Below are 110,653 nucleotides of genomic sequence, written 5' to 3' on the forward strand. Positions count from 1 at the left end.
GTGCCGATCCGGCGGTGGGGGTGGTAATCCGGCCCTAATAAATTCCAACCGTTCGTGTCGAGCCATGTCGAGACACGCCCGCGCCCCGTGTCTCGACTTCGCTCGACACGAACGGTTGGAATTTGTTAGGGCCGGATTACCACCCCGACCGCCGGATCGGCACTGCCATCCGCTGCCGCAGCAAACGCAGTCACCGCCGCGTCCAGACCGGCGCGTTCATCCACCCGCACGGCATCGCTGGCATAGCTCAGGAACTGTTTCCAGCTGGCCGCGACTTCGGCGCCGAACGCCTTGGGGCCAATCTGCTGGATCATCGCCACCGCGTGATCCGGCGCGAAGAACAGCGTGGGCGCTGGCCCCGGCAGCGGCGCACCGGCCTGCCCGAAGCCCGCGCCAACATGCGTTGCCCCGACCGTGCAGGAATATTTGAGCGCATCGCCCAGCGTTTCATGGACGCTGCGCAGGACGGCTGTATTGCCCGCGAAATCGACCGAAACGCTGGCCACCGGCGGCAGGGTTCCGATCGCGTCATAGGCCAGCACCGCGTCAAAGAACCCGCTCGCCAGCACAAACCCGACGTTGCCCGCCGAGGTCAGCCCGATCCGCCGGACCTGCGGGGACCGTTCGCGCGCCACGCTGGCCAGTGCCATCGCGGTCTTGGATGAGGCGCTGGTCACCACCATGGCTTCGGCCCCGAACCAGTTGGCGCGGCGGAACATCCCTTCGATCAGGAACCCGGTCTTGAACAGCGGCCCAAAGATCATCCGTTCCGCTTCGCGCGCGGGATCGTGTTCGGGATCGGCGGCAAGACGCGAATACTGGTTGTAGATCGGGCTCATCGGCTGGCGATGCGCCGCGCCATCGCTGAACCCGCCCGTCGTGACGCCGACCGGCTGCACATCCAGATGCGTGCCCATCGGCAGATAGCCATAGACCCGCTCACCCACGGCAATGTCGGGATGGTTCGATGCCTCGACCACGGCGTGCCCCCACATCGGCACCACGCCCCATTCGCCCTCGCCCGGAAAGAAGTTCCAGTATCCGAAGGCGTCACCGACCACGGCATACGTCACATTGTTGGCGGTGACCGAAAAGCTCTCGATCCGCAGCCGGACCGCGCCCTCGGCCAGCGGCGGCAAGGTTTGTTCGACAACCCGCGTTCTGGTGATCTGACCCCGGACAACCTGGACGGTCTGGCTCATTGTACTCTCCCAAAACGCAAATGGGCGCCCCGATCCGGAGCGCCCATTGAAACAAGCGGTTACCGTGCCCTAAACCCGCATCGGCATCAGCACGTAAAGTGCCGGGCTTTTCTCATCCTGCCGGATCAGCGTCGGCGCACCGGCGTCGGCGAGGTGGAGTTCCACCGTATCGCCCTCGATCTGGCCGAGGATGTCCTTGAGGTAGTTGGCGTTGAAGCCGATCTCAAACCCGGTTGAACGATAGTCTGCCGGAAGCTCTTCCGCCGCTGTGCCGTTGTCGGGCGAGGTGACCGACAGCGTCACCCGGTCGGTTTCCAGCGCCATCTTGACCGCGCGGGTCTTTTCCGTGGCGATTGTCGCCACGCGGTCCACGCCCTGATAGAAGCTCTTGGGATCAAGCCGCAGCAGCTTGTCGTTCCCGGTCGGGATCACGCGGGTGTAATCGGGGAACGTGCCGTCGATCAGCTTGCTGGTCAGCACCACGCCGTGTTCGCCGCCCAGCGTGAAGCGGATCTTGCTGGCCGACAGGTCCACCAGCACGTTGGTATCCAGCGCTTCTTCGAGCAGCTTGCGCAGTTCGGCGACGCATTTGCGCGGCACGATCACATCCGGCATGCCTTCTGCGCCGTCCGGGCGGGGAATCGTATAGCGCGCCAGCCGGTGACCGTCGGTTGCCGCCGCCTTCAGTTCCTCGTCCGAGACGTGGATGAAGATGCCGTTGAGGTAATACCGCGTTTCTTCGGTGCTGATCGCGAACCGGGTGCGGTCGATCAATTGCGCCAGCGTGGTGGCGGACAATTCAAAGCTGGTCGGCAGATCGCCCTCGACGATCATCGGGAAGTCATCGCGCGGCAGGGTCGGCAGCGAGAAGCGGCTGCGCCCGGCCTTCACCGTCATGCGGTTGTCGGCGGTTTCCAGGCTGACCTGGCTGCCATCGGGCAGTTTGCGGGCGATGTCGAACAACAGGTGGGCGGACACGGTGATCGCGCCAGCGCCTTCGACCGAAACCGCGTTCATGGTTTCGACCACTTGAAGGTCAAGGTCGGTCGCCATCACCCGCACCGTTCCGTCAGCCGCAGCCTCGATCAGCACGTTGGACAGGATCGGGATGGTATTGCGGCGCTCAACCACGGACTGCACGTGCGACAGGCACTTCAGCAGCGTTGCGCGTTCGATGGTGGCCTTCATGGTCTGCTCGTGTCCCCCTGGGGCGTGTGTGGCGGATTCGCGGGCGGAATCGCCAATTACGCGGACAATAATCGCACTATCTTCCTTACCGCAAGCCGTCCGGGCGGCAAGGCTGGAGCGCTTCCGGCCCTGCGAATCTGGGGATAAATGCGGGGGCTAATGGCCCCCGGCGGCGGGAACCGGCGCGTTCAGCTGCTTCTCCAGCTGAAACACCCGCGACGTCAGCGGCAGATACCCGCCGACCACGGGCCAGATTGCCTCGTCCACCTGCTCGACTTTGACCCCACTTTTGGCCAGCGCTTCCAGCAGCCGCTCGACTTGTTCATCGGTCAGGTCGGTGATGTCCGGGTTGCCCCGCCCCGGCCCCAGATCGAAGGTCTGATCGAGCAGGGCGGGACGCAGTCCGGCAGTGGTGATCCGGCGCACAAACCCGGCACGGATGGCCGATAGCCGGGCATAATCGTAGTAGGCTTCCTGCTGCGCTGCCGGAACCTTCAACTGCTTCATGCACTGCGCCGCGGCAACATCGATGCTGGCAGTCTGCTGCTCCAGTTCATTTTCCTTGCGGTTGTCGTCCAGAATCAGAACGGACAGCCGGTGCGCCAGATCCGGACTGACGGCCTTGGCAGGACAATCAAGCTGCTGGCGGGTCAGCGCCTGCGCGGGTGTGGCGACTGACAGCACGGCGGTGGCAACGAAGGCAGCGGAAATCAGGCGCATTTCGAACATTCTCCGGATTGACAGGACCAGCCTAGCATCAGCGCTTGCCTTCCGGGTTGCACAATTACGACAGCATCGCCATTCCGCCATTCACGTGCAGCGTCTGCCCGGTCATGTACCCGGCTTCACGGCTGGCAAGATAGGCGACCGCCGCGCCGATATCCTCGCCCTCACCCATCCGGCCCATCGGGATCCGGGCGTTGAGCGCGTCTTTCTGGGCATCGGGCAGCACTTGGGTCATCGCGGTGCGGATGAAGCCGGGGGCCACGCAGTTCACGGTCACGTTGCGGCTGGCCAGTTCCTGCCCGAGCGATTTCGACATCCCGACCAGGCCCGCCTTGGCGGCGGCATAGTTGATCTGCCCCGGATTGCCGGTTGCCCCGACCACGCTGGTGATCGTGATGATCCGCCCGAACCGGGCCTTCATCATCGGCTTGGTCGCGGCGCGCATCAGGCGGAAGGCGGCTTCAAGATTGATCTTGATGACCTGGTCCCACTCCTCGTCCTTCATCCGCATCGTCAGGTTGTCACGCGTGATCCCGGCGTTGTTCACCAGAATGTCGATCTTGCCGAGCGTGTCGACCGTGGCGGGCACGAGGTGTTCGACCTGTTCGGTGTTCGACAGATCGCACGTGATCTCGACATGGTCGTGACCATACGTATCGTTCAGCTCCTCGCGGAACGCGCGCAGCTTGGCCGGATTGGTGCCCGACAGCGCCAGCCGCGCACCCTGCCGTGCGAGCGCATGACTGATCGCAGAGCCAATCCCCCCAGCCGCGCCGGTCACAAGGGCGGTCATTCCGGTAAGGTCGAACATACGGTTTTCCATTGAACTGAACTCCAGAAATTTGGTTCGCGCAGAGGCCGCAGAGAACGCGGATACTATGCGCCGGGACGATAGTCATTGACCAGACGGCGAATGCCCTCCTTCATCGTCAGGCCAGAAAAATTCAGAAGCAGCCCAACCGGCTGCTTCATCAAACGCAAATAGGTAAGCAACTGCTTGGCATGCACCTTGGTAAGCTGTTCTACCGCTTTGATTTCGAGGATCAGCGTCCCCTCAATCAGCAGATCAACGCGAAAAGCCCCCTCGATTTGCAGTCCGTCATATTCAATGTTCACGGCAACTTGCCGCTTAACCTGATAACCCCGCCGCGCCAGCGTAGCTGCCAACACAGCCTCGTAGACACTTTCAAGCAAGCCAGGACCAAGTTCCCGGTGAATCCGGATTGCCTCTGCCACGACGTTCGAAGTCACATCATTGATATCCTGCAAGCAAACCCTCTCTGCGCTCTCTGCGGGCTCTGCGCGAACCCAATTACAACCCCGCCAGCAAAGCCTCGATATCCGCCATGCCGATCACGCTGGTTACCTGGACATCGCTGACACAGCGCCCGATCATCGGACCGAGCACCTTGCCGCCGAATTCGACGAACTGATCCACCCCGGCCGCCTGCATCGCGATCACGCTTTCGCGCCAGCGCACCCGGCCGCAGACTTGTTCGACCAGCAGGCGCTGGACCTCAGCCGGGTCGCTCACCACGGCCGCGGTAACATTGGCGAACAGCGGCACGCGCAGCGCCGAGGGCGGCGTCAGGCCCAGTGCTTGCGCCATGGCATCGGCGGCTGGCTGCATCAGCGGGCAATGGAACGGGGCCGACACCGGCAGCGCCACGCCGCGCTTGATCCCGTGTTCCTTGACCAGCGCAATCGCGCGCTCGATCGCGCCGGTGTGGCCCGACAGCACGACCTGCCCCGGATCGTTGTCGTTGGCGACGGTGCAAACCTCGCCTTCAGCAGCGGCATCGGCCAGCGCCTGCGCCTTGTCGATATCCGCTCCGAGCAGTGCGCACATCGCGCCCACGCCCACCGGCACGGCGGCCTGCATCGCCTGCCCGCGCAGTTTCAGCAGGCGGGCGGTGTCGGCCAGCGTAAACGCGCCCGCCGCACAGAGCGCGGTGTATTCGCCGAGGCTGTGGCCCGCGACGAAATCGCACTTGTCGGCCAGCGAAATGCCGCCTTCCTGTTCCAGCACCCGCAGCACGGCGATCGCGCTCGCCATGATCGCGGGCTGGGCATTTTCGGTGAGCAGCAGCGCATCGTCCGGCCCGTCGCGCATGATCGCGAACAGTTTCTGGCCGAGCGCATCGTCCACTTCCTCAAACACCGCGCGGGCGGCGGCGCTGGCAGCGGCCAGTTCCACGCCCATGCCAACCTTCTGGCTGCCCTGCCCCGGAAACACGAATGCGCGCATATATTTTACTCCAAACCCAAGATTGGAAACCCAAGATTGGCCGGGCGATTATTGCGCCGCGCCGCGCCCGGCAAGCCCGAACGGCACGATTCTGTTGGCAACGTCATGCCCGATATCGGCTTCCCCCAGAAACGGGATGGCATGGCGCGCGCACCAGTGGCGGGCGATTTCGTCTGCCGTGGCGCCAAACGGACGGTCGTTTTCCGGCACCTCGCTGATCCGGCCCAGCCGCAGTCCGGCGATCCCGCCAAGGTGGGCAGTCAGGTGAAAGAACAGGCGGTCGACCGCGTAAAGATACTCGCTGACTTCCTCGACCATTACCACGTGCCCGGCCAGCCCCGGCATCAGCGGAGTCCCGCACAGCATCGCCAGCGTCATCAGGTTGAAGGCCGCCGCCGGGTGTTCGTCCAGCGCAGGCTCCAGCCCCGCGCGGTCCCCCGCCAGATAGCCCAGCGTGCGCCGCACCGCGTCCTCCCCGCCCGCGCGGCGGATATCGCCGGGCATCGGCGCATGGACCGGCTGGCCGATCCGCGCCCGGTAGAGGCCGCCCAGCAGCGTTCCGGCATCGGAATAGCCCAGAAACAGCTTGTCCTGCGCGCCGTGTTTGAACTGCGCCAGCGCATCTTGCGCCACCCGCACCGCGCCATAGCCGCCGCGCGCGAACCACACCGCATCGAAGCCGGGGTCGTTGGCGCATTCCACCAGCGCGGCGCAGCGCAGATCGTCCGGTCCGGCGAAATGGCCATCCACCGCGAAACATTGCGGGTGAAAGTGCAGCTCCACGCCGGGAAACTCAGCCGCCAGCGCCAGCACGCGGGCGGCGTCTTCCTCGGCAAAGGGCGTGGACGGGGCGCAGATGGCAACGCGGATCATGGCTTGAGCCTACCCCGCCAGACCACAGCGCGAAAGCGGCGATCCCGCTTTTCCACCGCACAAAGGCGGCAGTCGGCAGTGAACATGGTTGAGTTGTCGGGATTTGGTGCCTAGCGACAGGCGACATGACTGACCTCACCGCTCATCCCTGGTTCTTCTGCGGCATCGGCGGATCGGGCATGCTCCCGCTGGCGCTAATCCTGAAAGGTCAGGGCGCGGTCATTGCCGGGTCAGACCGCAGCCGCGATCAGGGCCGCACGCCGGAAAAGTTCGCCTGGCTGGAAAGCCTGGGCTTTACGCTGTTTCCACAGGATGGCAGCGGGATCACTTCGGCCAATCAGGTGCTGGTTGCATCCGCCGCGGTGGAGGACACTGTGCCGGAAATGGTCCGCGCCCGCGAGCTGGGCTGCGCGCGGATGAGCCGCGCCGAATTGCTCTCGCGTCTGTTCAACGCTGCGCCCGTCCGGATCGCAATTGGCGGCACCAGCGGCAAAAGCACGGTCACCGGGATGGCGGGCTGGATCATGGTGCAGGCCGGGCGCGATCCCACGATCATGAACGGCGCGGTGATGAAGAACTTCGTCGCCGACGATGCGCCCTTCGCCTCGGCGCGCGTTGGCGCAGGCGAAGTCTTCGTATCCGAAGTCGATGAAAGCGACGGGTCGATCGCGCTCTACAATCCGACGGTCGCGGTGCTGGGCAACGTCAGCCTCGATCACAAGAGCCTGGAGGAACTGCGCGGCCTGTTCGGCGACTTCCTGTCGCGCGCCGATGTCGCCGCGATCAATCTGGACGACGGCGAAACCGCCGCGCTCGCCCCGCGCGCGAGGCAGTTAGTGACGTTCGCCATCGCCAGCCCTGACGCGATGATCGGCGTGGAGCCGGGTTCCGTAAGCGAGGGGCCGACCGGCCTGACCGCCACCGTGCTGGACCGCCGCGATGGCAGCGCGCACGAACTGGCGCTGAAAGTTCCGGGGCGGCACAACCTGTTCAACGCCCTCGCCGCGATTGCTGCGTGCAACGCCGCCGGGGTGCCGGTTGGCGCTGCCGTCACCGCGCTTGGTTCGTTTGACGGGCTGGCGCGCCGGTTCGATATCGTCGGCACGAGCGCGCGGGGCGTGACCGTGATCGACGATTTTGGCCACAACCCCGACAAGGTCGCCGCCACGCTCGCCACGCTGAAAGCCCATCCCGGCCGGGTCATCGCGTTCTTCCAGCCGCACGGTTACGGCCCGTTGCGGCAGATGGGGCATGAACTGGCCGAAACCTTTGCCCGCCTGCTGGGGCCGGATGACCTGACCATCCTGTGCGATCCGGTCTATTTCGGCGGCTCGGTGGATCGCAGCGAAGGGAGCGAGCGGATCGTCCGCCTGATCCGCGACGCGGGCGGACAGGCCGAATACATCCCGGTGCGCCAGGATTGCGCCGCGCGGATGGCCGAACTGGCATCGCCCGGCGACCGGATCGTGGTGATGGGCGCGCGTGACGATACGCTGACGGTGTTCGCGAAGGACTTGCTTGCCCGCCTGGACTGAACGGAAGCGGGGCGCTTAGTGCCCCTTGCCCAGCAGCTTCTGGCCGGAATGCAGCCCCAGCGCCGCCACCACGCCCAGCACCAGCCCGGCGACGGCAGAGGCCACGGCATAAGTCAGCCAGCCCAGCACCGCCCCCGCATCTGGCCCAGCCCCGGCAATGGCCTGCACCACCGCACTCTGGATCGCATGCGCGATGTCGGACGGTCCATGCACACCCATTTCGTGCAGCCCGTGCAGGACGATCCCGCCGCCGACCCACAGCATCGCCCCGGTGCCGATCACCGACAAGGCCGTCAGCACTTTCGGCATCGCCAGCAGCAGCCCGCGCCCGACCTTCTGCGCGATCGCCGATGATTTTTCAGCCAGATGCAGCCCGATATCATCCATCTTCACGATCAGCGCCACCGCGCCATAGACAACGGCGGTGATGACAACGCCGACCAGCGCCAGCACCAGCCCGCGCTCCACCACCGGGGTATCAGCGATTTCTGCCAGCGCGATGGCCATGATTTCAGCCGAGAGAATAAGGTCGGTCCGCACCGCCCCTGCCACACGTTCTTGCTCGAACGCGACGGGGTCGGCAATCGGGTCTTCCAGCGTGGCGCCGTGCTTTTCGCCGCCCAGCCTTTCCATGATCTTTTCCGCGCCTTCATAGCACAGGAACAACCCGCCCAGCATCAGCAGCGGGGTGATGACCACGGGCAGGAATTCGCTGAGCAGCAGCGCACCCGGCAGCAGGAACAGCAGCTTGTTCTTCAGGCTGCCCTTGGCGATCTTCCAGATGATCGGCAGTTCGCGGTCGGGCGTGAATTCGGTGACGTAAGTCGGCGTGACCGCCGCGTCATCGATCACCACGCCCGCCGCCTTGGTCCCGGCCTTGGCTGCTGCCACGCCGACATCGTCGATCGAGGCCGCCGCCGCTTTCGCGATCAGGGAAATATCATCGAGCAGCGCAATCAGGCCGGTGGACATGAAACAGGACTTTCCCTTGAAACCAGCCGCCTGCTTATCGGCGCAAAGCGGTCCAGTTCAAGGGTCAGTTCCAGCCTGTCCCCGCCCTTGGTTCAGGGCTCAGCGCAGAATCTTCTCGAGCATCACCAGATGCGGATCGCCCTCGACGCCGTGGGGGACAAAGCCCTTTTCGCGTTCCAGGTCGATCGCGGCGTGGTTTTCGCGGTCCTCGATCGAGATCACCCGGCGCAGGCCGCGATGGCGGGCCGCTTCGGCCAGCACGTCCAGCAGCGCCCAGCCCACCCCCTTGCCGCGCCAGTTGCCGCAGACCGAAATCGCGATTTCCCCGGTATCGAGCGGGTTGTCACAGGCCAGCATCGCATGACCCACGACCAGTCCGGTCGCTTCGTCGAACGCGATGAAGCTCTCCGTGCGGAAGTGATCGACTTCGACCAGCGGCGCGAGGATCTTGTGGTCAAGGTGCTTGTGCGCCGACAGGAACCGGAACCGGCGGTCATCGTCGCTTACCCGGTCGAAGAACTCTTCCAGCAGCGGTTCGTCCGCAGGCGTCACGGGACGGACCGCCAGCGTGGCACCCGACCGGGTCTTCAGTTCGGTGATTTGCGGTGTGGCAGCAACTTGATCGGCCGACATGGCTTGTCTCCTTGGATTATGCCCGCCTTGTTAGCAGGTGCAGCATGGCTGTCGTTGACCTTGCGCAAAATGCAACTGCAATCCGCAGCGCAGCCGAAATCACCCGGACGCGGGCGTTCCTGCTTGCATTTGCGCCAGATCCGGCTAAGCGCCCCTCTTCCCGAAGCACTTTGGGAAATTCAAGAAAGCCGGAGGGGCCCCGCAATGGTGCGGAACGCCAGCGATCGGTTACCGAGATAAAGGAAGCTGCCGTGGCTCTATATGAGCACGTGTTCCTGGCCCGCCAGGATCTCAGCCAGGCGCAAGTTGATGCGCTGGCTGCCACCGCGACGGAAATCGTTGAGGCCAATGCCGGTAAGGTCACCAAGACCGAAACCTGGGGCCTCAAGAACCTCGCCTACAAAATTCAGCGCAACCGCAAGGCGCACTTCGTGCTGCTGAACATCGAAGCGCCCGCCGGCGTTGTGGCCGAACTGGAACGCCAGACCGCGATCAACGAAGACGTGATCCGTTTCATGACCGTCCGCGTTGAGGAACATGAAGCCGGCCCGTCGGTGCAGATGCGCAAGAACGATCGTGAGCGCACCCGTCGCCGTGATCGTGAGGAGTTTTAATCATGGCCCGCGCATTTTTCCGCCGCCGCAAGAGCTGCCCGTTCTCGGGCAAGAACGCTCCCAAGATCGACTACAAGGATACGCGCCTGCTTCAGAACTATATGTCTGAACGCGGCAAGATCGTCCCCTCGCGCATCACCGCCGTTTCGGCGAAGAAGCAGCGCGAACTGGGTCAGGCGATCAAGCGTGCCCGTCACCTGGGGCTGCTGCCCTACCTCGTGAAGTAAGGAGGGCACGTCCCATGGAAATCATCCTCCTCGAACGCGTCGAAAAGCTCGGCTCGATTGGCGATGTCGTCACCGTCAAGGACGGTTACGCGCGCAACTTCCTGCTGCCGAACAAGAAGGCGCTGCGCGCCAACGCAGCCAACCGCAAGGTGTTCGAAGCCAACCGCTCGAAGATCGAAGCTGACAACGCGGCCCGCCGCGGCGAAGCCGAAGTCCACGCAACGGACGTCGAAGGCCGTTCGGTCATCCTGATCCGCGCCTCGTCGAACTCCGGCCAGCTCTATGGTTCGGTTTCGGTGCGTGACATCGTTGATGCACTGAACGCCGATGGCGCGAACCTGCAGAAGGCGATGATCGTGCTGGAACGCCCGATCAAGACGATCGGCGTGTCCACCGTGCGCATCCAGCTGCACCCTGAAGTTGCTGTGACCGTCAAGGTCAACGTCGCCCGCTCGCCGGACGAAGCTGAACAGCAGGCCCAGGGCGTCGACGTGATCGCCGCGATGTTCGACGAAGACGTCGCCGCTGCTGCCGACACCGATTTCGAAGCCGGCAACGGCGAAGACATCGAAGTCGAAGCACCGGCTGCTGAGGACAGCGAAGAAGCGTAAGCTTCGCGCATCCCGGCTGCAAACTACCGGAAAGGGGCGCTTCGGCGCCCCTTTCTTCGTTTGGGGTGGACGAAAAGTCATTCTCCCACACTACCGTCACCCCGGACTTGAAGGGTCTGCTGACCACTTTCATGCGCCGAGTTGAAACTTTCTGACAACCACCTTATAAGCCCGCGATGGAAAAGACAGAAAACATCATCGCGGAATTGGTCCGCGTTTACGACGCCGCCGTCACCACGCTTCGCGCAGACATTGCCGCTTTTGCGAGCGACGGCACCCTTCCCCCCGCCAGCCGCCGCGCCGACCGTGAATGGTGCTATCCGGAAATCCGGATCAACTATGCGGGCGAGGAAACCCGGCCCGATCTGGCCCGTGCGTTCGGTCGGCTGGCCCATTCGGGCACATTCTCCAGCACTGTCACCCGTCCGGCGCTGTTCACCGATTACCTGACCGAGCAGCTCGCGCTGCTGCAGGATGATTATGCGATCGAGATCGAAGTCGGCCGGTCAGCCCAGGAAATCCCGTTCCCCTATGTGATCGACGCCAGCTCCGCGCTTGGCGCGCTGCAGCCCGGCGATCTGGCGCGGTATTTCCCGACCACCGAACTCGCCGCCATCGGTGATGAACTGGCCGATGGCATCGCGGTCGACGGGATGGAGGACATTCATCCGCTGGCGCTGTTCGATGGCCTGCGCACCGATTTCAGCCTGGCACGGCTGGCGCACTATACCGGCACCGCGACCGAGGACTTCCAGCGCTTCATCCTGTTCACCAACTATCACCGCTATGTCGATGAATTTGTTGACTGGGCGGCGCAGCAGCTCGGCAAGGATGGCTATACCCTGCTGTCTGGTGCGGGCGGCCTGCTGATCGACGAGCCGACTGACCATGCCCGTGCTCGGCTGTCCGATACGGCCTGGCGCCGCCACCAGATGCCGGCCTATCACCTCGTCCGTCCGGACCGGACCGGGATCACGCTGGTCAACATCGGGGTCGGCCCGTCCAACGCCAAGACGATCTGCGACCATCTGGCCGTCCTGCGCCCCGAAGCCTGGCTGATGATCGGCCACTGCGGCGGCCTGCGCGATACGCAGCGGATCGGGGACTATGTCCTGGCCCATGCCTACTTGCGCGACGATCACGTGCTCGATCCGGTGCTGCCGCCCGAAATCCCGATCCCGGCGATTGCCGAAGTGCAGATCGCGCTGGCCCGCGCGGCTGAAATGGTCAGCGGCGATATTGGCGCGAACCTGAAAAAGCGGATGCGCACCGGCACGGTCGCCACCACCGACGATCGCAACTGGGAGCTGCGTTACACCCAGTCCGCCCACCGCCTGAGCCTGAGCCGCGCCATCGGAATCGACATGGAAAGCGCCACCATCGCCGCGCAAGGCTATCGCTTCCGGGTGCCCTACGGCACACTGCTGTGCGTATCGGACAAGCCGCTGCACGGTGAGATCAAGCTACCCGGACAGGCCAACCGCTTTTACGAGGAAGCGATTGCCGCCCACCTCCAGATCGGCACCACCGCCTGCGATCTGTTGCGCGCCGAAGGCGCCCGGCTCCATTCCCGCAAACTACGCGCATTCGACGAGCCGCCGTTCCGGTAAGCTCTCCCCAACCTCCTACCTCCGTTCGTGTCGAGCCGCTGGGGAAAATGAGGCCAGGCTTAAACCGCCAGCCAGTCGCGGATCGTGCGGCCCAGTTCCGGCCTGGTTACGCAGCTCATATGGGTGCCGGGGATCACCGCATGGACCGCTTGCGGCAGCGCGGCGACCAGCTTTTCGGGCGAGCCGTTATCCCGGTCCTCGTCCCCGCAAACCACCAGCGTCGGCATGGTGATCGCCGCCAGCGCCGCCGGATCGGTATCGGTCATCGTGCCGAGCAGCAGCCGCGCGGCGACCCGGTCAACCTTCATGCTCTTCATGAATTGCACGGCAAAGTAGGCCGGATCGCCTTGCCGAATGCTGTCGAACCGGTCGATCGCGTCGATGAAGAACGCCTGCCGTCCGGTCCACCCGGCCAGCCCTTCCAGCCCCATGCCGCTCAGCACCAGCCGTCTGGGGGCAAGACCGCCGATCACCGCGCGGACGCAGGTGCGTGAACCGAGCGAGAACCCGCCAAGATCATAGCCGACCAGCCCCAACGCCGCCACCAGCGCCGCGAGGTCCTGCGCCAGCACGTCGTCCGGATAAGCCGCCGGATCGTGCGGCTTGCCGCTGGCCCCGTGCGCGCGCAGATCGGGCATGATCACCTCGAACCCGGACTCGGCCAGCGTGGCGGCATGGCCCCACTTGATCCAGTTCATGTCCGCGCTGGAAAACAGCCCGTGCAGCAGCACCAGCGGCCGGCCCGTGCCGACGCGGTGAACCGCCAGCGGCGTGCCATCAAACGAGGAGATCAGCTCCGGCGCGTTTCCCATATTCAGGTCCCTTCAGGCACAGCCGACTTTGCGAACGGCAGCGCCATGATCGCCCCCAGCGCGGCCAGCGCCATGTCTTTCTGGCTATCGAACATATCGCCCTGCTCACCGTTGTAGGCGCCTGCGTCGGCGGGAGCGAGGGTCAGCGTCAGGGTCCATTCAAAGATTTCGTACAGGCTGCCAATCGCCAGCACGATCAGCACCGCGCCCACTTTCGCCGCCCGCGCTGCCAATCCCCAATAGCGCGAGCCGATCTCAACCAGCGGAACGATGGCCAGCAGACCGAACAGCAAATGGACCAGGCGGTCGAACATGTTCCGTTCAAACCCGAACGCCGCATCGAAACCCCCGCCGAACCATGCATCGTAAGGCACGAAACTGTAGGACCAGCGGGCTGCCAGCAGGTGCAGCAGCACGAACGCCGTCAGGCAGCCAGCAGTGCGGTTGCTGAGCGGCCAGCGCCGCAAGCCAATGACCGCTAGCGGCAAAAGCAGCGCGACCGGCCCCACCTGCAGCCAGGTGTTCGCCGGATAGAGCGCGCCGATGATGCTGAGCGGTATGCCCAGCGCGACCGCACCCAGCATCCAGCGCTGTGCAGCCGGGATGGGCATTTGCCGCTCAGCCCTTCTTCAGGTGCCGCCGCCCGAGCAGTTCGGCGATCTGCACCGCGTTGAGCGCCGCGCCCTTGCGCAAGTTGTCGGACACGCACCACAGCGACAGGCCGCTTTCGACCGTCGGGTCTTCGCGCACGCGGCTGACGAACGTCGCGCCGTCACCCACGCATTCAACCGGGGTGACGTATCCGCCGTCCTCGCGCTTGTCGATCAGCATCACGCCGGGGGCTTCGCGCAGGATGTTCTGGGCTTCCTCGGCCGAAATCTCGTCCTCGAATTCCAGGTTGATCGATTCCGAATGGCCGACGAACACCGGCACGCGCACGCACGTGGCGGTTACCTTGATCTTCGGATCGAGGATCTTCTTGGTTTCGACCACCATCTTCCATTCTTCCTTGGTCGAACCATCATCCAGGAAGCTGTCGATGTGCGGGATCACGTTGAAGGCGATCTGCTTGGTGAATTTCTTGGGTTCAGCGGAATCGCCAACGAAGATGTTGCGGCTCTGCTCGAACAGCTCATCCATGCCCTCCTTGCCCGCGCCGGACACCGACTGATAGGTGCTGACCACCACGCGCTTGATCCGCGCCGCATCGTGCAGCGGCTTCAGCGCGACGACCATCTGCGCGGTCGAGCAGTTGGGGTTTGCGATGATCATCCTGGCCTTGTAGCCATCGATCGCTTCCGGGTTCACTTCGGGGACGACCAGCGGCACGTCCGGGTCCATCCGGAAATAGCTGGAATTGTCGATCACCACGCAGCCAGCCGCAGCAGCGCGCGGTCCATGTTCCCTGGCCACGGCGGACCCGGCGGAAAACAGCGCGATGTCCCAGCCGGTGAAATCGAAATGTTCGATGTTCTTCACCTTGAGCATCCGGCCGGTTTCGCCGTATTCGACCTCGCTCCCGGTCGAGCGCGCGCTGGCCACAGCCGCAACTTCGTCCACCGGAAACTCGCGCTCTGACAGCACGTGCAGCATTTCACGCCCGACATTGCCGGTCGCGCCGACCACTACCACCCGGTAACCCATAACCTGTGTACTCCAATCCTGTGTGCCTGCCCCTAGCCCCTCACTCGGGCGGCGTCACCCCGTTGCGCCGCAGGAACGCAAAGATCGATTCCCACAAGTGCGTGCCAACCTTCGGCCCGCCGACGCGATGGGTGTAGCCGGGATAGAGCATCATCTCGAACGGCACCGCCTCGGCCTGCAACTTCGCGATCAGCGCAGAGGAATGTTCGAACACCACGTTGTCATCCGCCATGCCATGGATCAGCAGTAGCGGATCGCTGATCTTCGCGGTGTCGGCCATCGCGTTGGCTGTCACATAGGCCTGCGGCACTTCACGCGGATCGCCCATGTAGCGTTCGGTGTAGTGGGTGTCATACAGCTCCCACCTGGTCACCGGCGCGCCGGAAATGCCCGCTGCATAGACGCCCGGATTGGCCTGGAGCATTTTCAGCGTCATGTAGCCGCCATAGGACCAGCCATAAGTCGCGATCTTGGCCGGATCGACGAAGGGCAGCGTTTTGAGGAACTGCGCGCCCACCAGCTGGTCCGCCACCTCGACACCGCCCATCGCCCGCCAGATCGGCTTGGAGAACGCCACCCCGCGATTGTCGCTGCCACGGTTGTCGATCTGGAACCAGACATAGCCCTGATCGACAATCGCCTGCGCCAGCGGATTGATCCAGCCGCGCGTCACCTGCTGGTTCGACGGGCCGCCATAGTGATCGAAGAACACCGGATAGCGCTTGCCCGGCACCATGTCGGGCTTCAGCATCCGCCAGTGCAGCGGCGTGCCATCCGCCGCCGGGACCGTGCCGAATTCCGGCAGCTTGTGACTGGCGAGGTGCGGCGCATAGGGGTGCGCGGCGTTGAGCCGGTTTTCCTCCACCCACGCGATCCGCTTGCCGCTGGTGTCGGCCAGATAGACTTGTGGCGGCTGGCTGGGGGACTGGCGGGTGATCAGCAGCGATTGGCCGTCCTTGTCCATCGTCGCGCTGTGAACCCAGCCCGACTCGCCCAGCGGCTTCACATTGCGCGGGCTGGCCAGATCGAGCGCATAGACCTGCTGCGCCAGCACATCGTCCTTCGTGCCGGTAAAATAGACCTTGCCGCGCGCTTCATCGACCCCGGCCAGCGCGGTCACCATCCACGCGCCCTTGGTCAGCTGGCGCCACTTGCCGCCCTTGAAGTGATAGAGGTGCCCGAACCCGTCCCGCTCTGACCACCAGATCAGGCTGCCGTCCTTGAGAAAGCGATAGTCGTTCGACAGGCTGACCCAGCTGCGCTCCGCCGCGTTTTCCGTGAACAGCACCCGCGCCTTGCCGGTGGCCGGATCGACCGCCAGCATATCCAGCCGGGTCTGGTCGCGGTTCTGGCGCTGGACATAAAGCGTCTTGCCGTCCGCCGCCCAGTTCACGCGGGCAAGGTAGATGTCCTTGTCCGGCCCCAGATCGACCTCGACCCGCCCGCTGCCATCGGGCTGCATGACATGGAGCGACACCACCGCATTGTCGGTCCCCGCCAGCGGATAGCGCTGATCATAGGTCCTGGTGCCTTCCGCCCCGATCGCGGCGCGGGTGATCACCGCCACGCCGCTCTCGTCAAAGCGCTGGACGGCAATGCGGCTGTCGTCAGGCGCCCACCAGTAACCGGTGTGGCGGGCCATCTCCTCTTGCGCGACGAACTCCGCTTCGCCCCAATGCACCGCCTCAGCGCCCTCCTGCGGGGTCACGGGCGCGGCCTCGGCCCCGACCTTGCCGGTCCACAGCCGCCGGTCGCGCACGAACGATACGTGGTGCCCCAGCGGGCTGAGCGCTGGGTTAAGCTCGCCCTCGGTGGTATCAGTCAGCCGCGTGGCGGTGCCGTCCAGCCTGGCCAGGAACAAGTCTCCGTCCAGCGGCACCAGGATCGACTGGCTGTCCGCCGACCAGGTGTAGCTGACGATGCCTTTCAGATCGCCGATCCGCAGCCGTTCGCGCTGCATCTTTTCCGCTTCGGACAAGTCCCTGCCCGACCCCAGCTTGCGGCTGTCGACCAGCATCGTCCACTGCTTCGTCGTCCGGTCAAACCCCCACAGGTCGTACTGCTCGCGGTCATCCGGGCGGCCGCGCAGCAGCGTCAGGAAGCGGCCATCGGGCGAGAGCTTCACCTCGCGCGGGACCGGGCCGTTCAGGCTGGGACTGCCATAAACGCGGGCGAACGTCAGGTCAGCGGCCGCAGCAGCAGCAGGCGCGGCGGGGGCAGCGCTCATGGCCGCGTCCTCCGCCAAACCGGGTGCCGACGCGGCGAGGATGGTGGCAGCAAGCAGGTGTCGAAGCATTCGCATGGCAAGGCATTGGTCCTGATAAGCAAAAAGGCGCCCTGGCTGGGCCAGGACGCCTTCTTAAGCTGGTTCCGCAGTGCGGCGCCAGAGGGCTTGTTATCAGCCCTCGGTGCGCACGTCGCGGCGCTCGGCGATGCGGGCGCGCTTACCGGTACGACCACGCAGGTAGTACAGCTTGGCACGACGCACGACGCCGCGGCGAACCACGGTGATCGATTCGATGTTCGGCGAATAGATCGGGAATACGCGTTCCACGCCTTCGCCAAAGCTCATCTTGCGAACGGTGAAGTTCGAGCTGAAGCCCTTGTTCGCACGCGCGATGCAGACGCCTTCATAGGCCTGAACACGGGTACGTTCGCCTTCAACCACGCGCACGCCAACGCGCACGGTGTCACCGGGGCGGAAAACCGGAATATCCTTGGCAGCCTTGGCAATTTCCTCGGCTTCGATCTGCTGAATCAGGTTCATTGACCCTGGTCCTCATTTTTTCGCCGCGCGCCAGAGGCAGACTGGACCCGAACGTCCGAATGACGTTCCCAAAGATCCGGCCTGCGTAACCGAGTGTGATCCTCTGCCTGGTGTTTCCGCCAGGCAGCGATCTTCGCATGATCCCCCGATCGCAGCACTTCGGGGATCGTGCGCCCTTCCCATTCCTGGGGTCGGGTATAGTGGGGATATTCGAGCAAGCCGTTTTCAAACGACTCCTCGGTCCCACTGGAAGCCGCGCCCATTACGCCGGGCAGCAGGCGAATGCAAGCGTCGAGCAGCATCAGCGCCGCCGGCTCCCCGCCGGACAGCACGATATCGCCGACAGAGACTTCCTCGATCGCGCGGCCCTCGAAAATCCGCTCGTCAAATCCCTCGAACCGGCCGCACAGCACGATCACGCCGGGGCCGCCTGCCAGTTCGCGCACCCGCGCCTGCGTGAGCGGCTTTCCGCGCGGGGTCATCGCGATCACCGGGCAGCCGGGATGGGCCGCCAGCGCATGATCCACCGCCGCTGCCAGCACGTCCACCCGCAGCACCATCCCCGCCCCGCCGCCAGCCGGCGTGTCATCGACGGTGCGGTGCTTGTCGATCGCGAAATCGCGGATCTGCACGGTATCGAGCGCCCACTTCCCCTCGCCCAACGCCCGTCCTGCGAGCGAGACGCCCAGCAGGCCGGGAAACATTTCCGGATAGAGCGTGAGCACGGTGGCAGAGAAAGTCATACGGTCCAGTTTTCTAGCTTAAGGCCCGGCACATCGGCAAAGTCGGCTTCGTTGTTGGTCACCAGTACCAGGCCCAGCGCCAGAGCGTGGGCAGCGATCAGCCGGTCGAAGCTGTGGCGGCGGAACGCGAGTTCGGCATAACGCCGCGCGGCATCTTTGCTGAAATCGAGCACGGTGATGGCCCCGAACAGCCGTTCGGTGTTGGCAACCGCCTCGGCGCGGGCCGGATCGACCCCGCGCATCACTTCGGCATAGCAGATCGCCGACGTCGCCACTTCACCCGGTTCAAGCGTTTCGACCCGGTCACGCGCTTCGGGTGACAGGCCTTCCAGTAAATAGATGCAGATGTTCGTATCGAGCAGATAGCGCGGCTCAACCATGGCCAAGCCGCTTTCCTTCCCAGTCAGGTTCGCGCGTCTCAATCAGCCGGTCTTCCGGAGCGAGTGGTTTCAGGCCGGGACAGGAGCCGTAGATTCCAGTCAGATCGATCCGCTTGCCGGACTGCGCCTTGGCGCGGATTATCAATTCGCCATCGACTTCGCTGACGGTCCATTCCCGGTCCGGTTCGATACCCAGGGCAGCCGGCAGACGGATGGCGACCGAGTTCCCGGATTTGAAACTTTTGGCGATGTATTCCTTGCCCATGGACGACCTCCGTATATACATCGTGTATATACATTTCAGGAGCAACCGTCAAATGAAGCGCCTGCCTGCCCTGACACTGGCCGCCCTGCCCTTGCTGTTCGCCGCGCCGCTCGCCAGTGCCGAGGAAATCGGCGAGTGCCGGTTTGACCGCGATACGCTGACTTTTGCGGGAACCCCGGTGGAACAGGCCACGTGCCTGCTGCGCAAGGTCGAGCTGATGGGGGCCAAGCGGGATCAACCGCTGCCACCGGTGATCAAGGCCCTGCTCGAAAGTCCCACGGCGCCAACCGAAGCGATGAAGCTGGCCGCGCTGGCGCAGTTTCCCGAACCTTACCGGGAATATGCAACCAAATATGCCAATGCCCCTGTCTCGCAGACCGAAGCGGGGGTGCCGCTGCTCTACTACGTGATCCACGATACCAGCACGCCGTTTTATGCGAACGAACCGTTCCCGAAGGACATCCACAACGACTGGAAGGTGAACGACTTCATCCCCTACATGGACGGAACCTTCGCCAGACAGCCGGTTGCGCATATCTTCCTCAACCGGGTCGGGCAGATCTGGGCGGGGCATGAATTCATCGAGCCATGGCGCGCGACGAAGCTGGAAAGCCGCGTGGTCGGCCCGACGGCGCGCGGGCGGTTCGTGCATATCGAAACGGTCCAGCCGCGCCGGTTCCTGCCGGGCGCGACCAGCCGGGGGCAGACCGAGGGGCCGCAGCCGGGGTTCTCGGCCGAGCAATACCGGATGCTGGCCGCGCTCTATGTCTATGTCAGCGCGCGGGCCGGACGCTGGCTGATTCCGGGGTTCCACGCCACGGTGGACGGCGGAATTCCCGAAGCGCATGACGATCCGCAGAACTTTGAGCTGGACCGGTTTGGCGCGGCGGTGGCGGCGCTGGTCAGTCCACCAGTCAGTCCAGTTGGGCGTAAGCAGCCGTAATCACCAGCCGGTCGGCATTCCATTCCGGCACGGCATCCAGGCTCATCGGGACCATGAAGCGTTTGCCTTCGGGCGTGCGGATTTCGAGCACGTCGCCTGCACCGAAATTGTCGATGGCGATGCATTCACCCAGGTCCGCCCCGTCGGTCGAAACGGCCGGCAGGCCGAGCAGATCGGCGTGGTAGTACTCGCCGTCCGCCAGCGGCGGCAGCGTTGAGCGCGGCACGGTCAGCGCCGTGCCGCGCAGCCGTTCGGCGGCGGTGCGGTCCGCCACTTCGGCAAAGCGGGCAATCGCCCCGCCCTTGCCGTCATCGCGCAGGCTGGTCAGCGTCAGGCTGGAATCGTTGAAGGCGCGGTAGCGCTTGAGCGCTGCCACGCCTTCACCAAACAGCTTCAGCCGAACATCGCCCGTCACGCCATGCGCGCCGGAAACAGCCGCAAGGGTGACGGGGCGGTCCGTAGCCAAGGCTTAGCCTGCGGCCTGTTCTTCAGCCGGGGCAGCTTCTTCAGCAGCCGGAGCTTCTTCAACCGCCGGAGCGGCGGCAGGAGCGGCGGCGGCAGCAGCAGCGGCTTCAGCTGCTTCACGGGCAGCTTCTTCAGCGGCAGCGGCCTTGGACGCCTTGTCTTCAGCGCGTTCCTTGGCCTTCTTGCCCGGTTCAGCCTTGTTGGGGTTTTCGGTCGCGGCGCGTTCCTTGATCCCGGCCTTGTCGAGCATGCGGGCAACGCGATCGGTCGGCTGGGCGCCAACGCCGATCCAGTAACGGACGCGGTCTTCGATCAGGCGGACGCGGTTTTCATCGTCCTTGGCCAGCAGCGGGTTATAGGTGCCGACCTGTTCCAGATACTTGCCGTCGCGCGGGGCACGGCTGTTGGAAACGACCACCTTGTAATACGGACGCTTCTTGGAACCGCCGCGCGAAAGACGCATGGAAACAGACATTTGACTTACCTTTCTGACTAATATTGAAAACTTATTTCTTGTTCAGGAAATTCGAGAGGTCGGGCGCACCGCCGCCCAGACCGGGAAGTCCGCCGGGCCCACCAAGTCCGGGCATGGCAGCGCCAAGACCGCCTTTGCCGAACAAGGCACCCAGCCCCTTCAGGCCGCCCATCTTCTTGATCTGCTTCATCGCCCGCTCCATTTCCTGGTGCATTTTCAGAAGCTTGTTCACATCCTGCACTTGCGTGCCGGAACCCTTGGCAATGCGGATCTTGCGCTTGGCGTTGAGCAGGTCGGGTTTCAGGCGTTCCTTGGGCGTCATCGAACCGATGATCGCATCCATCCGCAACAGCACCCGGTCATCCATCCCGCCCTGCTGCATCGCCGCCTTGGCCTTTTTCATGCCCGGCATCATGCCCGCCAATGCGCCCAGCCCGCCCATCGATTGCATCTGCTTGAGCTGCGTGCGCAAGTCGTTGAGGTCAAACTGGCCCTTGGCCATGCGCGCGGCCATGCGCTCGGCCTCATCCGCCTCGATCGCCTGCGCGGCCTTTTCGACCATGGAGACGATGTCGCCCATGCCCAGAATCCGGCCCGCGACGCGGCTCGGCTGGAACACTTCCAGTGCGTCCAGCTTTTCGCCGGTGCCGGCAAACTTGATCGGCTTGCCGGTGACGGCCCGCATCGACAGCGCCGCACCGCCGCGCGCATCGCCGTCCATCCGGGTCAGGATCACGCCGGTCAGGTCAACCTGTCCGGCAAAGCTTTGCGCGACGTTCACCGCGTCCTGCCCGGTCAGCGAATCGACGACCAGCAGCGTTTCCTTCGGCACCGAGATCGACGCGACTGCGCGCATCTCGTCCATCAGCGCCTGATCGACGTGGAGCCGGCCCGCGGTGTCGAGCAGCAGCACGTCCACCGCCTGCAACTTCGCCGATTGCAGCGCGCGGGTGGCGATGTCGACCGGGGCCTGGCCCGCGATGATCGGCAGGGTGGCCACGTCCACCTGCTCGCCCAGTACTTTCAGCTGGTCCTGCGCGGCCGGGCGATTGACGTCGAGCGACGCCATCATCACCTTCTTGCCGTGCTTTTCCTTGAGCAGCTTGGCCAGTTTGGCGGTGCTGGTGGTCTTGCCCGAACCTTGCAGGCCGACCATCATGATCACCACCGGCGGCGCGGCGTTGAGGTCCAGTTCCGCGGTTTCTGCCCCGCCCAGCATCTCGACCAGCGCGTCGTTGACGATCTTGACGACCTGCTGCCCCGGCGTGACCGAGCGCAGGACCGACTGGCCCACGGCCTGTTCGGTCACGTCATCGATGAAGCGGCGGACAACCGGCAGCGCGACGTCGGCTTCGAGCAGCGCTATGCGCACTTCGCGCATTGCATCGCGGACGTCCTGCTCCTTCAGCGCACCCCGGCCACGCAGCTTGTCAAAGACGCTGCCGAGGCGATCTGAAAGGGTATCGAACATCCGTTCGCAAACTCCGTAACGCGAAAAAAGCCGGTGGGCGAAACCTCGCCGACCAGCTTGCCGCTAAGCACTGATTATTTACGGTGAATGGTGGAGCCTAGCGGGATCGAACCGCTGACCTCCTGCATGCCATGCAGGCGCTCTCCCAGCTGAGCTAAGGCCCCATTCATTCATCGCGGCTTGCCCCGAAGGACTTGCCATCCCCCAGCGCTTCCGCCGGGAGGTCGCCCCATTAGGTGCGACGTCCCGGCTTGGCAAGAGGGTTTTTCAAAACATCAAACGTCGTCGGTGTCGCCGCCGCTGTCCAGGCCGACGCCCAGATCGTCGTCACCGCCCAGGTCGACGTCGTTGTCCGGCGAATCGCCGTCTTCGTCGATATCCAGGTCTTCAGCGGCCAGATCGACGTCTTCCACGACGTCAGCCTTTTCCTTCTGGATTTCCTCATAGGGAATCGGCTGCTTCGATTTCAGCACCGCTTCCTGCGTCCAGGCATAGCCGCATTCGATGCACGTGATCGGGTCATCCTTGCCCAGATCGTAAAAGCGGGTGCCGCACTTCGGGCAGCCGTGCTTGGAGCCCCATTCAGCCTTGACCATGTCAATTCCTTGATACTGCCTGCCGCGAACCACCGCAGGCTGAAACTTTCAATTCGTATTGGAGACAGCTTGCGCTTGTCCCAGCGCGGCGCGCGCCTTGCCATAGCGCGCGCCCGCTGTCAAAAGCCGCGCGCATTGCATGACCCCCTAAAGCGAAAGCCCGCCCCCTTGTCCAGCGCCGATCCTGCTCAGCTGCGCCCCCGCCGCTTCGTTCCCGTTGGCCCGCTGAAAGGGCGCATTCGGGTTCCCGGCGACAAGTCGATCAGCCACCGGTCGATCATGCTGGGTGCGCTGGCGGTGGGCGAAACCCGCGTGACCGGCCTGCTGGAAGGCGAAGACGTCCTCTCCACCGCCGCCGCGATGCGAGCAATGGGCGCCACTGTGGAGCGCGTTGGTGACGGCGAATGGCGCGTGAACGGCGTGGGCGTCGGCGCGCTGCTCCAGCCAGAGGTCGCGCTCGACATGGGCAATTCCGGCACCTCGACCCGGCTACTGATGGGGCTGGTCGCCAGCCACCCGATCACCGCCAGCTTCATCGGCGATGCCAGCCTGTCGAAACGCCCGATGGGCCGCGTAATCGAGCCGCTGCGCCGGATGGGCGCGGACTTCACCTCCAGTCCGGGCGGCACCCTGCCCCTGATGCTGCGCGGCGCGGCGCCCGCCGTGCCGATCGAATACCGCCTGCCGGTCGCCTCGGCGCAGGTCAAAAGCGCGATCCTGCTCGCGGGCCTGAACACGCCGGGCATCACCACCGTGATTGAGCCGGTTCCCACCCGCGATCATTCCGAACGAATGCTGCGCGGCTTTGGCGCGCAGCTGGACGTTGACACCGACGCGGACGGCGTGCGCACGATCCGCATCGTCGGTGAGGCAGAACTGAAGCCGCAAATCATCGAGGTTCCGGGCGATCCTTCTTCCGCCGCGTTCTTTATCGTCGCGGCACTGATCGTTCCCGGCAGCGATGTGGTGATCGAGAATGTGGGCCTGAACCCCACCCGCGCAGGGCTGATCGAGGTGCTGCGCCAGATGGGCGGCCAGATCGAGGAACTCGACCCGCGCGAAGTCGGCGGCGAGCCGGTCGCCGACCTGCACGTGCGCCACTCTGCGCTGAAGGGCATCACGGTCGACCCGGCGGTTGCCCCCAGCATGATCGACGAATTCCCCGCGCTGTTCGTCGCCGCTGCGCTCGCCCAAGGCCGCACCGTCACTACCGGGCTGGACGAATTGCGCGTCAAGGAATCGGACCGGCTGGCGGTGATGGCCGCCGCGCTGAGCGCTGCGGGTGCGCGGGTGACAGAAACCGAGGACGGCCTGATCATCGACGGCACCGGCGGCGAACCGCTGCCCGGCACGGCCGCTGCGATTGCCACCCACCTCGATCACCGCATCGCCATGGCGATGGCCGTCGCGGGACTGGTCAGCACGAACGGCGTGGAAGTGGACGACACCCGCCCGATCGCCACCAGTTTCCCGGAGTTCGAGGCGCTGCTCGACGGGCTGCGGGCATGAACGAAACGCTCGCCAACGTGATCGGCCTGCTCGGCACGGTCTGCATCATCTTCGCCTATGGCTATGCCACCGCGCACCGCGCGCCCAACCCGTTCGTGCAGCACAGCGTGAACCTGCTGGGTGCAGCATTTCTGACGGTGTCGCTGCTGGTCAATTTCAACCTCGCCTCGCTCGTGCTGGAATTCTTCTGGGCGGCCATCGCAATCTGGGGTCTGGTCAGGGCCTGGCTTGAACGTGGGCGTCGGCGCGGAGCGGCGGCATGATCATCGCGGTCGATGGCCCCACCGCATCGGGCAAAGGCACTATCGCCAAGGCACTCGCCGCTGAGTTCGGCCTGCCGCACCTCGATACGGGCCTGCTCTATCGCGCGGTCGGGCGGCAGGTTGGGCTGAATGGCGGCAACCCGGATGACCCCGCCGCTGCGCTGGCTGCCTGCGCGTTCGCCGAGAGCCTGCTGGATGATCCGGAACTGCGCAGCGAAACGACCGGCGGCCTCGCCAGCCGCGTCTCGGTCCATCCGGGGGTGCGCCAGGCGCTGTATGAACGCCAGCGCGCCTTCGCGCTCCAGCCCGGCGGGGCGGTGCTGGACGGGCGCGATATCGGCACCGTGATCGCGCCGGAGGCGGAGGCAAAGCTGTTTGTCGTCGCCAGCGTACCGGCCCGGGCGGAGCGCCGGTTCAGGGAAATGCAGCTCCAGGGCCGGGATGTTGCGCTGGCCGACATCGCCGCCGATCTGGAGGCCCGCGATGCGCGGGACCGCTCGCGCGCCGAAGCGCCGCTGGTCGCCGCCCGTGACGCGGTTTTGCTCGACACATCGGACATGGGCCGCGATGAAGCCATTGCCGCTGCCATTGCCCATGTCAGGGCCATCGTAACGAAAGCTGCCGGATCATGCTGAAACTGCTCGCCGCGTCCACCCTGCTGCTCTCGGCCGCATGCGCGGTGAACGCCGCCGGTCCGGCCCAGCCCAAGCTGTCGAAATCCGCGCAGCGCGGCCTCGCCTTTGCCGAGCAGCGCTGCGCCGCCTGCCACGCCGTCACGGTCAACACCCCCTCTCCCAACCCGGAATCCCCGGCGTTCGAGGATATCGCCAACACCCCCGGCCTGACCCGCGAAACGCTGCGCACGTTCCTGCGCGATTCGCACAATTTCCCCGATGCGATGAACTTCAAGGTCCCCCCGCGCCGGAACCGCGATCTGGCTGACTACATGGTCACGCTGCAACGCCCGGATTACCGCCCGGCGATCTGATCCGCCCAGCGCCCGAACGCGCCCATTTTCCTTGCTTTTCCGCCCTCCCGCGCCTAAGCGCCGCCGGTCTGCAGGCCACACGGCTGCGCGGGCGCCTGCCATGGCATTCGGCCCGGCAGGCAGTTCGGCTACTTTTTGGCCCGCCCTGGCAATGGTGCTGCGGCGGAGAAAAGACCGGCGGATTCAACCGCCTGGCCGGAAAAAACGTTGAAGGAACTTAGCAATGGCTAGCAACCCCACGCGCGACGATTTCGCCGCGCTGCTTGACGAAACGCTTGGCACTGCCGCCGATGGTGGCTTTGAAGGCCGCGTCGTCAAGGGCACCATCACCGCGATCGAAAACGACAAGGCCGTCATCGACGTTGGCCTCAAGAGCGAAGGGCGCGTTGCGCTCAAGGAATTCGCCATGGCTGGCCAGCCCCACGGGCTGAAGGTCGGCGATGAAGTCGAAGTTTACGTCGACCGCGTTGAAAACGCCGACGGTGAAGCAATGCTCAGCCGCGACCGCGCCCGCCGCGAAGCCGCCTGGGACAAGCTTGAAAACGAATTTGGCGAAGGCAAGCGCGTTGAAGGCGTGATCTTCGGCCGCGTGAAGGGCGGCTTCACGGTCGACCTCGACGGCGCCGTGGCGTTCCTGCCCGGTTCGCAGGTCGATATCCGCCCCGTGCGCGATGTCGCTCCGCTGATGGACGTGCCGCAGCCGTTCCAGATCCTGAAGATGGACCGCCGCCGCGGCAACATCGTCGTTTCGCGCCGCGCCGTGCTGGAAGAAACCCGCGCTGAACAGCGTTCGGGCCTGATCCAGAACCTCGCCGAAGGCCAGATCATCGACGGCGTTGTGAAGAACATCACCGATTACGGTGCGTTCGTTGACCTGGGCGGCATCGACGGCCTGCTGCACGTCACCGACATGAGCTACAAGCGCGTCAACCACCCGAACGAAGTCATCAACATCGGTGACACCGTGAAGGTCCAGATCATCCGCATCAACCAGGACACCCAGCGCATCAGCCTGGGCATGAAGCAGCTGGAATCGGATCCGTGGGAAGGCGTCGCCGCCAAGTACCCGGTTGGCGCCAAGCTGCACGGCACCGTCACCAACATCACCGAATACGGTGCGTTCGTGGAACTGGAAGCCGGCATCGAAGGCCTGGTCCACGTTTCGGAAATGTCCTGGACCAAGAAGAACGTCCACCCCGGCAAGATCGTCTCGACCTCGCAGGAAGTCGACGTGCTGGTGCTGGAAGTCGATTCGGACAAGCGCCGCATCAGCCTCGGCCTCAAGCAGGCCCAGCAGAACCCGTGGGAAGCTTTCGCCGAAAAGCACCCGGTTGGCTCGACCGTCGAAGGCGAAGTCAAGAACGCGACCGAATTCGGTCTGTTCATCGGCCTGGATGGCGACGTGGACGGCATGGTTCACATGTCCGACATCGCCTGGGGCATCTCGGGTGAAGACGCGCTGGCGCTGCACCGCAAGGGTGAGCAGGTTTCGGCCATCGTCCTCGACGTCGATGTCGACAAGGAACGCATCAGCCTCGGCATGAAGCAGCTTGAAAAGGGCGCTCCGGCGGCTGGCGGCGTTGCCACGACGGGTTCGCTGCGCAAGAACGAAGTCATCACCGTGACCGTTCTGGAAGTCCGCGACGGCGGCCTGGAAGTCCAGGCTGGCGACGACGGCGCGACCGGCTTCATCAAGCGTTCGGACCTTGGCCGCGACCGCGACGAACAGCGTCCGGATCGCTTCCAGGTTGGTCAGAAGATCGACGCGATGGTTACCGGGTTCGACCGTTCCAAGAAGCCGAACTTCTCGATCAAGGCGCGTCAGCTCCATGAAGAGAAGGAAGCTGTGGAACAGTACGGTTCGTCGGATGCCGGCGCTTCGCTGGGCGACATCCTCGGCGCCGCGCTGAAGGCCAAGCAGTAAGCCTTACCCGCCGAAGTCCCCGCGCAGGCGGGGATATCGTGCGGGAAAGCGTCTGACTGGCTGAGACCCCCGCCTGCGCGGGGGATCAGACAACACACAAAAGCCCGTCCGGAGCGATCCGGGCGGGCTTTTGCTTTGACGCCTTTTGCTTTGCTAACGCCGCGCTATGGTGGGTGCGGGAGAATACCGCATGCTTGAAATCCACCAGTTCGCCTGCCTGTCCGACAACTACGGCTACCTGATCCACGATCCCGCCAGCGGCGAAACCGCCTGCATCGACACGCCCGATGCCGACGCCTGTTTGCATGCCGCGCAGGAACGCGGCTGGCAGATCACCCAGATCTGGAACACCCACTGGCACCCCGATCACGCCGGGGGCAACGCCGCGATCAAGGCCGCGACCGGCTGCATCGTCTCCGCCCCGGCAGAGGTAGAGCGAATCGCAGCGCCCGACCGCGTGGTCGCACATGGCGACACGGTGACGCTGGGCGACTTCACGGCGCAGGTGATCGACGTGTCCGGCCACACCAACGGCCATGTCGCCTATCATCTGGCGCAAGCGGGCGCGGCGTTCGTCGGGGACGCGGTGTTCGCGCTGGGCTGCGGGCGGATGTTCGAAGGTCAGCCGGACCAGTTCTGGGCCAGCCTGACGCGGATCAAGGCCCTGCCGGGCGAAACGCTGCTCTATTGCGCGCACGAATACACCGCCTCGAACGCGCGCTTTGCCCTGCACGCCGATCCCGACAACGCGCAGTTGCAGGACTACGCCGCGCAGATCACCAAGGCGCGGGCCGAAGGGCGGCCCACCGTGCCAACAGTGCTGACGCGCGAGCTGCTGACCAATCCGTTCCTGCGCGCCGACGATCCGGACCTGCAAGCGCGGTGGGCCACTCACGGCGGTAAAGTCGGAGATGCCATAGCCACCTTTGCCGCCCTGCGCACCGCCAAGGATACCTTTTAACCCACCCCGTTCGAGTTTGCCGCCCAATGAAAGCCCTGCTCGTCGAAGCGCTCTCACCCGACCTGTCGGGCACGCGTCTGGCCGATTTGCCGGACCCGGTCCGCCAGCCCGGCCAGCTGCTGGTCAAGGTCCGCGCGAGTTCGCTCAACTTCCCGGACCTGCTGATGACGCGGGGCGAATACCAATTCAAACCGCCGCTGCCGTTCGTGCCGGGACTGGAGCTGGCGGGCGATGTGGTGGAGGCCGATTCGGGCAGCCCCTTCCCGCCCGGCACCCGCGTATTCGGTGGTCACAAGACCGGGGCGATGGCGGAATATGCGGTGGTCGAACCCGGTTCGGTCCAGCGCATTCCTGATGGGCTGAGCTATCCCGCCGCTGCCTCGCTCGGCGCGGCCTATGTCACCGCTTACACCGCGCTGGTCGAGATCGGCGGGCTGAAGGCCGGTCAGTGGGTGCTGATCCACGGCGCGTCCGGCGGGGTCGGACTGGCGGCGGTGGAACTGGCCAAGCGGCTGGGCGCGCGCGTGATCGCCACCACCGGATCGCCGGACAAGGTGGAACGCCTGCGCGCGGCCTGCGCGGCTGATGCCGTGATTTCGGCCACGGGCCGGTTCCGCGACGCGGTGATCGAACTGACCGGCGGGGCCTTGTGCGACCTCGTGTTTGATCCGGTCGGCGGCGATGTGTTCGATGAAAGCACCCGCTGCGTCGCGTTCGGCGGAAAGCTGCTGGTGATCGGCTTTGCCGGGGGGAGAATCGCCGATATTTCGACCAATATCCCCCTGATCAAGGGCTTCTCGGTCGTAGGGGTGCGCGCAGGCGAATATGCCCGGCGCTTTCCCGCGCGCGGCACCGCGATCCGCGCCGCCGTGCTCGATCTGGCCGCAGCGGGCCAACTGGTCCCCCACATCGACCGGACCCTGCCGCTCAGCCGCTGGCGCGAGGCGTTCGCGGCGATGGCCGGGCGCGAAATCATCGGCAAGATCGTGCTGGAGCCCTGAGCGGAACCCCAGCACCACGACGAAAAAGGGCGGCCCGAAGACCGCCCTTTTCCCTCTCCAGCTCTCTATCCCGTCAGAGGCCGCCGATCGCCTCATCCACCAGAACCTTGTCGGCCTTGGCGTTGTGGTTGGCGGCGATCAGGCCACGTGCAGCGGCGGTGGCCGCTTCGGCTGCCTTGGCGCGCAGTTCTGAAACCGCGCCGCGCTGTGCGGCACCGATCTTGTCTTCCGCCATCTTTTCACGGCGGGCGATCAGTGCAGTGGTGTCAGTCTCTGCCTTCGCGATGATCGCGTCGGCTTCGTTTTTGGCGTGGGCCAGCATCTCGGCGGCATCCTGTTCGGCGCCAGCGATCTTGTCGGCATATTCCTTGCGCAGTGCTTCGGCTTCGGCGCGCAGCGCCTTGGCTTCATCCAGCTGCTTGCGGATCTCGGCAATGCTCGAATCCAGACCCGACGTGATCAGGCCCGGAACCTTTTTCCAGACCATCAGGAGGATCAGCGAGGTCATCGCCAAAGCCACCCACATGCCGGGATTGATGAACCCGAAGGCCACCGGCTGGGGGTGCGCGGCGCTTGCCAGCAGGGTGAGATCAGCCATGGAGCACCTCCTTGACCGCGCCCTGGGCAGCGGCGGCATCCACCGTTACGCCCGCCAGCCGAGCGACGATGTCGCTGGCCGCTTCGGCGGCAACGGTTTCAATTTCCTTGAGCGCATCGCCGCGTGCGGCAGAAATGCGGGCTTCCGCTTCACCGACGCGGGCGTCGATCGCGGCGCTGGCCGAAGCCAGCCGGACTTCGCTCGCCTTGGCCGCATCCAGTTTCGCCGCAGCGATCACGGACTGGGCTTCGGCGCGCTGGGCGTTGGCCTGGACGCGCCATGCCTCTTCCTCGGCATCGGCCGCATTCCGGGCCGCTTCAGCAGCGGCAAGGTCAGCGGCGATCTGCTGGTCGCGCGCTTCCACAGTCGCCATGACTTTGGGCACCATGCCCCGGCCAATGGCGAAAAAGACGAAGCCGAAGAAGATCAGCAGCCAGAAGATCTGGCTGGAGTACGTCTCGGCAAGCTGCGAGATTTGAGGCATCGGGGCGTCCGCATCTGCCCGGCAGGCCCTGCCCCCGGATGGGGGTCAGGAACCGGCCGGTCGGTCAGTATTGGGGTGCGTGCGTCAGGCGACGAAGATCAGGATCATCGCGACGACGAACGACAGCAGGCCCAGAAGTTCGGCGGCCGCGAAGCCGATGAACAGGCGGCCCTGCTGGCCGTCGGCAGCGCCCGGGTTGCGCAGTGCGCCTTCCAGGAACGAACCGAAGACGTTGCCCACGCCGATGGCGGCCATGCCGGCACCGATTGCAGCCAGACCAGCGCCGATCAGCTTTGCGCTTGCAGGTTCCATGTCAAAACTCCTTTTCTCGAAAATTCGTGTGGTTGAATAACAAACTTAGTGAAGGTTTTCAGCGTCGTTGAGATACAGCGAAGTCAACAGCGCGAAGACATAGGCCTGAATGCCCGCGACCAGCAGTTCCAGCGCGCAGATCGCAATCATCAGCACGAAGCTGGGGATGCCGATCATCGCAGCCCAGCCGGGCCCGGCGTTGGTGCTGTCGATCACGAAGCTGGACAACACTTCCAGCAGCACGTGGCCGGCCATCATCGCCACGAACAGTCGCAGCGCGAGGCTGAACGGGCGGACCAGGAAGGAAACCAGTTCGATTACCGGGATCAGCCACATCAGCCACAGCGGCGTGCCGTGCGGCACGAACAGCGAGAAGAAGTGGAACCCGTGACGCCAGAACCCGACGACCAGCACGATCGCGAACGACAGGATCGCCAGCACGCCGGTGACCGAGAAATGGCTGGTAAAAGTGAACGGATGCAGCCCGACCAGCGCCAGTGGCAGCAGCCCCAGCAGGTTGGCAAACAGGATGAACATGAAGATCGAGAAGATGTAGGGCACATACTTCTTGCCGGCCGGGCCAACATTGGCGGCGAGCAGGTTGTCGATGAACCCGGTGAAGCTTTCCACCGCCATCTGCCAGCGGCCGGGCACCACCTGGCGCTTCAGCCCACCAGCCACGAACACCCACAGCACGACGGCGGTGATCGCCATCCACAGCGCGGAATTGGTGAATGCGATGTTGTAGCCTGCGATTGCCCAGTGATCGGTGCCGAACAGCGGCTCGATCGTGAACTGGTGCATCGGATCCACTTTGGCCTGTTCGGCTGCCACGCGTCCTGCCTCTTTCACTTCGTCTGATGCACAACAGCACCCTTATTTCGGGCGCTGCGTCGACATCCGGATGATGTTCCTGAAAGCGACGAATATCCCGAGGGACATCACCACCAACAGACCCCAGGGCGTGGTTCCGGCAAAATGGTCAATGACCCAGCCCAGAAACGCACCACCACCAATTCCCCCCAGCAATTCCGCCAGGACCCGGTTGCCCATGCGATAATTCGCATCCGCTTCCGCGCCGCCAGACGGCTTGTTGCGCTGTTCTTCGCGCTCTTGTGCGGCCTTGAGCCGCGCTTCGAGCGCTTCGATCCGCGCATCTTCGCCAACAGGGTCTCGGGCGGGTTGATCGTCATTCATGCCACGGTCCCTTTCGCAAGGTTTCCACGGCACGGACAACGGCTGCCCACCGAGGGCATCGGCCCCTTAGGCAGAGGCCAGTGCCGAGTCAACCGCTAGGAAAAGGCCTCCCCAAGCGGGTTGCTTGGAGAGGCCGGGTTGTCACCGAAAATCGGGGGGTAAAAAGCCCGTCAGCCAGGCTGGTTATTCAGGCTGGGCACTTGTTGTTGCGCAGCGGCGGTTCGCTGGTGCGGGTCTGCCAGCTGCCATCGGGGGCCTGATACTTTTCCCCCGGCGCGGTTGCCAGGATCAGCTGGCAGCCGGAGGTGAAGCCATAGTCGTCGATCGTCGCCTTCTGGGCGGCGGCCTTTTGCGCATAGACTTCGCGGCGCTTGATGTTGATGTCCTCGCCAATCTTGCGCACTTCGGCAGACGGCGGCGTGGGATAGCCCAGGAAGCCGTCGGTCTTTTCGCCCACCTTGCCGGCGGCACGCGCGGCGGCGTAGGCCGGATCGCGCTGCTGCGCCGAAGCGGAGGCCGACAGGGCCATGACGGCAAGCGCCAGGCTTCCGGCCAGCAATGTGGCGGGCCTGCGCTGCAATTGGTCGGTAAGGCCAAACATGATGTATTCTCCAACCCGTTAAAAGATATCAGGATTTTCCTTGATCGTGTTCCCGGCATCCGCCGCGAGCCGATAAACGACTTCCTGTTTGATGTTGATGTTCAGTTCGATCACGATCGGCTTGTCCGGCGCATTTACGGAAATGCACCCGCCGAGCGCCAGCGCGCTGCCCATCACCACTCCCAGTCGGCTCACACCAGACCAGGCCGACCACCGTTTCCCGAAGCGCGTTCCCTGCATAGTGCCGGTATTCGCAATCCGGGCGCGGTTGGTCAATGCATGGCGCTTCATGGCTTGTTCCTGCTGACTGGGGGGTGAATGGCGGGTTGCGCCGGAATGGCGGCTGGTGGGGTTGGCAGCGGTGTCGGTGCCGAAGTCGGTGCCGGTGCGGGTGCCGGGGCCGGTATCGGCGCGGGTGTCGGCGCGGGCGCTGGAATCGGTCCGCCCCCCGCCCCCGGCAGCCCCAGCACGCGCGGGTCGATCACATAGTCATCGTCGTACATCGACTTGAACGACGTCACGAGCCGCAGGAACGGCGCGCGGATGTTGACGTTGAACTGGATTGGCAGCTTGCCGATGCTGCGGGTGATGAAGTTGCGCTTGGCCCCTTCCCCCTGCCGCACACCGTCGATTTTCATCCGGGTCATGATCTCGCCGTCCAGCGCGCCTTCCAGGCCGATCTCCATCCGGGTGAAATCGAGTGAGCGCAGCGTCTGGAACGCGAAATTGCCCATCGGCGAAAGGTCTTTGTAAGTCAGTTCACCGACATAGGAAATATTCCCGCCCGGCGCGCGCGAGATCAGCATTCCGCCGCGAATCCAGCCGCCCTGTTCATCGAACACCAGCGGCAATTCGCCGTCGAACGTGCCGGTGGCTGCGATGTTGCCCAGTTCCAGCCGTTCGACGAACCTGGCCGCGTTGATGCCGGTAACCTTCAGGGTATAGCGCCGGGTTTCCGGCACGCCCAGCGCCATCCGGGTTGGCAGCAGTTCCAGCGTTCCGTCGATGAACGGCCACTTCGCCCCGTTGATCGCGAGGATGTGATCCGGCAGCAGCGCAAACGACATCTCGCCGTCGTAAACCTCGATCCCCGGATTGATCGCGGCGATTTTCAGGCGCTGGTCGGGCGCGGTGACGAGGCCCAGCAGGTCGGTGAACTCAACCGTGCCGGAAACGCCGCTGGTCGGACCGAACGCCGCTGCGAAATCAAGCTTTTCCGTGCCGAACTTGCCAGTGCTGGTGACCGCGTCGGGCGTCCAGTCGATCCGCCCCGTGCCGCTGACCGTGCCGCGCGCATTGGCGATCACGCCGAGCGCCAGATGGGTGAGCGTGTCGGGCTGGACCGCCTTGTCGAACAGGATGCCGGGGACCGTCAGATCGGCATGGCCGCGCGCGGATGCCAGATCGTGGGCGATTGCGGCGTGCATCAGTTCGCGGTCGCTGGCGGGTTCGCGCAGCGTGGCATTGGCGGCGATCTGGTTATCGCGCAGCGTCAACGTCGCGTCGCGGGCGATCAGCGGGCGGAACCGGTCATCCAGTTCGCGGTCTTCCAGCTGGAACGCGGCGGCGGAGATGCTGAGCACGCCGTTTGCATAACGCCAGTCCCCCTCGGCCCCCAGAATGTCGAGCGGGACCGCGCCGAGCCGGACATCGCTGCCAGAGAACCGGCCCGCAATATCATCGCCGATCCGCGCGGTCAGGTTGGTGATCTGGAAGCGGTTGGCGCTTTCGGCCGGGCCGAGCAGGATATCCAGCTTCGCCGCGGCCAGCGCGCCGGGAATGGCGAAGCCCACCGGGCCGCTGGCGATCCGGATCGGGGTGCCGCCCAGCCGCCCCGAAACGTTGAGCGAGGGCGCTCCGGCCGCGAACCGCACTCCGCGCGCATCGCTGCGCAGGATCGCGCCGCCGCGCGGCGGGCACAGGGTCAGCTTGCGGCTGTCGATGGTCAGGTTCGCCAGCGTCAGGCTGTCAAACGTCAGCGGCAGGCACTTGCGCCCCGCCGCCAGCCCGCCGCGCGCCGACCAGTTGCCGTCCAGCGGCACCACCAGCCGCTGCGCAAACCCGCCCGGCAACTTGCCGCTGGCAATGGCCGTGCCGGAAAAGCCGACCGCCCCGTTCGGACTGATCACCAGTGCCAGTTCGGGCAGCGCCAGCCGCGCATCGGCGGCGCGGTATTCCGGCATCCGGAACTGACCCAGGATCGTCCCGCCGGGGCGGCGTTCGATCCGGCCATCCAGCCGGGGCAGGCCCGCCCCGCCGGTCACGACATTGCCGGACAACTTCAGGCCGGTGCGCCCGCCCGCCGCCAGCTGGAACCGTGACAGGGCCAGCACATCGGCCCCGCTGCCGCCGCGCAGCACCCCGCGCGGGATCACCAGACTGGTCAGCTCACCGGTCTGGCGCAGCGTGTAGCCGGCAGCCAGGCGGCTGCCGCGCCCTTCGCGGGCCAGCCCATGCCTGATCTGGGTCAGCAGCGGCCCGCCCAGCGTGGCATCGAGCGAGCGCGCCATATCCGCCAACTGGCCGTCCAGCGTGCCGCCGGGGCGCACATCGCGGCCCGTCAGCGAACCTTCGCTGTCAAACGCGGCCAGCTTGTCATGGCTGCGGATCATGCCTTCGGCGGCCAGCCGCGATGCGGCCAGCGCGCCGGTCACGCCCTGCGCCGTCAGTTGATAGCTGGTGGTCAGATCGCCGCTCTTGAACGTGAAGCGCGACACGCCGGTCAGCGCGGCCGCGCCTTGCCCACCGAACCGTGCGCTGCCCGTGGTCAGACCGGCCTGCCCGCTGAGCGCATCGAACGCGGCATTGGCGGTCGCATCCAGCTGCACCGCCACAGTCCGCAGCCGCAGCGCCTGCCTGGGACAATCGAACGCGGCGATCCGCAGCGGCCCCTTGAAGCCCAGTTCGCTGTTTTTGGTGGCAATCGCGCCATAGAGCGAACCGCCCGCCACGCGGCAATCGCCAGCGGTCAGGTTCGGCGCGGCGGCTGCCAGTGTTCCGGCAAACCCGGATTTGAGATTGCCCCGCCCTTCGGCCTTGATCCCGACCGCGCCGTACTCGCTGTCCAGCCGGGCGCGGCCATCCTCCAGCACCAGATCCATGTCGGGCAGGCCCTCAGGGCGGCCGCCCGCGCCGCCATCGAGCAGCGGATCGAGCGCGCCCAGCGTCAGCTTGCCCTGCCGGATGGTGCCAAACAGCCGGGGCCGGATCAGCGTGACGTTGCTGACGGCGGGAATCCCGAACGTCGGCGTGATCTCGATTATCGCGCGCTCGATCGTCAGGTCGGGCCGTGCCGGATCGCCGACCACGACGTTGGTCAGCACCTGCCGCGTCGCACCGACCGATTCGATCTTGTAGGTGGCGGGCAGGTTGAGCTGTTCCAGCTGACCTGCAATCACCTTGTCGGCAATCGTCTCGCGCTCGATCCAGACGATGGTCAGGCCCAGCGCCGTCGCGCCCAGCAGGCCGCCCGCGATCCACCGGCGCTTGCGGCGCGGGGTCAGCGTCGGCACTTCTGCCGTGTCTTCAGAAGGTTCAGCCTCTGGCGCGTCCATTGCCTTAGCCTTGCGCGTTCGACCGTTGAAAGGCAATGCAGCATTGGTCAACGGCAGGAACCACAGCGTGCCCGAAGCGGAAACCGAAGTGGAACAGGAACAACATCATGGCGCCGGTCATCGCGCCCGGCTGCGTGAACGGTTGCTGACCGGCGGGGCCGAGGCGCTGGCCGACTATGAAGTCCTGGAATATCTGCTGATGACCGCGATCCCCCGGCGCGACGTGAAACCGCTGGCCAAATCGCTGATCGCGCGGTTCGGCAGTCTGGCGGGCGTGTTCAACGCCGATGCCAGGGCGCTGGCGCTGCATCCCGGCATGGGCGAGACCAGCACGGCCGCGCTGAAAGTGGTCGCGCTCGCCGCCCGCCGGCTCGCCCGCACCGGGGTGCAGGACCAGCCGCTGCTGGCCAGCTGGCAGGCGCTGATCGATTACCTGACGATCGACATGGCGCACCTCAACCACGAACGGGTGCGGGTGCTCTATCTCGATTCGCGCAACCGCCTGATTCTGGATCACCACGTCGGCGACGGCGATGTCGATCAGGCCGCGATCCATCCCCGGCAAGTGGTGAAACAAGGGCTGGATGTGGGCGCGGCTGCGCTGATTCTGGTCCATAACCACCCCTCCGGCTCGCCCGAGCCCAGCCGCGCCGATATCCAGATCACCAACCGGATCGTCGAGGCGGCCAGCCTGATGGGGATGACTGTGCACGATCATGTGATCATCGGGCGGCAGGGGCATGTTTCGCTCAAGGCCAAGGGACTTATCTAGGATGTGCGTCGCTGCCATTGCCTGGACCGCGCATCCGCGCTGGCGGCTGGTCGCTATGGGCAACCGCGATGAATACCACGCCCGCCCCACCGCACCGCTGGCGCGCTGGGCAGGCGGCATGATCGCCGGGCGCGATGAACAGGCGGGCGGGACCTGGCTGGGTGTAGCGGACAACGGCCGGTTTGCCCTCGTCACCAATTTCCGCGTCGATGGCTATCCCCTGCCCCACCTCGCGTCGCGCGGCAGCCTGGTGGCCGACTGGCTGACCGGCCAGCCGCTGGGCGATCTGGCGGGGATGAACCCGTTCAACCTGTTCACCGCCAGCCCGGACGGCGCGCAATTCGTGACCAATCACCCCGTCCCGCAGCACGCCCCCCTGCCCCCCGGCATCCACGGGCTGTCGAACGGCCCGTTTACGCAGCCCTGGGGCAAGACCCGCAAGCTGGAAGCGCCGCTGGGGGAGTGGCTGGACGCGGACGCGCCGCCCGAAGCCCTGTTCGCCGCCCTGGCCGACCGCACGCCTGATCCGCAGAACGATCCCGCTGGCCCGGCCCCGGATTTCTCCGGCGTGTTCATCGCCAACCCGGTCTACGGCACCCGCTGTTCGACCGTTGTGGCGGTCGATCACGACGGGCATGGGGTAATCATGGAGCGCCGGTTCGGGCAAGACGGTGAGGCAACCGGCGAGACGGCAGTCACCTTCCACTGGCCCGCCTGAATTCGCCGCGGATCCACGCTTTCGGCGCACAGTTTTCACGTTCCGGGGGCTTGCCCTTCCCGCCCCATCACCTTAGCGCGCGGGCGAAGTGTGAAGGAGTCGAACATGGTCCCCCGTTATGCCCGCCCCGCGATGGTTGCCATCTGGCAACCGGAAGCCCGCTACAAGATCTGGTTCGAGATCGAAGCGCACGCCACGCAGAAGCTGGGCGAACTGGGCGTGGTTCCGGCCAGCGGCGCGCAGGCGCTGTGGGACTGGTGGGCAACGAACCCGGCGATCGACGTCGCCGCGATCGACGCGATCGAAGCGGTTACCAAGCATGACGTGATCGCGTTCCTTGACTGGGTGGCGCAGCAGGTCGGCCCCGAAGCGCGCTTCATGCATCAGGGCATGACCAGCAGCGACGTGCTGGACACCACGCTGGCGGTGCAGCTGGCCCGCGCCGCCGACATCCTGCTCGAAGACCTCGACGCGCTGCTCGCCGCGATCAAGCGCCGCGCATATGAACACAAGTACACCCCCACCATCGGCCGCAGCCACGGCATCCATGCCGAGCCGACCACGTTCGGGCTGAAACTGGCGCAGGCCTATGCCGAGTTTGACCGCTGCAAGGCGCGGCTGGTCGCGGCGCGCGCCGAAATCGCCACGTGTGCGATTTCGGGCGCGGTCGGCACATTTGCCAACATCGACCCCTCGGTTGAAGAATACGTCGCGGCCAAGCTGGGTCTGGCGGTGGAGCCGGTCTCGACGCAGGTCATCCCGCGCGATCGTCACGCGATGTTCTTTGCCGTGCTGGGCGTGATCGCCAGCTCGATCGAACGGCTCGCCATCGAAGTGCGCCACTTGCAGCGCACCGAAGTGCTGGAAGCGGAAGAATACTTCTCGCCGGGCCAGAAAGGTTCGTCGGCGATGCCGCACAAGCGCAACCCGGTGCTGACCGAAAACCTGACCGGCCTTGCCCGCGTGGTCCGCGCGGCGGTGACCCCGGCGATGGAAAACGTGGCGTTATGGCATGAGCGCGACATCTCGCACTCCTCGGTCGAACGCTACATCGGCCCCGATGCAACCATCACGCTGGACTTTGCGCTGGCCCGCCTGACCGGGGTGATCGACAAGCTGCTGGTCTATCCCGAACGGATGCAGAAGAACCTCGACAAGATGGGGGGCCTGGTCCACTCGCAGCGGGTGCTGCTGGCGCTGACGCAGGCCGGGCTGGAACGCGATGCGTCCTATCGCCTGGTCCAGCGCAACGCGATGAAGGTGTGGGAGTCGGACGGCCAGCTGAACCTGCTCGAACTGCTGAAAGCCGACGCCGAAGTCACCGCTGCCCTCTCGGCCGAACAGCTGGAAGACAAGTTCAACCTCGATTATCACTTCAAGGCAGTCGACACGATTTTCGCGCGCGTTTTCGGCGAATAGGCGTCGCCCTTTCCTTCACCTGCGTTCCGGCCTAGCATGGCCGGAGCGACCCGCTTTACGGGAATGGAGGCAATTGTATGAACGCGATCCGATCGATTCTGCTGATCTTGCTCACCATCGTGCTGGTGGCATTCATCGCGATCAACTGGACCAAGGTTCCGGTGAACTTCTGGCCGCTGGATGATGGCACGTATCTGCACTTCGAATGGCCGGTCGGGTTCATCGTGCTGATTTCGTTCATCGCCGGGGTGGTGCCGATGTGGCTGCTGCACAAGGGTGCGCGCTGGCAGCTCAACCGGCGGATCGCCAATCTGGAAAACTCGGTCCGGGCCGTATCGGCGACTGCGCCGGTTGTTGCCCCGGCCCCTGCTGCGGCGGCAAGCCCACTTGACGCCGCGCCCGCTGAACCGCACACGCCCGCCGCATGACCACGAACCCGATCTATCTTGCTTTGGACCTGCCGCGCTTCGAAGCCGCCGAAACGCTGGCGCGCAAAGTTGCTGGCCATATCGGCGGGCTGAAGCTGGGGATGGAGTTCTTCTATGCCCACGGCCATCACGGCGTGCATGAAATTGCCAAGATCGGCCTGCCGATCTTCCTTGACCTGAAACTGCACGACATCCCCAACACCGTCGCCGCAGCGATGCAATCGATCCACGTGCTGGAACCGGCCATCGTCACGGTCCATGCCAGCGGCGGGCGGGCGATGATGGAAGATGCCAAGGCGGCGGCAGGCGAACATTGCAAGGTCGTGGCCGTCACCCTGCTGACCAGCCTGGACGAAACCGACATGGCCTCCACCGGGGTCAGCGGATCGGCCCACGATCAGGTGCTGCGACTGGCTGATCTGGCGCATGCTTCGGGCCTCGACGGGATTGTCTGTTCGGGTCAGGAAGTCGGCGCAGTCCATGCACAGTGGAAGGACGGGTTCTTCGTCGTGCCCGGCCTGCGTCCGGCCGAAGGCAAGGCGGGCGATCAAAAGCGCACCGTCACCCCGCGCGCCGCGCGCGATGCCGGGGCGAGCGTACTGGTGATCGGCCGCCCGATTGCCCGCGCCGAAGACCCGGTCGCCGCCGCAAGAGCAATTGAAGCCACACTTTAGTTCAGCCCTGCGACAGCCTTCGCAGGGCATGGCAAAGCCATGATGCGAAGGAGTATCGCCATGAAATCCCTGAAATTTGCCGCCGCGTTGGCCGCCACGATTGCTGCTGCCACCGCCGTTCCCGCCGCCGCGCAGGCCAACGACGCCGCGTCCGGCCCGGTGGTCGGCGCGGGCAACACCCTGCTCTCGCTCAGCGCCGAAGGGCGCTCCACCCGCAAGCCGGACCTGGCCGAATTCAGCGCAGGCGTGACCAGCCAGGGCAAGACCGCGGGCGAAGCGCTGACCAGCAATTCGGCCGACATGAACAAGGTGATCGCCGCGCTGAAGAAGGCCGGAATCGCCGACAAGGATATCCAGACCAGCAACATCAACCTGAACCCGATCTACGGCCAGCCGGTGATCGGCCCGAACGGGCAGATCACGCACGAACCGCGGATCATCGGCTATCAGGCGACCAACACCGTCAACGTCAAGCAGCGCGACCTGAAGCAGTTCGGCCGCGTGCTCGATACGCTGGTCGCCGCCGGGGCGAATCAGGTCAACGGACCCAACTTTCAGGTCAACGATCCCGAAGCCGCGCTCGACGAAGCCCGCACTGCCGCGATGAAGGCCGCCCGCGCCCGCGCCGAACTTTATGCCCGCGCCGCTGGCCTGCGCGTGGTCCGCATCCTGACGATCAGCGAAAGCGGCGGTTACATGCCGCAGCCGCGCGTGATGTACGCCAAGGCCGAAATGGCCTCGGACGCCGCGCCCACTCCGATTGCGGCGGGTCAGGTGGAACTGTCCGCCAGCGTCGCGGTGCAGTTCGAACTGGCGAAGTAGGCCGGAACCTCACCGCCTCCATCCCCATTTCACCGTTCGTGTCGAGCGAAGCCGAGACACCATGCGCAGCGCTAACGTGTCTGGACTTCGCTCGACACGAACGGGGTTTTGGGGGCGTGACACGGATCAGGATTTCGGTATTGGGTCAGGCATGACCGGCCCCGCCATCAAGATCTGCGGCATTGCCAGCCCCGCTGCGCTCGATGCGGTTATTGCCGCGCGGGCCGATCATGCGGGGCTGGTGTTTTTCCCGCCCAGCCCGCGTAACGTCTCGCTGGCCGATGCCGCCGCGCTGGGCGCGCGCGCAAGTGGCCGGATCGGGCGGGTCGGGCTGTTCGTCGATGCCGATGATGCGCTGCTGGCAGACGCCGTCGCGGCAGCGCACCTCGATGCAATCCAGCTTCACGGCCATGAAACGCCGCAGCGCGCCGCGCAGTTGCGCGCGCGCTTTGGCGTTCCGGTGTGGAAAGCGCTGTCCATCGCCAGCGCGGATGATGTCGCCAAGGCCGCCGCTTATGTCGGCGCGGTCGATCTGGTGTTGTTCGATGCCAAGACGCCAAAGGGCACCCTGCCTGGCGGCATGGGCCTGTCGTTCGACTGGTCGCTGCTGGCCGCATGGAAAGCGCCCTGCGCGTGGGGGCTGGCGGGCGGGTTGACGGCTGACAACGTGACCGAAGCCGCGCGTTTGACCGGTGCGCCGCTGGTCGATGCCTCATCCGGCGTCGAATCCGCGCCGGGGGTGAAAGACGCAGCCAAGATCGCAGCGTTCTGCGCGGCGGTGCGAGCGGGTTAGGCCCGCCACTTCCTATCCCCGCACTCTTTCCTAGCCCCCACACCCTATCCCCCAAACCCGCTCGTGCTGAGCTTGTCGAAGCACCGCACTTTTTCCTGTGAGCACGTGCTGCGGGGCAAAGGCAGGACAGTGCTTCGACAAGCTCAGCACGAGCGGGGTTTAGGCTAGGATTTGGGTCCGGGTTCGGGTTTGGAAGGTCTGGGCTGAATGCCGTTACCCAACGAAAAGGGGCAGCCCGTTGCCGGACTGCCCCTCCCTCGGTGACCCGTAAAGATCAGCTTAGAACTTCACGCCCAGACCCGCGACCACGGCATTGCCGTCGGGGCGGTTCTGGTCGAGGAAGAAGTGGCGGTATTCCACCTTGCCATAGAGGTTCTTGCCGAACTTGTGCTCATAACCCGCGCCCAGGTGGACGCTTTCGTTATCGCAGTTCGTGCAGGTTTCGGTGGTGTAACCGCTGGCAACATAGAGCTTGCCCGCGTCGCCGGTCTTGACGCCCGCCCGGCCGGTCAGGCCAAAGGCGACCTTGGTGCCGGTATCTGCGATCTTGTCAGCCGAGATTTCGGCACCGGCGAACACGGTTTCGCTCAGGTCAAAGTCATAGCCTGCGGCCACGCCATAGCTGTCCTGGGTGTATCCGTCGGCCCAGAACACGCCGCCGCGCGCTTCGACGCGGGCTTCGTTGGCGAGCGCCGGCGATGCAACAGCGAGCGAGGCCAGCAGCGGGAGAAGAACCTTACGCATAAAAATACTCCTTCAAATTCAGCCCTGCGACAGGGCACGACCGCCAAGTAGGAAGCGCCAGCTTGCCCGCCGATGAACCTTTTGTTCGGAAATTGTCAGAAACGGGTTTAATGTTGCCAAAATACAACATTTAATTCTAACTTCTGATAGGGAAACTTTGACCTGCGACACCGGCCAAAAGCCCGAAAGGCTGGACTTAGCCGCATCGCTCTGCCAAGCGCGGCTGCGATATGACCGCGCAAAACCCCATCCCGAACACTTTTCGCAACCAGCCCGACGAACGCGGCCATTTCGGCCAGTTTGGCGGCAGGTATGTCGCCGAAACGCTGATGCCGCTGGTGCTGGACCTTGAGCGTGAATACGAGGCGGCCAAGGTCGATTCGGCGTTCAAGGCGGAATTCGACGACCTGCTGGAACACTATGTCGGCCGACCCAGCCCGCTCTATTTCGCGCCGCGGCTGACCGAGGAACTTCGCAAGAGCGCTCCCGCGGGGGGGGGCGCCCAGGTCTGGTTCAAGCGCGATGAGCTGAACCACACCGGCGCGCACAAAATCAACAACTGCATCGGCCAGATCCTGCTGGCGATCCGCATGGGCAAGACCCGGATTATCGCGGAAACCGGCGCGGGCCAGCACGGCGTGGCGACCGCCACCGTCTGCGCACGCTTCGGCCTGCCCTGCGTGGTCTACATGGGCGCGACAGACGTCGCCCGGCAGGCCCCCAACGTGTTCCGGATGAAGCTGCTGGGGGCGCAAGTCGTGCCCGTCACCGCTGGTGCCGCCACGCTGAAGGACGCGATGAACGAGGCACTGCGCGACTGGGTCGCCAATGTCCACGACACGTTCTACATCATCGGCACCGCCGCTGGCCCGCACCCCTACCCCGAACTGGTCCGCGATTTCCAAAGCGTGATCGGCAAGGAAGCCCGCGCCCAGATGCTGAGCCGCACCGGCCGCCTGCCGGATCTGCTGGTCGCCGCAATCGGTGGGGGCAGCAACGCCATCGGCCTGTTCCACCCATTCCTCGATGACCCCAGCGTCAGGATGCTGGGCGTCGAAGCGGCGGGCCACGGGCTGGACAAGGAACACGCCGCGAGCCTCGCGGGCGGGCGCCCCGGCATCCTCCACGGCAACAAGACCTACCTGCTGCAGGACGAGGACGGCCAGATCACCGAAGGCCACTCGATCTCGGCGGGGCTGGACTATCCCGGCATTGGCCCGGAACATTCCTGGCTGAAGGAAGTGGGCCGCGTCGATTATACCAGCGTCACCGATACCGAAGCGCTGGACGGCTTCCAGCTGCTCTGCCGCACCGAGGGGATCATCCCCGCGCTGGAGCCCAGCCACGCCATCGCCGCCGTCAAGAAGGTCGCGCCGACGATGACGAAGGACAGCATCGTCCTCGTCAACCTGTGCGGGCGCGGCGACAAGGACATCTTCTCGGTCGCGGAGCACCTGGGGGTGTCGCTGTGAAAAGCCCTCTCCCCTTGAGGGGAGAGGGTTGGGAGAGGGGCAATGCGCGACCGCCGATTGACCGATTTCGCCCGGGAAAATCGCAAGACCATGACCGAACCCGCAACGCGAATGTGGCTGCAATTGCGTGCCAGCCGGTTTGAAGGGGTGAAATTCCGGCGGGAGAAAGTCATTGGACCCTATATCGCCGACTTTGCCGCCAACGACCCGAAGCTGGTCGTGGAAATCGATGGCGATACGCACGACGCGGACGACGAATGCGACCGCATCAGGACTGGTGTTTTGAACCAGCACGGCTATCGCGTGGTCCGGTATTCGAATGTTGAAGTGATGCAAAATCTGGAAGGTGTCTTGATGAACCTGGCGGCAGTGATCGCGGATATGCGGCCCCCACTCCCAACCCTCTCCCCTGAAGGGGAGAGGGCTTTCGATGTGTCCCCCAACACCGAACGGAATACCCGATGACCCGCCTCTCCGCCGCCTTCGCCAAGGGCCGCCCCGCGCTCGTCACGTTCATCACCGGCGGCGATCCCACGCCGGACGCCACGCCTGCGCTGCTTGACGCGCTGGTCGAGGGCGGTGCGGATGTGATCGAACTGGGGATGCCCTTTACCGATCCGATGGCCGATGGTCCGGCGATCCAGAACGCCAACTTGCGCGCGCTGGCAGCGGGGACCAAGACCGCGCACTTGTTCCAGATCGCTACCGACTTCCGCGTCCGGCACCCGGACGTGCCGCTGGTGCTGATGGGCTACGCCAACCCGATGACGATTCGCGGGTCCGAATGGTTCGCAGACCAGTGCCAGAAGGCCGGGGTGGACGGCGTGATCTGCGTCGACATTCCGCCCGAGGAAGACCCGGAACTTGGCCCCGCGCTGCGCGCTGCGGGCATCTCGCTGATTCGCCTCGCCACGCCGACCACCGATGCCGCGCGGCTGCCCGCCGTGCTCGAAGGTTCGTCGGGGTTTCTCTATTACGTCTCGGTCGCCGGGATCACCGGGCTGCAACAGGCCGCGCAGGCCAGCATCGACGAGGCCGTTGCCCGCCTGAAAGCCGCCACGGACATTCCGGTCGCGGTGGGCTTTGGCGTGCGCACCCCTGAGCAGGCGGCAAAGATCGCCAAGGTCGCGGACGGCGTCGTGGTCGGCTCGGCGCTGATCGATCTGATCGCCCAGCACGGCGCGAATGCCGCCGGACCTGTGCGTGATCTGACCCGGGCCCTTGCCGACGCCGTGCATTCCGCGCGATAGGAGCTGACATGAGCTGGATCGACCGCGTTCGCAATTCTCTCCCCTTCACCACGAAGCGGGACACGCCTGACAACCTGTGGGTCAAGTGCCCCTCGTGCAAGGAAATGCTCTTCACGAAAGAGTACGAGGACAACCTGAGTGTCTGCCCGCGCTGTGAGCATCACGGCCGGATTGGCGCGGACGCACGGTTTGCGCAGTTGCTGGACCCCGGCTTTGAAATCCTGCCTTCGCCCAAGGTGAAGGAAGACCCGCTGAAGTTCCGCGACAGCAAGAAGTATCCCGACCGGTTGAAAGCCGCGCGCCTCGCCAACCCGCACCCCGATGCGCTGACCAATGCGCTGGGCAAGATCGGCGGGCACAAGGCCGTGCTGGCAGTGCAGGACTTTGCCTTCATGGGCGGGTCGATGGGCATGGCCGTGGGCGCGGCGTTCGTGGCCGGGGCCGACCGTGCTCTGAAGGAAAAGTGCGCGTTCGTGATCTGCACGGCTGCTGGCGGCGCGCGGATGCAGGAAGGCATTCTCAGCCTGATGCAGATGCCCAAGACCACGGTCGCGGTCAGCCGCCTGAGCCGGGCGGGCCTGCCCTATATCGTCGTGCTGACCGATCCCACCACCGGCGGCGTCACCGCCAGCTATGCCATGCTGGGCGATGTCCAGATTGCCGAACCGGGCTGCCTGATCGGGTTTGCCGGCCAGCGCGTGATCCAGGACACCATCCGCGAAAAGCTGCCCGAAGGGTTCCAGCGCGCCGAATACCTGCTGGAACACGGCATGATCGACATGGTTGTCCACCGCCGCGACCTGAAGGCCAAGCTGGCCACCGTGCTGGATTACCTCGGCGCGGCCAAGGCGGCCTGAACCGGATAGCAATTCTCCCCTCCCGCCTGCGGGAGGGGCCGGGGGAGGGTCTGTCTTGAAAGACTTCGCAATCTCCGATAGCCCGCGCGTGCAGGCGCAGCTGAACCGGCTCGGCGCGCTGAGCCTGCCACAAGGGCGGATCGGGCTGGAGGTGATCCATGCCCTGCTGGACCGGCTGGGCAATCCGCAAGCCGCCCTGCCGCCGGTGTTCCATGTCGCCGGAACCAACGGCAAGGGCAGCACCTGCGCATACTTGCGCGCGATGCTCGAAGCGCAGGGGCTGACCGTCCACGGCGCGACCAAGCCGCATCTGGTCCGTTATAACGAGCGGCTGCGGATCGCCGGTAAGCTGGTCGAGGATGACCTGCTGGCCGACTTGCTGAAGGAAGTGCTCGATCTGGGCGAAGACCTGTCACCCAGTTTCTTCGAAGTCACCACGGCGGCCACGTTCCTGGCGTTCCACCGCTTCCCCGCCGATGCCTGCGTGATCGAGGTGGGCCTGGGCGGCCGGTTCGATGCAACCAACGTGTTGGACGGGCAAGCCGCCTGCGGGATCGCCACGCTGGGGATCGACCACGAGGCGTTCCTGCTGGTCCCCGAAGCCAATGTCCCCACCGTTCCGCTCTGCCGGATCGCGTTCGAAAAAGCCGGGATCGCCCGCCCCGGCGTGCCGCTGGTGACGCAGGCCTATCCACTGGACGTCACTCGCACCGTGATCGAACACGCGATGCGGGTCGGCGCGAAGACCGCGCTGCGCGATCTCGACTGGTTTGCCGACGTCGGCGACGCGATCCACTACCGCGACCGGCACGGCGAACTGACCCTGCCCCTGCCCGCGCTGGTTGGCACCCATCAGGCCGATAACGCCGCGCTGGCCGTCGCCATGCTGCGCCATCAGTCCCAAGTAGACGTATCACCAGAGGCCATGGCCGAGGGTATCCGCGCCGCCCGCTGGCCCGCGCGGTTGCAACTGCTGGACACCGGCCCGCTCACCGCGCTGGCACCGGGCCGCAAGGTCTGGCTGGACGGCGGGCACAACGCGGATGCCGGGTTGGCGATTGCGCGGCATTTTGCCGGGGCCGAGCCGTTCCACCTGATCACGGGGATGCTTTCCAGCAAGGATCCGGCGGCCATCGTCGCGCCCTTGCGCGGCAAGCTGCTCAGCCTGTCCGTCGTCCCCGCGCCGGGGCATGATGCGCACGCGCCGGAAGACTTCGCCGCGCATTCCGACCTGCCGGTGCGCCCGTTCGCCGATGTGCCCGCCGCGCTCGCCGCGCTGCCGCCGGGCGGCGATGTGCTGATCGCGGGGTCGCTCTATCTGGCGGGCGAAGTCCTGCGGCTTAACGCCGAGTTTCCCGACTAGCCGTTTGCGGACTTGGGCGCTGGCCCATCATCCTCGGTGCTGGGCTGGCGGATCGACTGGACGAGGTAGCCCTTGTTCCACAGCAGCCACAGCAGCAGCATGCCGGGGATCGCCGCCACCACCGTAAAGCCCCAGAACCACGTCCACCCCAGCTTTTCGGCCAGTACCCCGGCCGGGCTGGCCAGCCAGGTCCGCCCGAATGCGGCAAAGGATGACAGCAGGGCAAACTGGGTGGCCGTGTAGGCCAGGCTCGACAAGCCGGACAGATACGTCGCGAAGACCGTCAGCCCGATGCCGCTGGTGATGTTTTCGGTGCCGATCGCCGCGACCAGCATCCAGTAGTTGTTCCCGCTGACCGACAGCACCATGAACATCACGTTGGAAAACATCATCAGCAGCCCGGAAATCAGCAGCGCCCGGCCCATGCCCAGCCACAGGATGAACGGTGCGCCCAGCGCCGAACCCAGGATCAACGCGCCGAACCCCCACAGCTTGTTGGCCGAGACATAGTCCAGATCGGCAAAGCCCAGATCGACGATCATCGGCGCGAGCATGGTCTGCCCCATGGCATCGCCGACTTTGTAGACCAGCACGAACCCCAGCACCAGGAAGGCCCCGTGCCGGCCCAGGAATTCGCGGAACGGATTGACCACCGTTTCGGTGATCCACCGCCCCGGCGTCATGCCGACCGCCCCGGCAAACCGGTCAACGTATTTGCCGGGACCGGCAATCATCGCGCCGATGATCGCGGGAATGATCGCAAAGGCAGTCAGCCCGTAAGCCATGGACCAGCCCAGCCCCAGCCCCTCGGCCGACGCCAGATAGACCGTCCCCGCCCCGGCGATCAGGTTGCCGGTGCGATAGCCGAACTGGTTGGTGGCCGTGCCGTGAGCGAACTCTTCCTCATCGAGGATTTCGATGCGGTAGGCGTCGATCACAATGTCCTGCGTCGCCGAAAGGAACGCGGTAATCACCGCCCAGATCATGAAATTGCCCATCTGGCCGGGCTGCGGATCGCTCGCCCCCAGTTGCCAGACCGCGACGAACAGCAGCGCCTGAACGAAGAACAGCCAGCCGCGCCGCTGGCCGAACTTCCGGGTCAGATAAGGCAGCGGCAACTTGTCGACCAGCGGGGCCCACAGGAACTTGATCGTGTAAGGCGTGCCCAGCGCCACGGCGAAGCCGATCGTGGCCGTATCGAGCCCGACTTTGGCCAGCCAGAACGTCATCGTCGCGATCAGCAGGGTCAGCGGAAATCCGCTGGAAATGCCCAGCAGGAATGTAATCATCGGGTTCTTGCGCAAATAGGGGCGGAACGATTCCACCCGCGTGGCGACCAGCGCCAGACCGACCAGCACGGCTATGAAGATGATAAACCGGACCAGATCGACCGACATTGAGACCCCACTTCCACCAGATTTCGCGCGAACCTAGCGCCGAAACGCGTTATGCCTAGTTCCCATAGAGAGGATAGCCCCCATGGAGAGGATAGCCACAGTCCCCGGCGGGTCGCCCACGCCCGGCCAGCTGGCATTGGCCCGTGCCATTGCCGATGGATGCACCCGCAGCGAGGCGCGCGTCACCCGCGTGCCCGCCAGCGTCTATACCGACCCCGCGCACTGGGAGCGGGAAAAGGCGCTGTTGTTCGGCCGCCTGCCGCAAGTGCTGGCCCCGTCGGCCCTGCTGCCAGAGCCGAACACGCTCGCCCCGCATGACGCGACCGGACGCCCGCTGCTGCTGACGCGCGATGGCGACGGGCAGGTTCACGTCTTCCTCAACGTCTGCCGCCATCGCGGCACCCGGCTGGTCGAAGGGCAGGACGCGCAATGCGCCAGGCGGATGACCTGCCCCTATCACGCGTGGACCTACGCCACCGATGGGCGCCTGCTCGCCCTGCCCCGGCCGGATACCTTTCCGGGGCTGGACAAGGCCGATTATGGCCTGGCCGAACTGCCCAGCGTCGAAGCGGGCGGGCTGATCTGGTTTGCCCCGGTGGCCGGTGCCGATTTCAGCGATGCGCGCACGCTGGGCGAGGATTTTGACCGCTTCGCCATGGCCGATCTGCACCTGTTCGCGCGCCGCACCCACGATGTCGCGTCGAACTGGAAGCTGATCATGGACGCGTTCCTGGAAAGCTACCACGTCGCCCGGCTTCACGCGGCCACGATCGGCCCGTTCTTCAAGGACGGGGTGACCAGCGGCGATCAGATCGGTCCGCACCAGCGCAGTCTGGTCGGCCGCGCGTCGGAGCTGGACGGGCTGGACCTGACCGACATGGCCGTGCTGCGTCGCACCGGCACGTTCGCCTATCAGCTGTTTCCCGGCACCGTGCTGGTGATAAGCCCGGACTACATCAACGTGCTGACCCTGATGCCGCAAGGGCATGACCGGACGCTGGTCGAGGATTTCATGCTGATCCCCGAAGCCCCGCAGACCGACAAGGCCCGCGATCACTGGCAGCGCAGCTGGCAACTGCTCGATGGCGGGGTGTTCGGCTCGGAAGATTTCCGCGCCGCCGCGCTGGGGCAACAGGGGCTGGCGACCGGCGCAGTGCCGGAACTGACGCTCGGCACACTGGAGGGCGGGATCCGCCGGTTTCACGAGATTTGCCAGGAACAGATGGCACTTGCCGAGGCCGCGGCAGAGGGGTGACGAAACCGCGCATGTCGCGTAAGGGGCGTGGATGAACGACCCCATTCCCGAAGAAATCGAAAACCAGCCCGAACCGACTGGCGAGCGTCCCGAAGAATCCGCTGCGCATCCAGAAGCGCACGGCGACGAAGCCGAAGCGCCCAGCGGCGAGGCCGAAACAGCGGCTGAACGGCCTGAAAAAGTTGGCGACCGCATCGCCAAGCTGCTCGCCCGCGCCGGGATTGCCTCGCGCCGCGAAATCGAGCGGATGATCGAAGATCGCCGCATCCGGCTGAACGACGAACTGGTCACCACCCCCGCCACGATCCTGACCAGCCTGCGCGGCGTGACAGTGGACGGCAAGCCGGTGAAGGCGCCCGAACCCACCCGCCTGTTCCTGTTCCACAAGCCGGACGGGCTGATCACGGCCGAGCGCGACCTCAGCGGCCGCCCCACGATCTACACCGCGCTGCGCAACGCGCTGCCGCCGGGCACGCCGCGGCTGATGCCGGTCGGGCGGCTTGACCTGAATACCGAAGGCCTGCTGCTGCTGACCAACGACGGCGAATTCAAGCGCCAGCTGGAACTGCCGAGCAGCGGCATCCCGCGCAAGTACCGCGCCCGCACATATGGCGACATCACCCAGAACCAGCTGGAAGATCTGATCGAAGGCGTGACCATCGACGGGATGCATTACGGCAAGATCGACGCCAACATGGAACGCCGGACCGGGCGCAACCAGTGGATCGAAGTCACCCTGACCGAAGGCAAGAACCGCGAAGTGCGGCGCGTGCTGGAACATCTCGGGCTGGAAGTCAGCCGCTTGCTGCGCATTTCCTATGGCCCGTTCGAGTTGCTCGACCTGCCGCGCGGACAGGCGGTCGAAATCCGTCAGGTCGATCTGGAAAAGTTCCGCAAGTCGCTGAAAACCGGTGACCGCGAACGCAGCCCCAACCCGCACACCACCCCGGCCAAGCCCCAGTCGACCTGGGTCAAGGGCGGCACGGTGCGCGATCCGGCCCCCGCCGGGCGCCGCGTTGGCCGCGGCCTGACCCAGGCCCAGCCATACGGTGAGCGCCTTGCGCGGACGGATGAGCGCCCCGCCCGTGGCGGCGCCCGCACCGCGCGGGGCGATGCCCGCCCCGCGCGCAGCGAAGAACGTCCGGCCCGTGGCAGCGCCCGTCCGCCGCGTGGTGACAGCCGCCCGGTGCGCAGCGATGAACCGCCCGCCTGGGCACGGCCCGCTGGCGGCGACAAGCGCCCGGCCCGCACCGATGAGCGCCCCACCCGGCCCGAAAACCGCACGCCCCGCAAGGAAACCCGCAGCGACTGGTCCGATGCCCGGCCCCCGCGCGGCGATGCCCGCCCGGCCCGTCCGGGTGGCCGCAGCGATGGCCGCCCCGGTGGCAAGCCCACTGGCCGTCCGACCCGTCCGGGGCCGCGTAAATGAGGATTGTTGCCGGGCAATGGCGCGGGCGTAAGTTGAATGCACCGTCGGGCGAAACCACGCGCCCGACAGCGGACCGTACCCGCGAAACGCTGTTCTCGATGCTGCAAAGCCGGCTTGGCAGCTTTGACGGGCTGGCCGTGGCCGATCTGTTTGCCGGATCGGGCGCGCTGGGGCTTGAGGCGCTGTCGCGCGGCGCGGCCAGCTGCGTGTTCGTCGAGCATGACGCCCCGGCAATCCGCGCGCTGCGGGCCAATATCGCCAACCTTCACGCGCAGGCGAACAGCGATGTGCGGGCGAGTTCGGTCCTGACGCTGGGTCCGGCCAAAGCCCCGCTCGACCTGATCCTGCTCGATCCGCCCTATGGTTCGGGCGCCGGCGCGGTGGCGCTCGACAAGCTGCAACGGCTCGGCTGGATTGGCGAGGCGACCTGGGTCAGCCTCGAAACCGCGCACAACGAAGAACCCAAAGTGCGCGGGCTGGAAACCGTCGCCGAGCGCAAGGTCGGCAAGGCCAAGATCACTTTGCTGCGGAAAGCGCCGGACGCGCCAGAATAACCCCGGCGAGCGTCAGGGCTCCGGCGGCTGACAGCAGCCACCCGGCCTGCGCGCTATACCCGTCCGCCGCCAGCAATTGCGCCACGATCGGGGTCAGCGCGCCGCCGATGATGCCGCCGCCGTTGAACGCGAGTGAAATCCCGCTGTAACGCACTCGAACCGGGAACAGCGTCGGCAGCCATGCGCCCAGCGGGCCATAGGCAAACCCCATGATGAACAGCGCCGCCGCCAGCGTGGCGAACACCGTCCAGAGCGATCCCGCCGCCAGACCAGGGCCGAACACGAACCCCAGCAGCACGGTTGCCCCCGCCCCGAGCGCCAGCGAGAGCCGCGCCGAACGCTTGTCCGCGAGCACCGCCGCCGCGACGATCCCGACCGCCAGAAAACAGTTCGCCGCCAGCTGGACCGACAGGAACGTCTCGCGGCTGTGCCCCAGCGGCCCGGTCCCCTGCGCCAGCGCATAAGCCGTCGCGAGGTAGAAGATCGCAAAGCACGCCACCACGCCCGCCGTCCCGGCCAGCAGTGCGCCAAGGTGATGGCGCATTTCCCACAGCGGCACGAGTGGCGGCGGCGCGTGTTCCATCGCCTCGCGGAAGGCCGGTGTCTCACCAATCCGCAGCCGCACCCACAGCCCGATGCCGACCAGCGCCGCGCTCGCCAGAAACGGAATGCGCCAGCCCCACGCGGCAAAGTCCGCTTCACTGAGCCCCAGACCCAGCAGCAGGAACAGGCCATTGGCGGCAAGGAACCCCACCGGCGCGCCCAGCTGCGGCGCGCTGCCGAACCGGGCTTCCCAGCCCTTGGGTGCGTTCTCCACCGCCAGCAGCGCCGCCCCGCCCCATTCGCCGCCAAGGCCGAACCCCTGCCCGAACCGCAGTATGCACAGCAACGCGGGCGCGATCCAGCCGGCCATCGCGTATGTCGGCAAGAAGGCGATCAGCAGCGTCGATGCGCCCATCAGCAGCAGGGACGCCACCAGCGTCGATTTGCGCCCGATCCGATCCCCGAAATGGCCGAACGCAATCGCGCCAACCGGCCGCGCGATGAACGCGATGCCAAAGCTCATGAAGGCAAACAGCGTCTGCGCCGCCGCCGATTCGGCCGGGAAGAACAGCGGCCCGAACACCAGCGCCGCAGCGGTCGCGTAGATGTAGAAATCATAAAACTCGACCGCCGTGCCGACGAGGCTGGCGGTCAGGACGCGCGAATGCTGGCGGATCGGATGCATGGGCACGATGCCTTGCGGCTGGCGCGCGCGCTGTCAATCCCGCGCCCTTGCGCTGGCTGGCGATGTTCCCTAGTTGTTCGCGCGTGTCACAGTTCCCCGAATCCCCGTCCGCGCCGCCTCAGGCCGACCCGCTGCTGGACAGCCTGAACGATCCGCAGCGTGAAGCCGTGCTGACCACCGAAGGACCGGTGCTGATGCTGGCGGGGGCTGGCACGGGCAAGACCGCCGCGCTCACTGCGCGGCTGGCCCAGATCGTCCGGACCCGCCGGGCCTGGCCCAGCGAAATCCTGTGCGTCACCTTCACCAACCGGGCCGCGCGGGAGATGCGTGAACGGGTGGGTCATCTGGTCGGCCCGGCGGTGGAAGGAATGCCGTGGCTCGGCACGTTCCATTCCATCGCGGCCAAGCTGCTGCGCCGCCATGCCGAACTGGTCGGGCTGCAATCGAACTATACGATCATCGACACCGACGATCAGCTGCGGCTGCTGAAACAGCTGATTCAGGCCGAGGGGCTGGACGAAAAGCGCTGGCCGGCGCGCGCCCTGGCCGGGTGCATCGACCGCTGGAAGAACAAGGGACTGAACCCCGGCGATCTGGATGCGGCGGACAACGAAGCCTATGCCAATGGCAAGGGGCAGCAGTTCTACCAGCTTTATCAGGACCGGCTGAAGGCGCTCAATGCCTGCGATTTCGGCGATCTTCTGCTGCATATGCTGAACATCCTGCGCACGCATCGCGATGTGCTGGAACAGTATCAGCGTCGCTTCAAATACGTGATGGTGGACGAATATCAGGACACCAATCAGGTCCAGTACCTGTGGCTGCGGCTGCTGGCGCAGGGCCACAAGAACATCTGCGTGGTGGGTGACGACGATCAGTCGATCTATTCATGGCGCGGCGCAGAAGTGGCCAATATCCTACGGTTTGAAAAGGATTTTCCCGGCGCGAAAGTGATCCGGCTGGAACAGAATTACCGCTCCACCCCGGATATCCTCGCCGCCGCATCGGGCCTGATCAATGCCAACAGCGAACGGCTGGGCAAGACGCTCTGGACCACCCGGGGCGGCGGCGACAAGGTCCGCGTGATCGGCGTGTGGGACGGCCCTGAGGAAGCCCGGCGGCTGGGTGACGAGATTGAGCGGCTGGAACGCGAAGGCGCGCCGCTCAGCCAGATCGCGATTCTGGTGCGCGCGCAGTTCCAGACGCGCGAGATCGAAGACCGGTTCATCGCCATCGGCATGGCCTACAAGATCATCGGCGGCTTCCGGTTCTATGAACGCGCCGAAATCCGCGATGCGCTGGCCTATCTGCGGCTGATCGCGCAGCCCAGCGACGATCTGGCGTTTGAGCGGATCTACAACACCCCCAAACGCGGGCTGGGTGACAAGACGCTGGAGAAAATCCATCGCCACGCCCGCGCGCGCGCCATTCCGCTCAGTCTGGCCGCGCTGGAAATCACTGATACCGATGAACTTCCGGCGCGCGCGCGCAACACGCTGCTGGCGCTGATGCGCGATTTTACACGCTGGCGCGATCTGGCCAAGACCACCGTGCCCGCCGAACTGGTCCGTACACTGCTGGATGAAAGCGGCTATACCGCCGCGCTTCAGGCGGAAAAGAGCGCGGAAAGCGCCGGGCGGCTGGAAAACCTGACCGAACTTTCCCGCGCGATCGAAGACTACGAAACGCTCGGCGATTTCCTCGAACACGTCAGTCTGGTGATGGACAACGACAAGGCCGACGATGCCGACAAGGTCACCATCATGACCATCCACGCCGCCAAGGGGCTGGAGTTTGACAACGTGTTTCTGGTCGGCTGGGAAGAAGGCGTGTTCCCCTCGCAGCGCTCGCTCGACGAAGGGGGCCTTGCCAGCCTGGAGGAGGAACGCCGCCTCGCCTATGTCGCGATCACCCGCGCGCGGCGGCGCTGCACGATCCTGCACGCGGCCAACCGGCGGATCTATGGTCAGTGGACCAGCTCGATCCCCAGCCGCTTCATCGCCGAAATGCCCGAAGACCATGTCGAGCAGGAAACTACCCTGTCCGGCGGGGCGTCATTGTGGCGGGCGCAGTGGTCGGAGAACGCCGATCCGTTCGCGCATGTCGCGCGCGATCATGCGGCCCGCGCCTCGCACCGCGGCCCCGGCTGGCAGCGCGCCGCCACCCGCGAATACGACACCACCCCGCGCCGCCTGCCCGAACCCAGCCGCAGCGCCGCCAGCTTCGCCGCCAAGCCGCGCGGCGACGTTGGCCTTGGCGCGCGGGTGTTCCACGACAAGTTCGGTTACGGCACCGTCGCCGCGCAGGAAGGCAACAAGCTGGAGATCGACTTCGAAACGGCGGGCCGCAAGCGCGTGATCGACAGCTTTGTCAAAGTGGCCGAGTAAGTCGCCCGATCAGGGCCGCCGACCAACCCACAAACCGCGCTGCACGTGCAGCTGGGTCGGCGCAAAATCGGTGAATTCGCAGGTCGGCAGGCCTTCCCGCTCCGCAAAGGCGAGCAGAATTCGCTGCGCTTCGGGGACATTGCCGGTCTTCTCGTCCAGCCCCTTGTCGCTGTTATCGAGATAGATCACCCCGCCCTTGGCAAGATGTTCAACGGCAAACCGGGCGCAATCATCGCGGTGGCTGCCATCGATCATGATCAGGTCATACTGCTGATCCGGCACCAGGCTGACATATTCTGCGCGATTCGCCGCAAACCGGTAATCGACATTGCCAAGCTTCGCGACGCGCGGCGCGACCACATCGAACCACGGCTTGTAATCTTCAATCGACACGACCGAACCCGTGTGCCGCGAATACCACATGGTCGACATGCCGGACCCGAATTCCAGCACTTTGCTTTGCGGGGTCAGCACCCGGGCCAGTTCATCCTGCGCGTCGTAGGAAATCCACGGGAGTTCCTGCCGCCAGTCAAACAGCACCCGCGCAGCACCGGTGAAAACCGCCCGCGGGCCATTCCTGAGCAACCGCCCCAGTGAAACGAAGCTGCCGAGTTCATCATGCAGCCGCGTCTTGCGGGTAACACTGCCAGAGTAAATCTTTCGAAATGGCGTCATCGGCCCAAGTGAAGCGCGCATATCGCTATGGGTCATCAAATCAAACCTTGCCATGAGAACTGCCAGTAACGCTGAAAATGCACCAGCACCCGGGACGGGTCAAGCGCACATACCGCCGATCGTCCGAAGTTTCGCCTTAGAGCGCCGAAACGTTCAGGAAACCGGGGACCGGACCGTTCCAGGCACCGGTATCATCGGCGCTGTCATTGTCCTGCCGGCGATCACGGCGCGGGGCGCGTTCCTGGCGAGGCTCTTCAGCGCGACGGGGCGCTTCGGCGGCACGTTCAGGGCGCGGGGCACGTTCAGCGCGGGGCGCCCGTTCGACGCGCGCTTCGGGCACTTCGGCGACCACTTCGGCCACGGTTTCGCGCGGGGCACGCTCGGGCCGGTCTTCCACTGCCGCGCGAGCCTTGCGGGGCGCGCGTTCGCGGCGGGGGCGTTCCTCGCGCGGTTCCGCTTCGGCGCGTTCGGCGCGGGGTGCGCGGTCCGGCTTGGCGTCAGCGGCCATTTCATAGACCGGGATCTTTATGCCCGTCAGCTTTTCGACGTTCTCGATCGCTTCGGCGTCGGCATCGGCGACGAACGTGAACGCCCGGCCGGTGGCACCGGCGCGGCCGGTGCGGCCAATCCGGTGGACATAGTCATCCGGGTGCCAGGGCGTGTCGAAGTTGAACACGTGGCTCACCCCCTTCACGTCCAGCCCGCGCGCGGCGACGTCGGATGCGACGAGGATGTTGATCGACCCGTCCTTGAACCGGTCGAGTTCCGCAATGCGCGAGGACTGGTCCATGTCGCCATGGATTTCCCCGGCGGAGAACCCGTCCTGCTTCAGGCTTTTGGCCAGTTCGCGGACCGTGGTCTTGCGGTTGCAGAACACGATTGCGGTGGTGACATTGTCGGTCCGCAGCAGGTGACGCAGCATTTCGCGCTTCTTGCGAACATCGACTTTCACCTTGTGCTGGACGATGTTGATGTTGGCGGTGGCCGGGCGGGCCACCTCGATTGATTTCGGATTGGTCAGGAACTTGTCCGACAGCTTCTTGATCGGCGGCGGCATCGTGGCCGAGAACAGCAGCGTCTGGCGCTGGGCCGGAAGCTTGGAACAGATCGTTTCGATATCGGGAATGAACCCCATGTCGAGCATCCGGTCCGCTTCGTCGATCACCAGCAGATCACAGCCGGTCAGCAGGATCTTGCCGCGTTCGAACAAGTCCATCAACCGGCCCGGCGTGGCGATCAGCACGTCGACGCCTTCGTTCAGCGCCTTGACCTGATCGCCCATCTGCACGCCGCCGATCAGCAGCGCCATCTTGAGGTCGTGATTCACACCATACGCTTCGAAGTTTTCGGCAACCTGCGCAGCGAGTTCGCGCGTGGGTTCCAGAATCAGGCTGCGCGGCATCATTGCGCGGCGGCGGCCGTGGGCCAGGATGTCGATCATCGGCAGCACGAAGCTGGCGGTCTTGCCCGTCCCCGTTTGAGCGATGGCGACCAGATCGCGCATCATGAGAACCTGGGGGATGGCCTGCGCCTGAATCGGCGTCGGCGTGTCATATCCCTTGGCGGAAACCGCCTGCACCAATTCATCAGAAAGGCCGAGATCGGCAAATGTCATAAGCGTACTACAATATCCGGAAAATTCAGGGGCGCAGGCCGTTTGGCCATACGCTCCGCAGCAAGGACACGAAGCCGCTTGCGCGAATGACCGGCCCTAGGCGCAAAGGGCCGGGAAAGTCAAGAAATCCGGCTTGTCGCCAGATTTCAGTCATCAATTTCCACGATCTGACGGAACCCGCTGACCTTGCAGTTGGACCCGCTCCGGGAAAGCAGCTCGTCCCGCCCGGTGCACAGCAGCCCGTCAGCATTCTTGGCAACCAGGAAGCCGGAATAGTAATCCCGCCCCTGGCAGGCCTTGTCGAGCGTGGCACTGACCAGCCGGCCATCACGCAGCATCAGCACCAGCTTGTTGCGCGGCCCGGCCTGCACCCCGGCGATCCCGGCCAGGGCCAGGCATTTGCCCATCTTGCGTTCGATGAAGCGCGGCTCACCCCGCCCGCCGCCGTCCAGATCGGCCAATGCAGAGGGCATCATCGGCATCGGCGCGGCGCGCGGACTGATCCGGATGGTAACCCGCTGCTCGATCCGCACCTGCTGCGCGGCGCGCGGGCGGAAGCTTTCGGTGATTTCAGACAAGCTATCGGGCCTGCCCTCAACGCTGCGCGAGATCGGCCCCGACGCAGGCACCAGTTCGGCCGCAGGCGGCGCGGCCACGTCCGGCTCTGCCGCCACACCGGGCAGCAGGAGCGCTAAGGGCGCCAGAAAAGCGATGGCTGGTTGCATTAACCCCGGTTCTATACCCCTGATCCTTGAACCACCGCTTAACCCGCACGCCGCACAAATCGCAAGGGGCTGGCGAAAAACGGTGCCTTTGTGCCATAGCGGCGGCCGATGACCAGCGCCCTCGCCCCGTTCCTGAGCCAAGCCGCCGCCCTGCTGGGGCCGCGCGGGCTGACCTGCGATGCCGATCTGGTCACCCCCTGGCTGACCGACTGGCGCGGGCGGTTTACCGGCACGGCCTGCGCGCTGGCCTCGCCCGCCACCGTCGATGAAGTCGCGGCACTGGTGCGGCTCTGTGCGGCGCATGGCGTGCCGATCGTCCCGCAGGGCGGGAACAGCGGGATGTCGGGCGGCGCGACCCCGGACCAGAGCGGGCGCGCGATCCTGCTGTCACTGCGGCGGATGACTGCGGTTCTGGCGCTGGACAGCGCCGCGCGGCAGGTCACCTGTCAGGCGGGTGTCGTGCTGCAAACCCTGCATGATACGGCGGCGGCACAGGGGCTGCGCTTTCCGTTAACGCTGGGCGGCAAGGGATCGGCCACGGTCGGCGGATTGATCTCGACCAACGCGGGCGGGACACAGGTGCTGCGCCACGGATCGATGCGCGCGCTGGTGCTGGGGCTGGAAGCGGTGCTGCCCGATGGCACGATCTGGTCCGCGCTGACCCCGCTGAAAAAGGACAACCGGGGGTTTGATCTGAAGCAGCTGTTCATCGGCAGCGAGGGGACGCTGGGGATCATCACCGCCGCGACCCTGCGGCTGGTGCCGCAAGTGGCCGACCGCATCGTGATCTGGGCGGGCGTGCCCACCATCCACGCCGCGCGCGCGCTGCTGCTGCACTGCGAAAGCGTGGCGGGCGATGCGCTGGAGGGGTTTGAGGTGCTGCCCCAGTCCTGCCTCGACGCGGTGCTCGATCACGTCCCCGCCGCCCGCGCGCCGCTGGCTGCGCCCCATCCCTGGCATGCGCTGATCGAGGTCGTCGCCGATAGCGCCAGCGCCGCGACTTTGCGCGACCGGGCCGAAGCGATGATCGCCAGCGCGTTCGAGGCGGGCCTCGTCACCGACGCGGCGCTGTCCGCCAGCGAGACGCAGGCCGAGGCGTTCTGGCTGATCCGCGAATCGATTGCGCCAGCCGAACGCGCCAAAGGCACGGCCATGCAGCACGATATCTCGGTCCCGGTGGCCGCGATGCCTGATTTCCTCGACGCTGCCGTCCCGGCGGTCGAGGCCGCGTTCCCCGGCACGCACGCGGCCGGGTTCGGGCATCTGGGCGATGGCAACATCCACTTTCACTGCATCGCGCCGGCCGGATCTGTCCGCGGGGAATGGGAAGCTGGCCCCGGCAAGGCGATCAGCCGGATGGTGCATGACATGGTCACGCAGTGGCATGGCTCGATCAGCGCGGAACACGGGATCGGCCAGCTCAAGCATGATGAACTGGCGCGGCTGGGCGATCCGGCGGCGCTGGCGCTGCACCGCGCGGTGAAGGCTGCGCTCGATCCAAACGGAATCATGAACCCCGGCAAGCTGGTCAGCCTTGCGCCAAATCCCGCCAACGCCTAAAGGCGCGGGCTTGTGCCGGGCCGCGGACCATCCCGTCGTCCCAGAATTTAGTGCCAGAACCTGGAGAGACGAACATGGCCAGCGCGCCGCAAGCAGCCAACCTTCCGCTGTTTTACAAGGACCTGATGCCGCTTAACAGCCGCGATCATTCGACCTGGAAAAGCCGCACCACCGACAATGCGACCTGGCTGGTCGGCCAGCACGCCGTGCCGCTGACGGTTGAGGAATTCGTCCACGCCAGCCGCTTTTTCCCGATCGTGTTTTCGGCCAGCGAACAGCCGGTGCCGCTGGCGCTGATGGGGCTGAACGAAGGCGTGAACACCTTTGTCGGCGATGACGGCAAGATGCTCCAGCCGATCTACATTCCGGCCTATGCGCGCCGCTATCCGTTCATGCTGGCCAAGCTGACTGCCGAAACCGAAGACCTGTCCCTGTGCTTCGATCCGACCACCGATCTGGTTGGCGAATTCGACGAAGGCCAGGCCCTGTTCGAAAACGGTGAGCCGACCGACACCTGCAAGGCGACGCTCGATTTCTGCAAGAACTTCGAAGAAGCGGGCTTCCGCACCCAGGCGTTCGTGGATGAAGTGACCAAGCTGGGCCTGCTGATGGACGGCGAAGTGTCGATCCAGCAGGCCGGGTTCGAACAGCCGTTCATCTATCGCGGGTTCAAGATGGTCGATCAGGAAAAGCTGCGCGAACTGCGCGGCGATCAGCTGCGCACCATGAACCAGAGCGGGATGCTCGCCCTGATCTTCGCGCACCTGTTCTCGCTCGATCACATGAGCGACGTGTTCGCGCGCCAGATCCAGCAGGGCAAGGGCCCGATCACGGCCGACCAGCTGTCGGCTGCCTGAGCGAACGCGCTTTGGCCCGCCCTCAACCGGGCGACTGATTATTCGTATACATGACGGCGGGGGTTGCCATGCCCCCGCCGTAAGCATATCTAAACAACGTCTTGTCGGGCTGCCCTCATGGTCCGGCTGGACAGGGTGCACTTTGTGCACCTCCTCCCTGAACCTTGGCCACCTCGTGCAATTGCACGAGGTGGTTTTTTATGGGCTATGCCGACGGGGGGTGAAAAGAGCGCTATTCCGCCGCGTTGGCCCAGCGGCGGCTGTTGTTCAACTGGCCGATTTCCGCCACTTCTCCCGCCAGCCGCCGCACCAGCCCGGTCAGCAGATGGACCATCGCGGCAAAGCCCTTGCCCGGTTCGGCCAGCCGCGAATCGAGATAGCTCGACCGGTCGATTTCCAGCTGGAACGCATGGATGCCCTGCTTCGGCTGGGCGTGGCGTTCCAGCACGTAACCGCCCGCATAGGGCCGGTTGTGCGCCACGCCGCGCCGCATTTCACTGAAATAGCCGAAACAGCTCCCCGTCAACGCGCCGTGGCAGCTGGCCCCGAACCGGTCGCCCAGGACAAACTCCGGCGCGGGCGCACCGCCCTGAAAGCCCAGCGGCGGCATCGAGTGCAGGTCCAGCAGCAGCGCCGCCCCCCAGCGGTCGCGCAGGGCGGCCAGCGCCTCGTCCAGCGTGGTATGATAGGGACCGTGGATCCCGCCGATCCGGGCCGCCAGATCAGCCTCGTCATGGCGGCGTTTCCACAGCTCGCCAAACCCCGGCAGGCGGCGCGGGATCAGCCCCAGCCCGCTGCGCGCACGCAGGCCCGGCGTATAGCTGCCCACGCTGTCCGGCTTGCCGCGGGCAAACATGTCCCAGTCGATATCCTCGATCGCGCGGTTGAGGTCGATCATCGCGCGCGGCGCGTGGGCCACCAGCAGTGTCGCCCCGGTCTGTGCCGCAACCCGCTCGGCCAGCCGGTCGACATACCGGTCTTCCAGCCGCAGCGCGGCAAAGCCGGGATTGCGCATCCGTTCCAGCAGGCTGCCCGGATATCTCCGCCCGGCATGGGGCACCGCAATCAGGATCGGCACCGCCGACGGTTGCGGCGCAGTCAGCGTGAAGGCGCAGCCCCCCTGCCCGCCCGGAATCAGCCCGCCATCGATCCGCAGCGAATCGGTCTGCTTCGGCGAATCGCCTGGCGCACTGGTGGGATCATGCATGTGGTCACGCTGGCGCGGGAATGCGCCTGTGTCAAAGTTGGTCGCCCCCAAATCCGTTCAGGATTATTAACTGCGTTCGTTGTATAAACTTTCCCCGGCTGGCGCGTACACAGTTGGCCTGACAACGATTCGACCAAAGGTCCACGAATGATCCGCATCCTCCTTGCCGAAGACGAAGAAGCCATGCGCACCTATCTGGCCCGCGCGCTGGAAAATGCCGGCTATTCGGTCGTCGCGGTCGATCGCGGAACCGCCGCTGTGCCGCTGCTGGAAGCCGAAGAATTCGATCTGCTGCTGTCGGACATCGTCATGCCGGAAATGGACGGGATCGAACTGGCCCAGCTCTGCGCGGAAATCAGCCCGAAGACCAAAGTGATGTTCATTACCGGATTCGCGGCCGTCACGCTGAAGGCCAGCCGCGAAGCGCCGCAGGCCAAAGTGCTGTCAAAACCGTTCCACCTGAAAGACCTGGTGCTGGAAGTTGAGCGTGTTTTCGGGCTTCAGCAACAAGCGTTGATCTAACGGCTTGCCAAGCTGCGGGAGCCTCGCTAATGGCGCTCCCCTGCCCACCGGTAACGGTGCGGACACTCCGAATGGTGCCGGGCGTATAGCTCAGTGGTAGAGCACTATGTTGACATCGTAGGGGTCGCAAGTTCAATCCTTGCTACGCCCACCATTCGAAAACCCAAAAGGGGCGGCTCGCAAGAGCCGCCCCTTTTTGCTTGTTCCTGCGCTCCCGCCTGCCGGAGAGCAGGGCCTGAAACCGCCCTGCCCCCGTAACAGGCCCTCCCCTAACCCCTCCCGCAAGCGGGAGGGGGATTGGAAGAACGCCTCCCGCAAGCGGGGGGATTGGAGGGGCACCTGCCGCGCGGTGTGGTGCTTATTTACCTTGCCAGTTCGGCTTGCGCTTTTCGGCAAAGGCTGCGGCGCCTTCGCGGGCGTCGGCGCTGGCGAACACCGGCATGACCATCGCGCCCTGCTTGGTCCACATTTCAGCCTCGGTCCATTCGTGCGACTGGCGAATCACGGCCTTCGACGCGATCAGCGCGAGCGGGCCGTTCGCTGCCACGGCGCGGGCCAGTTCTTTGGCGCCTTCGATCGCCGGACCTTCGACGATGCGGTTGATAAAGCCCAGCTCGTAAGCACGCCTGGCGTCGATGAAGTCACCGGTCAGCGCCAGTTCCATCGCGATCCGCGGCGGGATCTGGCGGGGCAGCTTGATCAGCCCGCCGGCCGCAGCGGCCAGGCCGCGCTTCGCTTCGGGAATGCCGAACTTCGCGCCGGAACTGGCGACGATCAGGTCGCAGCTCAGCGCCAGTTCCATGCCGCCTGCCAGCGCATAGCCGTCAATCGCGGCGATCACCGGCTTGGTCGGGGTCCACTCGGTCAGCCCGCCAAACCCGCGCCCTTCGATGCTGGGGCGTTCACCGCGCAGGAAGCCCTTGAGGTCCATGCCCGAACAGAACGTGCCGCCCGCGCCGGTCAGGATCGCGCAGCGCAGGTCGCTGTCTGCTTCCAGCCGGTCCATCGCCGCGCTGATTCCTTCGGCCTGGGCCTTGTTCATCGCGTTCTTGGCTTCGGGGCGGTTCATCGTGACGATCAGCACGCCGTCTTCAACCTGGGTCAGCACTTCGGGGGTTTCGCTCATGGATCGGATCCTCGCTTGGGATTGTTTAATCGGACGGTTAAACAGCTAAGACGCAACCGGCACCTGAGTCCAGCCCGAACTTGCGCAACGCCCCGCCTCTGCTAAGGGAGCAACGCAAATTCTCCCCAGGACACTTAGGCGAAAGACAAAGACGCGATGGCCAAGATCAAGGTGAAAAACCCCGTCGTCGAGATGGACGGCGATGAAATGACCCGCATCATCTGGCAATGGATCCGTGAACGGCTGATCCTGCCCTACCTCGACATCGATCTGAAGTACTACGATCTCTCCGTGGAAAAGCGTGACGAGACGAACGACCAGATCACCGTCGATGCCGCGAACGCGACCCAGCAGTATGGCGTGGCCGTGAAGTGCGCCACGATCACCCCGGACGAAGCCCGCGTTGAAGAGTTCAAGCTGAAGAAGATGTGGAAGTCGCCCAACGGCACGATCCGCAACATCCTGGGCGGCGTCGTGTTCCGCGAACCGATCGTGATCCAGAACGTCCCCCGCCTGATCCCCGGCTGGACCGACCCGATCGTGGTTGGCCGTCACGCATTTGGTGACCAGTACAAGGCCACCGACACCCTGATCCCCGGCCCCGGCACGCTGCGTCTGGTGTTCGACGGCGACAACGGCGAATCGCTCGATCTCGAAGTGTTCAAGTTCCCCAGCGCCGGCGTTGCGATGGCGATGTACAACCTCGACGATTCGATCCGCGATTTTGCCCGCGCCAGCCTGAACTATGGCCTCAACCTGGGCTGGCCGGTCTACCTGTCGACCAAGAACACCATCCTCAAGGCCTATGACGGGCGTTTCAAGGATCTGTTCCAGGAAGTCTATGAAACAGAAGGCTTCAAGGAAAAGTTCGCCGCCGCGGGGATCGTATACGAACACCGCCTGATCGACGACATGGTCGCTTCCGCGCTGAAGTGGTCGGGCAAGTTTGTGTGGGCCTGCAAGAACTATGACGGCGATGTGCAGTCGGATCAGGTTGCCCAGGGGTTCGGGTCGCTTGGCCTGATGACCTCGGTGCTGATGACGCCCGATGGCAACACGGTCGAAGCCGAAGCCGCGCACGGCACGGTCACCCGCCACTACCGCCAGCACCAGCAGGGCAAGGCGACCAGCACCAACCCCATCGCATCGATCTTCGCCTGGACGCGCGGCCTGATGTATCGCGGCAAGTTCGACAACACGCCCGAAGTGGTGGCGTTCGCCGAAACGCTGGAACGCGTCTGCATCGAAACCGTGGAAAGCGGCAAGATGACCAAGGATCTGGCGATCCTGATCGGTCCGGAACAGCCCTGGTTGACCACCGAAGGCTTCTTCGAAGCGATCGTGGACAACCTGGAAGCCGCAATGGCCTGATGCGCCTGCGCGCAGCGGCCTGACGGCCGGAAAAAGGGGCGGTTCCGCAATGCGGGGCCGCCCTTTTTCGTATGCGCGGGCCGTGACATTCGCGCGCTTCCTGCCTACTCCGTGCGCATGGCCGGAGCGATCGCATTTTCACCCACCTCCCCGCTCAGCGATGCGCTGGTAATCCTTGGGGCGGCGGGAATCGTGATCCCGCTGTTCGCGCGGCTCCGGATCAGCCCGGTGATCGGGTTCATTCTGGTCGGGCTGCTGGTCGGCCCCTATGGCCTCGGCCGGCTGGTGTTCGATCACCCCTGGCTGCAATATGTCACCATTACCGATCCGGAACGGCTGAAACCCTTCGCGGAGTTCGGGATCATCCTGCTGCTGTTCGAAATCGGTCTGGAACTGTCGTTCAACCGCCTGTGGGGCTTGCGCCGACAGGTGTTCGGCGGCGGATCGATGGAGCTGCTGATTGCCGGGTCGCTGATCGCATTTGCGCTGACCCTGATGGGGCAGACCCTGATCGGGGCGCTGGCGCTGGGAATCGCGCTGGCGATGTCATCCACGGCGCTGGTCCTGCCGATGACCGGCACCACCAGCCCGGTCGGGAAGGCCGCGCTGTCGACGCTGCTGTTCGAAGACATCGCGCTCGTCCCGATCATCTTCCTGCTGGGCGCGCTGGCCCCGCACGCCGCAAACGATGCCAGCGGCAGCCTGGTCGAAACACTGACCTATGGGGCGTTGACGATCATTGCCCTGATGGGCCTTGGCCGGTTCCTGCTGCCGCACCTGTTCGCCCAGGCCGCGCGCACGAAAAGCCCGGAACTTTTCCTTGCTGCCAGCCTGCTGGTGGTGATCGTCGCCTCGCTCGCGACCGGGGCGGTCGGCCTGTCGCCGATCATGGGCGCGCTGCTGGCGGGCCTGCTGATTGCCGAAACCGAATACCACGGAGAGGTTGAAGCGTTCACCCGTCCGTTCAAGGGGCTGGCACTGGGGGTGTTCCTGCTGACCGTGGGGATGAGCATCGACTTGCGCGTCGTCGCCGAAAACCTGACCCTGATCCTGCTCGCCACGCTGGGCGTGCTGGTGGTCAAGGCGATTGTCACCACCGCAGCCTTGCGCGTGCTCGGCCTGCGCGCGGGCACCGCTACGGAGGCCGGCATTCTGCTCGCCAGTCCATCGGAAACCACCCTGATCGTGCTGGCCGCAGCCACCAGCGCAGCGCTGATCCAGCCGGAAACCGCCCAGTTCTGGCAGATCGTCACGGCGCTGGGGCTGACGGTGACCCCGCTGCTGGCGTGGCTGGGACGCCGCGTCGGCCGCGAAGTTGACCACGGCACCCAGATGCGCAAGGAGGATGACGATAACTCCACGCCGCGCGCGATCATCGTCGGCTGCGGGCGGGTCGGGCGGTTGGTGGCGGAGATGCTGGAAACCCACGGCAAGCCCTATCTGGCGATCGATGCGGACGCCGATCAGGTCCGGATCGCCCAGAAGCGCGGGCTGCACGCCCACTTTGCCGACGCCGCCCGGACCGGCACGCTCAGCCGGTTGGGGGCGGAACAAGCGACCGCAGTGATCCTGACGATGGATGAACCCGTCAGCGCGCAGCGGATCGTGCGCAAGCTGCGCGGGCTGTATCCAGACCTGCCGATCATCGCCCGCGCCCGCGATGTCAGCCATGCGGCGGAACTCTACCGCGCCGGGGCCAGCCATGCCGTGCCGGAAACGCTGGAATCCTCGCTGCAACTGTCGGAAGCCGTGCTGGTTGACCTGGGCGTGCCGATGGGCCCGGTCATCGCCAGCATTCACGAAAAGCGCGACGAATTCCGCGCCCGCCTGATGAAAGAGGGCGAACTGGACGAACTGCCCCAGCTCAAAAGCTCCAGCCTGCGCGACCGGACGAGTTAGCCGTTCAGCCGGCCAGAACCGCTTTCACCGCCGCAATCGCATCCGCTGCCTTCGTCCCGTCCGGACCGCCACCTTGCGCCATGTCGGCGCGGCCGCCGCCGCCCTTGCCGCCCAGCGCCTCGACGCCCGCGCGCACCAGATCGACCGCGCTGACCGTGCCGGTCAGGTCATCGGTCACGGCTGCCGCGATGCTGGCCTTGCCGTCGTTGACCGCGACGATCACCGCCACGCCCGAACCCATCCGCTGCTTGGCCGCATCGAGCAGCCCGCGCAGTTCCTTGGCGTCCAGCCCGTCGATCACCTGGCCAGAGAATTTCACCCCGCCCACGTCCTCGTCCGCCGCTTCGGCCTTGGCCCCGCCGCTGCCGCCCAGCGCGAGCGCCTTCTTTGCTTCGGCCAGTTCACGTTCCAGCTTCTTGCGCTCATCGAGCAGCGCCGCGACGCGGGTTTCGACGTCGTCCGGGGTCGTGCGCAGCAGGCTGGCCGCACCCTTGAGCGCGTCCTCACGCGCGACGAGCCACTGGCGCGCGCCTTCGCCGGTCAGCGCCTCGATCCGGCGCACGCCTGATGAAACCGCGCTTTCCGACACGATCCGCAGCACGCCGATGTCGCCCAGCGCGCGCACGTGGGTGCCGCCGCACAGTTCGACCGAGTAGGCCTTGTCGGCGACCCGGCCCATGCTCAGCACGCGCACTTCATCGCCGTACTTTTCACCGAACAGCGCCATCGCGCCCGCTTCGATCGCGTCGTCGGGGCTCATCAGACGGGTCACGACCGGATCGTTGGCGCGGATTTCCGCGTTCACCTCCGCTTCGATCGCCGCAATGTCTTCAGCCGTCAGCGCGGTCGGCTGCGAGAAGTCGAACCGCAACCGCTCGGCCGCCACCAGCGAGCCCTTTTGCGTGACGTGCGCACCCAGCCGGTTGCGCAGCGCGGCATGCAGCAGGTGCGTGGCCGAGTGGTTGGCGCGGATCGCATCGCGGCGCGCGACGTCGATATCCAGCTTCACCACGTCACCGACCTTCACGACACCGCTAGTTACTTCCCCCTGATGTGCATGAAGGCGCCCAAGAGGCTTGGCCGTATCAAGCACTCCAATCATCAGTCCGTCGTTGTTGAAAATTCGTCCAATATCGCCCTGCTGACCGCCACTCTCAGCGTAAAACGGGGTCTGGTTAGTAATGATGGTTGCCGAATGGCCAGCGCCAACTTCACTTACTTCCCGGCCATCTCGCACCAGCGCGACGACTTGCGCCTCGCCCGTGACGGCCGTGTAGCCGGTAAATTCGGTCGCGCCGACGCGTTCGGCGATGTCAAACCACACTTCGCTGTCAGCCGCCTGCCCGCTGCCCTTCCAGGCGGCGCGGGCGGCAGCCTTTTGCTGGGCCATCGCCGCGTCAAAGCCGTCCTTGTCCACCCCGATCCCGCGCGCGCGCAGCGCGTCCTCGGTCAGGTCATAGGGGAAGCCGAAGGTGTCATAGAGCCGGAACGCGGTTTCGCCCGGCAGGTTGTCGCCCTCGCCCAGCGTGCCGGTCGCCTCGTCCAGCAGCTTCAGGCCATTGGCCAGCGTCTGGCGGAACTTGGTTTCCTCGCGCTCCAGCACTTCCTGGATCAGCGGCTGCGCGCGGCCCAGTTCCGGATAGGCGGCGCCCATTTCGGTCACCAGCGCGGGCACCAGCCGGTGCATCAGCGGGTGCTTCGCGCCCAGCAGGTGCGCGTGGCGCATCGCCCGGCGCATGATCCGGCGCAGCACATAACCGCGTCCTTCGTTCGACGGCAGCACCCCGTCGGCCAGCAGGAAGCTGACCGAGCGCAAGTGATCCGCGATCACGCGGTGGCTGGCCTGCGTCTCACCTTCGGCGCGCACGCCGGTCAGGCTTTCGGACGCGGCGATCAGCGCGCGGAACGTGTCGGTATCGTAATTGTCGTGCTGGCCCTGCATCACGGCGGCGATGCGTTCCAGCCCCATGCCGGTGTCGATGCTGGGCTTGGGCAGGTTGCCGGTGATTTCCCCGGCGGTCTGCTCGAACTGCATGAACACCAGGTTCCAGATTTCGATGAACCGGTCGCCGTCTTCCTCCGCCGATCCCGGCGGGCCGCCCCAGATGTGATCGCCGTGGTCAAAGAAGATTTCGCTGCACGGACCGCACGGGCCATCATCGCCCATCGCCCAGAAGTTGTCCTTGGTGGCGATGCGGATGATCCGGTCATCCGACAGTCCGGCGATCTTCTTCCACAGCTCCGCCGCTTCATCATCGGTGTGATAAACGGTGGCGAGCAGCTTGTCCTTGGGCAGGCCCCATTCGCGCGTCAGCAGGGTCCAGGCGTGCGTGATCGCCTGGTCCTTGAAATAGTCGCCAAAGCTGAAATTGCCCAGCATTTCAAAGAACGTATGGTGCCGCGCGGTATAGCCAACGTTGTCCAGATCGTTGTGCTTGCCCCCGGCGCGCACGCACTTCTGCGATGACGTCGCGCGCGGATTGGCACGGGTTTCAAGGCCGGTGAACACGTTCTTGAACGGCACCATCCCGGCGTTGGTGAACATCAGCGTCGGATCGTTATACGGAACCAGCGGCGCAGACTGCACCACATCGTGCCCGTTCGAGCCGAAGTAACCGAGGAAAGAGCGGCGGATTTCGTTCGTCGATGTCATAGCGAACCGCCACTAAGGCAGGTCCGCCGCACCGGCAAGCGCGAAGGCGCGATTCCAGTAATCGCCCGTTCAGCTTACCCGCTAATCATGGCAGGCGGTCACGATCCAGGCCGCCGCGCCGAACGCGATCAGGTTGCCGCTGCGATGTTCGTCCAGCCAACCGGCCAACCGCGCCTCGGCATCGGCCCGTGCCGCGCCTTCCAGCGCGCGCAGCACCGGCGCGGCCGGGCCGATCCGGCGGAAAAAGGCCAGCGCATCGGCCACCGGGTCCTCGCCCACGCCCGCGACATAGGCAAAATCGACCGGTTCAAACGCGATTCCCTGCCACCCGGCGGCGGACAGGATGTTTTCCACGTGCTGCGGATCGGCAAAGGCAAACGGCCCCGGCGCGGTCGATCCGCCCGCCGGTTCCAGCCCCAGCACTTTGGCCATGCCCACCGCCCAGGGATTTTCCGACGCGTTGCGAAAACAGCTGAACACCAGTTCCGCGTCCATGTTGGCCTGATCGTGCAGGTTGGTGAACGCGGCGACCGGATCATCGAAGAACATCACCCCGTGGCGCGACACCAGCAGGTCTGGTGAAAAGCCCGGCTCGCGCCAGTTGGCCGCATCCGCCAGCACGAACCCGGCATTGCCCAGCTGATCGCCCCGCCGCCGCGCGGCTTCGATCAGGTCGCTGGAAACATCGACGCCAATTACCCGCGCGGTCATCCGGGTGCGCGCAATGGCCAGCGCCAGCTCGCCCGCGCCGCAGCCGATATCCAGCACCGCATCGCCGACCCGTTCGGTGATCCGTTCCAGCAAGCGCTGGGTCAGCCCCGCGAACGACCGGTCGGTCAGCAGATAGTTATCCGCCCAGGTGCGCCCGACTTGCGTCTGCCAATCCATGATGTTCGTCATTCCCACACGCTATGCCCCAGACGTGGCCTTGGCAAGCGGGTGCGAAATCAGTGGAACAAGTTCCTGATGCACTTGCGTTTTGATCCGGCGCTGACGGGGGACCGCCCCCTTCCCCGTCAGGCCCCGTTGCGGGCGATCAGTGCCGCCAGTTCGCGTACCAGTTTGGCCGCGAGGATGGCGGTGCGGTCGTTGTGGTCGAACCGGGGGTTCAGTTCGACGATGTCGGCGCCGACCACCGGCGCGCTCTGGCGGCGCAGGACGGCCAGCACTTCGCGCACCGTCAACCCGCCGGGTTCCGGGTGCGACACACCGGGGGCTTCTGACGGGTCAATCCCGTCGAGGTCGATGCTGATATAGAGCGGGCCTTCCAGCACCGGCACGGATGCGGGGGTGAAATCGGCCAGCGGCACGATCTCCACCCCGAACCGCGCCGCCTGTTCGCGGCAATGGCGATTGAGTGTGCGGATGCCGACCTGCACCAGCCGCCGGGCAAGACCACCTTCCATGATCCGCGCGAACGGCGAGGCGTGGCTGCGCGGATTGCCTGCGAAATCGGCGTAAAGGTCGGGGTGCGCATCGAAATGCAGGATGGTGAGCGGGCCATGTTTGGCATGAACCGCCTGCACCACCGGGTGGGTCATCGCGTGATCGCCGCCGAGCGCGAGCGGGACCGCACCCGCCCCCAGCGTTTCTGAAATTGCGGTGCGGATCAACGCATCGTCGTCCGCCGTTTCGCGCAGGGGCAGGTCACCGCGATCTGTCAGGTCGAAGTCCTGGCCGACCTCCATCCCGTTTTCACACGCCAGATTGCCCCGGTCGGACCACAGGGCGCTGCGAATCGCTGCCGGAGCCAGCGCCGGGCCGCGTTCGAACGAGGAATTGCTGTCGCTGGGCAGTCCGACCAGCTGGATCGTCGGCCGCATCCGCTCAATAGCCGTAATAGGCCCCGCCCTTTGCACGGGCGCGCTGCCAGGCGGGGCGGGCGTGGGCGGCGGCGACAAATGCGGCCAGCCCGGGATACTGCGCGCCCGCCCCCTGCATCACCGCAATTTCCGCCGGGAAGCTGAGCATCACGTCCGCCCCGGTCCAGTCATCGCCGACGAAGTGCCCGCTGGGGCGCAGTTCACCTTCCAGATAGGCGAAGTGGCTGGCCAGCTGTTCGTTAATCCGCGGGGTCAGCGGCGCGGCAGCATCGCCGAGCCGCGAGGTGTAGAGTTGCAGCAGGATCGGGGTCATCGCCGACCCTTCGGCAAAGTGCATGAACTGCGAATGGCGCAGCGCATCGGCGGCCGCAGGCTGGAACCGCCCGCCCCCGTGCGTGTCGATCAGATACTGCACGATCGCGCCGGATTCCTGGATCACATCGCCCGCATCCTCCAGCAGCGGTGATTTGCCGAGCGGGTGAATCGCCTTCAGTTCCGGCGGAGCCAGATTGGTGACGGCGTCGCGCTGATACGGACGCAGCTCATACGGCAGTTCGAGTTCCTCCAGCAGCCAGAGGATCCGCTGCGAACGGCTGTTGTTGAGGTGGTGGACGATCAGCGACATCTGGATTCTCCCGGTATGATTTGCGGTCACGCTAAACGGCTTGCCACGACGCGGCCAGTGGCCTTTGGTCACGCGTGCACCGCAACCAGCCAGACAGACGAAAAACCGGCGCAGTGCGGGTTGAGAGCACTGCGCCGGTCCTGTTTCGTGGAAGCACTCCCCCTTGGGTTTGGGGGACAGAAGGAGCCACTTCCCTTCAACCCCGCAGCGGCAGCGGGCGGCTGCCGAGGCGGAATTCTTCGGGGATCAGGTGTCGTCGTCCGCGTCCGGACCCGCCATCATCTCCACGGCAAGACCTTCGGTCTGGCCGCGGATCGCAGCCTCCAGCCGGTCGCAAATTTCGCGGTTTTCCTTGAGGAACGTCTTTGAATTCTCACGGCCCTGGCCGATCCGGATGCTGTCATAGCTGAACCACGCGCCCGACTTCTCGACGATCCCGGCCTTCACGCCCAGATCAAGGATTTCCCCGATCTTGGAGATGCCTTCGCCGTACATGATGTCGAATTCCACCTGCTTGAACGGCGGGGCGACCTTGTTCTTGACGACTTTCACGCGGGTCGCGTTGCCGACGATTTCGTCACGATCCTTGATCTGCCCGGTGCGGCGGATGTCGAGCCGGACCGAAGCGTAGAACTTCAGCGCGTTGCCGCCCGTCGTGGTTTCCGGGTTGCCATACATCACGCCGATTTTCATGCGCAGCTGGTTGATGAAGATCACCATGCAGCGCGAGCGGCTGATCGAACCGGTCAGCTTGCGCAGGCTCTGGCTCATCAGCCGGGCCTGAAGGCCGACGTGGCTGTCGCCCATTTCGCCTTCGATTTCAGCGCGGGGAACCAGTGCGGCAACCGAGTCCACCACCAGCACGTCGATCGCGTTGGAACGCACCAGCGTGTCGACGATTTCGAGCGCCTGCTCGCCCGTATCCGGCTGCGAGACGATCAGCTCGTCGATATTCACGCCCAGCTTCTTGGCATAGACCGGATCGAGCGCGTGTTCGGCGTCGATGAATGCGGCCGTACCGCCCGTCTTCTGCGCTTCGGCGATCACGTGCAGCGCCAGCGTGGTCTTGCCCGAGCTTTCCGGGCCGTAGATTTCGATCACGCGGCCGCGCGGCAGGCCGCCCACGCCCAGCGCGATATCCAGGCCCAGCGATCCGCTGGAAATCGCTTCCACCTGCATCGTTTCCTTCGAGCCGAGCTTCATCGCGCTGCCCTTGCCGAACGCGCGGTCGATCTGCGCCAGCGCTGCTTCGAGCGCCTTTTGACGATCCATGGTATCTTTGCCTTCCTGAATCAGCTTGAGCTGTGCAGCCATTGTCCGTCCCCTTGCCTAACTCGCTGACCAGGAAGGTCAACTGACGCGTTTGTATCGCGTTTGTTCCAGTGGAACAAGAGGGGAACTAAAATTTTCCTGCACCGCTCAAGACACGGGGATTTCCTTGGGTTTGTCGAGCCTGCGGATCAGCGCACGGGCCAGATTGTTTGCGGGCGTTTCGATGAACCGCAGCGTGATTCGCCCGGCCCAGAACAGCACCAGCACATTGATCGCGAACAGTGGCAGCGCGATCAGCCATTCGGACAGCGGATCGCCTTCGAACCACCAGATCACCCACGCGGACGGCTGCCACACCAGCAGGAAATGGAGCACGTACAGGCTGAAGCTGACCTTGCCGATCGCGACCAGCCAGCCGCCCTGTGCGTTCTGCCCGCGCAGCCAGTTGGCGAGGAACACCGAGGCGATCCCGGCAAACGTCGGCAGGACGCCGTAAAGCGGCCGGACATCCGCCACGATCACCCAACTGCACAGGCTGAAGCCAGCGATCGCAAGCAGCCCGTCACGCAGCCGGTGCGGCGCCAGCGCATCCCCGCGCCACGCCGCGAGGTAATAGACGATGCCGATCATGAACACCGGGAACTGGGCTATGAACACGGTATAGGGGAACTGGTTGTTGGCGATCCAGCGGCCGGTTTCCAGCCGGTAGCCAAAGTGCCAGCCGAGTGCGACCAGCAGCGCAAACGCCATCCACCCCGCCAGCACGCGCGCGCCAAACCGCCGCCAGCTGCGCTCCACCGCCCAATAGAGCGCCGGGAAGATGAAGTAGAACAGCATTTCCGCCCCGATCGTCCACCCGCCCGGGACGATCGAATTGTTGGCGGACGGGATCACCCCGTGCACGAAGAACACGTTCGCCAGAATGTTGTCGGCGGTATAGTTCGCCCCCTTGCCCACCCCGATATAAAGCGCGGAGTAGGCCGCGATCCCCAGGTAATAGAGCGGCGCGATCCGGAAATAGCGGCGGATATAGAAGTTGCGCACCCCATGCGCCTCACCCGCGCGCTGGTCCGCCGAGAGGCACAGCGTGAAGGCAGAGGCGACGAAGAACAGCTGCACGCCGACCTGCCCCGTCGCGCCGATGATCTTCAGCGCCGGGCTGGCGAACATCTGCGCATAATGCACCGCGATCACCGCAAGGATCGCCAGACCGCGCATGCGGTCCACAAAATCGAGCTTCTGGACAGGCATGGCGGCGCTATGCCCAAGTCCGGCGCATAAGCAACCGGGGAACAGGGGCTATCGTCAGATTCCGTGCGCCCGGCCCGGCCATGCTAACGGATCAGCGCCCGGTCCAGCGGGGCTGGCGCTTTTCGGCAAACGCCAGCGGGCCTTCACGCGCGTCCTCGCTGGTGCGCCAGGCCTGGAACGCGGCCCAGCCGGGCTGCGCTTTCATGGCGGCCTCGACATCGGCTTCGGCGAGGCCGCGCAAGGTGACTTCCTTGGATGTGCGCACCGACATCGGCGAGGCTTTGAGGATATCGGCGCACCACCGCGCGGTGCAGTCAGCCAGGTCTGCGTCCGGCACGACTTCAGTAACGAAGCCCATCCGGAAGCCATCGGCCGCGCTGACTCGCCGCGCCGCCAGGATCATCCCCATCGCCTGCTTGAGCGGGGCCTGCCGCGCCAGCCGGTGCAGCCCGCCGCCCAGCGCAATCGCGCCGACCAGCGGCTCGGGCAGGCCAAAGCTGGCGCTTTCCGCCGCGATCACGATATCGCAGGCCAGCGCCACTTCGAACCCGCCGCCCAGCGCGAGGCCATTGACGGCGGCGATGAACGGTTTGGGGCAATCGAACCGCTCGATCAGTCCGGCATAGCCGTGCGCGGGATAATCGCGGTGCCCTTCGAGCGCGGCGGCCTTGAGGTCGGACCCGGCGCAGAAGCCGCGCCCTTCGCCGGTGATGACGCAGATGTGTTCGTCCGGCGCGGCGGCATAGGCGTTGAAGGCCTGCTCCAGCTCATCGTGCATCGCCGGGTTGATCGCGTTGAGCACCTCGGGCCGCGCCAGCGTCACCGTCCGCACCCCGCCGGTCACCGTCACCTTGATATGCCGCATCCTCTGCCCCTCCTGTGTGCCGTTCTGCCCGGTTCTACCGTTCCACACTTCACCAGCCCGCGCCACCGCGCTGCGCGATTTTCCTACAAGTGCCAATTTGGTTACAAGGATGTGTTTCATCAACCAAATGGAGTAAAGGCATGGCAATTCTTGAAACCCTGATCGGTCCGATCGCCGCGATCATCGACAAAATCATCCCCGACAAAGCCGCGCGCGACAAGGCCAAGCTGGAACTGTTGCAGTTGCAGGGATCGCAGGAACTGGCCGAAATCCAGTCGCGCCTGTCGGCCATCATCGCGGAAGCCAATTCCGCCGACCCGTGGACCAGCCGCGCGCGGCCCAGTTTCCTCTATGTCATCTATGCGCTGCTGCTGTGGGCGCTGCCGATGGGGTTGATCGCGGCGTTCCGGCCGGATTCGGCCCAAGCCATCGCGGCGGGGATGAATGCCTATCTGGCTGGCCTGCCAGAGCCGCTCTATGCCCTGTTCGGCACGGGCTATCTCGGCTACACCGCAGCGCGGCAGTGGGGCAAGATTTCCGGCAGCGACAAATAGGCGAACCGGTGCGGTGCGGCGTGGTCAGCTTCGGGTAAGGTTTTGCCGCTATTGCCGCCGCGTGGAGTTGAACATGAATCACAACAAAAACCGCCGTCGCACCGCCCTGCCCCTGGTTCTGAGCGTGGCCGCTGCCCTGTTGCTGTCGGGCTGCTCCAACCGCGAGGAAAAGCTGACCGAGGCCATCGCCACGGCCAATGCCGCCGCCGACCGCGCCGAACAGGCCGCCAAGCGCGCCGAGTCAGCCGCAAAGAACGCCGCCAGCGAAGCCCCCACGGAAACCGTCATCAACGAAGTCGAACCGGACGATACCGCGCCGGAAGACGGCGGCCAGACCGGCGAATAGCCAATCTGCCGGTCACCCTAACCGCTACCCCCTTGCCCCGGTGGCCCAGCGGGCTATTGATGCGGCAGGGCATGGCCCGGCGGCTGAATTACAGGGATTGGGGCATCGGTGGCGGACAAGACGATATTCGTGCTAAACGGGCCGAACCTGAACCTGCTCGGCACGCGTGAGCCAGAAGTTTACGGCCATGAGACGCTGGATGATATCATGGCGCGTCTGTCCGCCGCTGCGGCCCCGCACGGCTTTGCCATCGACGCCCGGCAATCGAACCATGAAGGCACGCTGGTCGACTGGCTCCACGCCGCACAGGCCGCAGGCGCACACTGCGTGCTGCTCAATGCGGGGGCCTATACCCACACCAGCGTCGCGCTGCATGACGCGATCCGCAGCATCACGGTGCCGGTGATCGAGGTGCACTTGTCGAACCCCCACCTGCGCGAGGAATTCCGCCACCAGAGCTTCGTCGGCATGGCCGCGAAGGGGACGGTTTGCGGATTCGGGGCTGACAGTTATCTGGTCGCGCTGGACGCTGCCGCGCGGCTGTAAAGCGGGCGCGGCGGGTAAAACCGCCACTTCGCCCCTTGCCTCTGCCCGCCGCCCCGCGCATAGGCGGGGTTGAGTAACAACCATGGGGATCGCATGAGCGACGCAAAGGGCGCTGGCCGAAACGGCGGCATGAACATCGACAGCAAACTGGTTCGCGAACTGGCTGAACTGCTGGTCGAAACCGGTCTGAGCGAGATCGAGGTCGAGGACGGCGATCGCAAGATCAAGGTTGCGCGCCAGATCACTGCGGCACCGGTCGTTCACACGGTTGCCGCCCCGGCTGCGGCCGCACCGGCTCCGGTCGTGGCTGCCCCGGCTGCCCCCGCCGCCCCGGCGGTGGACGCCAACGCGGTCAAGTCCCCGATGGTCGGCACCGTCTATCTCTCGCCCGAACCGGGCGCGGCAGCGTTCATCACGGTTGGCCAGACGGTCAAGCCCGGTGACACCCTGGTCATCATCGAAGCGATGAAGGTGATGAACACGATCACCGCAACGGCCGCTGGCACGGTCACGGCGATCCTGGTCGACAATGCGCAGCCGGTCGAATTCGACCAGCCGCTGGTTGTCGTCGCGTAAAGGCGCACATTCCATGGCGATCACCCGGCTCCTTATCGCCAATCGCGGCGAGATTGCCCTGCGGATTCACCGTGCAGCGCGCGAAATGGGCATTGAAACGGTCGCGGTCCATTCGACCGCCGATGCCGATGCCATGCACGTCCGGCTGGCCGATCATGCGGTCTGCATCGGCCCCCCGGCGGCCAAGGACAGCTATCTGAACGTGGCGGCGATCATTTCGGCGGCGGAAATTGCCCATGCCGATGCGATCCACCCTGGCTATGGCTTCCTGTCCGAAAACGCGCAGTTCGCCGAAATCGTCGAAGCCCACGGAATTACGTGGGTCGGCCCGAAGCCCGAACACATCCGCACCATGGGCGACAAGGTTGAGGCCAAGCGCACCGCAGGCGCGCTCGGCCTGCCGCTGGTCCCCGGCAGCGACGGCGCGATCAGCGATCCGGTCGAAGCGGCGAAGATCGCGGCTGAAATCGGCTATCCGGTGATCATCAAGGCGGCCTCTGGCGGCGGCGGGCGCGGCATGAAAGTGTGCACCGGCCCGGATGAGCTGGAAACGCTGATGCAGCAGGCCGGGAGCGAGGCGAAAGCCGCGTTCGGCGATGCCACCGTCTACCTCGAAAAATACCTCGGCAACCCGCGTCACATCGAGTTTCAGGTGTTCGGCGATGGCAACGGCAACGCGATCCATTTGGGTGAGCGCGACTGCTCGCTCCAGCGCCGCCACCAGAAAGTGCTGGAAGAAGCCCCTTCGCCCGTCATTTCGCCCGAAGAGCGGGACCGGATGGGCGGGATCGTTTCGCAGGCGATGGCCGGAATGGGCTATCGCGGGGCCGGCACGATCGAGTTCCTGTGGGAAAATGGTGAGTTCTATTTCATCGAAATGAACACCCGCCTGCAGGTCGAACACCCCGTCACCGAAGCGATCACCGGGGTCGATCTGGTCCGCGAACAGATCCGCATCGCCGATGGCAAGCCGCTGTCGGTCAAGCAGGAAGATATCGAATTCAACGGCCACGCGATCGAATGCCGCATCAACGCGGAAGATCCGTGGACTTTTGCCCCCTCACCCGGGCTGGTCAGCAACTATCACGCCGCTGGCGGGATGCACGTGCGGGTCGATTCCGGGCTCTATGCCGGATACAAGATCCCGCCGTATTACGATTCCATGATCGCCAAGCTAATCGTCTATGGCCGCACCCGCGAAGGCTGCATCATGCGCCTCAAGCGGGCCTTGCAGGAAATGGTGATCGGCGGCGTCAAAACCTCGATCCCGCTACATCAGGCCCTGATGAACGAGCCGGACTTCATCCACGGCGATTACACGATCAAGTGGCTGGAGGAATGGCTGGCGGAACGTCAGGCCTAATCCGCCAAAACTCCTCCCCGTTTTTGCCGCATGGCACAAATGGGGAGGTGGCATTCGAAAAGCGCATGACGCAGGCGGGCTGAGTCGGCTTGGCGGGGAGCAAAACCAGCCCACACCCGCGTCACCCTGAACTTGGTTGGCGCTTATCCCCTTCGCCACCGTAAAGTCTAAACCGTCATGCTGAACTTGTTTCAGCATGACGGAATTGGAAGCGGCGTGGCGGCCCCGGCTACTCCAGTGGCACACCCGGCAGCTGTTTCGCGGTGCGGATCGTCAGCGACGTTTTCACGCTGGCCACGTTCGGAGCCGGCGTCAGCTTGCTGGTCAGGAATTCCTGAAAGCTCTGCAGGTCCTTGCTGACGATCTTCAGGATAAAGTCGATCTCGCCGTTCAGCATGTGGCATTCGCGCACTTCGGGCAGGCCCTTCATGTGGTCCTCGAACTGGCGCAGCGATTCCTCGGCCTGACTTTTCAGGCTGACCATGGCGAACACGGTAATCGCGAAGCCCAGCTTCGAGGCATCGAGATCGGCATGATAGCCGCGGATCACGCCGGATTCCTCCAGCGCGCGGACGCGGCGCAGGCAGGGGGGCGCGGTGAGGCCGACGCGGTTCGCCAGCTCGACGTTGGTGACCCGCCCTTCGTCCTGAAGTTCGGCCAGCAGCCGCCGGTCGATTGAATCGAGATTTGCCATCAGCCCCACTCTTTCGTGCCCAAACAGGCAGCACAATGCCTGTTACAGGCAATATTCACAGCTATCTATGCCAAGGCTAGATAATTTTATTGTTTCATATCGCAATTGTCCCGCTTTGCAACGCATCACCTGCACACGCTTCCGCAATCCTGTCACTCTGGTATGCCCCGCATCTTCCCGTGGCGCGCCCTTGCGCCGGGCTGCTGACCAATCGGAGCCGCAATGCATTTCGACGACCGCCTGGCCACCGTGTTGCGCAGCCGCGCTGACGGACCGGCGACGTCACGCATTCAGTTCCGGCAATTGCTCGACTTGCTCGGCACCCTGCCCGCGGATGCCGCCGGACCGCAGATTGATGCCGCCTATGCCCGGCTCGCGGAACAGACCCGCGCCATCCCGGACGCCGACCGCGCGGCAATTGTGCGCGAAGCCGGGCTGCGGCTGCGCTCGCCCCGGCTGGTCGCCGCACTGGCGCAGGCCGATCCGGCGCAGGCCGCCAGCGCGCTGGCCCGCGCGCATCTGGCGGAGGAGCAATGGCTGGACCTGATCCCCGCCCTGCCGATCGCGGCGCGCGGTCATGTTCGCCAGCGCCGCGACCTTGGCCCGCGGGTTGAGGAACTGCTGGCACGGCTGGGTATTCGTGAACGCGGCCTCCCGCCAGCAACAGCACCAACCGCCCCCGCCGCAGATCCGGCGACGATTGCCGAGCCCGTCACCAATACTGGCCCTCCGGCGGCCGCTGCGCCTGCCCCGGTCATCGCGATCCTGCCGCCCGAACCAGCCCCCGGCCCCGTCAACGAGCCGCTTAAAGGGATCGGCGCACTGGTTCGCAAGATCGAAGCTTACCGGCTGGCCAAACAGGTCATCGACGTGCCCCCCCATGCAGATTCCCCGCGCCTGCCGCTGGGTGAGGACGGCAGCATGACCCCGCCCGCCGAAGTGCAGGCGTTCGATTTTTCAACCGATGCGGCCGGACGGATCGTGTGGACCGATCCGGGCGTCGCGCCGATGACCGTCGGCTTGCAACTGGGCGGGCGCGGACCGGTCAGTTCCGGGGCGGACCTGAATTTGGCGATGCGCAGCCTGCAACCGCTGCGCGCGCTGCTGCTGCGCATCGATGGTGCTCCCGCCATTGCCGGGCAGTGGCAGGTTGATGCCGTCCCGGCGTTCGATCCGCTCAGCGGCCGGTTCGGCGGCTATCGCGGGCGAATGCGCCGCCCGGCCACCCTGCCCGCCAGCGCATTTGCCCCGGCGCGCGACACCGAGGCCGAGCGGCTGCGTCAGGCGCTGCATGAACTGCGCACGCCGGTGAACGCGATTCAGGGCTTTGCCGAGGTGATCCAGCAGCAGCTGTTCGGCCCCACCCCGCACGAATACCGCGCGCTGGCCGCCGGGATTGCGGGCGATGCAGCCCGGATGCTCGCTGCGTTCGAAGAACTGGAACGGCTCGCCCGGCTCGACAGCAAGGTGCTGGAACTGGAAGCCGGAGAAACCAGGCTGGATGAGATTGTTGCGGCAACGGTCGCGCAGCTTGGCGCGCATACCCGGTCCCGAGGCAGCGGGTTCGAAGCCCGCCAGGACGATGGCGAACTGATCCTGCCGCTGGCCCGGATCGAGGTGGAACGGATCGTGTGGCGTCTGCTGGCCACGCTGGCCGGAACAGCCGCACCGGGCGAGCAGTTGAAACTACGCCTGCGCCGCAAGGGCAGCAACATTCGCCTGTCCGTTGGTCTGCCCGCCGTGCTGGCCGCCAAAAATGACGCCGCGTTGTTTGCCGCCGCCACCGGCAGCGTGCCGCAAGTGATTGCCGCCGGTGTATTTGGCGTGGGCTTCGCGTTGCGGCTGGTCAAAGCGGAGGCCCACGCGGCTGGCGGCACACTCGACCGCCACAAGGACCGGCTCAGGCTGGAACTGCCGGGGTTGACCCCGGCGGCTGCGCGCCATAGCCATAGCGCCGCAGGACAGACCAACATCTGAACCTGTAAAAAATACAGGGGCAGTAATAACCTTGACGCAGATCCGCATTCCGGAAGCGCCCGTAGCGGCGGACCTAGTGCGGTTTGCGCCGGGCGTCGGGCAACGGTTCATCCTGACCGTCGATACGGAGGAGGAGTTTGACTGGGACAAGCCAATCAGCAAGTCCGGCCACACCCTGCATTCCATCGCACGGCTCGCCAAGTTTCAGGAATTCTGCGAGGCGCAAAACATCTGTCCGATCTATCTGGTCGATTATCCGATTGCCACATCGCCCACCGCAGCGGAAATCCTGCGTCCGGCCATCGCTGCAGGACGCGCCGAAGTAGGCGTGCAACTGCACCCCTGGGTCAGCCCGCCCCATGACGAGGAAGTGAACCAGTTCAACAGCTTCGCCGGCAATCTGCCGGTAGAACTTGAACGGGAAAAGTTCCACCGCCTGCACGCGGCAATCACCGCCAACTTTGGCGCAACCCCGCTGATCTACCGGGCCGGACGCTATGGCACCGGGCCGAATACCGCCGCGATCCTGTCGGAACACGGCATGGCGATCGATACTTCCGTGCGTGCGCGATTCGATTACAGCACGGCGGGCGGCCCCAACTATCGCGATCACCCGGTCACCCCGTACTGGCTTGATCGCAGCAACGGGTTGATGGAACTGCCGCTGACCTCGGTCTACTGGGGGATGCTGCGCCAGCTCGGCCACTGGCTCTATCCCAAGCTGTGGCGCACCCCGCAACTGCGTGGCGCGCTCGCCCGGATCGGGCTGCTGGAACGCATTCCGCTGACCCCCGAAGGCGTCACGCTGGAGGAAGCGATTCGCGGGATCGACATCGCAATCGATGAAGGCCTGCCAGTGCTGGTGTTCAGCTTCCACAGCCCCTCGCTCGCCCCCGGCTTTACACCCTACGTCAAGACCGAGGACGATCTCGACGCGCTGTATGACTGGTGGCGCGGGGTCTTTGCCTATTTGCGGCAGCGCGGCGTCGCCCCCAGCAACGTTCAGGACATCATGCAATCGGTGGAGCTTGCCAGCAGCGCACAGCCAAGCTAACGCGCCGCTTCTGGTGGCGGGTATGGGCCTGTAGCTCAGCGGTTAGAGCTGGCCGCTCATAACGGCTAGGTCGCGGGTTCGAATCCTGCCGGGCCCACCACCAAACACCCAGCCCGGCCCCGCGCCGGACCGGAAACCAGGGTCGGGGAGTAGCGCAGCCTGGTAGCGCATCTGCTTTGGGAGCAGAGGGTCGCAGGTTCGAATCCTGTCTCCCCGACCAAGTTTTCCGATCAATTCCCGTTGATTGGCCCGGCTTCGTTGGCCACGATCTTCAGCACCGTCGCCCATGCCCGGACGTTCTGTTCAAGTTGCGCCGGATCAACCTTGTCCAGCGTATCGTCGGGCGTGTGGTGCAGATCGAAATAGCGGGTGCCGTCCTGGTCGAGGTCAACCACGGCCAGCTTCTGTCTGGCGATGATTGCCCCGATGTCAGCGCCGCCAGACGCCTTGTCGCTGCCCCGGTGAATGCCGAGCGGCGCAAGGGCGGCGGCGATGCGGTCCGCTAACGGGGCGTTGGCGGGGGCGAAGTTGAACTGGGCGCGCCAGACGCGGTCCGCCCCGAAATCGCTTTCCATCGCCAGCGCGTGGGGTTCACCGGCATGGGCCTCGCCATACGCCGCACCGCCGAATACGCCGACTTCTTCCGCCCCGGCCCACAGCACGCGAATCGTGCGCAGCGGCTTGCCGCCGGCCTGAGCGCGCAGGGCTGCATCGGTGATGATCCCGCAGCCCGCCGCATCATCGAACGCGCCGGTGCCCAGATCCCAGCTGTCGAGGTGGCAGGCAACCAAGATCGGCGGCAGCGCCGGATCGCGCCCCGGCAGCTCCGCGATCACGTTGCCCGACGGCAGCGGGCCGACCGGCTTGCCTTCCAGCACCAGGTTCAGCTGCATCGGCTTGCCGGTGCGAGCAATGCGCGCAATCAGGTCTGCATCCGGGTTGGACACCGCGCCCGCCGGAACCGCCGTGACACCGGCGGTCCAGCCGGTGGCGCCAGTATGCGGATTGCGGTGGCGGTCGGTCCCGATCGAGCGAATCACCACCCCCGCCGCGCCCTTGCTGGCAGCGAGCGTGGGTCCGGCCCGGCGCACTTGCCCATACGGGCCATAGGAAGAGCCATCCTGCGTCGGCAGCATCGCGTGGTCGATGAATGCAATTTTGCCCTTCAATGAACCGTCCGGCGCGGCGCGCAACGCATCCAGCGTGGCGAAATAGACCAGCGGCGCGGTCAGCCCGCCCGCAGGGGTTGGCGCGCTGTTGCCCAGCGCCGTGATCGCCAGCTGGTGCGGATACGGCGCGGTCAGCCGCGCGGCCTCTGCGCCGCGCACCCAGCCGGGGATGGTAAATGCCTCGACCCGGACATTGGCCAGCCCCAGCGCTTTCAGTCGGGCCACAGCCCAGTCGCGCGCAGCCGCTTCGCGGTCCGTCCCGGCCAGCCGCGCGCCGATTTCGGTGGTCAGATCGGCGGTGATTGTCCAGGCGACGGATTCCGCAGGCGCGTCGGCCCGTGCAGTGGTGGCCAGCAGGGCGGCGGACAGGGCGAGCAGGGGTTTGAATGTGATCATGCCCGGCTTGCTATCGCGGTGCCCGGCACTTGCCAATCCCGGCTGATGCTCCGTCCGGCAGTTCGCGCCGCGCTTGCCCCGCCCGCGCCTGCCCTGTAGAGGGCGCGGCAACTTATCTGATCGCGACTTTTCCAGAGGAATCCGATGGCCGCCCAATACGCCTACGTCATGAAGGGCATGACCAAGACTTTCCCCGGCGCCCCCAAGCCGGTGCTGAGCAACATCAGCCTGCAATTCTATCAGGGTGCCAAGATCGGTATCGTCGGCCCAAACGGTGTCGGCAAATCCACGCTGATCAAGATCATGGCCGGGCTCGACACCGATTTTACCGGTGAAGCCTGGGCCGGTGAGCACATCACGGTTGGCTATCTTGAGCAGGAGCCCCAGCTCGATACGACCAAGACCGTGCTGGAAAACGTCAAGGAAGGCGCGCGCGAAACCGCCGATCTGGTTGACCGGTTCAACGAGATTTCGAACATCATGGCCGAACCGCCGGAGGACGTCGATTTCGACGCGCTGATGGACGAGATGGGCACGTTGCAGGAAAAGATCGACGCGGTTGACGGCTGGACGCTCGACAACCAGCTGGAAATCGCGATGGAAGCATTGCGTTGCCCGCCGGGCGACTGGGCGGTGGACAACCTGTCGGGCGGCGAAAAACGCCGCATTGCGCTGACCCGGCTGCTGATTCAAAAGCCGGACATCCTGCTGCTCGACGAACCGACCAACCACCTTGACGCCGAATCCGTCGAATGGCTGGAAAACCACCTGAAGGAATACGCCGGCGCGGTGCTGATGATCACCCACGATCGCTACTTCCTTGACAACGTGGTGGGCTGGATTCTGGAACTCGATCGCGGGAAATACTTCCCCTACGAGGGCAACTATTCGACCTATCTGGAAAAGAAGGGCAAGCGCCTGGAGCAGGAGGACCGCGAGGAATCCGGCCGCCAGAAGGCGATCAAGGAAGAACTCGAATGGATCCGGCAGGGGCCGAAGGGCCGCCAGACCAAGTCCAAGGCGCGTATTTCAAAGTTCGAGCAACTGGTTGCCAGTCAGGAAAGCCGCAGCCCCGGCAAGGCCCAGATCGTCATCCAGGTGCCAGAACGGCTGGGCGGCAAGGTGATCGAGGCCAAGAACATCAGCAAGGCCTACGGCGACAAGCTGTTGTTCGAAGACCTGTCATTTCTGCTGCCACCGGGCGGCATCGTTGGCGTGATCGGGCCGAACGGCGCGGGTAAATCGACGTTGTTCAAGCTGATCACCGGGCAGGAGCAACCCGATACCGGCACCATCGAAATCGGTTCGACGGTCCATCTGGGCTATGTCGACCAGAGCCGCGATGCGCTGAACCCGGCCCACAACGTCTGGGAAGAAATCTCCGGCGGGCACGATTACATGAAGGTCAACGGGCACGACACCAGCACCCGGGCCTATGTCGGCGCGTTCAACTTCAAGGGCCAGGACCAGCAGAAGAACGTCGGCAAACTGTCCGGCGGTGAACGCAACCGCGTCCACATGGCCAAGATGCTGAAACAGGGCGGCAACGTCCTGCTGCTCGACGAACCGACCAACGATCTTGACGTCGAAACGCTGGGTGCGCTGGAAGACGCGATCGAGAACTTCGCGGGCTGCGCCGTGGTTATTTCGCACGACCGCTTCTTCCTTGACCGTCTGGCCACGCACATTCTGGCCTTCGAAGGCAACAGCCACGTCGAATGGTTCGAAGGCAACTTCGCGATGTACGAAGAAGACAAGCGCCGCCGTCTGGGCGATGCGGCGGATCGTCCGACCCGCCTGGCCTATAAGAAACTGACGCGCTGACCGGTCGGGGAACCACTCAGGTTCCCTGACACGGCTGCCGGGCATCACCGCTCGTGAACTGGACGCCGTGCAGACTGGCGTAAACTTCATTCATTTTCCCACCCCTGAACCTGAACGGGAGGATCACCAAACCATTCACGCTGCGGACAGCGCGAATCGCGTATTTCAATCCCATGGTCGCCGCCGTTGGTGTGGCGCGCTGGGATGGAGAAACGGCTATGGCCGTCAAGAAACTTGGTATGACTGGCCGGATTTCAACCCTGGCCCTCGCAATTGCCGCGCTGACCCTGCCCGGGCTGGCATCGGCGCAGGAGGAAGGTCGCGGGCGACGCGGTGACAGCGAGGCGGCCGGAAATATCTCCGGCAGCTACCAGCCGCCGCAGCGTTCGGCACCGCGTGAAAACCGCGGCGATTCCGGTCGCGATTCCGGCAATGGCTGGACCCGTCCGGCGGCCCGTTCGGCCCCGGTTGCGGTTCCCGCCCCGGCTGCAGCACCGACCGCCAACATGAGTGATCGGCGCGGCGGTACGGACGGCGCACGTGGCAGCTGGCGCGGCCGTGAAAGCGGCGGCGCTCCGACGCCGGGCGTGACCCGCGAATGGCGCGGCAATGGCGCGGGTATGGCGACAGTGCCTGTACCGCAGCCCGCCCCGCGCGCGGCAACCGGCACCACCTGGACCGGTGCGGCAACCGCAAACGGCACCGGCTATCGCAACGATGACCGGCGCGGCGTGCGGACCGAAACCCGCACCCGCACCGAAGATCGGCGCACCGATGGCTGGCGCGCTGAAGACCGGCGCAGCGAAGCGCGCGGTGCGGATGTCTGGCGCAATGATCGCAACCGCGATGATCGCCGCGATACCTATCGCAGCACCGACCGCCGCGATGACAGCCGTTACCGCAATGACAGCTGGAACCGCGATCGCGGCAGCTACAAGCAGGACTATCGCCGTTGGGACAACCGCTGGCGCGATAACCACCGCTACAACTGGTCGTCCTATCGCCGGACCAATCCGTCGATCTACCGGATGGGCTCATATTACTCGCCCTACCGGAACTACTCCTATCGGCCGCTGAGCATCGGGTTCTTCATGGACAGCCTGTTCTTCAGCAGCAACTACTGGATCAACGATCCGTGGCAGTATCGTCTGCCCGATGTCTATGGTCCTTACCGCTGGGTCCGTTATTATGACGATGCCTTGCTGGTGAACGTCTATTCAGGCGAAGTTGTCGACGTGATCCGCAACTTCTTCTGGTAACTGCCACATCAAACGGGGCCTGCATCATCATGGTGCAGGCCCCGTCCTTATGATCTGCACGGTCACCGGAACTTTTGCTTGCCCTGCGCGGGTAGCCGGATAGTGCTTTGCCGATGGTCGCCTATCAGTATCCCCCCTGCCCCAACCCCGATAAACTGGCGCTGCTGAAAGTCGGCGCGCACGTCCGGCGGCGGCTGACAGCCGATCCGCTGGTGGAAAAGGTTCCGGTCGAATCGGCCGAGATCTGGGCCATTCCCGAGTTTGCCAGTCCGGCCGAATGCGATCACCTGATCACGATGGTGGACCGCACCGCGCGCCCGTCGGACACGCTCGACCACGGCTATGAAGGCGTGTGGCGGACCAGCTATTCCGGCGATGTTGACCGCAACGACAGCTTTGTGAAGATGATTGAGCGGCGGATCGACGATCTGCTGGGCTTGCCCCACGATAACGGCGAAACGATGCAGGGCCAGCGCTATGCGCCAGGGCAGGAATTCAAGCCGCACATGGACTGGTTCTGGACCAAGGCGCCCTACTGGAAGGTTGAGGCGAAGCGCGGCGGACAGCGCTGCATCACAGCGATGATCTACCTGAACGATGTCGAGGAAGGCGGGCAGACCGAGTTTCCCAACATCGGTGTGTCGATCCCGCCCCAGCGCGGCGCGCTGATCGTGTGGAACAATGCCGCCCCGGACGGTTCGTTCAATCAGGATACCATCCACGCCGGAACGCCGGTGGTCCGGGGCGTCAAATACATCATCACCAAGTGGTATCGCGTGCGCAAATGGGGCTGATCCGTGCAGCCCTTTACGCCGTTCTGCTGCCTGCAGTCCTGGCGCTTCAGCCGCAGGCCGCGTTCGCGCGCCTGCCGACGCAAAGCGCCGCACTGGCCAGTACCGAGGATTCGCGTCTGCTGGCGGTCATGCGCGATGACAGCCGCCGGACGATGGCGTCCGATCCACTGGGCGCGCTGTTCCACGGCGGCGCGGTCAGCGGCGATGAACTGGCGCAAGTCTTCACCGACGCACAGCTGCGCGCGGCGCGCAAATCCGGCAAGCTGACGCTGGAGGCATTGGGCCGGATTGACCGGACCGCGCTCAGCCCCGAACGCCAGATTTCCTATGACGCATTCCTTGCCGCCAAGCGCGAGGAGCAGGACTGGCTGCGCCCCGACCTGATTGCACTGACGGCGGTGCGTCCACTGGAACACTTTGGCGGGCTGCACATGGAGTTTCCGGCGCTGCTGGCGCGGGACGGGGCCGTTCCGTTCGAGACAGAGGCTGACTATCGCCGTAATCTTGAGCTGAGCCGCGCATTCGCGACGGTGCTGGACAATGCCGTGCTGCGGTTTCGCCAGGGGTTGGACAGCGGGGTCGTCGACACCCGGCTGACGGTCGGCAACATGATCGCGCAGATCGACACTCTGCTGGCCCACCCGCCCGAAGAATCGCCATTCTACGCCCCGGTTACCAGTTTTCCCGGCGCCGTTCCGGCCAGCCGCCGGGCCGCCTTGCGCAGCGCCTATGTTGCGACGATCCGGACCGATCTCTTCCCCGCCTACCGCCGCCTGCGCAACTTCCTGAACGACGAATACCTCCCAGCCGCGCGTTCCAGCGCCGGGCTGGGCAGCATGAAAGGCGGCGCAGCGCTGTATCGCAAGCTGATCGAGCGCGAGACCACGCTGCGGCTGGAACCGGATGCGATCCACCAGCTGGGATTGGGCGAAGTGGCCCGCATCCAGCGCGAGATGGACACCGTACGGGCGCAGCTGGGCTATCCGGGCGAGCTCAAGGCCTTTTTCGAACACATCCGCACCGATCCGCGCTTTCACCCCACCACCGAGGAGGAACTGGCGCGCGGCTATGCCGAAATCGCGCGCAAGGTCGAAGCGCTGGCCCCGCGCTATTTCCACCGCCTGCCGCGTACCCCGCTGGTGATCCAGCCCTACCCCGCTTACCGCGCGCAGTATGAGGCCGGCGGCAGCTATACCCAGGGCAGCGCCGATGGGCGGCGACCGGGGATCTTCTGGTATAACACCCACGATCTGCCCAGCCGCTTCCTGAGCGGAGTGACCACGCTGTATCTGCACGAAGGCGCACCGGGCCATCATTTCCAGATCAGCCGCGCGCAGGAGGATACCTCGTTGCCCGATATCCAGCGATTCGGCGGCAACGATGCCTATGTCGAAGGCTGGGCGCTCTATGCCGAAACGCTGGGCTTCGCGATGGGGCTGTATGACGATCCGTTGCAGCACTGGGGCACGCTGGACGATGAAATGCTCCGCGCAATGCGGCTGGTGGTCGATACCGGCATTCACGCCAGAGGGTGGAGCCGCGATCAGGCGATCGAATATATGCTGGCCAATTCCGGCATGGGCCGGACCGATGCCACCGCCGAAGTGGAGCGCTATATCGCCTGGCCCGCGCAGGCACTGTCCTACAAGATCGGCGCGCTGACGATCCAGAGCCTGCGCAGCGAAGCCGAAACCGCACTGGGCGCGCGCTTCGACATCCGCGATTTTCACGAGCAGGTGCTCGGCAGCGGCGCCCTGCCGCTACCGATCCTCACCGCCAAAGTGCGCGGGTGGATCGACCGGCAGCGCTAGCTGTACTCGGTCCAGGCGAGCGATTCCGCCGCGCTGTCCACCTCGGTCACGCCCCGGATGCCCAGCGCTTCGCGCGCTTCGGGAATCGGCAGGTGGAACACGTCCTCATACTTCGCCATGAAATAGGGGCCGGACTGTTCGCCCACGTCCATCCCCGCGCGCATCGCTTCCAGCACTTTGGGGAACGCCTGCTGGTAATGCAGCCCGGTCCGCGTCACCAGCCGCAGGGCGCCCAGCAATTGCCCGACGTTGATCAGCTGAACCAGTTCCGGATCGAGGAAGCGCGGCACGTTGCTCAGCCGTCCCCAATAGGGGACCAGTTCCCCGATGATATCGAACCCGCCGCCGCAGGCGATATGTTCCAGATCGTGTGTCTGGCCGCTGCGCAGCGAGTAATACTGGAACTGGCTCTTCGGTTCGAACCGGGGGACGATGTCGATCTCGAACCCGTTGTCCTTCAGGTAGCGGCCAAAAGTATGACCCAGCGATCCCGGCGGATGATCGAGCAGCCCGGCAATCGTGAAATTGGAGGAAAACCCTGCGCTGAACCACGCGTCGAGTTCCGGCCAGCGCTGGCGCTCCTGCGTGAACAGCTCCTCGATCCGGGCGAGCGGCAGGACTTCGAACAGGATCGGGTAGAGCGCATGGGTATCGGCAGACGTCGGGCGGTCCTTGCCGCTTCTGCGCAGAAACTGGGTTGCCACCCAGTCGCGCAGGCGCGGATCGTTGAGGTAGGGGGAGGAACTGACCAGCACCGAACTGGCCGTTTCCACATTGCGGATTCCCCGCGCCAGATAGGGCGTGCCTGCATCGGCCATCGTCATTCTCCCACTTGTGCGGCCAGTGCGGCAGGCACCGGCACGGACATTTCCAGCAGCAACTGCGCCATCGATTTCGCCGCCGCATCAAGCCGCGGCGATACGTTGATCCCGCCGCCTTGGGCATCGTGCACCACGAAGTTCAACGCGTGGATGCCCGGTACATCGAACCGCTCCACCCGGCCGGTCGCGGGATCATCGAACAAGTGGCGATACCAGTCCGCCACAGCCTGTTCACTCAGCGCGGCGCGGAGATAGGGCAGATATTCCGCCGAACGCGCGATCACGGCGACATTGAACAAGCGCCCCTTGTCGCCGCTGCGCGCCCAGGCCAGCCGGATCAGCGGGACGGTGGCCGTGCCGGGTTCGGCCGGGCCAACCGGCGCGGGTGCGCGGACAATCGCGGCGGGGTCGAACCCGCCCTGCACCGGGTCGGCAAATGCCACTTCCACCCCGTCCAGCCGTACCGCCGCGTGTGCGCGGTCGCGCCCGATCAGGCAAAACGCCATGTCAGTCAGCGGAAAGGCGCGCGGCGCGGCGATGATCGGTGCAATCGAGGTGCCTTGCGCCATGTTCATGATCGCGGTGGTCTGTTCCCGCCCGAACTGCATGGCCGCGCCCATGTCTGGATGATCGACCACGATCTTGAGCAAGACCTCACGCGGGGCGAGGTGCTGGCGGCGCGGGCCATAGGCGGTTTCGGTGCCGATCAACTCGACATGGGTCAGCGTGTAGTCGGGCAGGTTCCGCTCCCGCAGCAACCGCGAACAACGCCGCAGCAGGGCCTCGGCCTGCCGCTCGGCCTTGGCGACGGCATCAATGCCCGTCACCGGGATCAACGCGACCGAGCGCCAGCCCGCGTCAAACGTCGCGCAGGCTTTCAGGCTGTCGGTCGCCGGGTAGCCTTTTGCGCCTGACACCCGCACCCGGTTAGGCCCGACCTGTTCCAGCGCGATCCCGCTGAAATCAACGACTACATCCGGGACGATATAGGCCTGCGGATCGCTGACTTCGTAAAGCAATTGCTCCGACACCGTGCCAACCGAAACCAGCCCGCCCGTCCCGTCCGGCACGGTGATGACTACCGTGCCATCGGCATGGCATTCACCCACCGGAAACCCGATTTCGGCCCAGTCGGGCACGTCCTGCCAGTCGGTAAACGTGCCGCCCGACACTTGCGCGCCGCATTCCAGCAAGTGGCCCGCGACCGTCCCGCCGGCCAGCAGGTCGTAATCATCCGGCCCCCAGCCGAATTCGTGGATCAGCGGCCCCAGGATCATTGAACTGTCCGCCACCCGCCCGGTAATGACGATGTCCGCCCCGGCACCCAGCGCCGCCGCAATCGGGAATGCCCCCAGATAGGCATGGAAACTGCCGGGCCGCGCTGGCAGCTGCGCGCCGTTGAACATGTCGCGCACGCCCTCGGCGCGCAGCGCTTCGGTCAGCGGCAGGATGTCATCGCCGGAAACGGTCGCCACTTTCAGCGCCAGCCCCTGCTCTGCCCCCCGCGCACGGATCAGCGCTGCGAGACCTTCCGGGTTGAGCCCGCCCGCATTGGCGACCACCCGGATGCCGCGCGCCTTCAGTTCCGCCAGATAGGGGCCAATGTGCAAATCGACGAAATCGGGCAGGAAGCCGGACGCGGGGTCCATCTGCTTGAGCCGGGCAAAAATGCCCATCGCCCCTTCGCCCAGGTAATCGAACGCCAGATAATTGAGGTCCGGCACGCGCAGCAGTTGCGGCACCGCGATCACGCTGTCATTCAGCGCGCCGCTGGCTCCGCCGATCCGCACCACCCTGCCGGACCCTGTAACGCCGGATGTCATTTGTTGTCCTCTCGCCCGGTCCTGATCCGGCACACGGTTGGTCCGTGGCCACAGGCCGATGCGCGAGGGTAGCGGTCAGCCCGCGATCAGGCGAGAGCCTCGGCAATTAGATGGCGCGTATTGTTCAGGCCATAGAGCGCGATGAAGCTGCCCATGCGCGGCCCCTGGCTGGAACCCAGCAGGGTTTCATACAGGCACTTGAACCAGTCGCGCAGCTGCTCGAACCCGTAATGCGGGTCCTTGCCGATTTCATAGATGATGTTCTGAAGCTCTTGCGCCGTGACATCGTCCGACGTCGCGGCCAGTTCCTCGTCCAGCGCGGTCAGCGCCAGTGCCTCGTTCGGTTCGGGCTTGCGGCGCTTCAGCGTGGGGGCAATGAAATCACGGTTATAGGCCAGCGCGCAACCGACCAGCGTATCGAGCGCCGGATGCGCCGCCGGATCGGCATTCTCGACATAGTTGCCAAGGTACGACCAGACCTGCGCATGGGTCGCGTGCGGCCCCAGCACGCCCACCAGATTGAGCAGCAGGCCATAGGTCACCGGCAGCTTTTCATCCGCGTCCTCGATCTGCTCCCCCGCGAAGGCGGGGGCTCCGGTCACGCGATTGGCGCGCAGCAGGTGCCAGACCGGGTTGCCCAGTTGCTGTTCGACCGGCTGACTCGCCAGCTTTTCGCGGAACTGCCAGTATTCGTCGACCGCGCGCGGGACGACGCCAACGTGGAGCTGCTTCGCGCTCTTGGGTTCGCGGAACAGGTAGAAGCCCAGGCTTTCCTCGCTGCCATAGGTCAGCCACTGTTCGATGGTCAGGCCATTGCCCTTGGACTTGGAAATCTTTTCGCCGTTCTCATCGAGGAACAGTTCGTAGATCAGCCCTTCGGGGCGGCGGCCGCCCAGCACTTGCGCGATCTTGCCGCTTTGCGTGACGCTGTCGGTCAGATCCTTGCCGCACATTTCATAATCGACGCCCAGCGCAACCCAGCGCATCGCCCAGTCGACCTTCCATTGCAGCTTGGACCGGCCACCCAGAATCGATTGCTCAACCTCAGTGCCGTCGCTGTCGGTGAAGCGCACGATCCCGGCGTCGGCATCGACCACTTCGACCGGAACCTGCAGCACCGCGCCGGTCGCCGGGCTGACTGGCAGGACCGGCGAATACGTCTTGCGGCGTTCTTCGCGCAAGGTTGGCAGCATGACGCTCATGATCGCGTCGAAATGGCGCAAAACGTTCCGCAGCGCATCGTCGAACGCGCCCGAATTGTACCGGTCCGAAGCCGAGACGAATTCATAATCGAACCCGAACTGGTCCAGGAATTCGCGCAGCTTCGCGTTGTTGTGGTGGGCAAAGCTTTCGTGCGTGCCGAACGGATCGGGAATGCGGGTCAGCGGCTTGCCCAGGTTGGCTTGCAGCACCGCCTTGTTCTCGATGTTGTCGGGCACCTTGCGCAGCCCGTCCATGTCATCTGAAAACGCCACCAGCCGGGTCGGCTTGCCGCCGCTCAACACTTCATAGGCGCGGCGCACCAGCGTGGTCCGCAGCACTTCCTGGAAGGTGCCGATGTGCGGCAGGCCCGACGGGCCATAGCCGGTTTCGAACAGCATCGGGCTGCCATCGGGTTTGCCGTCCGGATACCGCTTCAGCAACTTGCGAGCTTCCTCGAACGGCCAAGCCTTCGAAACCTGTGCGGCGGTATGAATATCGGTATCGGTCATGCCCCGGCCTTTTGCGGAGATGCGCCGGTTTCGCAAGCGAAAGCACACCTGCCGCCCTGCCAGCAGGCAGGACGGCAGGTGCGGCGGAAAATTAGTCCCCCACAGCGCAGCACCATTGATGGTCCGATTATTCCGCTAGGCAATGGTCGCGCTCGCCCCCTATCGTCGGCAAAAATTGACGAGAGGAACGGGATTGATGCGAGGGACGATCATCACTGCCAGCGCAGCGCTATTAGCGCTGGTCAGCGGCGGCATGGCCGCAGCCAGCGAACCTGCCAACCCTGCCAGCCTGTGGTTCAACGGCACGATCATCACCATGGACGGCCCTGCCCCGCGCACGGTCGATGCGGTGGTGGCCCGCGATGGCCGCATTGTCTTCGCCGGGCCGGAGCGCAAGGCCCGCGCGATCGCAGGCAAAGGCGCAGCGGCGCACGACCTGAAGCGCGCGACGATGCTGCCGGGCTTCATCGATGCCCATTCGCACTTTGCCGTGGCGCTGCAATCGGCGGGCGGGATCGACCTGTCTGACCCCGCCCTGCCCGCTGTGACCGATGCCGCCAGCCTGATTGCCGCCGTCCGCGCCGAGGCTGACCGCCGCCAGATCCCGGCCGGCGAATGGGTCGTGGTCTGGCAATACAACGAGGAGCAGCTGGCGGAGCGCCGCCACGTGACCCGCGCCGAACTCGATGCCGCCTTTCCGGACCGCAAGGTGATCCTGCTGCACGTCTCGCTGCACGGACTGGTTGCGAACAGTGCCGCGCTGGCGGCGGTTGGTGTCGCTGAGGACACCCCGGTTCCGACTGGCGGGATCATGCCCAGGGGGCCGGACGGCAAGCTCTCTGGCCTGATGTTCGAAGCGGCGCTGTTCCTGATCCTGCCCAAGCTGCCCCAGCCGACCGAGGCGCAAAAGCTGGCCGCACTGGACGCCGCACAGACCCGCTATGCCCGCGAAGGCTTCACCCACGCGCAGGAAGGCGGCACCCAGCTGCCCGATCTGCAATTCCTGATGAGTGCGGCGGTGAGGGACCGGCTGAAGATCGACCTGGCGGCACTGCCATTTTATTCCACGCTCGATTGGGTGCTGGCCCAGCCGGATCTGAAATTCGGCCAGTATCAGGGGCGGTTCAAGCTCCAGGGCATCAAGTTCGTGCTGGATGGTTCCCCGCAGGCCCGCACCGCCTATTTCACCCGCGATTACGCGCGCGGATCGCCCGGTGAAGGCAAGCATCCGTGGCACGGCGAACCGGTCATGTCCGAAGCTGATTTTCAGGCGATGGCCCGCAAGGTTCATGCGCGCGGCTGGCAGATTTTTGCCCATGCCAACGGGGATGCGGCAATCGACATGGCGCTGCGCGGGTTTGACGCGCTGGAAATCAAGGCTGCCGACAACCGCCGCCCGGTGGTGATCCATTCACAGTTCCAGCGCCGCGATCACCTGCCCGCCTATGCCCGGATCGGCGTCGGCCCGGCCTATTTCAGCAATCACACGCTCTATTTCGCCGATACCCACCGCACCAATTTCCCGGCCGAGGTGGTGGACTTCATCAGCCCGCTCAAAGCCGCCAGTGCGGCCGGGCTGCACCCATCGAACCATAGCGATTTTCCGGTGACCCGGCTTGATCCGTTCACCCAATTGTGGAGTTCGATGGCGCGCACGTCCACCACGGGCGTGGTCAGCGGCGCGGATCAGCGATTGAGCGCCTATGCGGGCCTGCAAGCCCTCACCACCGGCCCGGCGTGGCAAGTGTTCGAGGACCACCGCAAGGGCCGGATCAAACCCGGCCTGCTGGCCGATTTCGTGGTGCTGGACCGCAATCCGCTGACGGTTCCGGTGGATCAAGTGCGGTCGATCAAAGTCCTGAAAACGGTCAAGGAAGGCCGTACAATCTGGAAACGGGGGGAATAACACCGCGCGGCGGCTTGCCCTGCGTTCCAGTTCCGTTCTAACGCTGGCACATGGACGACGCCCCGCCCAGCCCAATTCCGGCACTGCCCCTGCCCGCGATCCACGCCAGCCATGGCGGCTGCTGGCTGCGGAGCGGAGCGGGCCAGACGCGCGGTGTGGGCAAGGGCGATGCGATTGTCGCGGCGGCCGATACCCCGCTGCTGATGCTCAACGCGCCGCTGGTCGCCACCCGGCTGGGCTATCCCGATCTGTCCGGGCTGGATCTGCTGGAACTGTTCGCCTTCATCCACCCGGCCCGGTTCGTGGTACCGACCGCAAAGGGGCTGGCCCACGCGCTCGATTTGCCCGAACCCGGCGGCGACGATGCGATTCCGCTGCTGCTGCAACAAGCCGCCGAGGCGCTGCTGGCGACGTGTGAGCGAAGCGACTGGCAGGAACGCGAAGGCGCGTGGAGCGCGCTGCAATCGCTGATCCGGCTGCGCTGGGCATGGGCACCGCTGCTTACCGCCCGGATTGCCGCCCCGCAGCGGGCGGAGCGCTGGCTGTTTTCCCGCCTGCCCGAATGGGAGGACGCGCCCGAACGGCCGCAGCCGGGCCAGGTCGTGCTCGATCCTGCGGCTGTCACCGCCCGGCTGGCGCAGTTGACCGGCAGCGGGGCAGAAGCCCGGCCCACCCAGCAGGCCTATGCGGGCGAAGCTGCGCACCTGTTCAGCCCGCGCCGCCGCGAAGGCTTGCCGCATCTGTTGCTGGCGCAGGCCGGGACCGGGATCGGCAAGACCCTGGGCTATCTCGCCCCTGCCTCGCTCTGGGCGCAGGAATCGGGCGGCACGGTCTGGGTGTCGACATATACCAAGGCCCTGCAACGCCAGTTGCGGCGTGAGAGCCGCCGCGCCTGGCCCAGCACCCGCGCCGATGGCACGCAGCCGGTGGTGGTGCGCAAGGGCCGCGAAAACTACCTCTGCCTGCTCAATCTGGAAGATGCGCTGCAAGGCGGGTTCACCGGGCGGGCGGCGGTTCTGGCGCAGCTGGTCGCGCGCTGGGCCGGTTACAGCCAGGACGGCGACATGATCGGCGGCGATCTGCCCGGTTGGCTCGGCACGCTGTTCCGCCAGCGCGGGATCGCCGCGCTGACCGACCGGCGCGGCGAATGCGTCTATGCCGGGTGCCCGCACTACCGCAAATGCTTCATCGAACGGTCCGCCCGCGCCAGCGCGCAAGCCGATCTGGTGATCGCCAACCACGCGCTGGTCATGGTCAACGCCGCGCGCAGCCGCGAGGCCGCCCAGCGCCCGACCCGGATCGTGTTCGACGAAGGACACCACGTGTTCGAAGCGGCGGATTCGACCTTCGCTGCCGCATTGACCGGGGCCGAAACGATCGAGCTGCGCCGCTGGGTGATCGGGCCGGAACGCGGCTCGAAAGGACGCCGCCGGGGCCTCGCCGCGCGGCTGGCGGATTTGGCCAGTTATGACGAAGCCGGGGCCAAGGCGATCTCCGCCGCGCGCCACGCGGCCGAGGCGCTGCCGGGTGACGGCTGGCTGCAACGCCTGGCCGAAGGCGCGCCGTTCGGACCGCTGGAAGAACTGCTCGCGGCCGTGCGCGCCACCGTTTACGCCCGCGATGAAAGCGGCGGACAGGAAGCGGGCTATGGGCTGGAGACCGAGGCCGCACAGCTGGACGGTGCGTTCATCGAACGCGCCGGGGCCGCGCAGGCCGCACTCGCCGCGCTGCGCCAGCCGCTGATCCGGCTCGGGGGGCGGCTCGAAGCCTTGCTGGCCGAACCGCCTGACTGGCTCGACGGTCCGGGCCGCGCGCGGATCGAAGGCGCGCGCCATTCGCTGACCTGGCGGATCGACCTGCTGACCGCGTGGGAGGCCCTGCTCGACCGGCTGGGCGGCCCGGCCGACCCCGAATATGTCGATTGGCTGGCGGTCGAACGCGGCGACGCGCGCGAATTCGACATTGGCATTCACCGCCGCTGGCTCGATCCGATGAAGCCGTTTGCCAGCGTCGTGCTGGAACCGGCGCACGGGGTGATGATCACATCTGCAACCCTGCGTGATGGGAATGACTGGGACGCGGCGATTGCCAAGTCCGGGGCCAAAGCGCTGGCCCTCGCCCCGCGCCTGTCCAGTTTCGACAGCCCGTTCGATTACGCCGCCCAGGCCGAAGTGCTGATCGTCACCGATGTGCCCAAAGGTGACGTAGCGGCACTTGCCGGGGCTTACGGCCGGTTGATCGAGGCATCGGGCGGCGGTGCGCTGGGGCTGTTCACCGCGATCCGCCGCCTGCGCGCGGTGCATGGCCGGATTGCCGACCGGCTCGCCCGGGCGGGCCTCCCGCTTTATGCCCAGCACGTCGATCCGATCGACACCGGTACGCTGGTCGACATCTTCCGCGATGATCCGCGCGCGTCGCTGCTCGGCACCGATGCGCTGCGCGACGGGGTCGATGTGCCCGGCCATTCGCTGCGGCTGGTGGTGATGGAACAAGTGCCCTGGCCCAAGCCGTCGATCCTGCACCGCGCGCGGCGGCTGGCGGGGGGCGGATCGGCGTATGATGACCGGATCATCCGCGCGCGGCTGGCGCAGGCGTTTGGCCGCCTGATCCGCAGCCGTGACGATCGCGGGCATTTCGTGGTGCTGTCGTCCGCCTTTCCCAGCCGGTTGCTCAGCGCATTCCCGGCCGGAACTCCTGTCACACGCCTGACGCTGGACGAGGCTTTACAACGGCTGACCAGTGGTGCTTTTGGGAAGTCCGTTCAAACAGAGAGCAACCCGTGAAACTTCTCGGCCTGTTCCGCCATGCCAAATCTGACTGGCACGACCCGCGCGCCCGTGATTTCGACCGCCCGCTGAACCGGCGCGGCCGCACCGGTGCGGCAGTGATGGGCCGACATATCCGCGATTCCGGTTATGCCTGGCACCGGGTGATTGCCTCCCCGGCGATCCGCTGCGCGGAAACGATCGAGATTGCCTGTCAGGCAGCCCAGCGCCCGATCGCGATCAACTGGGACCGCCGCATTTACCTCGCCAGCAGCGCCACGCTGGCCGATCTGCTGCGCGAACAGGACGGCGATCCGCAGGGCATCCTGATGGTTGGTCACAATCCGGGACTGGAAGACCTGATCTTCGATCTGGTGCCCGATGATGGCTCCAGCCCGCTGCGCGATGTGGTCGAGGCCAAGTTTCCCACGGCCGCCTATGCCGTGCTGGAACTCGACATCGACCGCTGGAGCGACCTCAAGGACGGTTGCGGGCGGCTGGTCAGCCTTACTCGTCCGCGCGATCTGGACCCGGAACTGGGGCCGCAGCGCGGCTAAGCCAGCCGGTCAGGCCGTGTGAATGGCCTTGGTCACCAGATAGCTGTCCAGCCCCTCGATCCCGCCTTCGCTGCCAAACCCGGAATCCTTCACGCCGCCAAACGGCGCATCGGCCGTGCTGATCGCGAACGTGTTGATCCCCACCATCCCGCTTTCGATGGCATCGCCCAGCAGATTGGCCTGCCGCATGTTTTCGGTGAAGGCGAACGCCGCGAGGCCAAACGGCAGGCGATTGGCTTTCTGGATGGCATCTTCCAGCGTGCTGAACGGCGCGGCCACAGCAACCGGTCCGAACGGTTCACTGCCCATGATATCGGCGTCATCCGAAACATCGGCCAGCAGCGTCGGCTGGAAGAAGAACCCTTCATTCCCGCGCTTGCCACCCGCCAGTACCCGCGCACCCTTGGCCTGTGCATCCTCGACCAGCGCGGCAATTGCCTGCGGGCGGCGGACATTGGCCAGCGGCCCCATTTTGGTGTCGGCATCAAGCCCATGCCCGGTCTTCACGTGCGCGGTGCGCGCGGCAAACCCGGCCAGGAACCGTTCGTAGATGCCTTCCTGCACATAGAACCGCGTCGGGCTGACGCAGACCTGCCCGGCATTGCGGAACTTCTGCGGCACCACCATGTCGAGCGTCTTGTCGAGATCGCAATCTTCGAACACCAGCACCGGGGCATGACCGCCCAGTTCCATCGTGGTGCGCTTCAGCCCGTCCGCCGCCAGGCGCAGCAAATGCCGCCCGACCGGAACCGAGCCGGTGAAGCTGATCTTGCGGATGACCGGCGATGCCAGCAAGTGGCGGCTGACCGCATCGGGCACGCCGTGGACCAGCTGCACCACGCCGTCGGGCAGTCCGGCATCGACCAGTGCGCGCACCAGCATGCCGGTGCAGCCCGGCGTTTCCTCAGGCGGCTTGGCGATCACAGAACAACCGACCGCCAGCGCCGAAGCCAGCTTCTTCGCCATCAGGTACACCGGGAAGTTCCACGGGCTGAACGCCGCGACCGGGCCAACCGGCTGCTTGAACACCAGCGAACGCTGCCCGGTGGGGCGAACCAGCACGCGGCCATAGATCCGGGTGGCTTCTTCGGCGCACCAGTCGAAGAAGCTGGCGCTGCTGATCACTTCGGCGCGCGCTTCGGCCAGCGGCTTGCCCTGTTCCAGCGTGAGGATGCGGGCAATTGCATCAGCGCGTTCGCGCAGCAGCGCCGCCGCCTTTTTCATCACTGCCGCGCGGACTTCGGGTGCGGTGCCGCGCCAGGTCGCAAAGGCCTTGTCAGCCACGACCAGCGCCTCATCCAGATCGGCGGCCGTGGCCAGCGGAACCTCGGCGATCGTCTCGCCGCGCGCCGGATCGACCACCGGGAACAAGTCACGGCCTTCGCCAACTTTCCAGCTGCCGCCGATGAACAGCGACAGATCGGCATCGTAAGTCTGGGTCATGGGAAAATCCTCACTCCTGCTGCGGAGCGGGATAGAATGTTACGCGGCCCTTGGCGAGCGTTGCTCAACCCTCATGCAGCGCATTGACCAGAGTTGTCCGCAGAGCGATTAACCGTGCCCGGAATGCAAAGGACGGCGGTGTTGGTGCGGCGGGCGGCACACTGACAACCGCCATGGGCACAGAAGCGGAGTCATCCCCTTCGCGCAAGGCCTTGAGCGCACCCTTCAGGGTATACCCCTGATGATGCACCAGCCGGTCGATCGTTTCGACCAGCTGGACATCCTCAGGCCGGTAATACCGCCGCCCACCGCTGCGCTTGAGCGGCTGGAGCATCGGGAACTGCTCTTCCCAATATCGCAGCACGTGCTGGCGAATGCCCAGGGCATGGGCCACTTCCCCGATCGTGCGCAGTGCCCCCGCATCCTTGCCATCGGCGAAGGCAGTGGCTGGTGCGGACTGGCTCATCAGATCGTCAACCTCGCTCAGTTTGGCGCGTTACGCCTTGGCAATGCGCTCTTTCAGCATCTGGCTGGCGCGGAACGTCAGGACGCGGCGCGGCGTGATCGGCACTTCGACGCCGGTCTTGGGATTGCGGCCAATCCGCTCACCCTTGTCGCGCAGCAGAAAGGTGCCGAATCCGGAAATCTTCACGTTCTCTCCGCCTTCCAGCGCATCAGACATGTGGTTGAGGATCGATTCGACCATTCCAAGCGAATCCGACCGGGACAGCCCGACTTTGCGATTGATCGCTTCAGCCAGATCGGCGCGGGTCAGTGTGTTCATCGAGCGCATTTTGCGCACTCTCCCATCTTCAGTGGTGCGACCACTGAGTCGGGACGATAGTCATCTGACACCAGAATGCAACGGAACTGCCACAATAACCGGCAGTTAGGAGCGGTTATTCAAACCCGCAGCAAGCTCGCGCCCCAGGTAAAGCCGCCGCCCATTGCTTCCAGAATGACCAGATCACCGGGCTTGATCCGTCCGTCGCGCACCGCCGTATCCAGCGCCAGCGGTACCGATGCGGCTGACGTGTTGGCGTGCTGGTCTACCGTGACCACCACCTTTTCGGGTGCCAGGCCCAGCTTCCGGGCGGTAGCATCAAGAATCCGCTGGTTGGCCTGATGCGGCACGACCCAGTCCACATCCGCGGACGTCAGCCCCACTTCGGCCAGCGCTTCGGTCAGCACATCAGCCAGATTCACCACGGCATGGCGAAATACTTCACGGCCCTTCATGCGAATCTTGCCGGCGGTCCCGGTGGTCGAGGGGCCGCCATCGACATAGAGCAGCTGATTGTGCGCGCCATCGGCGTGCAGCTTGGTCGCCAACAGACCTGGACCATCTTCAGCGACATCGCGCGCTTCCAGCACAACCGCACCCGCACCGTCGCCAAACAGCACGCAGGTCGTGCGATCTTCCCAGTCAAGAATGCGGCTCATCGTTTCCGCGCCGATCACCAGCGCGCGGCTGGCCATGCCGGTGCGCAGCATCGAATCCGCCACACCAACAGCGTAGAGGAACCCGGAACACACCGCCGCGACATCGAACGCGATGCAGCCATTGGCGCCAATCGCATCCTGCACAATCGTGGCACTGGCCGGAAACGTCTGGTCGGGCGTGCAAGTCGCCAGGATGATCAGGTCAATCGATTCGCCCGGCACGCCTGCGGCTGCCAGCGCCGCCCGGGCAGCTGCCGTGGCCAGCGTGGCGGTCGTCTCTCCCTCGCCCGCAATATGGCGGTTGCGGATACCGGTGCGCTCGACAATCCAATCGTCGCTGGTGTCGACCAGTCGCGCCATTTCCGCGTTGGACACGGCACGTGACGGCAGGGCAGACCCTGTGCCAATCAAGACGGAACGGCGAATCATTCAGCAGCCTTCGCGCTCTTGCGGAGATTTTCCGCACCAAGCCGGGCAAGGTCCGCCATGATGCGTTCGGTCAGGTTTTCTTCCAGCAGCCGCGCGGTAACCGCCACCGCATTCGCCACGCCAACCGCGTTGGCCGAACCGTGGCTTTTCACCACCACGCCATTGAGGCCCAGGAATACCGCGCCGTTGTGGTTGTTGGGATCAAGATGATGCTTGAGCAGTTCGGTCGCAGGACGCGAGATCAGGAACCCGAACTTTGATCGCAGCGAACTGGCAAAGCTGCGGCGCAGCAGGTCGGCCACGAACCGTGCCGTGCCCTCGACCGCCTTGAGCGCGATGTTGCCGGAAAAGCCATCGGTCACCACCACATCGACATCGCCCCGGCCCAGCTTGTCAGCTTCGGTAAAGCCGTCGAAGGCAATCGAAAGGTCATCGGCGGCCTGACGCAGCATGGCGGCAGCGGCCTGAATTCCCTCGGTGCCCTTGGTTTCCTCGGTGCCGATATTCAACAGCCGCACGCGCGGGCGATCGCGGCCGGTGACAATCCGCGAATAAGCCGCGCCCATCACGGCGAACTGCACCAGGTTGCGGGTGTCGCATTCGGTGTTGGCGCCCAGATCGAGCATGACAAGATCGGTATCGCCCAGCGTGGGCAGCAGTGCCGACAGGGCCGGCCGATCGATCCCCGGCATGGTCCGGAGCGCCAGCTTGGCCATCGCCATCAGTGCGCCGGTGTTACCGCCACTTACGGCGGCTCCGGCATCGCCCTGCTTGACGGCGTTGATGGCCATGCCCATCGATGTGGTCTTGGCACGGCGCAGCGCCTGCGTTGGCCGTTCCTCGCCACTCACGACATCGTCGGAATGAAGAATCTCGGACGCAGAACGCAAGTTCGGGTGCGCTTCAAGGGCGGATTTGATCCGCTCCTCATCGCCAACCAGCAGGAACTTGAAACGGTCATGGCGGCGGCGGGCAAGCGCCGCCCCCTCGATCATCACGCGCACGCCTTCATCGCCGCCCATCGCATCAATCGCGATACGCGGCAGGCTCATGCGCTTCGATCTCCCGTCGGTTTGGGCTTAGAGCCCGACCGCAACGATCTCACGACCGTTGTAGTGACCGCAAGCCTGACACAGGTTGTGCGGACGCTTCAGTTCGCCACAGTTCGGGCATTCATGGAATGCGGCCGGCGTCAGCGAATCGTGGCTGCGGCGCATGCCCCGGCGTGAAGGGCTTGTTTTTCTTTTGGGGACAGCCATGTCGGCACCTGTTCCTGAAAATTCCTGGCGTCTATGAAGTCCGCACTGACCCCGAAGGGCCTGCGGAAGCGAAGGCGCGCCTATAACGAATTTGGCGCGCGTTGCAAGCACCGACCGGCACCAGGGGTGAACAGTACTGAACCGGGGGAGACCACCAATGTTGCTGACCACTACCTTATCACTCGCCGCTGCGGCCGCGATCATCAATTTCTGGCTGGCGCTGCGCTGCGGCCAGGTCCGGTCCAAGGCCAAGATTTCAATCGGCACCGGCGGCAACGACATGCTGGAACGGCGGATGCGCGCGCAGCTCAACTTTGTCGAGAATACCCCGTGGGTGCTGCTGCTGATCGCCGGGATCGAGCTGGCGGCCAGGGGCGGCGCATGGCTGGCCCCGGTCGGCGCGGTGTTCATGCTGGGCCGCGTTGCCCATGGGCTGGGCATGGATGGCGGCAGCTTTGCCGTGGGTCGCTCCATCGGCACTGCGATCACGATGCTGACCCAGCTGGGCCTTGCGATTGCCGCCGTGCTGATCGTGCTCGGCTATATGTAATGTAAACCCTGATCCCTTCCCGCACGGCGCGGGAGGGGATCAGGCCAGCATGTAGTCGCTGACGAACGAATTGGTCTGCCGTTCCCGCCCGAACGTGCTGGTCGGGCCGTGACCGGGCAGGAACGTGACGTCGTTGCCCAGCGGCCACAGCTTGTGCGTGATCGAATCGATCAGCTGCTGGTGATTGCCCATCGGAAAGTCGGTCCGTCCGATCGATCCTGCGAAGATCACATCGCCCACCACCGCAAAGTGCGACAGCGGGTGATGGAACACGACATGACCCGGCGTGTGTCCGGGACAGTGGATAACATCCAGCACCAGCTCGCCAACCGTCACCGTATCGCCATCCTTCAGCCAGCGATCCGGCACGAAGTTTTCCGCCGGCATCTGGTATTGCCGCCCCGATTCTTCCAGCCGGTCGAGCCAGAAGCGGTCATCCTCGTGCGGGCCTTCGATCTTCACGCCCAGCTCGCGGGCATAGGCTGCCGTCGCGCCGCAATGGTCCATATGACCGTGCGTCACGAGCAGCTTCTCGATCGTCACACCGACCTTGGCGACCGCAGCGCGCACCTTGTCGAGATCGCCGCCGACATCGATCAGCGCGCCCTGCATCGTTTTCGTGCACCAGATCAGCGAGCAGTTCTGCTCCAGCGGGGTCACGGGGATGATGCCCACACGCATCGGCGGTTCGATCTGGTTCGGTTCGGTCATGTCCGGGAAATGGCGCGCGGAGGCTGACAAATCAATCCCGCGCAGCATTTCACAGCCGCCCGCTTTTCCAGACGACCCGCCCGATCACTTCCACTTCATCGGGCGACAGCTCGATCCGGCCATAAGCGGGATTGTCGCTGACCAGCGCGATCAGGCCGGGTCGCCCCACGTCCAGTCGCTTGACCAGCAGCGCATCGCCGGTGCGGACCACATGAATGCCGTCGCGCAGCGGCCGGGGCGTGCGATCGACCAAAATCTCGTCCCCGTCACGCAAGGTCGCCTCCATCGAATCGCCTTCGACCCGAATCGCCGAGAGCATTCCGGGTGGCAGGCCTTGTTCACGCAGCCACCGCGACGAGAAGCGGAACGCGCCAATCGGCTGCTCCTCCAGCGCCAGCGCCCCCGGTCCGGCCGAAGCGCCCAGCGGCAGGCGCGGCACATCGCACCATTCGCTGCGCAGCGGCTTTCCGGCCGAACCCAAGGATTTTTCCTCTGGCGCACCCAGTTCCGATTCGCCCACGCCAAAGAACCGGGCCAGCGTTCGCCGATCCGTCTCCTCCAGCTTGCGCGGGCTGCCCTTGCGAATAAACTGCTGCAAATACGTCGAGTTGCGCCCGATCAATTCGGACAAACCCGACAAGCTGGTGCCGCGTTCGCTGGCCAGTTCCAGCAAGCGCACCCTGGGATCAGAAGTAACCATCAATTGATGATAGCTGATGTATTTTTCCTAGACAAGTAGGATTTCTCCCTGAATTAATGGGGCAATTCCTACGGCGATTCGCACATCGCTCCATTCAGACGACACAGGAGGTGCCCATATGCTGATACGCCGGATCGAACGATTCCTGCGCGAAACCGGGATGCCCTGGACCAAGTTCGGGCGCCTCGCCGCGCATGATCCGCGCTTTGTCCAGGACTTGCGCAATGGCCGCGTACCGCGCGCCGCGACCACCTCACGCGTGGAACATTTCATGAACATTTATAGCGAGGAAGCCTGTGCAAATTGATCCTGCCGCCGCCCGTTCGATGCAATCCGCCGCCCGCCGCAGCCCGTGGCTGTTGCTATTGTCCACGCTGCTCGAACTGGGGCACGGCAAAGCCGAACTGGTCCGCCACGCCGAACGCAGCTGGGCCAGTGCCACCTTTTCCGGCACCCGTCACACGGTGGTGCTGTCCTTCACCGGGCTGGACGCGGTGGCTGCCGGGGAAGCCCTGATTGCCGCGCTGCCCGACCACGAATTCGTGATCCCCGGTCAACTGGTGGCCGATGCCAATGTGATCGCGGTAGACCACACCGCCCTGCCCCAGCCGCACCTGCAACTGGAAGTGGAACTGCTGCTGTTGGAGGATTGCTGAACCGGGCCGGGCTGGCCTGTGCTGAGCGCGCGAGCAGCGCGGCATGGGCCGGGCCGGTCTACAACAGGGACAGCGACCGGGTGCTGACCGCGGTCTATCACTTCCACCGCGAGCAATTGCCCCGTTCAATACCCCAGCGCCGGGTCAAAGCAGTATTCCAGCGGCAGGCCTGCGTGCCAGTGGGTCAGATTGTGCAGGAACCGCTCTGCCCCGCGCGCCATCATCCGGTCTTGCGAGCGGCCCGACAGGTGCATCGTGATCTCGACATTGTCGAAGCCCCACAGCGGGTGATCGGCGGGCAGCGGTTCGGGCGTGGTCACATCCAGGAACGCCCCGCCCAGATGCCCGGCGCGCAGCGCATCGACCAGCGCATCCTGATCGACCACCGCTCCGCGCGCCACGTTGACCAGTTCCGCCCCCGGCTTCATCACCGCCAGTTCCGCCGCGCCGATCATGCCATCGGTTTCCGCCGTGGCCGGCACCGCAAGGATCACCCAGTCAAACTCGTGCAGCCGGGCGCGCCAGTCATCCGGTCCCAGCGTGTCCGGTCCGGCATTGCGGCGCACTTTGGTCACCGCCACCCCGAACGCGGTCAGCCGCGCATCGACCAGTTGCCCGATTGCGCCATAGCCCAGGATCAGCGCCTTGGTTCCCGCCAGCTCGCGCTTGCCGGGGGCTTCGCGCAGCCACTCGCGCCGGTCCTGCGCGCGCACGACTTCGCGGTAACCCTTGGCGCGCGAGAGCATCCCCATCACCACGTACTCGGCAATCGTCAGGGCATTGATCCCGGCCCCGTTGGTCACCGTCACCCCGCGCTCGATCAGCAGGTCGGCGGGCAGGAAATCCAGCCCGGCGATGATCGAATTGAGCCATTTCAGCCGCGTCGCCGCCGTGACCGCAGCGACCATGTCTTCCTTGGCGTGCATGTCGAACCAGCCGATTTCCGCCAACGGCGCCAGCTCCAGCGCCTCGGCCTTGCTGGAGTACCAGCGCACGTCCAGCCAATCGGGCAGGCGCTCACCCAGCAAGGGTATGAGCATGGCGTTGAGCACGGCTACGGTCATCGGCTTCTCTCCCAAAAACGCTCAAAACCGCTATGCCCGTTCGTGTCGAGCGAAGTCGAGACACGCGGCGCGCAGTGTCTCGACTTCGCTCGACACGAACGGGCGTGGGTGCCGCTTCGTTCAGCTACCCAGCTTCCATTCCCAGCCAAGCGGATCGCCGTCCATCGCGTCAACGCCTTGCGCCGCCAGTTCATCGCGCAGCGCATCCGAACGGGCAAAGTCCTTGGCCGCGCGGGCGTCCTTGCGGGCGGTCAGCGTCGCTTCGATTGCGGCTTCGTCGATCACGGCACCCTTGGGCCGGATGCGCAAAGCTGCACGGTCCAGCGTCAGCAGGTTCAGCCCCAGCACAGCGTCCATCGCCGCGATGACGCCAAGCTTTGCCGCAGGATCGACCTTTTTCAGGGCCACGACCTCGTCCAGCACGGTCAGGGCCACGGACGTATTCAGATCATCGGCAATCGCCGCGTCAAACCGTTCGATCAGCCCCGCAAACCGCACATATTCGTCACCCTGAACTTGTTTCAGGGTCCAGTCCTCGCCCTGCACCGCCGCATCCGTCGGCGCGCTGGATGTTGAACCAAGTTCAGCATGACGGGCTTTGAGCTGCTGGACCGCCATCAACAACCGCTTCAGCCGCACCAGCGCCGCCGCCAGCCCGTCCCACGAAAACTCCAGCTCACTGCGGTAATGCGCCTGCAGGCACAGCATCCGGTACGCCAGCGGGTGATAGCCCTTGTCGATCAGCAGTTGCAGCCGCAGGAACTCGCCGCTCGACTTAGACATCTTGCCGCTGCGTTCGACCAGGAAGTTGTTGTGCATCCACACCCGCGCGCCGCTGTTCGCCGGATCGGACAAGCCGCCCGCGCAGCAGAACGCCTGATTCTGCGCGATTTCGTTGGGGTGGTGGATTTCGCGGTGATCGATCCCGCCGGTGTGGATATCGAACGGAAAGCCCAGCAGCTGCCCCGACATGACCGAGCATTCCAGATGCCAGCCCGGCGCGCCCCGGCCCCACGGGCTGTCCCATTCCATCTGGCGCTTCTCGCCCGGCGGGGTCTTGCGCCAGATCGCGAAGTCGGCAGCGTGGCGCTTGCCGTCCACCGCCTCGATCCGGCCTTCGCCCTCTTCAGTCTGGGCGCGGGCGAGCCGTCCGTAATCCTGCACCGATCCGGTATCGAAATAGAGGCCGCTCTCCAGCTCGTAGCAGTGCTTGTCCGCGATGCTCTTTGCGAATTCGATCATCTGCGGGACGTAGTCGGTGGCGATGGACCAGTGCGCGGGCTGGCGGATGTTCAGCGCCTTGATGTCAGCCCAGTAGGCTTCGGTATAGTGCCGCGCGATGTCCCAGATCGACTGCGCGTTTTGCGCCGCCATCTTTTCCATCTTGTCCTCGCCCGCGTCGGCATCGTCGGTCAGGTGGCCGACATCGGTGATGTTGATCACGTGGGTCAGCCTGTAGCCCTTGAACGACAGCGTCCGGCCCAGAATGTCGGCAAAGACATAGGCGCGCATGTTGCCGATGTGCGGGTAGTTATAAACCGTCGGCCCACAGGTATAGACCCGCGCTTCGCCGGGGTGGACGGGCTGGAATGGCTCCAGCTGTCGGGTCAGGCTGTTGAACAGTTTCAAAGGCGCAGCGTCAGTCATAGGGCGAGGCCATAAGTCGGCCCCGCGCCTTCGACAAGCGTCCGCTTAGAACCCTTCCCAGCGCACAACGTCATCCAGCGCCGCGCGCGGCACGGGGAACTGGTTGACCGGCAGGCTGCGATTCCCATGCCCGATGGCCAGCCCGCAGAAGAAAACGTGGTCATCCGAAATATCCACGCATTCGCGGATCTGTTTGGAATAGACCGCCCAGGCTTCCTGCGCGCAGGAGTCCAGCCCTTCTTCGCGCAGCAGCAGCATCACGGTTTGCAGCCACATCCCCATATCCGACCACTGCGGCGGCCCCATGTAGCGGGGGGTGTGGACCAGCAGCAGCACCGGCGCACCGAACGCCTGGAAATTGCGGGCGAACCATTTGAGCCGGCTCGGCTTGTCCTCCCGCGGAATATCGAGCGCGGCATACATCGCCTCGGCCACGCCGAACCGGCGCTGCTGATAGGCACCTTCCAGTTCGGGCGGATAGATCTTGTATTCCGGCGAGTGGGCCGCCAGCCCCTGCGGGATGACGGCCGCCACGGTGGCCAGCAGCCTGGCCAGCGGATCGCCGGTCAGCACAATCGCGTTCCACGGCTGGGTATTGCCGCCAGAGGGGGCGCGCTGCGCGGTTTCCAGCACGCGGCGCAGGACGTCCCGGTCAACCGGCTGATCCAGAAACGCGCGCACGGAGCGGCGGCTGGTGACGGCTTCCGAAACGTTCATGCCCGCGATCCTATTCGAACCCGAGGAACTGGACCTTGCCAGCCAGCGGTTCGCGCTTGCGGTCGAACCCGTTCACCGGGTCTTCCT

General features: G+C 65.2%; 112 protein-coding genes and 4 tRNA genes (1 of these 116 cut by a window edge). 54 read left to right on the top strand and 62 right to left on the bottom strand.

Annotated elements, in window-relative coordinates:
• Positions 1–125: 125 nt before the first annotated feature.
• The 7 genes from Q8Q53_RS06110 to Q8Q53_RS06140 all read right to left on the bottom strand — a co-directional run bounded on the left by Q8Q53_RS06110 (position 126) and on the right by Q8Q53_RS06140 (position 6,237).
• Positions 126–1,202, bottom strand: coding sequence for a DUF2855 family protein (locus tag Q8Q53_RS06110; RefSeq protein WP_305700880.1), 1,077 nt, complete (start codon positions 1,200–1,202; stop codon positions 126–128).
• A 69-nt stretch (positions 1,203–1,271) separates the two neighbouring features.
• On the bottom strand, positions 1,272–2,390 hold the full coding sequence (gene dnaN / locus Q8Q53_RS06115; protein WP_305700881.1) for a DNA polymerase III subunit beta: 1,119 nt from the start codon (positions 2,388–2,390) through the stop codon (positions 1,272–1,274).
• A gap of 156 nt (positions 2,391–2,546) precedes the next feature.
• Entirely contained in the window at positions 2,547–3,119 is a 573-nt protein-coding gene (locus Q8Q53_RS06120; protein ID WP_305700882.1) for a hypothetical protein, read from the bottom strand.
• A 55-nt stretch (positions 3,120–3,174) separates the two neighbouring features.
• The gene (gene fabG / locus Q8Q53_RS06125; RefSeq protein ID WP_305700883.1) at positions 3,175–3,927 is read right to left on the bottom strand and encodes a 3-oxoacyl-[acyl-carrier-protein] reductase; all 753 of its coding nucleotides are present in this window, start codon (positions 3,925–3,927) and stop codon (positions 3,175–3,177) included.
• A gap of 65 nt (positions 3,928–3,992) precedes the next feature.
• Positions 3,993–4,385 carry a GxxExxY protein gene (locus Q8Q53_RS06130; RefSeq protein WP_305700884.1) on the bottom strand — a complete coding sequence of 131 codons (393 nt, stop codon included), beginning with the start codon at positions 4,383–4,385 and terminating at the stop codon, positions 3,993–3,995.
• Between the two features lie 43 nt (positions 4,386–4,428).
• Positions 4,429–5,364 (bottom strand): ACP S-malonyltransferase, encoded by a 936-nt coding sequence (gene fabD, locus Q8Q53_RS06135; RefSeq protein WP_305700885.1) that lies wholly within the window; start codon positions 5,362–5,364, stop codon positions 4,429–4,431.
• Between the two features lie 48 nt (positions 5,365–5,412).
• The gene (locus Q8Q53_RS06140) at positions 5,413–6,237 is read right to left on the bottom strand and encodes an LD-carboxypeptidase (RefSeq protein WP_305700886.1); all 825 of its coding nucleotides are present in this window, start codon (positions 6,235–6,237) and stop codon (positions 5,413–5,415) included.
• Positions 6,238–6,362: 125 nt separating this feature from the next.
• On the opposite strand from Q8Q53_RS06140, the gene Q8Q53_RS06145 reads away from it, so the two are divergent.
• Complete coding sequence (locus Q8Q53_RS06145; protein ID WP_305700887.1) at positions 6,363–7,772, top strand: glutamate ligase domain-containing protein; 1,410 nt, start codon at positions 6,363–6,365, stop codon at positions 7,770–7,772.
• Between the two features lie 15 nt (positions 7,773–7,787).
• On the opposite strand, the gene Q8Q53_RS06150 is transcribed toward Q8Q53_RS06145, so the two are convergent.
• Together Q8Q53_RS06150 and Q8Q53_RS06155 are read right to left on the bottom strand one after the other, a co-directional pair.
• Positions 7,788–8,744: a DUF808 domain-containing protein gene (locus Q8Q53_RS06150; RefSeq protein WP_305700888.1), complete on the bottom strand. Its 957-nt coding sequence runs from the start codon at positions 8,742–8,744 to the stop codon at positions 7,788–7,790.
• A gap of 99 nt (positions 8,745–8,843) precedes the next feature.
• Positions 8,844–9,377, bottom strand: a complete 534-nt coding sequence (locus Q8Q53_RS06155) for a GNAT family N-acetyltransferase (protein ID WP_305700889.1) — start codon at positions 9,375–9,377, stop codon at positions 8,844–8,846.
• A gap of 251 nt (positions 9,378–9,628) precedes the next feature.
• On the opposite strand from Q8Q53_RS06155, the gene rpsF reads away from it, so the two are divergent.
• From rpsF to Q8Q53_RS06175, 4 genes are all read left to right on the top strand, one after another.
• Complete coding sequence (gene rpsF / locus Q8Q53_RS06160) at positions 9,629–9,991, top strand: 30S ribosomal protein S6 (RefSeq protein WP_305701147.1); 363 nt, start codon at positions 9,629–9,631, stop codon at positions 9,989–9,991.
• Positions 9,992–9,993: 2 nt separating this feature from the next.
• A complete protein-coding gene (gene rpsR / locus Q8Q53_RS06165) occupies positions 9,994–10,218 on the top strand; it encodes a 30S ribosomal protein S18 (protein WP_088309634.1) in 225 nt (74 codons plus the stop codon).
• Between the two features lie 14 nt (positions 10,219–10,232).
• A complete protein-coding gene (gene rplI / locus Q8Q53_RS06170; RefSeq protein ID WP_305700890.1) occupies positions 10,233–10,829 on the top strand; it encodes a 50S ribosomal protein L9 in 597 nt (198 codons plus the stop codon).
• A gap of 176 nt (positions 10,830–11,005) precedes the next feature.
• Complete coding sequence (locus Q8Q53_RS06175) at positions 11,006–12,439, top strand: AMP nucleosidase (protein ID WP_305700891.1); 1,434 nt, start codon at positions 11,006–11,008, stop codon at positions 12,437–12,439.
• 59 nt (positions 12,440–12,498) lie between these two features.
• Here Q8Q53_RS06175 and Q8Q53_RS06180 read toward each other — a convergent pair whose 3' ends face one another.
• From Q8Q53_RS06180 to Q8Q53_RS06215, 8 genes are all read right to left on the bottom strand, one after another.
• On the bottom strand, positions 12,499–13,251 hold the full coding sequence (locus tag Q8Q53_RS06180; protein ID WP_305700892.1) for an alpha/beta fold hydrolase: 753 nt from the start codon (positions 13,249–13,251) through the stop codon (positions 12,499–12,501).
• Positions 13,252–13,253: 2 nt separating this feature from the next.
• Positions 13,254–13,862 carry a DUF2238 domain-containing protein gene (locus Q8Q53_RS06185; RefSeq protein ID WP_305700893.1) on the bottom strand — a complete coding sequence of 203 codons (609 nt, stop codon included), beginning with the start codon at positions 13,860–13,862 and terminating at the stop codon, positions 13,254–13,256.
• A gap of 7 nt (positions 13,863–13,869) precedes the next feature.
• Positions 13,870–14,895, bottom strand: coding sequence for an aspartate-semialdehyde dehydrogenase (locus Q8Q53_RS06190; RefSeq protein WP_305700894.1), 1,026 nt, complete (start codon positions 14,893–14,895; stop codon positions 13,870–13,872).
• A gap of 40 nt (positions 14,896–14,935) precedes the next feature.
• Positions 14,936–17,122, bottom strand: coding sequence for a S9 family peptidase (locus Q8Q53_RS06195; RefSeq protein ID WP_305700895.1), 2,187 nt, complete (start codon positions 17,120–17,122; stop codon positions 14,936–14,938).
• Positions 17,123–17,293: 171 nt separating this feature from the next.
• Positions 17,294–17,662, bottom strand: coding sequence for a 50S ribosomal protein L19 (gene rplS / locus Q8Q53_RS06200; protein WP_305700896.1), 369 nt, complete (start codon positions 17,660–17,662; stop codon positions 17,294–17,296).
• Positions 17,659–18,405 carry a tRNA (guanosine(37)-N1)-methyltransferase TrmD gene (gene trmD / locus Q8Q53_RS06205; RefSeq protein WP_305700897.1) on the bottom strand — a complete coding sequence of 249 codons (747 nt, stop codon included), beginning with the start codon at positions 18,403–18,405 and terminating at the stop codon, positions 17,659–17,661. Before trmD ends, rplS begins: the two co-directional genes overlap by 4 nt.
• A complete protein-coding gene (locus Q8Q53_RS06210) occupies positions 18,402–18,785 on the bottom strand; it encodes a type II toxin-antitoxin system VapC family toxin (RefSeq protein WP_305701148.1) in 384 nt (127 codons plus the stop codon). Before Q8Q53_RS06210 ends, trmD begins: the two co-directional genes overlap by 4 nt.
• Positions 18,778–19,050, bottom strand: a complete 273-nt coding sequence (locus tag Q8Q53_RS06215) for a hypothetical protein (protein ID WP_305700898.1) — start codon at positions 19,048–19,050, stop codon at positions 18,778–18,780. The genes Q8Q53_RS06210 and Q8Q53_RS06215 overlap by 8 nt, the downstream gene beginning before the upstream one ends.
• 52 nt (positions 19,051–19,102) lie before the next feature.
• Here Q8Q53_RS06215 and Q8Q53_RS06220 point away from each other — a divergent pair, with 52 nt between their 5' ends.
• Entirely contained in the window at positions 19,103–19,993 is an 891-nt protein-coding gene (locus Q8Q53_RS06220) for a hypothetical protein (protein ID WP_305700899.1), read from the top strand.
• Here Q8Q53_RS06220 and rimM read toward each other — a convergent pair.
• From rimM to Q8Q53_RS06245, 5 genes are all read right to left on the bottom strand, one after another.
• Positions 19,965–20,459, bottom strand: coding sequence for a ribosome maturation factor RimM (gene rimM, locus Q8Q53_RS06225; RefSeq protein ID WP_305700900.1), 495 nt, complete (start codon positions 20,457–20,459; stop codon positions 19,965–19,967). The two genes, Q8Q53_RS06220 and rimM, sit on opposite strands and share 29 nt — an antisense overlap.
• A 3-nt stretch (positions 20,460–20,462) precedes the next feature.
• Positions 20,463–20,933, bottom strand: a complete 471-nt coding sequence (gene rpsP, locus Q8Q53_RS06230; RefSeq protein WP_305700901.1) for a 30S ribosomal protein S16 — start codon at positions 20,931–20,933, stop codon at positions 20,463–20,465.
• Between the two features lie 31 nt (positions 20,934–20,964).
• Positions 20,965–22,404 (bottom strand): signal recognition particle protein, encoded by a 1,440-nt coding sequence (gene ffh, locus Q8Q53_RS06235; RefSeq protein ID WP_305700902.1) that lies wholly within the window; start codon positions 22,402–22,404, stop codon positions 20,965–20,967.
• Between the two features lie 88 nt (positions 22,405–22,492).
• Positions 22,493–22,568, bottom strand: a tRNA-Ala gene (locus Q8Q53_RS06240).
• A gap of 111 nt (positions 22,569–22,679) precedes the next feature.
• Complete coding sequence (locus Q8Q53_RS06245) at positions 22,680–23,000, bottom strand: FYDLN acid domain-containing protein (protein WP_305700903.1); 321 nt, start codon at positions 22,998–23,000, stop codon at positions 22,680–22,682.
• Between the two features lie 168 nt (positions 23,001–23,168).
• Between Q8Q53_RS06245 and aroA the strand changes: the two genes are divergently transcribed.
• The 7 genes from aroA to Q8Q53_RS06280 all read left to right on the top strand — a co-directional run bounded on the left by aroA (position 23,169) and on the right by Q8Q53_RS06280 (position 29,646).
• Positions 23,169–24,509: a 3-phosphoshikimate 1-carboxyvinyltransferase gene (gene aroA / locus Q8Q53_RS06250; RefSeq protein ID WP_305700904.1), complete on the top strand. Its 1,341-nt coding sequence runs from the start codon at positions 23,169–23,171 to the stop codon at positions 24,507–24,509.
• Positions 24,506–24,772 (top strand): permease, encoded by a 267-nt coding sequence (locus tag Q8Q53_RS06255; RefSeq protein WP_305700905.1) that lies wholly within the window; start codon positions 24,506–24,508, stop codon positions 24,770–24,772. Before aroA ends, Q8Q53_RS06255 begins: the two co-directional genes overlap by 4 nt.
• Positions 24,769–25,407: a d(CMP) kinase gene (locus Q8Q53_RS06260; RefSeq protein ID WP_305700906.1), complete on the top strand. Its 639-nt coding sequence runs from the start codon at positions 24,769–24,771 to the stop codon at positions 25,405–25,407. Before Q8Q53_RS06255 ends, Q8Q53_RS06260 begins: the two co-directional genes overlap by 4 nt.
• Positions 25,401–25,760, top strand: coding sequence for a hypothetical protein (locus tag Q8Q53_RS06265; RefSeq protein ID WP_305700907.1), 360 nt, complete (start codon positions 25,401–25,403; stop codon positions 25,758–25,760). The genes Q8Q53_RS06260 and Q8Q53_RS06265 overlap by 7 nt, the downstream gene beginning before the upstream one ends.
• A 223-nt stretch (positions 25,761–25,983) precedes the next feature.
• The gene (gene rpsA / locus Q8Q53_RS06270) at positions 25,984–27,684 is read left to right on the top strand and encodes a 30S ribosomal protein S1 (RefSeq protein ID WP_305700908.1); all 1,701 of its coding nucleotides are present in this window, start codon (positions 25,984–25,986) and stop codon (positions 27,682–27,684) included.
• A gap of 190 nt (positions 27,685–27,874) precedes the next feature.
• Entirely contained in the window at positions 27,875–28,645 is a 771-nt protein-coding gene (gene gloB, locus Q8Q53_RS06275; protein WP_305700909.1) for a hydroxyacylglutathione hydrolase, read from the top strand.
• 26 nt (positions 28,646–28,671) lie between these two features.
• Positions 28,672–29,646, top strand: coding sequence for an NADPH:quinone oxidoreductase family protein (locus Q8Q53_RS06280; RefSeq protein ID WP_305700910.1), 975 nt, complete (start codon positions 28,672–28,674; stop codon positions 29,644–29,646).
• Between the two features lie 73 nt (positions 29,647–29,719).
• On the opposite strand, the gene Q8Q53_RS06285 is transcribed toward Q8Q53_RS06280, so the two are convergent.
• From Q8Q53_RS06285 to Q8Q53_RS06320, 8 genes are all read right to left on the bottom strand, one after another.
• A complete protein-coding gene (locus Q8Q53_RS06285) occupies positions 29,720–30,244 on the bottom strand; it encodes a hypothetical protein (protein WP_305700911.1) in 525 nt (174 codons plus the stop codon).
• Positions 30,237–30,728, bottom strand: a complete 492-nt coding sequence (locus Q8Q53_RS06290; RefSeq protein ID WP_305700912.1) for an ATPase — start codon at positions 30,726–30,728, stop codon at positions 30,237–30,239. Before Q8Q53_RS06290 ends, Q8Q53_RS06285 begins: the two co-directional genes overlap by 8 nt.
• Before the next feature lie 84 nt (positions 30,729–30,812).
• A complete protein-coding gene (locus Q8Q53_RS06295) occupies positions 30,813–31,040 on the bottom strand; it encodes a F0F1 ATP synthase subunit C (RefSeq protein WP_101798446.1) in 228 nt (75 codons plus the stop codon).
• A 45-nt stretch (positions 31,041–31,085) separates the two neighbouring features.
• Entirely contained in the window at positions 31,086–31,874 is a 789-nt protein-coding gene (locus tag Q8Q53_RS06300) for a F0F1 ATP synthase subunit A (RefSeq protein WP_305700913.1), read from the bottom strand.
• 42 nt (positions 31,875–31,916) lie between these two features.
• The gene (locus tag Q8Q53_RS06305) at positions 31,917–32,237 is read right to left on the bottom strand and encodes an AtpZ/AtpI family protein (RefSeq protein ID WP_305700914.1); all 321 of its coding nucleotides are present in this window, start codon (positions 32,235–32,237) and stop codon (positions 31,917–31,919) included.
• Between the two features lie 187 nt (positions 32,238–32,424).
• Positions 32,425–32,838 (bottom strand): YdbL family protein, encoded by a 414-nt coding sequence (locus Q8Q53_RS06310; RefSeq protein WP_305700915.1) that lies wholly within the window; start codon positions 32,836–32,838, stop codon positions 32,425–32,427.
• Positions 32,839–32,856: 18 nt separating this feature from the next.
• Positions 32,857–33,129: a YnbE family lipoprotein gene (locus Q8Q53_RS06315; protein WP_305700916.1), complete on the bottom strand. Its 273-nt coding sequence runs from the start codon at positions 33,127–33,129 to the stop codon at positions 32,857–32,859.
• Positions 33,126–36,392 carry a YdbH domain-containing protein gene (locus Q8Q53_RS06320; RefSeq protein WP_305700917.1) on the bottom strand — a complete coding sequence of 1,089 codons (3,267 nt, stop codon included), beginning with the start codon at positions 36,390–36,392 and terminating at the stop codon, positions 33,126–33,128. Before Q8Q53_RS06320 ends, Q8Q53_RS06315 begins: the two co-directional genes overlap by 4 nt.
• Positions 36,393–36,459: 67 nt before the next feature.
• On the opposite strand from Q8Q53_RS06320, the gene radC reads away from it, so the two are divergent.
• From radC to Q8Q53_RS06355, 7 genes are all read left to right on the top strand, one after another.
• Positions 36,460–37,164, top strand: a complete 705-nt coding sequence (gene radC / locus Q8Q53_RS06325) for a DNA repair protein RadC (protein WP_305701149.1) — start codon at positions 36,460–36,462, stop codon at positions 37,162–37,164.
• Between the two features lies 1 nt (position 37,165).
• The gene (locus Q8Q53_RS06330) at positions 37,166–37,882 is read left to right on the top strand and encodes an NRDE family protein (RefSeq protein ID WP_305700918.1); all 717 of its coding nucleotides are present in this window, start codon (positions 37,166–37,168) and stop codon (positions 37,880–37,882) included.
• A 105-nt stretch (positions 37,883–37,987) separates the two neighbouring features.
• Positions 37,988–39,301: an adenylosuccinate lyase gene (purB, locus tag Q8Q53_RS06335; RefSeq protein WP_305700919.1), complete on the top strand. Its 1,314-nt coding sequence runs from the start codon at positions 37,988–37,990 to the stop codon at positions 39,299–39,301.
• Positions 39,302–39,378: 77 nt separating this feature from the next.
• Complete coding sequence (locus Q8Q53_RS06340) at positions 39,379–39,729, top strand: LapA family protein (protein ID WP_305700920.1); 351 nt, start codon at positions 39,379–39,381, stop codon at positions 39,727–39,729.
• Entirely contained in the window at positions 39,726–40,403 is a 678-nt protein-coding gene (pyrF, locus tag Q8Q53_RS06345) for an orotidine-5'-phosphate decarboxylase (RefSeq protein WP_305700921.1), read from the top strand. Before Q8Q53_RS06340 ends, pyrF begins: the two co-directional genes overlap by 4 nt.
• A gap of 60 nt (positions 40,404–40,463) precedes the next feature.
• Positions 40,464–41,225: an SIMPL domain-containing protein gene (locus Q8Q53_RS06350; RefSeq protein WP_305700922.1), complete on the top strand. Its 762-nt coding sequence runs from the start codon at positions 40,464–40,466 to the stop codon at positions 41,223–41,225.
• Positions 41,226–41,376: 151 nt separating this feature from the next.
• The gene (locus Q8Q53_RS06355; RefSeq protein ID WP_305700923.1) at positions 41,377–42,018 is read left to right on the top strand and encodes a phosphoribosylanthranilate isomerase; all 642 of its coding nucleotides are present in this window, start codon (positions 41,377–41,379) and stop codon (positions 42,016–42,018) included.
• 279 nt (positions 42,019–42,297) lie between these two features.
• Here the strand turns inward: Q8Q53_RS06355 and Q8Q53_RS06360 are convergent, their stop codons facing one another.
• A complete protein-coding gene (locus Q8Q53_RS06360) occupies positions 42,298–42,762 on the bottom strand; it encodes an outer membrane beta-barrel protein (protein ID WP_305700924.1) in 465 nt (154 codons plus the stop codon).
• Between the two features lie 230 nt (positions 42,763–42,992).
• On the opposite strand from Q8Q53_RS06360, the gene trpB reads away from it, so the two are divergent.
• The 5 genes from trpB to Q8Q53_RS06385 are packed head-to-tail and all read left to right on the top strand — an operon-like array spanning position 42,993 to position 47,704.
• Positions 42,993–44,234, top strand: a complete 1,242-nt coding sequence (trpB, locus tag Q8Q53_RS06365; protein WP_305700925.1) for a tryptophan synthase subunit beta — start codon at positions 42,993–42,995, stop codon at positions 44,232–44,234.
• A gap of 42 nt (positions 44,235–44,276) precedes the next feature.
• The gene (locus Q8Q53_RS06370) at positions 44,277–44,699 is read left to right on the top strand and encodes an endonuclease domain-containing protein (protein ID WP_305700926.1); all 423 of its coding nucleotides are present in this window, start codon (positions 44,277–44,279) and stop codon (positions 44,697–44,699) included.
• The gene (trpA, locus tag Q8Q53_RS06375; RefSeq protein WP_305700927.1) at positions 44,696–45,484 is read left to right on the top strand and encodes a tryptophan synthase subunit alpha; all 789 of its coding nucleotides are present in this window, start codon (positions 44,696–44,698) and stop codon (positions 45,482–45,484) included. The genes Q8Q53_RS06370 and trpA overlap by 4 nt, the downstream gene beginning before the upstream one ends.
• Positions 45,485–45,492: 8 nt before the next feature.
• The gene (accD, locus tag Q8Q53_RS06380; protein ID WP_305700928.1) at positions 45,493–46,341 is read left to right on the top strand and encodes an acetyl-CoA carboxylase, carboxyltransferase subunit beta; all 849 of its coding nucleotides are present in this window, start codon (positions 45,493–45,495) and stop codon (positions 46,339–46,341) included.
• Between the two features lie 55 nt (positions 46,342–46,396).
• Positions 46,397–47,704 (top strand): folylpolyglutamate synthase/dihydrofolate synthase family protein, encoded by a 1,308-nt coding sequence (locus tag Q8Q53_RS06385; protein WP_305700929.1) that lies wholly within the window; start codon positions 46,397–46,399, stop codon positions 47,702–47,704.
• On the opposite strand, the gene Q8Q53_RS06390 is transcribed toward Q8Q53_RS06385, so the two are convergent.
• Positions 47,701–49,101, bottom strand: a complete 1,401-nt coding sequence (locus tag Q8Q53_RS06390; protein ID WP_305700930.1) for an MFS transporter — start codon at positions 49,099–49,101, stop codon at positions 47,701–47,703. The two genes, Q8Q53_RS06385 and Q8Q53_RS06390, sit on opposite strands and share 4 nt — an antisense overlap.
• An 82-nt stretch (positions 49,102–49,183) precedes the next feature.
• On the opposite strand from Q8Q53_RS06390, the gene Q8Q53_RS06395 reads away from it, so the two are divergent.
• The 3 genes from Q8Q53_RS06395 to rsmD are packed head-to-tail and all read left to right on the top strand — an operon-like array spanning position 49,184 to position 52,339.
• The gene (locus tag Q8Q53_RS06395; RefSeq protein WP_305700931.1) at positions 49,184–50,356 is read left to right on the top strand and encodes an aromatic ring-hydroxylating dioxygenase subunit alpha; all 1,173 of its coding nucleotides are present in this window, start codon (positions 49,184–49,186) and stop codon (positions 50,354–50,356) included.
• Between the two features lie 31 nt (positions 50,357–50,387).
• A complete protein-coding gene (locus tag Q8Q53_RS06400) occupies positions 50,388–51,785 on the top strand; it encodes a pseudouridine synthase (protein ID WP_371136522.1) in 1,398 nt (465 codons plus the stop codon).
• Positions 51,782–52,339 (top strand): 16S rRNA (guanine(966)-N(2))-methyltransferase RsmD, encoded by a 558-nt coding sequence (rsmD, locus tag Q8Q53_RS06405; protein ID WP_305700932.1) that lies wholly within the window; start codon positions 51,782–51,784, stop codon positions 52,337–52,339. The genes Q8Q53_RS06400 and rsmD overlap by 4 nt, the downstream gene beginning before the upstream one ends.
• Here rsmD and Q8Q53_RS06410 read toward each other — a convergent pair.
• Positions 52,302–53,567, bottom strand: a complete 1,266-nt coding sequence (locus Q8Q53_RS06410; RefSeq protein WP_305700933.1) for an MFS transporter — start codon at positions 53,565–53,567, stop codon at positions 52,302–52,304. The genes rsmD and Q8Q53_RS06410 overlap by 38 nt on opposite strands.
• A 62-nt stretch (positions 53,568–53,629) precedes the next feature.
• Between Q8Q53_RS06410 and Q8Q53_RS06415 the strand changes: the two genes are divergently transcribed.
• Complete coding sequence (locus tag Q8Q53_RS06415; protein ID WP_371136530.1) at positions 53,630–55,954, top strand: ATP-dependent helicase; 2,325 nt, start codon at positions 53,630–53,632, stop codon at positions 55,952–55,954.
• Positions 55,955–55,963: 9 nt separating this feature from the next.
• On the opposite strand, the gene Q8Q53_RS06420 is transcribed toward Q8Q53_RS06415, so the two are convergent.
• From Q8Q53_RS06420 to Q8Q53_RS06430, 3 genes are all read right to left on the bottom strand, one after another.
• Positions 55,964–56,629, bottom strand: a complete 666-nt coding sequence (locus tag Q8Q53_RS06420; RefSeq protein WP_305700935.1) for a class I SAM-dependent methyltransferase — start codon at positions 56,627–56,629, stop codon at positions 55,964–55,966.
• Between the two features lie 136 nt (positions 56,630–56,765).
• Complete coding sequence (locus Q8Q53_RS06425) at positions 56,766–58,244, bottom strand: DEAD/DEAH box helicase (RefSeq protein WP_305700936.1); 1,479 nt, start codon at positions 58,242–58,244, stop codon at positions 56,766–56,768.
• Positions 58,245–58,390: 146 nt separating this feature from the next.
• Complete coding sequence (locus tag Q8Q53_RS06430; protein ID WP_305700937.1) at positions 58,391–58,969, bottom strand: hypothetical protein; 579 nt, start codon at positions 58,967–58,969, stop codon at positions 58,391–58,393.
• Positions 58,970–59,077: 108 nt separating this feature from the next.
• Here Q8Q53_RS06430 and Q8Q53_RS06435 point away from each other — a divergent pair, with 108 nt between their 5' ends.
• Positions 59,078–60,529: an FAD-binding oxidoreductase gene (locus Q8Q53_RS06435; protein ID WP_305700938.1), complete on the top strand. Its 1,452-nt coding sequence runs from the start codon at positions 59,078–59,080 to the stop codon at positions 60,527–60,529.
• A gap of 74 nt (positions 60,530–60,603) precedes the next feature.
• Positions 60,604–61,386: a SapC family protein gene (locus Q8Q53_RS06440; protein ID WP_305700939.1), complete on the top strand. Its 783-nt coding sequence runs from the start codon at positions 60,604–60,606 to the stop codon at positions 61,384–61,386.
• A 232-nt stretch (positions 61,387–61,618) separates the two neighbouring features.
• Here Q8Q53_RS06440 and Q8Q53_RS06445 read toward each other — a convergent pair whose 3' ends face one another.
• On the bottom strand, positions 61,619–62,593 hold the full coding sequence (locus tag Q8Q53_RS06445) for an N-formylglutamate amidohydrolase (protein ID WP_305700940.1): 975 nt from the start codon (positions 62,591–62,593) through the stop codon (positions 61,619–61,621).
• 147 nt (positions 62,594–62,740) lie between these two features.
• Between Q8Q53_RS06445 and cpdR the strand changes: the two genes are divergently transcribed.
• Positions 62,741–63,115: a cell cycle two-component system response regulator CpdR gene (gene cpdR, locus Q8Q53_RS06450; protein ID WP_305700941.1), complete on the top strand. Its 375-nt coding sequence runs from the start codon at positions 62,741–62,743 to the stop codon at positions 63,113–63,115.
• Between the two features lie 79 nt (positions 63,116–63,194).
• Positions 63,195–63,269 (top strand) — tRNA-Val (locus Q8Q53_RS06455).
• A 204-nt stretch (positions 63,270–63,473) separates the two neighbouring features.
• Here the strand turns inward: Q8Q53_RS06455 and Q8Q53_RS06460 are convergent.
• Positions 63,474–64,241, bottom strand: a complete 768-nt coding sequence (locus Q8Q53_RS06460; RefSeq protein WP_305700942.1) for a crotonase/enoyl-CoA hydratase family protein — start codon at positions 64,239–64,241, stop codon at positions 63,474–63,476.
• A gap of 156 nt (positions 64,242–64,397) precedes the next feature.
• Here Q8Q53_RS06460 and Q8Q53_RS06465 point away from each other — a divergent pair, with 156 nt between their 5' ends.
• Positions 64,398–65,612, top strand: a complete 1,215-nt coding sequence (locus tag Q8Q53_RS06465; RefSeq protein WP_305700943.1) for an NADP-dependent isocitrate dehydrogenase — start codon at positions 64,398–64,400, stop codon at positions 65,610–65,612.
• Positions 65,613–65,729: 117 nt separating this feature from the next.
• A complete protein-coding gene (locus Q8Q53_RS06470) occupies positions 65,730–67,511 on the top strand; it encodes a cation:proton antiporter (protein ID WP_305700944.1) in 1,782 nt (593 codons plus the stop codon).
• Positions 67,512–67,515: 4 nt separating this feature from the next.
• Here the strand turns inward: Q8Q53_RS06470 and alaS are convergent, their stop codons facing one another.
• From alaS to Q8Q53_RS06505, 7 genes are all read right to left on the bottom strand, one after another.
• The gene (gene alaS, locus Q8Q53_RS06475) at positions 67,516–70,164 is read right to left on the bottom strand and encodes an alanine--tRNA ligase (RefSeq protein WP_305700945.1); all 2,649 of its coding nucleotides are present in this window, start codon (positions 70,162–70,164) and stop codon (positions 67,516–67,518) included.
• Positions 70,165–70,245: 81 nt separating this feature from the next.
• On the bottom strand, positions 70,246–71,064 hold the full coding sequence (locus Q8Q53_RS06480; protein WP_305700946.1) for a class I SAM-dependent methyltransferase: 819 nt from the start codon (positions 71,062–71,064) through the stop codon (positions 70,246–70,248).
• 116 nt (positions 71,065–71,180) lie between these two features.
• The gene (locus tag Q8Q53_RS06485) at positions 71,181–71,987 is read right to left on the bottom strand and encodes an agmatinase family protein (RefSeq protein WP_305700947.1); all 807 of its coding nucleotides are present in this window, start codon (positions 71,985–71,987) and stop codon (positions 71,181–71,183) included.
• Between the two features lie 4 nt (positions 71,988–71,991).
• Complete coding sequence (locus Q8Q53_RS06490; protein ID WP_305700948.1) at positions 71,992–72,612, bottom strand: glutathione S-transferase; 621 nt, start codon at positions 72,610–72,612, stop codon at positions 71,992–71,994.
• A 246-nt stretch (positions 72,613–72,858) separates the two neighbouring features.
• Complete coding sequence (gene recA, locus Q8Q53_RS06495) at positions 72,859–73,926, bottom strand: recombinase RecA (protein ID WP_305700949.1); 1,068 nt, start codon at positions 73,924–73,926, stop codon at positions 72,859–72,861.
• A gap of 105 nt (positions 73,927–74,031) precedes the next feature.
• Positions 74,032–75,135 carry an acyltransferase gene (locus Q8Q53_RS06500; RefSeq protein WP_305700950.1) on the bottom strand — a complete coding sequence of 368 codons (1,104 nt, stop codon included), beginning with the start codon at positions 75,133–75,135 and terminating at the stop codon, positions 74,032–74,034.
• Between the two features lie 91 nt (positions 75,136–75,226).
• Positions 75,227–76,000 (bottom strand): enoyl-CoA hydratase-related protein, encoded by a 774-nt coding sequence (locus Q8Q53_RS06505; protein ID WP_305700951.1) that lies wholly within the window; start codon positions 75,998–76,000, stop codon positions 75,227–75,229.
• Positions 76,001–76,140: 140 nt separating this feature from the next.
• Here Q8Q53_RS06505 and Q8Q53_RS06510 point away from each other — a divergent pair, with 140 nt between their 5' ends.
• From Q8Q53_RS06510 to accC, 5 genes are all read left to right on the top strand, one after another.
• Complete coding sequence (locus Q8Q53_RS06510) at positions 76,141–76,554, top strand: holin family protein (RefSeq protein ID WP_305700952.1); 414 nt, start codon at positions 76,141–76,143, stop codon at positions 76,552–76,554.
• A gap of 73 nt (positions 76,555–76,627) precedes the next feature.
• Positions 76,628–76,900, top strand: coding sequence for a hypothetical protein (locus Q8Q53_RS06515; protein WP_305700953.1), 273 nt, complete (start codon positions 76,628–76,630; stop codon positions 76,898–76,900).
• Between the two features lie 108 nt (positions 76,901–77,008).
• Entirely contained in the window at positions 77,009–77,446 is a 438-nt protein-coding gene (gene aroQ, locus Q8Q53_RS06520) for a type II 3-dehydroquinate dehydratase (protein WP_305700954.1), read from the top strand.
• Between the two features lie 93 nt (positions 77,447–77,539).
• Positions 77,540–78,022: an acetyl-CoA carboxylase biotin carboxyl carrier protein gene (gene accB, locus Q8Q53_RS06525; protein WP_305700955.1), complete on the top strand. Its 483-nt coding sequence runs from the start codon at positions 77,540–77,542 to the stop codon at positions 78,020–78,022.
• 13 nt (positions 78,023–78,035) lie between these two features.
• The gene (accC, locus tag Q8Q53_RS06530) at positions 78,036–79,385 is read left to right on the top strand and encodes an acetyl-CoA carboxylase biotin carboxylase subunit (protein ID WP_305700956.1); all 1,350 of its coding nucleotides are present in this window, start codon (positions 78,036–78,038) and stop codon (positions 79,383–79,385) included.
• A gap of 229 nt (positions 79,386–79,614) precedes the next feature.
• Here accC and Q8Q53_RS06535 read toward each other — a convergent pair whose 3' ends face one another.
• Positions 79,615–80,079: an Lrp/AsnC family transcriptional regulator gene (locus tag Q8Q53_RS06535; RefSeq protein WP_189542393.1), complete on the bottom strand. Its 465-nt coding sequence runs from the start codon at positions 80,077–80,079 to the stop codon at positions 79,615–79,617.
• A gap of 222 nt (positions 80,080–80,301) precedes the next feature.
• Here Q8Q53_RS06535 and Q8Q53_RS06540 point away from each other — a divergent pair, with 222 nt between their 5' ends.
• The 4 genes from Q8Q53_RS06540 (at position 80,302) to Q8Q53_RS06555 (ending at position 83,330) form a co-directional block, all read left to right on the top strand.
• On the top strand, positions 80,302–82,056 hold the full coding sequence (locus Q8Q53_RS06540; RefSeq protein ID WP_305700957.1) for a histidine kinase dimerization/phospho-acceptor domain-containing protein: 1,755 nt from the start codon (positions 80,302–80,304) through the stop codon (positions 82,054–82,056).
• Positions 82,057–82,087: 31 nt separating this feature from the next.
• Positions 82,088–83,110, top strand: a complete 1,023-nt coding sequence (locus Q8Q53_RS06545) for a polysaccharide deacetylase family protein (protein ID WP_371136523.1) — start codon at positions 82,088–82,090, stop codon at positions 83,108–83,110.
• 24 nt (positions 83,111–83,134) lie between these two features.
• Positions 83,135–83,210, top strand: a tRNA-Ile gene (locus Q8Q53_RS06550).
• Positions 83,211–83,253: 43 nt separating this feature from the next.
• Positions 83,254–83,330, top strand: a tRNA-Pro gene (locus Q8Q53_RS06555).
• Positions 83,331–83,340: 10 nt separating this feature from the next.
• On the opposite strand, the gene Q8Q53_RS06560 is transcribed toward Q8Q53_RS06555, so the two are convergent.
• The gene (locus Q8Q53_RS06560) at positions 83,341–84,675 is read right to left on the bottom strand and encodes a M28 family peptidase (RefSeq protein WP_305700958.1); all 1,335 of its coding nucleotides are present in this window, start codon (positions 84,673–84,675) and stop codon (positions 83,341–83,343) included.
• Between the two features lie 144 nt (positions 84,676–84,819).
• Here Q8Q53_RS06560 and ettA point away from each other — a divergent pair, with 144 nt between their 5' ends.
• The 4 genes from ettA to Q8Q53_RS06580 all read left to right on the top strand — a co-directional run bounded on the left by ettA (position 84,820) and on the right by Q8Q53_RS06580 (position 90,363).
• Positions 84,820–86,499, top strand: coding sequence for an energy-dependent translational throttle protein EttA (gene ettA / locus Q8Q53_RS06565; RefSeq protein ID WP_305700959.1), 1,680 nt, complete (start codon positions 84,820–84,822; stop codon positions 86,497–86,499).
• A 218-nt stretch (positions 86,500–86,717) separates the two neighbouring features.
• Complete coding sequence (locus tag Q8Q53_RS06570; protein ID WP_305700960.1) at positions 86,718–87,758, top strand: RcnB family protein; 1,041 nt, start codon at positions 86,718–86,720, stop codon at positions 87,756–87,758.
• A gap of 113 nt (positions 87,759–87,871) precedes the next feature.
• Positions 87,872–88,552, top strand: a complete 681-nt coding sequence (locus Q8Q53_RS06575) for a 2OG-Fe(II) oxygenase (protein WP_305700961.1) — start codon at positions 87,872–87,874, stop codon at positions 88,550–88,552.
• A complete protein-coding gene (locus tag Q8Q53_RS06580) occupies positions 88,543–90,363 on the top strand; it encodes a DUF885 family protein (protein ID WP_305700962.1) in 1,821 nt (606 codons plus the stop codon). The genes Q8Q53_RS06575 and Q8Q53_RS06580 overlap by 10 nt, the downstream gene beginning before the upstream one ends.
• Here the strand turns inward: Q8Q53_RS06580 and Q8Q53_RS06585 are convergent.
• The 3 genes from Q8Q53_RS06585 to Q8Q53_RS06595 form a co-directional block, all read right to left on the bottom strand.
• Positions 90,360–91,181: a Coq4 family protein gene (locus Q8Q53_RS06585; RefSeq protein WP_305700963.1), complete on the bottom strand. Its 822-nt coding sequence runs from the start codon at positions 91,179–91,181 to the stop codon at positions 90,360–90,362. The genes Q8Q53_RS06580 and Q8Q53_RS06585 overlap by 4 nt on opposite strands.
• Positions 91,182–91,183: 2 nt before the next feature.
• On the bottom strand, positions 91,184–93,007 hold the full coding sequence (locus tag Q8Q53_RS06590; RefSeq protein WP_305700964.1) for an acyclic terpene utilization AtuA family protein: 1,824 nt from the start codon (positions 93,005–93,007) through the stop codon (positions 91,184–91,186).
• Between the two features lie 86 nt (positions 93,008–93,093).
• Positions 93,094–94,719 (bottom strand): lysine--tRNA ligase, encoded by a 1,626-nt coding sequence (locus tag Q8Q53_RS06595; protein ID WP_305700965.1) that lies wholly within the window; start codon positions 94,717–94,719, stop codon positions 93,094–93,096.
• A gap of 196 nt (positions 94,720–94,915) precedes the next feature.
• Between Q8Q53_RS06595 and Q8Q53_RS06600 the strand changes: the two genes are divergently transcribed.
• The 3 genes from Q8Q53_RS06600 to Q8Q53_RS06610 are packed head-to-tail and all read left to right on the top strand — an operon-like array spanning position 94,916 to position 99,947.
• A complete protein-coding gene (locus Q8Q53_RS06600; RefSeq protein WP_305700966.1) occupies positions 94,916–96,625 on the top strand; it encodes an amidohydrolase in 1,710 nt (569 codons plus the stop codon).
• 50 nt (positions 96,626–96,675) lie between these two features.
• Positions 96,676–99,408, top strand: a complete 2,733-nt coding sequence (locus Q8Q53_RS06605) for an ATP-dependent DNA helicase (protein WP_305700967.1) — start codon at positions 96,676–96,678, stop codon at positions 99,406–99,408.
• Entirely contained in the window at positions 99,405–99,947 is a 543-nt protein-coding gene (locus tag Q8Q53_RS06610; RefSeq protein WP_305700968.1) for a histidine phosphatase family protein, read from the top strand. The genes Q8Q53_RS06605 and Q8Q53_RS06610 overlap by 4 nt, the downstream gene beginning before the upstream one ends.
• A 9-nt stretch (positions 99,948–99,956) precedes the next feature.
• Here the strand turns inward: Q8Q53_RS06610 and Q8Q53_RS06615 are convergent, their stop codons facing one another.
• From Q8Q53_RS06615 to rpmF, 6 genes are all read right to left on the bottom strand, one after another.
• A complete protein-coding gene (locus Q8Q53_RS06615) occupies positions 99,957–101,390 on the bottom strand; it encodes an NAD-dependent succinate-semialdehyde dehydrogenase (RefSeq protein WP_305700969.1) in 1,434 nt (477 codons plus the stop codon).
• Between the two features lie 64 nt (positions 101,391–101,454).
• Positions 101,455–101,856, bottom strand: a complete 402-nt coding sequence (locus Q8Q53_RS06620; RefSeq protein ID WP_305700970.1) for a MerR family transcriptional regulator — start codon at positions 101,854–101,856, stop codon at positions 101,455–101,457.
• Between the two features lie 30 nt (positions 101,857–101,886).
• Complete coding sequence (locus tag Q8Q53_RS06625; RefSeq protein WP_305700971.1) at positions 101,887–102,183, bottom strand: integration host factor subunit alpha; 297 nt, start codon at positions 102,181–102,183, stop codon at positions 101,887–101,889.
• Positions 102,184–102,293: 110 nt separating this feature from the next.
• The gene (locus Q8Q53_RS06630) at positions 102,294–103,262 is read right to left on the bottom strand and encodes a beta-ketoacyl-ACP synthase III (protein ID WP_305700972.1); all 969 of its coding nucleotides are present in this window, start codon (positions 103,260–103,262) and stop codon (positions 102,294–102,296) included.
• Complete coding sequence (plsX, locus tag Q8Q53_RS06635) at positions 103,259–104,314, bottom strand: phosphate acyltransferase PlsX (protein ID WP_305700973.1); 1,056 nt, start codon at positions 104,312–104,314, stop codon at positions 103,259–103,261. Before plsX ends, Q8Q53_RS06630 begins: the two co-directional genes overlap by 4 nt.
• 27 nt (positions 104,315–104,341) lie before the next feature.
• The gene (gene rpmF / locus Q8Q53_RS06640; protein ID WP_305700974.1) at positions 104,342–104,521 is read right to left on the bottom strand and encodes a 50S ribosomal protein L32; all 180 of its coding nucleotides are present in this window, start codon (positions 104,519–104,521) and stop codon (positions 104,342–104,344) included.
• Between the two features lie 157 nt (positions 104,522–104,678).
• Between rpmF and Q8Q53_RS06645 the strand changes: the two genes are divergently transcribed.
• Positions 104,679–105,071 (top strand): MAPEG family protein, encoded by a 393-nt coding sequence (locus Q8Q53_RS06645; RefSeq protein WP_305700975.1) that lies wholly within the window; start codon positions 104,679–104,681, stop codon positions 105,069–105,071.
• A 39-nt stretch (positions 105,072–105,110) separates the two neighbouring features.
• Here Q8Q53_RS06645 and Q8Q53_RS06650 read toward each other — a convergent pair whose 3' ends face one another.
• A complete protein-coding gene (locus Q8Q53_RS06650) occupies positions 105,111–105,752 on the bottom strand; it encodes an MBL fold metallo-hydrolase (RefSeq protein WP_371136531.1) in 642 nt (213 codons plus the stop codon).
• A 79-nt stretch (positions 105,753–105,831) separates the two neighbouring features.
• Entirely contained in the window at positions 105,832–106,482 is a 651-nt protein-coding gene (locus tag Q8Q53_RS06655) for a S24 family peptidase (protein WP_305700977.1), read from the bottom strand.
• A 118-nt stretch (positions 106,483–106,600) separates the two neighbouring features.
• On the opposite strand from Q8Q53_RS06655, the gene Q8Q53_RS06660 reads away from it, so the two are divergent.
• Both Q8Q53_RS06660 and Q8Q53_RS06665 read left to right on the top strand, forming a co-directional pair.
• On the top strand, positions 106,601–106,789 hold the full coding sequence (locus tag Q8Q53_RS06660) for a hypothetical protein (protein WP_305700978.1): 189 nt from the start codon (positions 106,601–106,603) through the stop codon (positions 106,787–106,789).
• The gene (locus Q8Q53_RS06665; protein WP_305700979.1) at positions 106,779–107,138 is read left to right on the top strand and encodes a hypothetical protein; all 360 of its coding nucleotides are present in this window, start codon (positions 106,779–106,781) and stop codon (positions 107,136–107,138) included. The genes Q8Q53_RS06660 and Q8Q53_RS06665 overlap by 11 nt, the downstream gene beginning before the upstream one ends.
• A 125-nt stretch (positions 107,139–107,263) precedes the next feature.
• Here Q8Q53_RS06665 and Q8Q53_RS06670 read toward each other — a convergent pair whose 3' ends face one another.
• The 4 genes from Q8Q53_RS06670 to Q8Q53_RS06685 all read right to left on the bottom strand — a co-directional run.
• Positions 107,264–108,202 (bottom strand): D-2-hydroxyacid dehydrogenase, encoded by a 939-nt coding sequence (locus Q8Q53_RS06670; RefSeq protein WP_305700980.1) that lies wholly within the window; start codon positions 108,200–108,202, stop codon positions 107,264–107,266.
• Positions 108,203–108,322: 120 nt separating this feature from the next.
• Positions 108,323–109,849 (bottom strand): cysteine--tRNA ligase, encoded by a 1,527-nt coding sequence (gene cysS / locus Q8Q53_RS06675; protein WP_305700981.1) that lies wholly within the window; start codon positions 109,847–109,849, stop codon positions 108,323–108,325.
• A 45-nt stretch (positions 109,850–109,894) separates the two neighbouring features.
• Positions 109,895–110,566, bottom strand: coding sequence for a nitroreductase (locus tag Q8Q53_RS06680; protein ID WP_305700982.1), 672 nt, complete (start codon positions 110,564–110,566; stop codon positions 109,895–109,897).
• A gap of 10 nt (positions 110,567–110,576) precedes the next feature.
• Positions 110,577–110,653 carry the 3' end of a nitroreductase gene (locus tag Q8Q53_RS06685; protein WP_305700983.1) on the bottom strand. Its footprint extends 601 nt past the window's final position, so 77 of the gene's 678 nt are visible here — the last part of the coding sequence; the start codon falls outside the window, past its right edge; the stop codon is at positions 110,577–110,579.

Source organism: Novosphingobium sp. (genome assembly GCF_030699305.1).
In the GTDB taxonomy this organism is placed as follows: Bacteria; Pseudomonadota; Alphaproteobacteria; order Sphingomonadales; family Sphingomonadaceae; genus Novosphingobium.

Excerpts from the sequence above, each read along its gene's own strand:
- ffh (WP_305700902.1), bottom strand. The coding sequence starts at position 22,404 with ATGTTCGATACCCTTTCAGATCGCCTCGGCAGCGTCTTTGACAAGCTG.
- Q8Q53_RS06470 (WP_305700944.1), top strand. The coding sequence starts at position 65,730 with ATGGCCGGAGCGATCGCATTTTCACCCACCTCCCCGCTCAGCGATGCG.
- rplS (WP_305700896.1), bottom strand. The coding sequence starts at position 17,662 with ATGAACCTGATTCAGCAGATCGAAGCCGAGGAAATTGCCAAGGCTGCC.
- Q8Q53_RS06400 (WP_371136522.1), top strand. The coding sequence starts at position 50,388 with ATGAACGACCCCATTCCCGAAGAAATCGAAAACCAGCCCGAACCGACT.
- Q8Q53_RS06415 (WP_371136530.1), top strand. The coding sequence starts at position 53,630 with ATGTTCCCTAGTTGTTCGCGCGTGTCACAGTTCCCCGAATCCCCGTCC.
- rpmF (WP_305700974.1), bottom strand. The coding sequence starts at position 104,521 with ATGGCTGTCCCCAAAAGAAAAACAAGCCCTTCACGCCGGGGCATGCGC.
- Q8Q53_RS06500 (WP_305700950.1), bottom strand. The coding sequence starts at position 75,135 with ATGCCTGTCCAGAAGCTCGATTTTGTGGACCGCATGCGCGGTCTGGCG.
- Q8Q53_RS06435 (WP_305700938.1), top strand. The coding sequence starts at position 59,078 with ATGACCAGCGCCCTCGCCCCGTTCCTGAGCCAAGCCGCCGCCCTGCTG.
- Q8Q53_RS06615 (WP_305700969.1), bottom strand. The coding sequence starts at position 101,390 with ATGACCCAGACTTACGATGCCGATCTGTCGCTGTTCATCGGCGGCAGC.
- Q8Q53_RS06620 (WP_305700970.1), bottom strand. The coding sequence starts at position 101,856 with ATGAGCCAGTCCGCACCAGCCACTGCCTTCGCCGATGGCAAGGATGCG.
- Q8Q53_RS06330 (WP_305700918.1), top strand. The coding sequence starts at position 37,166 with ATGTGCGTCGCTGCCATTGCCTGGACCGCGCATCCGCGCTGGCGGCTG.
- plsX (WP_305700973.1), bottom strand. The coding sequence starts at position 104,314 with ATGAGCCTGCCGCGTATCGCGATTGATGCGATGGGCGGCGATGAAGGC.
- Q8Q53_RS06245 (WP_305700903.1), bottom strand. The coding sequence starts at position 23,000 with ATGGTCAAGGCTGAATGGGGCTCCAAGCACGGCTGCCCGAAGTGCGGC.
- Q8Q53_RS06515 (WP_305700953.1), top strand. The coding sequence starts at position 76,628 with ATGAATCACAACAAAAACCGCCGTCGCACCGCCCTGCCCCTGGTTCTG.
- trmD (WP_305700897.1), bottom strand. The coding sequence starts at position 18,405 with ATGACTTTCTCTGCCACCGTGCTCACGCTCTATCCGGAAATGTTTCCC.
- Q8Q53_RS06645 (WP_305700975.1), top strand. The coding sequence starts at position 104,679 with ATGTTGCTGACCACTACCTTATCACTCGCCGCTGCGGCCGCGATCATC.
- rsmD (WP_305700932.1), top strand. The coding sequence starts at position 51,782 with ATGAGGATTGTTGCCGGGCAATGGCGCGGGCGTAAGTTGAATGCACCG.
- Q8Q53_RS06110 (WP_305700880.1), bottom strand. The coding sequence starts at position 1,202 with ATGAGCCAGACCGTCCAGGTTGTCCGGGGTCAGATCACCAGAACGCGG.
- Q8Q53_RS06285 (WP_305700911.1), bottom strand. The coding sequence starts at position 30,244 with ATGGCTGATCTCACCCTGCTGGCAAGCGCCGCGCACCCCCAGCCGGTG.
- Q8Q53_RS06600 (WP_305700966.1), top strand. The coding sequence starts at position 94,916 with ATGCGAGGGACGATCATCACTGCCAGCGCAGCGCTATTAGCGCTGGTC.
- Q8Q53_RS06210 (WP_305701148.1), bottom strand. The coding sequence starts at position 18,785 with ATGGTTGAGCCGCGCTATCTGCTCGATACGAACATCTGCATCTATTTA.
- Q8Q53_RS06150 (WP_305700888.1), bottom strand. The coding sequence starts at position 8,744 with ATGTCCACCGGCCTGATTGCGCTGCTCGATGATATTTCCCTGATCGCG.
- Q8Q53_RS06560 (WP_305700958.1), bottom strand. The coding sequence starts at position 84,675 with ATGATCACATTCAAACCCCTGCTCGCCCTGTCCGCCGCCCTGCTGGCC.
- Q8Q53_RS06280 (WP_305700910.1), top strand. The coding sequence starts at position 28,672 with ATGAAAGCCCTGCTCGTCGAAGCGCTCTCACCCGACCTGTCGGGCACG.
- accC (WP_305700956.1), top strand. The coding sequence starts at position 78,036 with ATGGCGATCACCCGGCTCCTTATCGCCAATCGCGGCGAGATTGCCCTG.
- rpsP (WP_305700901.1), bottom strand. The coding sequence starts at position 20,933 with ATGTCTGTTTCCATGCGTCTTTCGCGCGGCGGTTCCAAGAAGCGTCCG.
- Q8Q53_RS06680 (WP_305700982.1), bottom strand. The coding sequence starts at position 110,566 with ATGAACGTTTCGGAAGCCGTCACCAGCCGCCGCTCCGTGCGCGCGTTT.
- Q8Q53_RS06140 (WP_305700886.1), bottom strand. The coding sequence starts at position 6,237 with ATGATCCGCGTTGCCATCTGCGCCCCGTCCACGCCCTTTGCCGAGGAA.
- Q8Q53_RS06440 (WP_305700939.1), top strand. The coding sequence starts at position 60,604 with ATGGCCAGCGCGCCGCAAGCAGCCAACCTTCCGCTGTTTTACAAGGAC.
- Q8Q53_RS06595 (WP_305700965.1), bottom strand. The coding sequence starts at position 94,719 with ATGACCGATACCGATATTCATACCGCCGCACAGGTTTCGAAGGCTTGG.
- Q8Q53_RS06370 (WP_305700926.1), top strand. The coding sequence starts at position 44,277 with ATGCGCGACCGCCGATTGACCGATTTCGCCCGGGAAAATCGCAAGACC.
- fabG (WP_305700883.1), bottom strand. The coding sequence starts at position 3,927 with ATGTTCGACCTTACCGGAATGACCGCCCTTGTGACCGGCGCGGCTGGG.
- Q8Q53_RS06420 (WP_305700935.1), bottom strand. The coding sequence starts at position 56,629 with ATGACGCCATTTCGAAAGATTTACTCTGGCAGTGTTACCCGCAAGACG.
- Q8Q53_RS06360 (WP_305700924.1), bottom strand. The coding sequence starts at position 42,762 with ATGCGTAAGGTTCTTCTCCCGCTGCTGGCCTCGCTCGCTGTTGCATCG.
- Q8Q53_RS06445 (WP_305700940.1), bottom strand. The coding sequence starts at position 62,593 with ATGCATGATCCCACCAGTGCGCCAGGCGATTCGCCGAAGCAGACCGAT.
- Q8Q53_RS06220 (WP_305700899.1), top strand. The coding sequence starts at position 19,103 with ATGAAGCGCCTGCCTGCCCTGACACTGGCCGCCCTGCCCTTGCTGTTC.
- cpdR (WP_305700941.1), top strand. The coding sequence starts at position 62,741 with ATGATCCGCATCCTCCTTGCCGAAGACGAAGAAGCCATGCGCACCTAT.
- pyrF (WP_305700921.1), top strand. The coding sequence starts at position 39,726 with ATGACCACGAACCCGATCTATCTTGCTTTGGACCTGCCGCGCTTCGAA.
- Q8Q53_RS06510 (WP_305700952.1), top strand. The coding sequence starts at position 76,141 with ATGGCAATTCTTGAAACCCTGATCGGTCCGATCGCCGCGATCATCGAC.
- Q8Q53_RS06605 (WP_305700967.1), top strand. The coding sequence starts at position 96,676 with ATGGACGACGCCCCGCCCAGCCCAATTCCGGCACTGCCCCTGCCCGCG.
- Q8Q53_RS06265 (WP_305700907.1), top strand. The coding sequence starts at position 25,401 with ATGCTGAAACTGCTCGCCGCGTCCACCCTGCTGCTCTCGGCCGCATGC.
- Q8Q53_RS06535 (WP_189542393.1), bottom strand. The coding sequence starts at position 80,079 with ATGGCAAATCTCGATTCAATCGACCGGCGGCTGCTGGCCGAACTTCAG.
- Q8Q53_RS06355 (WP_305700923.1), top strand. The coding sequence starts at position 41,377 with ATGACCGGCCCCGCCATCAAGATCTGCGGCATTGCCAGCCCCGCTGCG.
- Q8Q53_RS06260 (WP_305700906.1), top strand. The coding sequence starts at position 24,769 with ATGATCATCGCGGTCGATGGCCCCACCGCATCGGGCAAAGGCACTATC.
- Q8Q53_RS06670 (WP_305700980.1), bottom strand. The coding sequence starts at position 108,202 with ATGACCGTAGCCGTGCTCAACGCCATGCTCATACCCTTGCTGGGTGAG.
- purB (WP_305700919.1), top strand. The coding sequence starts at position 37,988 with ATGGTCCCCCGTTATGCCCGCCCCGCGATGGTTGCCATCTGGCAACCG.
- Q8Q53_RS06175 (WP_305700891.1), top strand. The coding sequence starts at position 11,006 with ATGGAAAAGACAGAAAACATCATCGCGGAATTGGTCCGCGTTTACGAC.
- Q8Q53_RS06465 (WP_305700943.1), top strand. The coding sequence starts at position 64,398 with ATGGCCAAGATCAAGGTGAAAAACCCCGTCGTCGAGATGGACGGCGAT.
- cysS (WP_305700981.1), bottom strand. The coding sequence starts at position 109,849 with ATGACTGACGCTGCGCCTTTGAAACTGTTCAACAGCCTGACCCGACAG.
- Q8Q53_RS06305 (WP_305700914.1), bottom strand. The coding sequence starts at position 32,237 with ATGAATGACGATCAACCCGCCCGAGACCCTGTTGGCGAAGATGCGCGG.
- Q8Q53_RS06255 (WP_305700905.1), top strand. The coding sequence starts at position 24,506 with ATGAACGAAACGCTCGCCAACGTGATCGGCCTGCTCGGCACGGTCTGC.
- fabD (WP_305700885.1), bottom strand. The coding sequence starts at position 5,364 with ATGCGCGCATTCGTGTTTCCGGGGCAGGGCAGCCAGAAGGTTGGCATG.
- Q8Q53_RS06655 (WP_305700977.1), bottom strand. The coding sequence starts at position 106,482 with ATGGTTACTTCTGATCCCAGGGTGCGCTTGCTGGAACTGGCCAGCGAA.
- Q8Q53_RS06215 (WP_305700898.1), bottom strand. The coding sequence starts at position 19,050 with ATGGGCAAGGAATACATCGCCAAAAGTTTCAAATCCGGGAACTCGGTC.
- Q8Q53_RS06540 (WP_305700957.1), top strand. The coding sequence starts at position 80,302 with ATGCATTTCGACGACCGCCTGGCCACCGTGTTGCGCAGCCGCGCTGAC.
- trpB (WP_305700925.1), top strand. The coding sequence starts at position 42,993 with ATGACCGCGCAAAACCCCATCCCGAACACTTTTCGCAACCAGCCCGAC.
- Q8Q53_RS06575 (WP_305700961.1), top strand. The coding sequence starts at position 87,872 with ATGGTCGCCTATCAGTATCCCCCCTGCCCCAACCCCGATAAACTGGCG.
- Q8Q53_RS06410 (WP_305700933.1), bottom strand. The coding sequence starts at position 53,567 with ATGCATCCGATCCGCCAGCATTCGCGCGTCCTGACCGCCAGCCTCGTC.
- rpsA (WP_305700908.1), top strand. The coding sequence starts at position 25,984 with ATGGCTAGCAACCCCACGCGCGACGATTTCGCCGCGCTGCTTGACGAA.
- Q8Q53_RS06185 (WP_305700893.1), bottom strand. The coding sequence starts at position 13,862 with ATGCCCATCCCGGCTGCACAGCGCTGGATGCTGGGTGCGGTCGCGCTG.
- Q8Q53_RS06625 (WP_305700971.1), bottom strand. The coding sequence starts at position 102,183 with ATGCGCTCGATGAACACACTGACCCGCGCCGATCTGGCTGAAGCGATC.
- Q8Q53_RS06320 (WP_305700917.1), bottom strand. The coding sequence starts at position 36,392 with ATGGACGCGCCAGAGGCTGAACCTTCTGAAGACACGGCAGAAGTGCCG.
- Q8Q53_RS06490 (WP_305700948.1), bottom strand. The coding sequence starts at position 72,612 with ATGTCGCTGATCGTCCACCACCTCAACAACAGCCGTTCGCAGCGGATC.
- Q8Q53_RS06485 (WP_305700947.1), bottom strand. The coding sequence starts at position 71,987 with ATGCGGCCGACGATCCAGCTGGTCGGACTGCCCAGCGACAGCAATTCC.
- alaS (WP_305700945.1), bottom strand. The coding sequence starts at position 70,164 with ATGACATCGACGAACGAAATCCGCCGCTCTTTCCTCGGTTACTTCGGC.
- Q8Q53_RS06310 (WP_305700915.1), bottom strand. The coding sequence starts at position 32,838 with ATGTTTGGCCTTACCGACCAATTGCAGCGCAGGCCCGCCACATTGCTG.
- Q8Q53_RS06190 (WP_305700894.1), bottom strand. The coding sequence starts at position 14,895 with ATGGGTTACCGGGTGGTAGTGGTCGGCGCGACCGGCAATGTCGGGCGT.
- Q8Q53_RS06155 (WP_305700889.1), bottom strand. The coding sequence starts at position 9,377 with ATGTCGGCCGATCAAGTTGCTGCCACACCGCAAATCACCGAACTGAAG.
- Q8Q53_RS06395 (WP_305700931.1), top strand. The coding sequence starts at position 49,184 with ATGGAGAGGATAGCCACAGTCCCCGGCGGGTCGCCCACGCCCGGCCAG.
- Q8Q53_RS06460 (WP_305700942.1), bottom strand. The coding sequence starts at position 64,241 with ATGAGCGAAACCCCCGAAGTGCTGACCCAGGTTGAAGACGGCGTGCTG.
- rpsR (WP_088309634.1), top strand. The coding sequence starts at position 9,994 with ATGGCCCGCGCATTTTTCCGCCGCCGCAAGAGCTGCCCGTTCTCGGGC.
- Q8Q53_RS06340 (WP_305700920.1), top strand. The coding sequence starts at position 39,379 with ATGAACGCGATCCGATCGATTCTGCTGATCTTGCTCACCATCGTGCTG.
- trpA (WP_305700927.1), top strand. The coding sequence starts at position 44,696 with ATGACCCGCCTCTCCGCCGCCTTCGCCAAGGGCCGCCCCGCGCTCGTC.
- Q8Q53_RS06350 (WP_305700922.1), top strand. The coding sequence starts at position 40,464 with ATGAAATCCCTGAAATTTGCCGCCGCGTTGGCCGCCACGATTGCTGCT.
- Q8Q53_RS06425 (WP_305700936.1), bottom strand. The coding sequence starts at position 58,244 with ATGACATTTGCCGATCTCGGCCTTTCTGATGAATTGGTGCAGGCGGTT.
- Q8Q53_RS06660 (WP_305700978.1), top strand. The coding sequence starts at position 106,601 with ATGCTGATACGCCGGATCGAACGATTCCTGCGCGAAACCGGGATGCCC.
- Q8Q53_RS06195 (WP_305700895.1), bottom strand. The coding sequence starts at position 17,122 with ATGAGCGCTGCCCCCGCCGCGCCTGCTGCTGCTGCGGCCGCTGACCTG.
- accB (WP_305700955.1), top strand. The coding sequence starts at position 77,540 with ATGAGCGACGCAAAGGGCGCTGGCCGAAACGGCGGCATGAACATCGAC.
- Q8Q53_RS06430 (WP_305700937.1), bottom strand. The coding sequence starts at position 58,969 with ATGCAACCAGCCATCGCTTTTCTGGCGCCCTTAGCGCTCCTGCTGCCC.
- ettA (WP_305700959.1), top strand. The coding sequence starts at position 84,820 with ATGGCCGCCCAATACGCCTACGTCATGAAGGGCATGACCAAGACTTTC.
- rplI (WP_305700890.1), top strand. The coding sequence starts at position 10,233 with ATGGAAATCATCCTCCTCGAACGCGTCGAAAAGCTCGGCTCGATTGGC.
- Q8Q53_RS06580 (WP_305700962.1), top strand. The coding sequence starts at position 88,543 with ATGGGGCTGATCCGTGCAGCCCTTTACGCCGTTCTGCTGCCTGCAGTC.
- Q8Q53_RS06145 (WP_305700887.1), top strand. The coding sequence starts at position 6,363 with ATGACTGACCTCACCGCTCATCCCTGGTTCTTCTGCGGCATCGGCGGA.
- Q8Q53_RS06570 (WP_305700960.1), top strand. The coding sequence starts at position 86,718 with ATGGCCGTCAAGAAACTTGGTATGACTGGCCGGATTTCAACCCTGGCC.
- Q8Q53_RS06180 (WP_305700892.1), bottom strand. The coding sequence starts at position 13,251 with ATGGGAAACGCGCCGGAGCTGATCTCCTCGTTTGATGGCACGCCGCTG.
- Q8Q53_RS06650 (WP_371136531.1), bottom strand. The coding sequence starts at position 105,752 with ATGCGTGTGGGCATCATCCCCGTGACCCCGCTGGAGCAGAACTGCTCG.
- Q8Q53_RS06315 (WP_305700916.1), bottom strand. The coding sequence starts at position 33,129 with ATGAAGCGCCATGCATTGACCAACCGCGCCCGGATTGCGAATACCGGC.
- recA (WP_305700949.1), bottom strand. The coding sequence starts at position 73,926 with ATGGCTGCACAGCTCAAGCTGATTCAGGAAGGCAAAGATACCATGGAT.
- accD (WP_305700928.1), top strand. The coding sequence starts at position 45,493 with ATGAGCTGGATCGACCGCGTTCGCAATTCTCTCCCCTTCACCACGAAG.
- Q8Q53_RS06630 (WP_305700972.1), bottom strand. The coding sequence starts at position 103,262 with ATGATTCGCCGTTCCGTCTTGATTGGCACAGGGTCTGCCCTGCCGTCA.
- dnaN (WP_305700881.1), bottom strand. The coding sequence starts at position 2,390 with ATGAAGGCCACCATCGAACGCGCAACGCTGCTGAAGTGCCTGTCGCAC.
- gloB (WP_305700909.1), top strand. The coding sequence starts at position 27,875 with ATGCTTGAAATCCACCAGTTCGCCTGCCTGTCCGACAACTACGGCTAC.
- Q8Q53_RS06390 (WP_305700930.1), bottom strand. The coding sequence starts at position 49,101 with ATGTCGGTCGATCTGGTCCGGTTTATCATCTTCATAGCCGTGCTGGTC.
- Q8Q53_RS06295 (WP_101798446.1), bottom strand. The coding sequence starts at position 31,040 with ATGGAACCTGCAAGCGCAAAGCTGATCGGCGCTGGTCTGGCTGCAATC.
- Q8Q53_RS06480 (WP_305700946.1), bottom strand. The coding sequence starts at position 71,064 with ATGACGAACATCATGGATTGGCAGACGCAAGTCGGGCGCACCTGGGCG.
- Q8Q53_RS06290 (WP_305700912.1), bottom strand. The coding sequence starts at position 30,728 with ATGCCTCAAATCTCGCAGCTTGCCGAGACGTACTCCAGCCAGATCTTC.
- Q8Q53_RS06120 (WP_305700882.1), bottom strand. The coding sequence starts at position 3,119 with ATGTTCGAAATGCGCCTGATTTCCGCTGCCTTCGTTGCCACCGCCGTG.
- Q8Q53_RS06505 (WP_305700951.1), bottom strand. The coding sequence starts at position 76,000 with ATGCGGCATATCAAGGTGACGGTGACCGGCGGGGTGCGGACGGTGACG.
- Q8Q53_RS06585 (WP_305700963.1), bottom strand. The coding sequence starts at position 91,181 with ATGGCCGATGCAGGCACGCCCTATCTGGCGCGGGGAATCCGCAATGTG.
- Q8Q53_RS06590 (WP_305700964.1), bottom strand. The coding sequence starts at position 93,007 with ATGACATCCGGCGTTACAGGGTCCGGCAGGGTGGTGCGGATCGGCGGA.